This is a genomic window from Serratia nevei (genome assembly GCF_024160145.1).
Taxonomy (GTDB): Bacteria; Pseudomonadota; Gammaproteobacteria; order Enterobacterales; family Enterobacteriaceae; genus Serratia; species Serratia nevei_A.
In genome coordinates, this window is sequence record NZ_JAMYWQ010000002.1 from 1 (window position 1) to 115,343 (window position 115,343).

General features: G+C 59.8%; 96 protein-coding genes and 2 tRNA genes (1 of these 98 running past the window's edge). 59 read left to right on the forward strand and 39 right to left on the reverse strand.

Features of this window, described 5'->3' with window-relative positions; genetic code table 11:
* Positions 1 to 159: 159 nt before the first annotated feature.
* From sbcB to M6G53_RS01900, 3 genes are all read right to left on the reverse strand, one after another.
* On the reverse strand, positions 160 to 1,587 hold the full coding sequence (gene sbcB, locus M6G53_RS01890) for an exodeoxyribonuclease I (protein WP_253328527.1): 1,428 nt from the start codon (positions 1,585 to 1,587) through the stop codon (positions 160 to 162).
* Between the two features lie 90 nt (positions 1,588 to 1,677).
* Entirely contained in the window at positions 1,678 to 1,866 is a 189-nt protein-coding gene (locus M6G53_RS01895) for a DNA polymerase III subunit theta (protein WP_253328528.1), read from the reverse strand.
* Positions 1,867 to 1,920: 54 nt separating this feature from the next.
* Positions 1,921 to 2,127 (reverse strand): type II secretion system protein M, encoded by a 207-nt coding sequence (locus M6G53_RS01900; protein ID WP_253328529.1) that lies wholly within the window; start codon positions 2,125 to 2,127, stop codon positions 1,921 to 1,923.
* Positions 2,128 to 2,385: 258 nt separating this feature from the next.
* Between M6G53_RS01900 and M6G53_RS01905 the strand changes: the two genes are divergently transcribed.
* Positions 2,386 to 3,495, forward strand: a complete 1,110-nt coding sequence (locus M6G53_RS01905) for an SDR family oxidoreductase (RefSeq protein WP_253328530.1) — start codon at positions 2,386 to 2,388, stop codon at positions 3,493 to 3,495.
* A gap of 34 nt (positions 3,496 to 3,529) precedes the next feature.
* Here the strand turns inward: M6G53_RS01905 and M6G53_RS01910 are convergent, their stop codons facing one another.
* Positions 3,530 to 4,276 (reverse strand): S24 family peptidase, encoded by a 747-nt coding sequence (locus M6G53_RS01910; RefSeq protein WP_164100233.1) that lies wholly within the window; start codon positions 4,274 to 4,276, stop codon positions 3,530 to 3,532.
* 176 nt (positions 4,277 to 4,452) lie between these two features.
* On the opposite strand from M6G53_RS01910, the gene M6G53_RS01915 reads away from it, so the two are divergent.
* From M6G53_RS01915 to tmaR, 3 genes are all read left to right on the forward strand, one after another.
* Entirely contained in the window at positions 4,453 to 5,220 is a 768-nt protein-coding gene (locus M6G53_RS01915) for an N-acetylmuramoyl-L-alanine amidase (RefSeq protein ID WP_253328531.1), read from the forward strand.
* 94 nt (positions 5,221 to 5,314) lie between these two features.
* On the forward strand, positions 5,315 to 6,382 hold the full coding sequence (locus M6G53_RS01920) for an FUSC family protein (RefSeq protein ID WP_021505906.1): 1,068 nt from the start codon (positions 5,315 to 5,317) through the stop codon (positions 6,380 to 6,382).
* A 160-nt stretch (positions 6,383 to 6,542) separates the two neighbouring features.
* Positions 6,543 to 6,860 carry a PTS system regulator TmaR gene (tmaR, locus tag M6G53_RS01925; RefSeq protein WP_004935612.1) on the forward strand — a complete coding sequence of 106 codons (318 nt, stop codon included), beginning with the start codon at positions 6,543 to 6,545 and terminating at the stop codon, positions 6,858 to 6,860.
* 144 nt (positions 6,861 to 7,004) lie between these two features.
* Here the strand turns inward: tmaR and M6G53_RS01930 are convergent, their stop codons facing one another.
* Together M6G53_RS01930 and M6G53_RS01935 are read right to left on the reverse strand one after the other, a co-directional pair.
* Positions 7,005 to 7,793 carry an ABC transporter substrate-binding protein gene (locus tag M6G53_RS01930; protein ID WP_253328532.1) on the reverse strand — a complete coding sequence of 263 codons (789 nt, stop codon included), beginning with the start codon at positions 7,791 to 7,793 and terminating at the stop codon, positions 7,005 to 7,007.
* 22 nt (positions 7,794 to 7,815) lie between these two features.
* A complete protein-coding gene (locus M6G53_RS01935) occupies positions 7,816 to 8,997 on the reverse strand; it encodes a M20 aminoacylase family protein (protein ID WP_253328533.1) in 1,182 nt (393 codons plus the stop codon).
* Positions 8,998 to 9,134: 137 nt separating this feature from the next.
* Here M6G53_RS01935 and M6G53_RS01940 point away from each other — a divergent pair, with 137 nt between their 5' ends.
* From M6G53_RS01940 to araD, 8 genes are all read left to right on the forward strand, one after another.
* Positions 9,135 to 10,088, forward strand: coding sequence for a LysR family transcriptional regulator (locus M6G53_RS01940; protein WP_253328534.1), 954 nt, complete (start codon positions 9,135 to 9,137; stop codon positions 10,086 to 10,088).
* A gap of 285 nt (positions 10,089 to 10,373) precedes the next feature.
* Positions 10,374 to 11,441 (forward strand): zinc-binding dehydrogenase, encoded by a 1,068-nt coding sequence (locus tag M6G53_RS01945; RefSeq protein WP_253328535.1) that lies wholly within the window; start codon positions 10,374 to 10,376, stop codon positions 11,439 to 11,441.
* Between the two features lie 135 nt (positions 11,442 to 11,576).
* Positions 11,577 to 12,494, forward strand: coding sequence for an ABC transporter substrate-binding protein (locus tag M6G53_RS01950; RefSeq protein ID WP_253328536.1), 918 nt, complete (start codon positions 11,577 to 11,579; stop codon positions 12,492 to 12,494).
* 54 nt (positions 12,495 to 12,548) lie between these two features.
* Positions 12,549 to 14,039: a sugar ABC transporter ATP-binding protein gene (locus M6G53_RS01955; RefSeq protein WP_253328537.1), complete on the forward strand. Its 1,491-nt coding sequence runs from the start codon at positions 12,549 to 12,551 to the stop codon at positions 14,037 to 14,039.
* On the forward strand, positions 14,036 to 15,025 hold the full coding sequence (locus tag M6G53_RS01960; protein ID WP_038877882.1) for an ABC transporter permease: 990 nt from the start codon (positions 14,036 to 14,038) through the stop codon (positions 15,023 to 15,025). The genes M6G53_RS01955 and M6G53_RS01960 overlap by 4 nt, the downstream gene beginning before the upstream one ends.
* Positions 15,026 to 15,033: 8 nt before the next feature.
* On the forward strand, positions 15,034 to 16,521 hold the full coding sequence (locus M6G53_RS01965; protein ID WP_253328538.1) for an FGGY-family carbohydrate kinase: 1,488 nt from the start codon (positions 15,034 to 15,036) through the stop codon (positions 16,519 to 16,521).
* Positions 16,508 to 17,377: an L-ribulose-5-phosphate 3-epimerase gene (locus M6G53_RS01970; protein WP_253328539.1), complete on the forward strand. Its 870-nt coding sequence runs from the start codon at positions 16,508 to 16,510 to the stop codon at positions 17,375 to 17,377. The genes M6G53_RS01965 and M6G53_RS01970 overlap by 14 nt, the downstream gene beginning before the upstream one ends.
* Positions 17,371 to 18,063 carry an L-ribulose-5-phosphate 4-epimerase gene (gene araD, locus M6G53_RS01975; RefSeq protein ID WP_033632583.1) on the forward strand — a complete coding sequence of 231 codons (693 nt, stop codon included), beginning with the start codon at positions 17,371 to 17,373 and terminating at the stop codon, positions 18,061 to 18,063. The genes M6G53_RS01970 and araD overlap by 7 nt, the downstream gene beginning before the upstream one ends.
* Positions 18,064 to 18,069: 6 nt before the next feature.
* On the opposite strand, the gene M6G53_RS01980 is transcribed toward araD, so the two are convergent.
* Positions 18,070 to 19,074, reverse strand: coding sequence for a LacI family DNA-binding transcriptional regulator (locus M6G53_RS01980; RefSeq protein ID WP_033632584.1), 1,005 nt, complete (start codon positions 19,072 to 19,074; stop codon positions 18,070 to 18,072).
* Positions 19,075 to 19,615: 541 nt separating this feature from the next.
* Between M6G53_RS01980 and M6G53_RS01985 the strand changes: the two genes are divergently transcribed.
* Positions 19,616 to 20,806: an SIR2 family NAD-dependent protein deacylase gene (locus M6G53_RS01985; protein WP_253328540.1), complete on the forward strand. Its 1,191-nt coding sequence runs from the start codon at positions 19,616 to 19,618 to the stop codon at positions 20,804 to 20,806.
* Entirely contained in the window at positions 20,803 to 22,626 is a 1,824-nt protein-coding gene (locus tag M6G53_RS01990) for an ATP-binding protein (RefSeq protein WP_253328541.1), read from the forward strand. Before M6G53_RS01985 ends, M6G53_RS01990 begins: the two co-directional genes overlap by 4 nt.
* A 271-nt stretch (positions 22,627 to 22,897) precedes the next feature.
* On the opposite strand, the gene M6G53_RS01995 is transcribed toward M6G53_RS01990, so the two are convergent.
* Positions 22,898 to 23,791, reverse strand: coding sequence for a LysR family transcriptional regulator (locus M6G53_RS01995; protein ID WP_253328542.1), 894 nt, complete (start codon positions 23,789 to 23,791; stop codon positions 22,898 to 22,900).
* Between the two features lie 107 nt (positions 23,792 to 23,898).
* On the opposite strand from M6G53_RS01995, the gene M6G53_RS02000 reads away from it, so the two are divergent.
* Positions 23,899 to 25,206, forward strand: coding sequence for a serine hydrolase domain-containing protein (locus M6G53_RS02000; protein ID WP_253328543.1), 1,308 nt, complete (start codon positions 23,899 to 23,901; stop codon positions 25,204 to 25,206).
* A gap of 104 nt (positions 25,207 to 25,310) precedes the next feature.
* On the opposite strand, the gene lptG is transcribed toward M6G53_RS02000, so the two are convergent.
* From lptG to M6G53_RS02035, 7 genes are all read right to left on the reverse strand, one after another.
* Positions 25,311 to 26,387, reverse strand: a complete 1,077-nt coding sequence (gene lptG / locus M6G53_RS02005) for an LPS export ABC transporter permease LptG (protein ID WP_253328544.1) — start codon at positions 26,385 to 26,387, stop codon at positions 25,311 to 25,313.
* Positions 26,384 to 27,454 (reverse strand): LPS export ABC transporter permease LptF, encoded by a 1,071-nt coding sequence (gene lptF / locus M6G53_RS02010; RefSeq protein WP_253328545.1) that lies wholly within the window; start codon positions 27,452 to 27,454, stop codon positions 26,384 to 26,386. The genes lptG and lptF overlap by 4 nt, the downstream gene beginning before the upstream one ends.
* Before the next feature lie 28 nt (positions 27,455 to 27,482).
* Entirely contained in the window at positions 27,483 to 28,049 is a 567-nt protein-coding gene (locus tag M6G53_RS02015; RefSeq protein WP_253328920.1) for a YtfJ family protein, read from the reverse strand.
* A gap of 20 nt (positions 28,050 to 28,069) precedes the next feature.
* The gene (locus M6G53_RS02020; protein WP_253328546.1) at positions 28,070 to 28,939 is read right to left on the reverse strand and encodes a hypothetical protein; all 870 of its coding nucleotides are present in this window, start codon (positions 28,937 to 28,939) and stop codon (positions 28,070 to 28,072) included.
* Positions 28,939 to 30,273 carry a lipopolysaccharide biosynthesis protein gene (locus M6G53_RS02025; RefSeq protein ID WP_253328547.1) on the reverse strand — a complete coding sequence of 445 codons (1,335 nt, stop codon included), beginning with the start codon at positions 30,271 to 30,273 and terminating at the stop codon, positions 28,939 to 28,941. The genes M6G53_RS02020 and M6G53_RS02025 overlap by 1 nt, the downstream gene beginning before the upstream one ends.
* A gap of 72 nt (positions 30,274 to 30,345) precedes the next feature.
* Positions 30,346 to 31,128, reverse strand: coding sequence for a nucleoside/nucleotide kinase family protein (locus M6G53_RS02030; protein ID WP_253328548.1), 783 nt, complete (start codon positions 31,126 to 31,128; stop codon positions 30,346 to 30,348).
* A gap of 30 nt (positions 31,129 to 31,158) precedes the next feature.
* Entirely contained in the window at positions 31,159 to 31,884 is a 726-nt protein-coding gene (locus M6G53_RS02035; protein WP_253328549.1) for a nucleoside/nucleotide kinase family protein, read from the reverse strand.
* A 333-nt stretch (positions 31,885 to 32,217) separates the two neighbouring features.
* Here M6G53_RS02035 and M6G53_RS02040 point away from each other — a divergent pair, with 333 nt between their 5' ends.
* A complete protein-coding gene (locus M6G53_RS02040) occupies positions 32,218 to 32,949 on the forward strand; it encodes a nucleoside/nucleotide kinase family protein (protein ID WP_253328550.1) in 732 nt (243 codons plus the stop codon).
* A 70-nt stretch (positions 32,950 to 33,019) separates the two neighbouring features.
* Here the strand turns inward: M6G53_RS02040 and spt are convergent, their stop codons facing one another.
* The 4 genes from spt to M6G53_RS02060 are packed head-to-tail and all read right to left on the reverse strand — an operon-like array spanning position 33,020 to position 37,121.
* Positions 33,020 to 34,192 (reverse strand): serine palmitoyltransferase, encoded by a 1,173-nt coding sequence (spt, locus tag M6G53_RS02045; RefSeq protein ID WP_253328551.1) that lies wholly within the window; start codon positions 34,190 to 34,192, stop codon positions 33,020 to 33,022.
* Complete coding sequence (locus tag M6G53_RS02050) at positions 34,179 to 34,439, reverse strand: acyl carrier protein (RefSeq protein ID WP_019453571.1); 261 nt, start codon at positions 34,437 to 34,439, stop codon at positions 34,179 to 34,181. The genes spt and M6G53_RS02050 overlap by 14 nt, the downstream gene beginning before the upstream one ends.
* Before the next feature lie 31 nt (positions 34,440 to 34,470).
* Positions 34,471 to 35,385 carry an NAD-dependent epimerase/dehydratase family protein gene (locus tag M6G53_RS02055; RefSeq protein ID WP_253328552.1) on the reverse strand — a complete coding sequence of 305 codons (915 nt, stop codon included), beginning with the start codon at positions 35,383 to 35,385 and terminating at the stop codon, positions 34,471 to 34,473.
* Positions 35,382 to 37,121, reverse strand: a complete 1,740-nt coding sequence (locus tag M6G53_RS02060; RefSeq protein WP_253328553.1) for a fatty acyl-AMP ligase — start codon at positions 37,119 to 37,121, stop codon at positions 35,382 to 35,384. Before M6G53_RS02060 ends, M6G53_RS02055 begins: the two co-directional genes overlap by 4 nt.
* 739 nt (positions 37,122 to 37,860) lie before the next feature.
* Here M6G53_RS02060 and M6G53_RS02065 point away from each other — a divergent pair.
* From M6G53_RS02065 to psrA, 3 genes are all read left to right on the forward strand, one after another.
* Complete coding sequence (locus M6G53_RS02065; protein ID WP_253328554.1) at positions 37,861 to 38,985, forward strand: N-acetyltransferase; 1,125 nt, start codon at positions 37,861 to 37,863, stop codon at positions 38,983 to 38,985.
* Positions 38,986 to 39,176: 191 nt separating this feature from the next.
* Positions 39,177 to 39,557, forward strand: a complete 381-nt coding sequence (locus M6G53_RS02070; protein ID WP_253328922.1) for a diacylglycerol kinase — start codon at positions 39,177 to 39,179, stop codon at positions 39,555 to 39,557.
* 87 nt (positions 39,558 to 39,644) lie between these two features.
* Positions 39,645 to 40,544, forward strand: coding sequence for an L-proline-binding transcription factor PsrA (gene psrA / locus M6G53_RS02075; RefSeq protein WP_253328555.1), 900 nt, complete (start codon positions 39,645 to 39,647; stop codon positions 40,542 to 40,544).
* On the opposite strand, the gene M6G53_RS02080 is transcribed toward psrA, so the two are convergent.
* Together M6G53_RS02080 and M6G53_RS02085 are read right to left on the reverse strand one after the other, a co-directional pair.
* Positions 40,519 to 41,325, reverse strand: a complete 807-nt coding sequence (locus M6G53_RS02080) for a substrate-binding domain-containing protein (protein ID WP_253328556.1) — start codon at positions 41,323 to 41,325, stop codon at positions 40,519 to 40,521. The two genes, psrA and M6G53_RS02080, sit on opposite strands and share 26 nt — an antisense overlap.
* A 26-nt stretch (positions 41,326 to 41,351) precedes the next feature.
* The gene (locus M6G53_RS02085) at positions 41,352 to 42,647 is read right to left on the reverse strand and encodes an MFS transporter (protein ID WP_253328557.1); all 1,296 of its coding nucleotides are present in this window, start codon (positions 42,645 to 42,647) and stop codon (positions 41,352 to 41,354) included.
* A 438-nt stretch (positions 42,648 to 43,085) separates the two neighbouring features.
* On the opposite strand from M6G53_RS02085, the gene M6G53_RS02090 reads away from it, so the two are divergent.
* The gene (locus M6G53_RS02090) at positions 43,086 to 43,439 is read left to right on the forward strand and encodes a type II toxin-antitoxin system RelE/ParE family toxin (protein ID WP_126180618.1); all 354 of its coding nucleotides are present in this window, start codon (positions 43,086 to 43,088) and stop codon (positions 43,437 to 43,439) included.
* A 4-nt stretch (positions 43,440 to 43,443) separates the two neighbouring features.
* Positions 43,444 to 43,746 (forward strand): transcriptional regulator ProR, encoded by a 303-nt coding sequence (gene proR / locus M6G53_RS02095; RefSeq protein ID WP_253328558.1) that lies wholly within the window; start codon positions 43,444 to 43,446, stop codon positions 43,744 to 43,746.
* A 60-nt stretch (positions 43,747 to 43,806) separates the two neighbouring features.
* On the opposite strand, the gene M6G53_RS02100 is transcribed toward proR, so the two are convergent.
* Positions 43,807 to 43,882, reverse strand: a tRNA-Asn gene (locus M6G53_RS02100).
* 224 nt (positions 43,883 to 44,106) lie between these two features.
* The gene (locus tag M6G53_RS02105) at positions 44,107 to 44,793 is read right to left on the reverse strand and encodes an aspartyl/asparaginyl beta-hydroxylase domain-containing protein (RefSeq protein ID WP_164040450.1); all 687 of its coding nucleotides are present in this window, start codon (positions 44,791 to 44,793) and stop codon (positions 44,107 to 44,109) included.
* 267 nt (positions 44,794 to 45,060) lie between these two features.
* Between M6G53_RS02105 and M6G53_RS02110 the strand changes: the two genes are divergently transcribed.
* From M6G53_RS02110 to M6G53_RS02130, 5 genes are all read left to right on the forward strand, one after another.
* Entirely contained in the window at positions 45,061 to 46,251 is a 1,191-nt protein-coding gene (locus M6G53_RS02110; protein WP_101455527.1) for a sugar transporter, read from the forward strand.
* Between the two features lie 151 nt (positions 46,252 to 46,402).
* Positions 46,403 to 47,233, forward strand: a complete 831-nt coding sequence (locus M6G53_RS02115) for an alpha/beta fold hydrolase (RefSeq protein ID WP_253328559.1) — start codon at positions 46,403 to 46,405, stop codon at positions 47,231 to 47,233.
* Between the two features lie 9 nt (positions 47,234 to 47,242).
* Positions 47,243 to 47,668 carry a DoxX family protein gene (locus M6G53_RS02120; RefSeq protein ID WP_253328560.1) on the forward strand — a complete coding sequence of 142 codons (426 nt, stop codon included), beginning with the start codon at positions 47,243 to 47,245 and terminating at the stop codon, positions 47,666 to 47,668.
* Positions 47,661 to 49,271 (forward strand): MFS transporter, encoded by a 1,611-nt coding sequence (locus M6G53_RS02125; protein WP_253328561.1) that lies wholly within the window; start codon positions 47,661 to 47,663, stop codon positions 49,269 to 49,271. The genes M6G53_RS02120 and M6G53_RS02125 overlap by 8 nt, the downstream gene beginning before the upstream one ends.
* A gap of 96 nt (positions 49,272 to 49,367) precedes the next feature.
* Entirely contained in the window at positions 49,368 to 50,420 is a 1,053-nt protein-coding gene (locus M6G53_RS02130; RefSeq protein ID WP_253328562.1) for an NAD(P)H-dependent flavin oxidoreductase, read from the forward strand.
* Positions 50,421 to 50,716: 296 nt separating this feature from the next.
* Here the strand turns inward: M6G53_RS02130 and M6G53_RS02135 are convergent, their stop codons facing one another.
* The 4 genes from M6G53_RS02135 to M6G53_RS02150 form a co-directional block, all read right to left on the reverse strand.
* Entirely contained in the window at positions 50,717 to 52,003 is a 1,287-nt protein-coding gene (locus M6G53_RS02135; protein ID WP_253328563.1) for an alginate export family protein, read from the reverse strand.
* Between the two features lie 60 nt (positions 52,004 to 52,063).
* Positions 52,064 to 52,963 carry a VOC family protein gene (locus M6G53_RS02140; RefSeq protein WP_253328564.1) on the reverse strand — a complete coding sequence of 300 codons (900 nt, stop codon included), beginning with the start codon at positions 52,961 to 52,963 and terminating at the stop codon, positions 52,064 to 52,066.
* A 406-nt stretch (positions 52,964 to 53,369) separates the two neighbouring features.
* On the reverse strand, positions 53,370 to 55,565 hold the full coding sequence (gene katG, locus M6G53_RS02145) for a catalase/peroxidase HPI (protein WP_253328565.1): 2,196 nt from the start codon (positions 55,563 to 55,565) through the stop codon (positions 53,370 to 53,372).
* 259 nt (positions 55,566 to 55,824) lie between these two features.
* Positions 55,825 to 57,228, reverse strand: a complete 1,404-nt coding sequence (locus tag M6G53_RS02150) for a coniferyl aldehyde dehydrogenase (protein WP_253328566.1) — start codon at positions 57,226 to 57,228, stop codon at positions 55,825 to 55,827.
* Between the two features lie 220 nt (positions 57,229 to 57,448).
* Here M6G53_RS02150 and M6G53_RS02155 point away from each other — a divergent pair, with 220 nt between their 5' ends.
* Both M6G53_RS02155 and hchA read left to right on the forward strand, forming a co-directional pair.
* Positions 57,449 to 58,279, forward strand: coding sequence for an alpha/beta fold hydrolase (locus M6G53_RS02155; RefSeq protein ID WP_253328567.1), 831 nt, complete (start codon positions 57,449 to 57,451; stop codon positions 58,277 to 58,279).
* A gap of 121 nt (positions 58,280 to 58,400) precedes the next feature.
* Positions 58,401 to 59,276 carry a glyoxalase III HchA gene (gene hchA, locus M6G53_RS02160; RefSeq protein ID WP_253328568.1) on the forward strand — a complete coding sequence of 292 codons (876 nt, stop codon included), beginning with the start codon at positions 58,401 to 58,403 and terminating at the stop codon, positions 59,274 to 59,276.
* Between the two features lie 10 nt (positions 59,277 to 59,286).
* Here hchA and M6G53_RS02165 read toward each other — a convergent pair whose 3' ends face one another.
* Positions 59,287 to 60,177, reverse strand: coding sequence for a LysR substrate-binding domain-containing protein (locus M6G53_RS02165; protein ID WP_253328569.1), 891 nt, complete (start codon positions 60,175 to 60,177; stop codon positions 59,287 to 59,289).
* A gap of 128 nt (positions 60,178 to 60,305) precedes the next feature.
* On the opposite strand from M6G53_RS02165, the gene M6G53_RS02170 reads away from it, so the two are divergent.
* On the forward strand, positions 60,306 to 60,878 hold the full coding sequence (locus M6G53_RS02170) for a hypothetical protein (RefSeq protein ID WP_253328570.1): 573 nt from the start codon (positions 60,306 to 60,308) through the stop codon (positions 60,876 to 60,878).
* 50 nt (positions 60,879 to 60,928) lie between these two features.
* Here the strand turns inward: M6G53_RS02170 and M6G53_RS02175 are convergent, their stop codons facing one another.
* A complete protein-coding gene (locus tag M6G53_RS02175) occupies positions 60,929 to 62,635 on the reverse strand; it encodes a hemolysin (protein ID WP_102984405.1) in 1,707 nt (568 codons plus the stop codon).
* Positions 62,636 to 63,242: 607 nt separating this feature from the next.
* On the opposite strand from M6G53_RS02175, the gene sbnA reads away from it, so the two are divergent.
* From sbnA to M6G53_RS02210, 7 genes are all read left to right on the forward strand, one after another.
* The gene (gene sbnA / locus M6G53_RS02180; protein WP_223294889.1) at positions 63,243 to 64,349 is read left to right on the forward strand and encodes a 2,3-diaminopropionate biosynthesis protein SbnA; all 1,107 of its coding nucleotides are present in this window, start codon (positions 63,243 to 63,245) and stop codon (positions 64,347 to 64,349) included.
* A gap of 39 nt (positions 64,350 to 64,388) precedes the next feature.
* Positions 64,389 to 65,408, forward strand: coding sequence for a 2,3-diaminopropionate biosynthesis protein SbnB (gene sbnB / locus M6G53_RS02185; protein ID WP_048234426.1), 1,020 nt, complete (start codon positions 64,389 to 64,391; stop codon positions 65,406 to 65,408).
* Positions 65,409 to 65,420: 12 nt separating this feature from the next.
* Entirely contained in the window at positions 65,421 to 66,164 is a 744-nt protein-coding gene (locus M6G53_RS02190; RefSeq protein WP_038877973.1) for an AzlC family ABC transporter permease, read from the forward strand.
* A complete protein-coding gene (locus M6G53_RS02195; protein WP_038877975.1) occupies positions 66,161 to 66,487 on the forward strand; it encodes an AzlD domain-containing protein in 327 nt (108 codons plus the stop codon). Before M6G53_RS02190 ends, M6G53_RS02195 begins: the two co-directional genes overlap by 4 nt.
* A gap of 9 nt (positions 66,488 to 66,496) precedes the next feature.
* The gene (locus M6G53_RS02200; RefSeq protein ID WP_253328571.1) at positions 66,497 to 68,080 is read left to right on the forward strand and encodes a condensation domain-containing protein; all 1,584 of its coding nucleotides are present in this window, start codon (positions 66,497 to 66,499) and stop codon (positions 68,078 to 68,080) included.
* A 14-nt stretch (positions 68,081 to 68,094) separates the two neighbouring features.
* Positions 68,095 to 74,589, forward strand: coding sequence for a non-ribosomal peptide synthetase (locus M6G53_RS02205; protein ID WP_253328572.1), 6,495 nt, complete (start codon positions 68,095 to 68,097; stop codon positions 74,587 to 74,589).
* Positions 74,590 to 74,824: 235 nt separating this feature from the next.
* Positions 74,825 to 75,277 carry a ParB N-terminal domain-containing protein gene (locus M6G53_RS02210; RefSeq protein WP_148874384.1) on the forward strand — a complete coding sequence of 151 codons (453 nt, stop codon included), beginning with the start codon at positions 74,825 to 74,827 and terminating at the stop codon, positions 75,275 to 75,277.
* 151 nt (positions 75,278 to 75,428) lie between these two features.
* Here the strand turns inward: M6G53_RS02210 and M6G53_RS02215 are convergent.
* From M6G53_RS02215 to dpiA, 3 genes are all read right to left on the reverse strand, one after another.
* A tRNA-Asn gene (locus tag M6G53_RS02215) sits at positions 75,429 to 75,504 on the reverse strand.
* A 114-nt stretch (positions 75,505 to 75,618) separates the two neighbouring features.
* The gene (locus M6G53_RS02220) at positions 75,619 to 78,714 is read right to left on the reverse strand and encodes a beta-galactosidase (protein ID WP_253328573.1); all 3,096 of its coding nucleotides are present in this window, start codon (positions 78,712 to 78,714) and stop codon (positions 75,619 to 75,621) included.
* Positions 78,715 to 78,815: 101 nt separating this feature from the next.
* On the reverse strand, positions 78,816 to 79,502 hold the full coding sequence (gene dpiA / locus M6G53_RS02225) for a two-component response regulator DpiA (protein WP_253328574.1): 687 nt from the start codon (positions 79,500 to 79,502) through the stop codon (positions 78,816 to 78,818).
* Positions 79,503 to 79,815: 313 nt separating this feature from the next.
* Between dpiA and citC the strand changes: the two genes are divergently transcribed.
* The 13 genes from citC to dhbA all read left to right on the forward strand — a co-directional run bounded on the left by citC (position 79,816) and on the right by dhbA (position 91,628).
* Positions 79,816 to 80,886: a [citrate (pro-3S)-lyase] ligase gene (citC, locus tag M6G53_RS02230; RefSeq protein WP_253328575.1), complete on the forward strand. Its 1,071-nt coding sequence runs from the start codon at positions 79,816 to 79,818 to the stop codon at positions 80,884 to 80,886.
* Positions 80,886 to 81,194 (forward strand): citrate lyase acyl carrier protein, encoded by a 309-nt coding sequence (citD, locus tag M6G53_RS02235; protein ID WP_019452464.1) that lies wholly within the window; start codon positions 80,886 to 80,888, stop codon positions 81,192 to 81,194. Before citC ends, citD begins: the two co-directional genes overlap by 1 nt.
* Complete coding sequence (citE, locus tag M6G53_RS02240) at positions 81,178 to 82,098, forward strand: citrate (pro-3S)-lyase subunit beta (protein ID WP_253328576.1); 921 nt, start codon at positions 81,178 to 81,180, stop codon at positions 82,096 to 82,098. Before citD ends, citE begins: the two co-directional genes overlap by 17 nt.
* Positions 82,098 to 83,603, forward strand: a complete 1,506-nt coding sequence (citF, locus tag M6G53_RS02245) for a citrate lyase subunit alpha (RefSeq protein WP_253328924.1) — start codon at positions 82,098 to 82,100, stop codon at positions 83,601 to 83,603. Before citE ends, citF begins: the two co-directional genes overlap by 1 nt.
* A gap of 3 nt (positions 83,604 to 83,606) precedes the next feature.
* Complete coding sequence (gene citX / locus M6G53_RS02250) at positions 83,607 to 84,155, forward strand: citrate lyase holo-[acyl-carrier protein] synthase (RefSeq protein WP_253328577.1); 549 nt, start codon at positions 83,607 to 83,609, stop codon at positions 84,153 to 84,155.
* Positions 84,136 to 85,020, forward strand: coding sequence for a triphosphoribosyl-dephospho-CoA synthase CitG (citG, locus tag M6G53_RS02255; RefSeq protein WP_253328578.1), 885 nt, complete (start codon positions 84,136 to 84,138; stop codon positions 85,018 to 85,020). Before citX ends, citG begins: the two co-directional genes overlap by 20 nt.
* Before the next feature lie 25 nt (positions 85,021 to 85,045).
* Positions 85,046 to 86,509: an anion permease gene (locus M6G53_RS02260; RefSeq protein WP_253328579.1), complete on the forward strand. Its 1,464-nt coding sequence runs from the start codon at positions 85,046 to 85,048 to the stop codon at positions 86,507 to 86,509.
* 146 nt (positions 86,510 to 86,655) lie between these two features.
* Positions 86,656 to 87,885: a bifunctional glucose-1-phosphatase/inositol phosphatase gene (agp, locus tag M6G53_RS02265; protein ID WP_253328580.1), complete on the forward strand. Its 1,230-nt coding sequence runs from the start codon at positions 86,656 to 86,658 to the stop codon at positions 87,883 to 87,885.
* 119 nt (positions 87,886 to 88,004) lie between these two features.
* Positions 88,005 to 88,295 (forward strand): nucleotidyltransferase family protein, encoded by a 291-nt coding sequence (locus M6G53_RS02270; protein ID WP_015378435.1) that lies wholly within the window; start codon positions 88,005 to 88,007, stop codon positions 88,293 to 88,295.
* Entirely contained in the window at positions 88,292 to 88,663 is a 372-nt protein-coding gene (locus M6G53_RS02275) for a HepT-like ribonuclease domain-containing protein (RefSeq protein WP_253328581.1), read from the forward strand. The genes M6G53_RS02270 and M6G53_RS02275 overlap by 4 nt, the downstream gene beginning before the upstream one ends.
* Positions 88,656 to 89,390 (forward strand): 4'-phosphopantetheinyl transferase family protein, encoded by a 735-nt coding sequence (locus M6G53_RS02280; protein WP_253328582.1) that lies wholly within the window; start codon positions 88,656 to 88,658, stop codon positions 89,388 to 89,390. The genes M6G53_RS02275 and M6G53_RS02280 overlap by 8 nt, the downstream gene beginning before the upstream one ends.
* Before the next feature lie 187 nt (positions 89,391 to 89,577).
* A complete protein-coding gene (locus M6G53_RS02285; RefSeq protein ID WP_366519473.1) occupies positions 89,578 to 90,768 on the forward strand; it encodes an isochorismate synthase in 1,191 nt (396 codons plus the stop codon).
* Positions 90,769 to 90,869: 101 nt separating this feature from the next.
* On the forward strand, positions 90,870 to 91,628 hold the full coding sequence (gene dhbA, locus M6G53_RS02290) for a 2,3-dihydro-2,3-dihydroxybenzoate dehydrogenase (RefSeq protein ID WP_147840141.1): 759 nt from the start codon (positions 90,870 to 90,872) through the stop codon (positions 91,626 to 91,628).
* Position 91,629: 1 nt separating this feature from the next.
* Here the strand turns inward: dhbA and rarD are convergent, their stop codons facing one another.
* The gene (gene rarD / locus M6G53_RS02295) at positions 91,630 to 92,508 is read right to left on the reverse strand and encodes an EamA family transporter RarD (protein WP_253328583.1); all 879 of its coding nucleotides are present in this window, start codon (positions 92,506 to 92,508) and stop codon (positions 91,630 to 91,632) included.
* A 139-nt stretch (positions 92,509 to 92,647) separates the two neighbouring features.
* Here rarD and alkB point away from each other — a divergent pair, with 139 nt between their 5' ends.
* The gene (gene alkB, locus M6G53_RS02300) at positions 92,648 to 93,295 is read left to right on the forward strand and encodes a DNA oxidative demethylase AlkB (protein ID WP_049199131.1); all 648 of its coding nucleotides are present in this window, start codon (positions 92,648 to 92,650) and stop codon (positions 93,293 to 93,295) included.
* Here the strand turns inward: alkB and M6G53_RS02305 are convergent.
* The gene (locus M6G53_RS02305) at positions 93,278 to 94,213 is read right to left on the reverse strand and encodes a LysR family transcriptional regulator (protein WP_253328584.1); all 936 of its coding nucleotides are present in this window, start codon (positions 94,211 to 94,213) and stop codon (positions 93,278 to 93,280) included. The genes alkB and M6G53_RS02305 overlap by 18 nt on opposite strands.
* Positions 94,214 to 94,298: 85 nt before the next feature.
* Between M6G53_RS02305 and M6G53_RS02310 the strand changes: the two genes are divergently transcribed.
* The gene (locus M6G53_RS02310; protein WP_253328928.1) at positions 94,299 to 94,928 is read left to right on the forward strand and encodes an alanyl-tRNA editing protein; all 630 of its coding nucleotides are present in this window, start codon (positions 94,299 to 94,301) and stop codon (positions 94,926 to 94,928) included.
* Between the two features lie 15 nt (positions 94,929 to 94,943).
* On the opposite strand, the gene M6G53_RS02315 is transcribed toward M6G53_RS02310, so the two are convergent.
* A complete protein-coding gene (locus tag M6G53_RS02315; protein ID WP_253328585.1) occupies positions 94,944 to 95,186 on the reverse strand; it encodes a hypothetical protein in 243 nt (80 codons plus the stop codon).
* Positions 95,187 to 95,497: 311 nt separating this feature from the next.
* On the opposite strand from M6G53_RS02315, the gene M6G53_RS02320 reads away from it, so the two are divergent.
* Positions 95,498 to 96,406: a WaaZ-like lipopolysaccharide core biosynthesis protein gene (locus M6G53_RS02320; protein WP_253328930.1), complete on the forward strand. Its 909-nt coding sequence runs from the start codon at positions 95,498 to 95,500 to the stop codon at positions 96,404 to 96,406.
* Here the strand turns inward: M6G53_RS02320 and M6G53_RS02325 are convergent.
* Together M6G53_RS02325 and M6G53_RS02330 are read right to left on the reverse strand one after the other, a co-directional pair.
* The gene (locus M6G53_RS02325; RefSeq protein WP_253328586.1) at positions 96,403 to 97,500 is read right to left on the reverse strand and encodes a glycosyltransferase family 9 protein; all 1,098 of its coding nucleotides are present in this window, start codon (positions 97,498 to 97,500) and stop codon (positions 96,403 to 96,405) included. The genes M6G53_RS02320 and M6G53_RS02325 overlap by 4 nt on opposite strands.
* A 133-nt stretch (positions 97,501 to 97,633) precedes the next feature.
* The gene (locus M6G53_RS02330; protein ID WP_253328587.1) at positions 97,634 to 98,269 is read right to left on the reverse strand and encodes a flavodoxin family protein; all 636 of its coding nucleotides are present in this window, start codon (positions 98,267 to 98,269) and stop codon (positions 97,634 to 97,636) included.
* A 115-nt stretch (positions 98,270 to 98,384) separates the two neighbouring features.
* On the opposite strand from M6G53_RS02330, the gene M6G53_RS02335 reads away from it, so the two are divergent.
* From M6G53_RS02335 to M6G53_RS02345, 3 genes are all read left to right on the forward strand, one after another.
* A complete protein-coding gene (locus M6G53_RS02335; RefSeq protein WP_253328588.1) occupies positions 98,385 to 99,281 on the forward strand; it encodes a LysR substrate-binding domain-containing protein in 897 nt (298 codons plus the stop codon).
* Between the two features lie 69 nt (positions 99,282 to 99,350).
* Entirely contained in the window at positions 99,351 to 99,938 is a 588-nt protein-coding gene (locus tag M6G53_RS02340) for a nitroreductase family protein (protein ID WP_033635168.1), read from the forward strand.
* Positions 99,939 to 100,068: 130 nt separating this feature from the next.
* Positions 100,069 to 100,362, forward strand: coding sequence for a DUF2623 family protein (locus M6G53_RS02345; RefSeq protein WP_060451675.1), 294 nt, complete (start codon positions 100,069 to 100,071; stop codon positions 100,360 to 100,362).
* Positions 100,363 to 100,375: 13 nt separating this feature from the next.
* Here M6G53_RS02345 and M6G53_RS02350 read toward each other — a convergent pair whose 3' ends face one another.
* Positions 100,376 to 100,945 (reverse strand): helix-turn-helix domain-containing protein, encoded by a 570-nt coding sequence (locus M6G53_RS02350; protein ID WP_038878021.1) that lies wholly within the window; start codon positions 100,943 to 100,945, stop codon positions 100,376 to 100,378.
* Positions 100,946 to 100,983: 38 nt separating this feature from the next.
* Between M6G53_RS02350 and M6G53_RS02355 the strand changes: the two genes are divergently transcribed.
* The gene (locus M6G53_RS02355) at positions 100,984 to 101,502 is read left to right on the forward strand and encodes a GNAT family N-acetyltransferase (protein WP_253328589.1); all 519 of its coding nucleotides are present in this window, start codon (positions 100,984 to 100,986) and stop codon (positions 101,500 to 101,502) included.
* 17 nt (positions 101,503 to 101,519) lie between these two features.
* Positions 101,520 to 101,960, forward strand: a complete 441-nt coding sequence (locus tag M6G53_RS02360; RefSeq protein ID WP_193159261.1) for a DMT family transporter — start codon at positions 101,520 to 101,522, stop codon at positions 101,958 to 101,960.
* 716 nt (positions 101,961 to 102,676) lie between these two features.
* Here the strand turns inward: M6G53_RS02360 and M6G53_RS02365 are convergent.
* The gene (locus M6G53_RS02365; protein ID WP_253328590.1) at positions 102,677 to 102,889 is read right to left on the reverse strand and encodes a response regulator transcription factor; all 213 of its coding nucleotides are present in this window, start codon (positions 102,887 to 102,889) and stop codon (positions 102,677 to 102,679) included.
* A gap of 569 nt (positions 102,890 to 103,458) precedes the next feature.
* Between M6G53_RS02365 and clbB the strand changes: the two genes are divergently transcribed.
* Positions 103,459 to 113,070 (forward strand): colibactin hybrid non-ribosomal peptide synthetase/type I polyketide synthase ClbB, encoded by a 9,612-nt coding sequence (clbB, locus tag M6G53_RS02370; protein WP_253328591.1) that lies wholly within the window; start codon positions 103,459 to 103,461, stop codon positions 113,068 to 113,070.
* A 40-nt stretch (positions 113,071 to 113,110) separates the two neighbouring features.
* Positions 113,111 to 115,343 carry the 5' portion of a colibactin polyketide synthase ClbC gene (clbC, locus tag M6G53_RS02375; protein WP_253328592.1) on the forward strand. The gene runs 359 nt beyond the window's last position, so 2,233 of the gene's 2,592 nt are visible here — the first part of the coding sequence; its start codon is at positions 113,111 to 113,113; the stop codon falls past the right edge of the window.

The window sequence follows — 115,343 nt, forward strand, 5'->3', positions numbered from 1 at the left end:
GGGTGTGGTGAAATTGATAATGCCAAGAGCCTGGGAAAGTTCCATTTTAAGGGTCCATGACGATGCCATGGACCCTTTGTACAGCAACCACAGGATCGGTCAATTGATCCTTAAACGATCGGCATTACGCATTCGCGGCCTTTTCCTTATCTGCGGTTTTTACCCCACCAATTCTTTGCCGTAATCGAACAGCGCTTTCAGCAGGGCGGTTTTCTCTTTGTCGCCTTCGTGCAGGTTATACAGCGATTCGAGCTGCAGCAGGTAACTCTGCACGCGCTCCGCGCTCAGCGCTTCCTGGCGGTGTTGCAGCCAGCGGCGTTGCTCGGCGTCGTCCAGCGTATTCGGGTAGTTGCGCGCGCGGAAGCGGAACAGAAGCTCTTTCATGCGGCCGTCGCTGAAGGCCAGATCCAGCGCCGGCAGGTTCTGCGGCTTGGTCTGCTGGATAATCCTCATCGCCGCCTTGTCGGCATCGCTGAAGAAGCCGTCGTACAGCCGGGCGTCGACGTCGTCGGCGCCTTTGAACGGCTCGGCTTCGGCGAACAGCGCCACCACTTTCTCGCGCACTTCCGGGTGCTGTTTCAGCAGCTGCAGGTTCTGCAGGCAGGCCTGGCGATCGATGCCCAGCCGCTCGGCGTTCTCCGGCAGCAGGGTTTTGGCCGGCGCCAGCACCGGGCATTTGTTGATGTGCACCAGCTTGATCGGCACCGGCGCCTGATCCGGCGCCAGGTCGTCGCGGCGGGTATACAGGCGCTCACGCAGCTGCTCGGCGCTCAGCGTCAACAGCGGCGTCATGTCGCCGGCCAGATCGCACATGATCACCGCGTTCTTGTTGTCCGGATGCCAGGCCAATGGCGACACCCAGCTGGTGTTGCCGCGTGCCGCGCCGAACATGCCGGAGACGTGCACCAGCGGCGTCATTTCGGCGACGTCGATCAGGGCGTTCAGTTTGTGTTTGTTGCGGTGCTGCAACAGGAAATCGAACAGCCGGGGCTGCGCCTGCTTGACCAGCCTGGCCATCGCGATGGTGGCGTAAACGTCCGACATCGCGTCGTGAGCCTGCGTGTGCTCGACGCCGTTGGCGCGCGTCAGGTGTTCGAGGCGGAAGCTGGGGAAGCCGTCTTCGTTTTCCGGCCAGACGATGCCGTCCGGGCGCAGGGCGTAGCAGGCGCGCATCACATCCAGCAGATCCCAGCGCGAATTGCCGTTTTGCCAGCTGTAGGCATAGGGATCGTAGAAATTGCGATAGAAGATATTGCGGCTCACTTCGTCATCGAAGCGGATGTTGTTGTAACCGAGAATGCAGGTGCCGGCCACGCTGAAGGCCTGATGGATTTGGCGGGTGAACTCGGCCTCGTTAACGCCTTTGGCGCGCGCCACCTGCGGCGTGATGCCGGTGATCATCACCGCCTCGGGTTCCGGCAGGTAGTCGTCGGCCGGGGCGCAGTAGATAACCAGCGGCTCTTCGATAATGTTGAAATCCATATCGGTGCGCACGCCGGCGAACTGCGCCGGGCGATCCAGCGACGGGCTCTTGCCGAAGGTCTCGTAATCGTGGATGTAAAATGTGGCCGTTGCCTTGCTGCTCAAAATCGCGTCTCTTCAGTGGCGGATACAATATGCCCCTATTGTAACGGCGTGGGGAGCGATGCCAAGCGGCGGTTAGCGAAATGCGCGCAATTACGCACGGCGATAATAATCCAGCCGTTGATGAAAGTAGGAGAGCAGGTGATCGGGGATCTGTTGTTCCGTTTCCGCCTGGGTGGAGGCGATGCCGTAGCGCTCGTTGTAGATCACGCTGATGGCCAGCAAATCGGTTTCTATTTTCTCGCGTTGCGCCTGCGGTAAGCTATCCAGCTTTCGAGCCATCGTTATCTCCCTGTTAACCTTAGGGCATAATAGGATCGTTAGCGGGTCTTGTCCCTACCCATTCCGGGGGGCGGCCAGCACTTGAGCGCCGTGTGGCGTACAGGGATCCAGGCTGTGGCGGTCGGTGAATTCGCTTTGCGGCTGGCGGGCATTGAGGCGATCCACCCGGTTATACAGCGGACAGACGCTGCCGATCACCGCCAGCCAAAACAGGGCGCACAGCAGCACAACCCCCAACCAGGCTTTTTGGTTATAGGTCATAAGTCCTCCACGGGCGCTAAGAGAAATAACGTTGACCATTTAATTAAATCAGAGGCTACATCAATGGTATTTAAACAGTAGGGATTAATCGTAACCCCTTGCCGGCTCTTTTGTTACTAAACCCGCGTGGAATGTTTCAAAACATTCCTTAAGATAATATTAAGAAAAGTGGGTAAGAGCGCCGTAATTCTATTTAATATTTGTTTAATTATCCGCAGATACAATCTTCCATATTCAATACCAATGTGGGTGACAATTATGAAAACGCTACTGTTGACCGGCGCTACCGGCTTTCTCGGTGGTGCAGTTCTCGAAAAATTATTGATTGAAGATCAGCCTATTAATTATCTTTTACTGGTGCGCGCCGATGATGCGCAGCAAGGGTTGGCCCGTATTCGCACGAATATGGAAAAGTTTAATATCGACGAGAAGCTGCTGTCTAAAATTACGATAGAAAATATATTGTTGGGCGACCTTTCCGAGCCGGCCAACTTTTTAACTGACGCACGCATTAACAATGTTACGCACGTTATTAACTGTGCGGCCGTTGCTTCATTTGGTAATAACCCGCTCATTTGGAAGGTCAACGTCGAAGGCACCCTGGCCTTTGCCGAAAGAATGGCACAGGTGCCGGCATTAAAACGTTTCCTGCACGTCGGTACCGCCATGTCCTGTTCACCGGAGCCGGGTTCGCTGGTGGCGGAGAGCGGCGAGTTTGAGGAAGATGCCGAGCACCTGGTGGAATATACGCGTTCCAAATCCACCATCGAACAGCTGATGCGCCAACGCTGCCCGCAAATGCCGCTGACCATCGCTCGTCCGTCGATCGTGGTGGGGCACACCCGCCTGGGCTGCCAGCCGTCCAGCAGCATTTTCTGGGTGTTCGGCATGGCGCTGATGCTGCGCAAGTTCATGTGCTCGCTGCAGGACAATATCGACGTGATCCCGGCGGACTACTGCGCGGATGCGCTGGTGATGCTGATGAACAGCGACACGCTGGAGAACGACGTGTATCACATCTCCGCCGGCGTGGAGAGCAGCGTCAGCTTTGCCGAAATCGACAACGCCATGGCGGCGGCCTTGGAAAAGGCGCCGGTGGGCGATGAGTATGCGCAGGTGACCTATGACGCACTGGTGAAAATGCGCCGCCAGCTGAAAGACATTTTCGGCCCGTGCAACGAGCGGCTGATGCTGAAGGCGATGCGCCTGTACGGATCGTTCGCCATGCTCAACGTGCGTTTCAGCAACGAGAAGATCCTCAAGCTGGGCATGCCGAAACCGCCGCGCTTCACCGACTACATCGCCGGTTGCGTGCAGTCGACCCGCGGGCTGTCTATCCAGCAGCAGATGGTGGTGGACTTCAAATAACCGCCGGGCGCAACGGGCGCCCGAGGATGCTCCGCTACCAGGACGAAGACGACCAGAAGACGCGGCCGAGCACCACCAGTTGCTCTTTGCGCTGCTGATAGCTGAGATGCTCGTCCTGGTACTCTTCCCGGTTGAGGGAGCGGATGATGACGCCGCCGTCCGGCTGCTCGAGCAGCACTTTCACCCGCAGCAAATTGCCGTGGCGAATGGCGTAGGTCTTGCCTTCCCGGATGCGCGTGTCGTCGGTGTTGATGCCGACCACGTCGCCGTCCTGCAGGCGCGGCTCCATGCTGGAGCCGGAGATGCGGATGATGCGCGCGGCGTTGACCGCCACCCCCATCTTGTGCAGGTAATAACGGCGGAAGATCAGCGAAAACTCCTCGCGATCGACGATTTCGTAACAGCCGTCGCCGGCGGAAAAATCAATATCCAGCAGCGGGATCTCCACAAACTCTTCCTTGTCCTGTTCGGTATCTTCCCATACCACCGGTTTCAAACGGGCGGGCTGAAAGTCCGACTCCGCCGCCACGTTGTCAAACGGGCGCACCAGCTGCTTTTCATGAAACACGTCGAACCAGCCCTTGGGCAAATTCAGCCTGGCCTCGATCCGCCTGGCCAGATTGTCGCCAAGATTACGGGAGGATTTTTCCCCGATGATTTGGCTCAGCGTCGGCGCGGAAGACTCAACCAGCGTGGCGAACTCATTCTGGTTGACGCCTTGCCGGGCGTAGCGGGCCATCAATTCGCGCAGATTGTTGCGCCTGATTTCTTTAGTTTCCATTGTTCGATGATCGCACTCTTTAGCAAAAAGGTAAATAACGGTTTTGCTAAAAAACACTTGCGCATAATTTAGCAATTAGCTAAAACAAAAAGGGTGAGCCAAAGGTTCACCTGTGCGGGGCGGCCTGTCATGATGAGAGGCCGCTCAGTGAAATCAAACGAGAGAGGGACTTTACGATGTACAAGATTGATTACAATAGCTACCGATCGGTCGCCAGCTTCGGCCACCGCGTGCGCTTTCTGGTGCTGCACTATACGGCGCAAAACTTTGCCGACTCGGTGAAGTCGTTGACCGGAAAATCGGTCAGCGCGCACTATCTGGTGCCGGATCCGACCGAGGCCACCTATCAGGCCGCCGGCTTTAGCGGCGTGCGCATTTTCAACCTGGTGGACGAGAACGAGCGCGCCTGGCATGCCGGCGCCAGCCAGTGGGGCACCCGCAGCAATATCAACGACACCTCGATCGGCATCGAGATCGTCAACCTGGCGAGCGGCGACGGTGAAAACATCACCTTCCCGCCGTTCAACCCGCAGCAGATCGAAGCGGTCACCCAGCTGGCGCAGAATATCCTGCAGCGTTACCCGGACATCTCGCCGGTGAACGTGGTGGCGCACTCCGACATCGCGCCGGGCCGCAAGAGCGATCCGGGCCCGCAGTTTCCGTGGCAGCAGCTGTATCAGGCCGGCGTCGGCGCCTGGTATGACGAGGCGACCAAGCGGCAGCGCCAGCAGGAATACTGCTGCCAGGGGCTGCCGGCGCAGGCCGAGCTGCTGAAACTGTTCGCCCAATACGGCTACGACACCTCGGCGGCGAATACCGCAGAAGGCTATCGCCAGCTGGTGCGCGCGTTCCAGCTGCACTTCCGCCAGCAGAAGTATGACGGCGTGATGGATGTCGAAACCGCCGCCGTGCTGCGCGCGCTGGTCGACAAGTACGCCGCCTGAGCCTGAGCGCGAATGGGGGACGCCTCATTCGCCTTTTCCTTGCCGGGCCTCCTCCGCTAAAATAGCGGCCTGGCTGGTCTTTATCGGAGGCATCGTGCGCCTCGATCGAAAAATCTCTTCCCTTGAATTGCTGACCTACCGCCACTATCGCATCGTCCACGGCGTGCGCATCGGGTTGGCGTTTATCCTGACCTTTCTGCTGATCCGCTTGCTGGCGGTGCCCGAAGGCACCTGGCCGCTGATCACCCTGGTGGTGGTGATGGGGCCGATCTCGTTTTGGGGCAACGTGCTGCAGCGGGCGCTGCAACGCATTGCCGGCACGGTGTTCGGCGCCGCCTCCGGCCTGATCGCCCTGTATCTGGAACTCTATTCGCTGCCGCTGATGCTGGCTTGGTGCGGCGTGGTGATGTTCGTCTGCGGTTACCTGACGCTCGGCAAACGGCCGTATATGGCGCTGCTGGTGGGGATCACGCTGGCGGTGGTGTGCGGCGCGGGCGCCGGCGACATGCATACCGCGCTGTGGCGCAGCGGCGACGTGATCTTCGGCTCGCTGCTGGCGCTGCTGTTCACCAGCATCTACCCACAGCGCGCCTATATTCTGTGGCGCATGCAGATGGCGGACTGCCTGCAAACCGCCGCCCGCATTTACGGCGCGTATTTTTCGCCGAACGTCATTGAGCGGCCGCGGCTGGAGCCGCAGCTCAAGGACCTGCTGAATCAGGTGGTGAAGCTGCGCAGCCTGATCGTGCCCGCCAGCAAGGAAACCCGCATCCCCAAAGCGGTGTTCGAGGCGGTGCAAACCCTCAGCCGCAATCTGGTGTGTACGCTGGAGCTGATGGCCGACGCCTACTGGGCCTCGCGCGAAACGCACTTCATCATGCTGAACGCCCGCACGCTGCGCAGCACCCAGCTGCTGACGCTGAGCTCGCTGGAATCGCTGGCGGTGCTGATGCGCGAAGGGCCCCAGGCGCAGCGGCAGGCGGCGGCGGGGCAGCTGGCGGAGATCGCCGGCGAGCTGAAAACGCTGATGCAAGAGGTCAGCCTCGGCCAGCACGGCGAAGCGCCGATTTACGGCTATGTCTGGCTCAGCATGGAGCTGGCGCAGCAGCTGGAAGAGCTGGGGGATCTGCTCCAGGTCTGCACCGCCGCCGGGCGCGAATAAGGGGTCAGATCATGAAGGCGGCGCTTTGGGTTTTGGCCGCCGGGGCAAAGTGGGTAAGATAAGGCAATCACTGTTGTGCCGGACCGCCACAAACCTGTATCTTGGTGCCATGTGGCCGTAAGCAAATGAATCTGTGTATTACTAAAGCAAGGGTATAAAGATGGATAATGCAAATAAGCCGAGTTTCCAGGACGTGCTGGAGTTTGTGCGTATGTTCCGCCGCAAAAACAAACTGCAACGCGAGATCGTCGACAACGAAAAGAAAATTCGTGATAACCAGAAGCGCGTGCTGCTGCTCGACAACCTGAGTGAGTACATTAAGCCCGGCATGAGCATTGAAGACATTCAGGGCATCATCGCCAACATGCGCAGCGACTACGAAGATCGCGTTGATGACTACATCATCAAAAATGCCGATCTGTCCAAAGAACGCCGCGAGCTGTCCAAAAAGCTGAAAGCGATGGGCGAAGTGAAGTAACCCGCGTTAGCGGGCCGGGCGTCCTGCCTGGCCCGTATCTCTATCCCACCTGCTAACACTGCCGTTTCCGTTGGGGCATTCCCCGGCGGCCGAAGGCGCCTCCCCATCCTGCAGGATCTGCAGGTGATCGCCGGGGAACGCTGGTTACTGCTCCGCGCCGTACATGTCGAAGTCGAAATACCTGTCGTTGATTTTCTTGTAAGTGCCGTTGGCGCGGATCGCCTGCAGCGCAGCGTTGAAGGCGTTAAGCAGCGCGGTATCGTCTTTGCGCACCCCGATGCCGTCGCCGACGCCGAAATATTTGCTGTCGCTCAGCTCGGGGCCGATAAAGGCGAAATCTTTGCCGCCGGGCGTTTTGAAGAACTCGCTGGCGCTGACGCTGGCCAGCAGCGACGCATCCAGCCGGCCGTTGGCCAGATCTTCGTTCACCTCCTGCTGGCTTTGGTAGGCGACCACGTTAACGCCGGCCGGGCGCCACAGCGCGTTGGCGTAGGCCTCCTGGCTGGAGCCTTGCTGCACGCCGACCGATTTACCCTTCAGCGAGAGGGCGGTGGGCTGCAGGTTGCTGCCCTTATGTGCCACCAGCCGCGCCGGGGCGTTGGAGACCTTGCTGGAGAAGGCGATCTGCTGCTGGCGCTGCGGCGTGATGGTCATCGACGAGGCGATGGCGTCGAACTTCTTCGCCTGCAGGCCGGGGATCATGCCGTCCCAGCTGCTTTCTACCCACACGCATTTGGCCTGCATCTGGTCGCACAGCGCCTGGGCGATGTCGACACCGAAGCCGGTCAGCTTGCCCTGCGGGTTTTTATACTCCAGCGGCGGAAAGGTAGGATCGATACCCAGCTTGATCACTTTGCCGCTGAACTCACCGCTTAGCGCGGGAAAGCTCGCGGCCAGCGGCAATAACAACAACAGCCCTTTGATGGTTTTCATGTCATTTCCTCAGCGTTGGCGATTAAACCACGGGGCGAGCCAAAAAGCGCTCGACCAATTTGACCCAGTAGGTGGCGCCCAGCGACAGACTGTCGTCGTTGAAGTCATAACCGGGGTTGTGCAGGGAATTGCCCGGCGTGGCGGGGCCGTTGCCGATCGAGATGTAGCTGCCCGGGCACTTCTCCAGCATAAAGGCGAAATCTTCGCTGGCGGTAAACGGCCGCAGCGTGGGGATAACCCGGCTCTCTCCGGCCCAGTCCAGCGCCACCGCGCGCGCCAGCTCGGTTTCTGCCGGGTGGTTCACCAGCACCGGGTAGCCGTGCTGATAGTCGATTTCCGCGCGGGCGCCGAAGCTGGCGGCCTGCGCCGTGACCAGCTCGGTGATGCGCTGCTCCAGCCGCTCACGCACCGCCGCCGTCAGCGCGCGCACGCTGAGCGTTAGGGTGGCGGTCGCCGGGATCACGTTGGCGGCCTGGCCGGCCTGCATCGCCCCGACGGTGACGATCGCCGTTTCCTGCGGATCGATATTGCGCGCCACGATGGTTTGCAGGCTCATGACGATGGCCGCGCAGGCCACCACCGGATCGACGGTGCTCTGCGGCACCGCGCCGTGGCCGCCGTGGCCGTGCAGAGTGATGTGTACCGTATCGGCCGAGCACATGAAGGGGCCGCTGGCGAAACCCAGGTGGCCGGTGGGGAAGCCGGGCACGTTGTGCATGGCGAACACCGCGTCGCAAGGGAAGCGCTCAAACAGGCCGTCTTCAATCATCACTCTGGCGCCGCCGCCGCCTTCTTCCGCCGGCTGAAAGATCAGGTGCAGCGTGCCGCTGAAGTTTGGCTGCTGCGCCAGATAGCGCGCCGCCGCCAGCAGCATGGCGGTGTGCCCGTCGTGGCCGCAGGCGTGCATCACCCCGGCATGGGTGCTGGCGTGCGGCAAGCCGGTCGTTTCGGCAATCGGCAGGGCGTCCATGTCGGCGCGGATGCCGAGCGATTTTCCCGGCCCGCGCTGCAGTGTGGCGACAACGCCGGTTTGTCCTACGCCGCGTGTGACGCGGTAACCCCATTCCGCCAACCGCTGCGCCACCAGATCCGACGTCGCGAACTCCTGGAAGCCCAGCTCCGGGTGGGCGTGAATGTGGCGGCGAAGCGCGACCATCTCATCATGAACGGCGGCGATCTCAGGCAGTACGAGTGAAGGGCTCATCACGGTCTCCGGCAAAGGGTCCCGGCCAACGGGCGGGAATGGGGCAGAGGAATAGGCTTCGAGACTAGCAAACTCCGTTTTTGCCGGGTAGCCGCCGTTCGGTTATGCTGACAACCAATGATTGTCAGGAGGTGAACATGAAACTGCACCAACTGCAGGCGCTGGTGGCCAGCGCCGACAGCGGCAGCATTCGCGCGGCGGCACGGCATCTGGGGCTGTCGCAGGCGGCGGTGACCCGCGCGCTGCGCGAACTGGAGCAGGAGCAGGCGCTGCCGCTGCTGATCCGCACCCCGACCGGGCTGGGCTTTACCCCCTACGGCAAAACCCTGCTGGCGCACGCCCGGCTGGTGTTGAATCAGCTGGAGCAGGCGCAGGGGGAGATGGCGGCGCTGCGCGGGCGGGCGGCGGATCTGGTCAAGGCGGCGATCACCCCCTGGCTGATGCTGACGGTGCTGCCGCCGGCGGTAATGGCGTTTCGCAGCAAGGTGCCGGCGGTGCGGCTGGAACTGTCGGAAAGCCTGATGGCCAACGCCCAGTCGCAGCTGCGCGAGGGCACGATGGATTTCGCCATCACGCCGCTGCCGGCATCGTCGGCGCCGCAGGAGTTCCACTGCGAGCCGCTGCTGGAGTATGAAACGGCGTACATGGTGCGGCGCGGTCACCCGCTGGCGCACAGCACCTCGCTGCATCAGCTGCTGGAGCAGGATTGGGTGATGAGCTATACCCCGGAAAGTTTCGATGCGCTGCTGGACGCGGTGTTCCACCGCCACGGCGCTTACCTGCCGCGCCAGCGCATTATTCAGGCGCATTCGTTCGGTATGCTGCAGGCGCTGGTGGAATCCGCCGAGATGTGCACCTGGTGCCCACGGCCGATCGCCGCGCTGCCGCAGTTCGCCCCCCGCCTGCAGCCGCTGGCGCTGCGGGAGAGCGGCCAGCCGGCGCAGCTGAATATCGTCACCCGGCGCAACAGCATTCTGAGCGCCGCCGCCCATGCGTTTATCGACACGCTGGTGCGCACCCTGCGCCAGCAGGCGCGATCGTCGCGGCCGGAAGATCGCCAGATCTACGATCGCGTGCGCCTGCTGATGTAGCGGATCTCCCCGGATCGCCGATCCCGTAAATGGGATCGCGATCCGCATTTGTAGCATTTTTAGCCGCAATGTTAACGATATGTGATTTCGCTCAAATAATTATTTTTGCAGCTTTGGTTATATGTCGCTCTATGTTCACGTTGTCATTTTGAGTTTTCCTGGGTGTTTGATGATTAATCAATTGAAATTTATCACTTTATAACGTTTGTTGTTTTTTTTGGGGTAAAAATGACAACGTCAACATTTAGAAATTTCAAGCGTTTAACGAGTGTATTGGAGGAAGAGATGAGCCCGTTGCCGGAAAAAATGCGTGCGGTCGTTTGCCACGGCCCGCAGGACTATCGTTTCGAACAGGTGCCCACGCCGCTGCCGAAGGCGCGCGAGCTGGTGATCAAGGTGGAAGGCTGCGGCATCTGCGCCGGCGACTGCAAGTGCAAGAACGGCGCACAGATGTTTTGGGGGGAGAACCCGTGGGTTAAACCGCCGGTGGTGCCGGGCCACGAGTTCTATGGCCGCATCGCCGCGCTGGGCGAGGGCGCGGAAGGCAAATACCGGCTCGGCGAGCGGGTGATCGCCGAGCAGATCGTGCCGTGCTGGGAGTGCCGCTACTGCAAATCCGGCAGCTACTGGATGTGTGAGACGCATAACATTTACGGTTTCCAAAAAGACGTGGCGGAGGGCGGCATGGCGGAGTACATGCGCTTTTCAGAGAACGCCATCGTGCACAAGATCCCGGAAAGCCTGAGCCATGAAGACGCGGTATTGATTGAACCGATGGCCTGCGCCATCCACACCGTGGCGCGCGGCGACATCCAGTTGGACGACGTGGTGGTGCTGGCCGGCGCCGGGCCGCTCGGGCTGTGCATGGTGCAGGTGGCGCGCCTGAAAACGCCGAAGAAACTGATCGTGATCGACGCCATCGACGAGCGGCTGGCGCTGGCGAAAGAATTTGGCGCCGACGTGGTGATCAACCCGCTGAAGGAAGACGCCGACCAGATCGTCAAATCGCTGACCGGCGGCTACGGCTGCGACGTCTACATCGAGGCCACCGGCGCGCCGATCGGCGTCACCCAAGGGCTGCAGATGATCCGCAAGCTGGGCCGCTTCGTGGAGTTCAGCGTGTTCGGCAAGGAAACCACCGTCGACTGGTCCATCATCGGCGATCGCAAAGAGCTGGACATTCGCGGCGCACACCTGGCGCCCTACAGCTACGAAATCGCCATCGATCTGTTCGAACGCGGGCTGGTGACTTCCAACGGCGTGGTCACCCACAGCTATTCATTGAACGACTGGGACGAAGCCTTCGCCCTGGCGGACTCGACCGACTCCATCAAGGTGATCCTGGTTCCCTGACCCTCCCGCTGTACCGCTGTTGCCGTCACGATCGCCGGCCCGCTCGCAATGGGGGGCCGGCCGGTCGGCCAAACGTAAAGACATGCTGTTGCTCTGATAACCACAACAAGAAGCTTCCCTACAGGAGAATTGGCTATGTTTTCATTATTCAAAAAGACCCTGCCTTTTATTGTCGCCGGTGGAATGTTGGCGGCCAGCCATGGGGCGCTGGCCAAGCAAATCACTATCGGTATGTCGTTCCAGGAGATGAACAACGACTACTTCGTCACCATGAAGCAGGCGCTGGATCAGGCGGCGGCGGATATCGGCGCCAAGGTGTACGTGGCCGATGCGCGCCATGACGTTGCCAAGCAGATCGGCGACGTGGAAGACATGCTGCAGAAGAAGGTGGATATCCTGCTGATCAACCCGACCGATTCGGTGGGGGTGCAGTCGGCGGTGATCTCCGCCCATAAGGCCGGCGCGGTGGTGGTGGCGATCGACGCGCAGGCGGAAGGGCCGCTGGATTCGTTCGTCGGCTCGGAGAACTACGACGCCGGCTTGCAGGTGGGCGAGTACCTGGCGAAAGCGCTGGGTGGCAAAGGCAAGGTGGCGATCCTCGACGGCATCCCGGTGGTGCCGATCCTGGAGCGCGTGCGCGGCTTTGAAGCGGCGATGAAGAAATACCCCGACATCAAGATCGTCACCAAGCAAAACGGCAAGCAGGAACGCGACACCGCGCTGACCGTGACCGAAAACATGCTGCAGTCGGCGCCGGATCTGGCGGGCATCTTCAGCGTCAACGACGTCGGCGCGCTCGGCGCCCTGGCGGCGATCGAAAGCAACGGCGCCAAGGTCAAGCTGGTGAGCGTCGACGGCCAGCCGGAAGCCATCAAAGAGATCCTCAAGCCGAACTCGCCGTTCATCGCCACCTCGGCGCAGTTCCCGCGCGACCAGCTGCGCATCGCGCTCGGCATTGCGCTGGCACGCTACTGGGGCGCCACGGTGCCGAAAACCGTGCCGGTCAACGTGAAGCTGATCGACCGCAGCAATGCGGCCGGCTTTAGCTGGTAACAGCGGCCGGGTTCGCCCCGCTGCGGCGGGGTGTTCGGCGCGGAGGGCTATGCGGTGACACCTTTACTGGAACTGAAGCGAATAAAAAAGCGCTTTCCCGGCGTGAAGGCGCTGGACGGCATCGATCTGGCCATTCAACGCGGTGAAGTGCACGCCCTGCTGGGCGAAAACGGCGCCGGCAAATCGACGCTGGTAAAAATCATGTGCGGCATCTATCAGCCGGACGAGGGCGATATTTTTATCGACGGCGAGCAGCGCCGCTTTAACAACTATCGCCAGGCGATCGAGGCCGGGGTCGGCATTATTTTTCAGGAATTCTCGTTGATTCCCTACATGAGCGCCATCGACAACATCTTCCTCAACCGGGAGATCAGGAACCGCTGGGGCCTGCTGGATCGGCGGGCGATGCGGCGCAAGGCCGAGGCGATCTTCAAGCGGCTGACGGTGGCTATCGATCTCGATTGCCCGGTGGAGCAGCTGAGCGTGGCGCAGCAGCAGTTCGTTGAGATCGCCAAGGCGCTGTCGCTGGAGGCGCGGGTGCTGGTGCTGGATGAGCCGACCGCCACGCTGACGCCGGGCGAGGCTGAGCACCTGTTCAGCGTGATGAACGATCTGCGGTTGCTGGGCGTCGGCATGGTGTTTATCTCGCACCACCTGGACGAGATCTTCACTATCTGTGATCGCATTACCGTGCTGCGCGACGGCGCCTACATCGAAACGCTGGCCACCGGCGACACCAACGTGGAAGAGCTGGTGCGGCTGATGGTCGGGCGCAAAATCGAGAACGCTTTCCCGGTGAAACAACACCCGGTCGATACCGCCACGGTGCTGCTGGAAGCGGAGATCCAGCGCGAGAAGCACGGCGCGACCGACCGCTTCCACCTGCACAAGGGCGAGATCCTCGGCTTCGCCGGGCTGGTGGGCTCCGGGCGCACCGAGACCGTCTCGGCGCTGATCGGCGCCAGCCGCTGCCACCGCAAACGCGTCAGCCTCGGCGGCCAACCGGCGGCGCTGCGCTCCCCGGCGCAGGCGCTGGCGCAGGGTATCGGCCTGCTGCCGGAGAGCCGCAAAACCGAGGGCCTGGTGCTGCCGTTTTCGGTGGCGCAGAACATCACCCTCAACCGGCACCACCGGCGCGGCAAGATCTTCGTCAGCGCCCGTAAGGATCGCGACGTGGTGCAGCGGCTGATCCGCGCCGTGGGGGTGAAAACCCCGGACGCCGAGACCGCCGTCAGCACCCTGAGCGGCGGCAACCAGCAGAAGGTGGTGATCGCCCGCTGGCTCAACAACGACTGCAACATCCTGATCTTCGACGAACCGACGCGCGGCATCGACGTGGGCGCCAAGGCCGAGATCTACCAGTTGATGCAGCAACTGACCCAGCAGGGCATCTCCATCATCATGATTTCCTCCGAACTGCCGGAGATCATCGGCGTGTGCGATCGCGTGCTGGTGTTTCGCGGCGGCCACATCGTTGCCGAGCTGACCGGCGACGACATCGAATTTAACCACATCATGCTTCACGCGACCGGGAGTGCCCTATGATCGGAATTGAACAACCCGCCGTGGCGCGCCGCGCCGCCGGCCCCAGCCTCGGCAAGCGCTGGGAAAAACTGCTGCATCACCCGGCGGTCTTGCCGTTTATCGGCTTCGCTGTCCTGTTCGTATTGATGAGCCTGCTGAACGACAGCTTCCTCAGCGTCAACAACCTGACCAACGTGGCGCGCCAGGTGTCTATCAATGCCATCATCGCGGTGGGCATGACCTGCGCCATCCTGACCGGCGGCATCGATCTCTCGGTGGGGCCGGTGATGGCGCTGGCCGGTTCGGTCGCCGCCGGGCTGATGCTGGCGGCGGTGCCGATCCCGCTGGCGATGGTGGCGGCGCTGGCGGTCGGCGCGCTGTTCGGCCTGGCCAACGGCGCCTGCATCGCCTATCTGCGCATGCCGCCGATCATCGTCACCCTGGCGTCGATGGGCATCGCCCGCGGCCTGGCGCTGCTCTATACCGGCGGCTACCCGATCTCCGGCCTGCCCGACGTCTTCTCGTTCTTCGGCCGCGGCACGGTGCTGGGCATCCAGGTGCCGATCCTGATCATGCTCGGCGTGTATGTGCTGGCCTGGCTGATGCTCAACCAGCTGCCGTTCGGCCGCTACGTCTACGCGATGGGCGGCAACGAAGAGGCGGCGCGCCTGAGCGGCATCCGCGTGCCGCGCTACAAGATGCTGGTGTACGTGATTAGCGGCCTGACCGCCGCGTTGGCCGGGCTGGTGCTGACCTCGCGGCTGATGAGCGGGCAGCCCAACGCAGGCGAAGGCTTCGAGCTGGACGCCATCGCCGCCGTAGTGCTGGGCGGGGCGGCGATCTCCGGCGGGCGCGGTGCCATCGTCGGCACGCTGGTGGGGGCGATGATGCTCGGGGTGCTTAACAACGGCCTCAATCTGATGAACGTGTCGCCGTATATCCAGAACGTGGTGAAAGGCGGCATCATCCTGGCCGCCATCTACCTCAGCTCCGTGCGGCGCAAATAGGAGGCGCGATGTCAGTCTTTCTTGGCATAGACGTCGGCGGCACGGTGATCAAGGCCGGGCTGTACCGGGCAAGCGGTGAAGAGCTGGCGATCGCCGAGCGCGACGGCGCGGCGATTGCCGCCCAGCCGGGCTTCAGCGAACGCAATATGGACGCGCTGTGGGATGACGTTTGCGCGGCGATCCGCCAGACGCTGCACGCGGCGGGGCTGGAGGCCGGGCAGGTGCGCGGCGTCAGCTTTTCGGCGCATGGCAAAGGGCTGTACGCCATCGACCGCCACGGCAAGCCGGTCGGCAACGGCATCCTCTCTTCGGACAACCGCGCGGCAGCCACGGCGGCTGAGCTGCGCCGCGCCGGGGTGGACGCACAAATCTACCCGCGCAGCCTGCAGCCGCTGTGGCCCAGCCACCCGGCGCTGCTGCTGCGCTGGCTGAAGCACCGGCAACCGGCGCAGTACGCCGCCGTCGATCGCATCCTGATGGCGCACGACTACCTGCGCTTTCGCCTCACCGGCGAGGCGGCGGCCGAGGTGACCAACATCTCTGGCAGCAACCTGTTCAATCAGCACAGCGGTGCTTACGATCCGGCGCTGATGGCGGCCTTCGGCATCGAAGAGGCGCAGGAGAAGACCGCGCCGGTGATCGGCTCGGCGCAGCTGGCCGGGCGGGTGACGGCCGCTGCGGCGGCGCAGTGCGGCCTGCGAACGGGCACCGCGGTGTACGGCGGCCTGTTCGACGTGGTGGGCGCGGCGCTCAGCTCCGGCGTGGCCGACGATCGCACGCTCAGCGCGGTGGCGGGCACCTGGTCGATCGCCACCTGCGTGACCGAGCGCATCATTCCCGCCGATTACCCCTACGCCTGGGGGCGCTACTGCATCGACGGCCGCTATTTCGTGCACGAAGGCAGCCCGACCTCGGCCGGCAACCTGGCCTGGTTCCTGCGCCAGTTCTGCGCCGACGACCGGCAGCGCTACGCCCAGTTCAACGCCTGGGTGGCCGAGCGCCGCGAGCAGCCTAGCGGGCTGCTGTTCCTGCCTTATCTGTACGGCTCCAACCTCGGCGGTAACACGCCGGGCGGGCTGATCGGCCTGAGCGCCCACCACGAGATGGCGGACGTGGTGCAGGCGATCTACCAGGGCATCGTGTTCTCGCACCTGATCCATCAGGAGCGCATGGTGCAGCTGAACCCGCGCATCGAGCGGGTGCGCATGACCGGCGGGCCGACGCAGTCCGAGGTGTGGATGCAGATGTACGCCGACGCTGGCAACCTGCCGCTTGAGGTGGTGGAAACGCGCCAGAGCGGCTGCCGCGCCGCCGCCCTGTGCGCCGCCGTCGGCGCCGGGGAGTACGCCGGGTTCGCCGAAGCGATCGCCGCCGCGCCGCCCAAGCTGCGCTGTTATTATCCCGCGACCGCCGCCCATCGGCGCCTGCGCGCCCAGCAGGCGCGCTATCTGGCGGTCGCCCAGGCTTTGAGTGAGGTGACTGATGCAAACGACTAACGCCGCCTGTCTGGGGCTGTATGAAAAGGCGCTGCCCGCCGATCTGGGCTGGCCGCAGCGGCTGGCCACCGCTGCCGAGCTGGGCTTTGAATTTGTGGAGATGTCGATCGACGAGCAGCCGGCGCGCCAGCAGCGGCTGGACTGGGATCGACGCCAGCGGCTGGCGTTTATCCAGGCGCGGCTCGATAGCGGGGTGACGGTGCCGAGCCTGTGCCTGTCGGCGCACCGGCGCGATCCGTTCGGCAGCCATGACGCCGCCACCCGCGAGCGGGCGCGGGGGCTGATGAGCAAGGCGCTGGAATTGGCGACGGATCTCGGCATCCGCAACATCCAGCTGGCGGGTTACGACGTCTATTACGAACCCGCCGATCGCCACAGCCGCGAGCGCTTTATCGAGGGCATGCAGTGGGCGGCGGCGCAGGCCGCCAGGGCGCAGGTGATGCTGTCGGTGGAGGTGATGGACACGCCGTTCATCAACAGCATCAGCAAATGGCGCGACATCGCGCGCCACGTCAACAGCCCGTGGTTCACGGTGTATCCCGATCTCGGCAACCTCAGCGCCTGGGGCAACGACGTCGCCGCCGAGCTGGCGCTGGGCATCGGCAGCATCACCGCCGTGCACCTCAAAGACACCGTGGCGGTGGGGCCGGGCAGCGCCGGGCAGTTCCGCGACGTGCCGTTCGGTGAGGGCTGCGTGGATTTCGCCCACGCCTTTTCCGTGCTCAACGCGCTCGGCTATCGCGGCCCCTACCTGCTGGAGATGTGGGCGCGCGAAGACGGGCAGGATAAGCAGCGTATCGCCCAGGCCAAGGCCTGGATCGAACAACAGATGAATGAGGGAGGCATCGCATGCTGAACGAACTCAAAAGGCAGGTGCTGGCCGCCAACCTCAGCCTGCCGGCATACGGGCTGGTGACCTTTACCTGGGGCAACGTCTCGGCGATCGACCGCCAGAGCGGGCTGGTGGTGATCAAGCCTTCGGGCATCGCCTACGAGGCGATGACGCTGGAGGATCTGGTGGTGGTGGATCTGGAGGGCAAGGTGCGCGAAGGGCACCGTAAACCCTCGTCCGACACCGCCACCCACCTGGCGCTGTACCGCGCCTTCGCCGATATCGGCGGCGTGGTGCACACCCACAGCCGCAACGCCACCATCTGGGCGCAGGCCGGGCAACCGATCCCGGCGCTGGGCACCACCCACGCCGACTACTTTTACGGCGACATTCCCTGCACCCGGCCGATGAGCGAGGCGGAGATCGCCGGCGATTACGAGGGGGAAACCGGCAAGGTGATTATCGAGACCTTCAACCAGGCGGGGCGCGATCCGCAGCAGGTGCCGGGAGTATTGGTCTATTCCCACGGCCCGTTCGCCTGGGGCAAGGACGCGGCGGATGCGGTGCACAACGCGGTGGTGCTGGAGGAGGTGGCGATCATGGCGATGGCGACACGCCAGCTGGCGCCGGCCATCGCCCCGATGCAGCCGGAGCTATTGGACAAACATTTCCTGCGCAAGCACGGCAAACACGCCTACTACGGGCAATAGCGCCCGTCAGCGATTCAACAGCGAGCCGGTGAAGAACTCTCTGCGCACCGGCAACTCGCCGCGCGGGCTATTAATGGCGCTGAACAGCAGCTCCGCGGCGATCTCCCCCAGTTTCTGCGTATCGTGATACACCCCCGGAATGTGCAGGCCGTAAGCGCCGGCGCGCGGCGGCTCGTCTATCGAAAAGAACTTCACCTGCTGATAGAGGCCCATCTCGTGGCAGATGGCGATGGCTCCCAGCGTGATGATGCCGTTCAGGCCGATGATATAATCCGGGCGGTTCTCCGGCTGCGCCAGATAGGCGCGCACCTCGCTTTCCTGCGAGGTGAAATCGTAGTCACCGTTGATGATATGAATCTCACGCCCGCTGCCCTGCAATGCCGCGACGATGCCGGCGGTGCGCGTTAAGGTAATTTCCGAATCCGCCGGGCCGCCGATAATCAGCAGCTTCTGTTCTGGCTGTTCCGCCAGATAGCGCCCGGCCAGCACGCCGATCTCGCGGTTATCGAGGAACACGCCGCTCAGCTGCTGATCGTAGAGATCGCGGTCGATCAGGATCAGCGGCACGCCGTATACCTCGGCCAGCTCGAGATAGGTGGGGCGGTAGCGCTTGTCGTCGCGCACCGCCGACAGCAGGATGCCGCGCGCCTTGTAGCCGAACAGCGCCTGAATGGCGCGCATTTCCGCCTCTTCGCTGCCGTCGGTGTCGAACAGCATGATCTGGTAGCCCTGCTGGCGCGCAATGCGCGACACGGTCTTGATCAGGCCGGAATAGAACGGGTTGTACATGCTGCTGGTGACGATGCCGATAATCTGGCTGCTGCTGCTTTTCAGCCCCTGCGCGAAGGCGTTGGGCACATAGTTCAGCTCTTTGGCGATGGCGTGAATGCGCTCGCGGGTTTCCGGCTTGACCAGTTCGGGCTTATTGAAGGCGCGGGAAACGGTGATATTGGTCACCCTGGCGCGGCGGGCGATATCCACGATAGTGGCATTGGGATTGGCTTTCGACACCGTCTTTCCTTGCGTTATGCCTCAACAGATCCCTTATTGTAGGGAAAGGGCGGGGGCGGTGCTAGGGGGGAGTTGGGGGGATGGAGTGGGGGAGGGAAAATAATGGAATAAAAATAGATGTAATAATGTTGTTGGTTTATTAATTATGAGTTGAATCATTTTATGTGGCTGTATTTTGTTGGCGGAGAGTTTGGGTAAGGTGTGTTTCATGTTCGAAGTTAGGTAGCAATGACTGCTTTGTGACATGCGTGGACATCCCTTACTCCCTTGCCAATTTATTAATGCCTTCAATGTTCCTCGTTTTTGTATCTAGATGCTGCTATTGCGTATAAGTCGAGTTGATTTTTTTGTCGCTAGCACAGGTATCAGTTGTACCGATAAGTAGTTGTAATTTTGAAAGGGTTAATGTAGTGTTCTGTACATTAAACGCACAAAAATTTGGTCTGTGCTTAATTACGGGACGAACCGTTGAATAAGTGTTAAATATACTCACGTATGCGCCTAATTAAGTATTCTAGTCGCAATAAATTGAGAGAAAATTATGAAAGAATTTGATAAGGGGTTAGAAAACATAAAGCAGCTTTTAAGTTCTCAAAGTAGACAAAGTTGGCTTTTTGGTGCTGGTATAAGTTTTGGTTCAAAAATACCTTTAATGTATCCATTGACCAGTCGCGTTGAAAGAATTATCGAAGAAGATTCCGGGGATAAAGAAAAAGAAATTTTGGCTGCTTTAAAAGCAGATCTATCTGATGACTGCCATGTTGAACACTACTTGAGCCATTTGGGTGATCTTTTAGCTATTGCTGATCGTTCAAGGAACCAGTCTGCATATATTGGTGCTAACCGTTATACCGGTGAGGAGTTAAGGAAACTGTATCTAGAAATTATCAAGGCTATCGGCGGGATAGTCAGATACGGTTACGTCGCTGCCAATGCTGAACGCACGATAGAGGAGGAGATTGGGAGCGCAGCAAACCCAATAGTTGAAATTGAGCCTCATTGTAAATTTATAAAGGCATTATTGCTTAGTAAGTCGAACTTAGAACAACGTTCAAAAACTACATTTTTCACTACTAATTATGATACTTTGCTCGAGGACGCCTTAGCTCTACATAAAAAAATAGTATGTGATGGTTTTTCAGGTGGAGCCGTAGGTTTTTGGAATGCAGAAAATGAATTCTCGAATGCAGCTTTGGATTCAAATACATACCATCTATATAAATTACATGGTTCGATAGATTGGCACAGAGATGATGACTTAGGCCTAGTGCGTGCGAGATATGGAACTAAATATTTGTCAAACCCCGCAAACATAATGATTTATCCTCAGGCAACAAAATATATTGAAACACAAAAAGACCCGTTCGCTAGTTTATTCTTGGGTTTAAGAAAAACCCTAATGAGTGGGCAGCAAAACACATTGATTACTTGTGGTTATAGTTTTGGTGATGACCATATTAATGCTGAGATTGAAAGCGCATTGCGAAGTGAATCCAATCAAACGACGGTAATTGTATTTATTAAAGAGTTACCCAAAAATGGAATTGTTATTAATAAGACTTTAGACGCTTGGCTGAAATGTCCGAAAATTAACTCTAGAGTGTATGTTGCAGGTGAATTAGGTATTTACCATAATTCAACAACTCCTTTGGCTGAGTCTGATAATAGCAAATATACATGGTGGCGTTTTGATGGCTTAACGCAGTTCATCAGCACAGGAGATATTCCATGAGTAATATTTTTCAATCACGGAAAGAATTAAAGGTAGGCAAAATTATTGAGGTGTCTGGCAATAATTTACGCATAGAGATTGATGAGGGCGTTAATGAGCTCATTCGTGCTGTTGACGGACAAGTTTATCCTGTAGGACAAATGGGCAGTATCATTAAAGTACATTTTGGTAGGAAGTTGCTATTTGCTTTTGTTCGGTCTCTTAAAATGAGATCTGAGTTGATTACTGAAGATATCAACAAACTAATTAACGCAGCAGATGATGCTCGTATCTTAGAGGTTGACCTCTTTGGTCAGGGAGTATGGTCTAACAAAAATAATCGACTTGAATTTTCTCGTGGTGTTGAAACTTACCCTTTGCCATTACAAAGTGCCTATATTTGCTTAAACGATGAACTAGAGGCTGTTTATAACGCAGCAGAATCAAATGCTCAAGATGAAGCAATTACACCCATGGTTCCAATTGGGAATTACATTGGTGGCAACAATGCAGTATGTAGAGCAAATATTGATAAACTGTTTGGACATCACTTTGCGATATTAGGGTCTACAGGTTCAGGAAAATCTGGAACAGTGGCATCAATTTTACACTCTGTTCTAGATCATCGACCTGGAGACACCACATTAAAGCCAAAAATTGTCATGATTGATCCCCATGGTGAATATGCTAGCGCTTTTGGAAACAGGGCAAAAGTATTTCGTGCGTATAATGACGCATCTGCAGCAGAGGATGATGCTGAACTATTGAAATTGCCTTATTGGCTTATGTCCAGTGATGAATTACGCTCGTTAATTATTGGTAAAACAGAACACGAAGCTACCTCTCAAAATAATATTGTTTATGAAGCAATCACCTATTCTAGATTGCTAGAGGCTGGCTACGTGCAAGATGTAGGCGCTGAACCAAACGGCGGATTAGAAGCCGCATTTGCTGATGGTGTAAATGAAGATCAGGTTTTGAATTTTGATAGAGACAAACCCGTTCCGTTCAAATTGGCGCAGTTTGTTAAGCACATAGACAAGGTGCAAGGGCGCAAAGAAGGGAAACAGGAAAAACTAGCTGCATCATCGGGGCGTGATAAAATAGATAACATACTTAAAAAGCTAAAAGTCCTTCGCTCAAATCCCCAACTTAGCTTTTTGCTAAAAGAATATAGTGAAGCTGACTCTCCAAAACTACAGGATATATTGGCACAGTTTGTCGGTGAAGCAAATGGAAAAGATATTCGTATTATAGATATATCAGGGCTGCCAAATGAGGTGGCAGGACCATTAACTGCATTAATATCCCGCCTTCTTTTTCAATACAAACTCTGGCAAACAAGGGATGAAAGAGAGAAAGATCCCATATTATTTATCTGCGAAGAAGCGCACCGCTACGTGCCAAATCATGGTGAAGCTCAATATAAAGAGGCTCAAGATGCTATTCGACGTATTGCAAAAGAAGGACGTAAATATGGATTAGGTCTGGGGCTTATTTCACAAAGACCATCCGATGTTGAAAGTACTGTTCTCTCCCAATGTAACTCTTGGATAGTACTTAGATTGTCGAATTCAAGTGATCAAGAGCATGTATCTAGGTTCTTGCCTGACAGTTTAAGCGGTTTAACTAAAATGTTATCTGCCCTTACAAGACGAGAGGCTATTTTTGTTGGGGAGGCAGCAGCACTTCCAAGCAGGATTAGAATTAGAGAATTATCATCTGATAGATTACCCAATTCTCACGATATTAAATTCGCAAGTGGGTGGTCGAATGATGCTACTCAAGATGCTGATTTAATGGAGGTTGTAAAGAGGTGGTGTGGAACTTCGGGGGAGTAATTCAATGTTGTTGGCAAGCAAAGCTTTAAGAATGTACTTATCGTCAAGGGGGCTTCACTCTCGGCAAATTGCGGCGTTAATGTTAAAAGCAGCCCCTCAAATACCGCCTATCAAAGCAATAAACTAGCACTAGTAGCGCTGAATTAAAGGCGGTGAGGGGCGCATTGGGGGAAACAACAATCCGCGCTTAAGAGCGAACGGACCAACAACGCAGGCGATGCTCCCCACGCTCGACCACCGACAACAACACCGCTAATCTAGCAGCGACTTTTCACTCCCCAATCCCCCGCCACAACCCCGGCAATAACCCCAGCGTCTCATCAATCAACGCCCGTCGGTCATTGCCCGGTTTCCAGATGGTCACCATGGTTTGGCTGATCCCCTGGCTGCCCACTTCGGTGCGCAGCGTGCTGACGTTTTTCCACCGTTCCGCATGCATGTGCGTCGGCAAGAATCCCCAGCCGCAGCCCTGTTCGAGCAGGGAGCGCAGCATTTCCAGTTCGTTGGTGAAAATGGTGTGCCCGGAAATTTGCAGGCGGCGCGCCACGGGTTCGTCAGAATCCGGGTGCATGATCACCTGCGGCGTGAGCGAGAGTTCCAGCAGCGAAAGCGGCTGTGCCGCGCCGGGGAAAAGCGTTTTGGTGGCGTAAAAATCCATCTCTATCGCCCCTAAGGCGCGCCACTCCATTGTATCGCCCACGCTGCGATGGCGCGCCTGGCAGATCCCCAGATCGGCCTGGCCGCTTGCCAGCAGGCTTTCCGCTTCGTCGCGCGAGGCGTTAATCAGGCTCAGGCGCGTGTTGCGTTGGGCCATCGCGGCAATCAGCGCCTGCAGCAGCGCGCGGGGCGTGAAGGGATCGTAGACCAGTGAGATTTCCTGCGCCGCGCTCTTTGGCACGTCTTTGGCAAATGCCTCAAACGCTTTCACCTGGCGCATCAGCAGGTGCGCCTGGCGCCGCAGCTGTTCGCCCTCCGGCGTCAGATGCAGGCTGCGCCCCTCGCGCAGGAACAGCGCATAGCCCAAGCCATCCTCGAGAAAATCAATCAAATCGCGCAGCGTCGTGCGGTCTTTGCCCAGTTTGAGCGCGGCCTTCGCCAGGCTGCCGTGCTCGGCCACGGCGGTGAAGGCTTCCAGTTGGGCAAAGGAATAAATCAGGCTCGGCACGCGGTTCTCCCGTCGATTTTGCGGGGGATTTTCCCCCATCAGGCGTTTTTTATTATAGGCCGCGTTTTTTTAAGCTGAACGCCTTCCTGAGCTAAGCGAGAAAAAATATGAAAAGCAAAGTGTTTAACCGCAGCCTGCTGGCGGGCGTTGTCATCAGTCTCTGCAGCGGCCTGTTGGCGCCCGCCGCGCTGGCCGCCTGTGCGGGCACCGAACTCAGCGCCTGTCCCGCGCCTTTCGATGCGCAATTGCCGGACACGCACAAGATGCTCACCTGGAGCCAGAGCGACCGGGTGATCGGTTTTCGTAACGACTACCGCAACTATGCCGGGGATGTGTTTCATCACGGCAATGCCACGCCGCTGCTGGCTGCCGCTAAACCGTTAACGGACGCCAGCTATCGGGTGAATGGCAAAACCTACAGCCTGCAGGACTATCTGAAGCGCCAGAACGTCAGTGGCATGCTGGTATTGAAGGACGGCAAAATCGCCTGGAAATATCTGGGGCAGGGCAATACCGACGCTACCCTGTGGACATCGCGCTCCGTGGGCAAATCCGTGGTCGCCACGCTGGTGGGCGTGGCGATTAAACAGGGTAAGATCCGCTCGCTCGACGATCTCATCACGCAATACGAACCCGATCTGAAAGGCACCGCGTGGGACGGCGTGACCCTCAGGCAGCTGATCACTCACACCTCCGGCGTGGCGTGGAATGAGGATTACACCAACCCGAAATCGGACTTTGCGCAGCTGACCGAGTGTGAAGCCAGGCCCGGCACCTATGCCTGCGTGCGCAAGCTGGTGGCCGGCCTACGCCGCGCACACCCGGCCGGGCAGAACTGGTCTTACTCCTCCGGCGGCGCGTGGCTGCTGGGCGACGTGCTGGAGCGTGCCACCGGCATGCCGCTGGCGGCTTATCTGGAACAAAGCATCTGGCAGCCGTACGGCATGGCGAGCGACGGCGTGTGGCATGCCTACGCCAAAGGTCAGCACGACGTGGGCGCGCACGGCTTCAACGCCACGCTGGAGGATTGGGGGCGCTTTGGCGAATTCATTCTGCATAACGGGACGCTGCCGAACGGCAAACAGATCTTGCCGGCTGATTGGGTAGCCCAGTCGTCCAACTGGAATCGGGCGGCGGGTTCGGTATCAGCAGCGCATCCTGACGGCATCTATGGCTTCCAGTGGTGGAACAATGAAGTGCCGGTGAATGCGACTAACGTAGAACCTGCTCCGCAGGCTTCCCTCAAGCATTCCCTGTGGGCGCTGGGGATCTTCGGCCAGATGATTATGGTCAATCAGGCGGAGAATCTGGTGATCGTCCAGTGGTCCACCTGGCCGCAGGCGGAGCCATCTTTCAGCGCCCAACCGCTGGAAGCGTCGCTGATGTTTAGCGCAATAGCGAAGGAATTGCGTTAATTCCACGGAGCGAGCAGGGGCGGATGGTGGTTGCCATTCAGCCTAGTGCCTGCCTCTTGATGGAAGCAGAGCAGTCACTATTCAAGCAGAGTTCCGTTTATCCCCTAACCCCGATCAAACCGATAAACCAGCGCCAACGCCAGCGCCAGGATCAAAAGCGGCGGGGCGAGGGCGGTGAAGGGCGCGTTGAGGGCGAACAGCAACCCCAGGTTGAGGACGATCTGATAAGCGATGTAGGTCAGCAGCCCGACGATCGCGCCGAGCGCTAACCGGCTGCCCATGCCGGGCGCGCGCGGGGCGGTGAAGGTAAACGGGATGGCCAATAGAATCATCGCCAGCACCAGCAGGGGCTGGCCGAGTTTTTTCCACAGCGCCAGGCGGTATTCGGTGCTGGGCTGCCCCGAGCCTTGCAGGTAATCGATATAGCGATCCAGCTGTTGGAGCGAGAAGCTACCCGCCGGCAGGGTCAGCTCTTTCAGGCTCGGCACGGCGAACAGCGAGCGCCACGGCAGGCTGCTTTGCCGCTCAATCGTCTCCTTTCCGCCTTGCCAGCGTTTCTGCATCACGTTGTGCAGCAGCCAGCTGCCGTCGGCGGCGGTGCTGGCGCTGTCGGCGTAGAGGTAAGATTCCAGCGCGCGGTTGGCCCGATAACGGAAGATCTCAATGCCGTGGGGCTGGTCGTTCTCATCGACGGTTTTGACCGTAACAAACTCGTTGCCGTGCCGCGCCCACAGCGGGTTAACGGTGACGTCGTTATCGTTCGACTGCGCCAGGGCGTTGTTCTTCATCTGCAGCGCGCGCTGCTGCAGCGGCGAGGCGGCCCACTCATCGAGGGCGACGAGTGAGAGGTTCATCAGCAGCCCGGCGGCGAGCATCACCAGCGCGATGCGGAATATCGACATCCCGGCGGCGCGGATCGCGGTCAGTTCCAGGCTCTTGGAAAGCTGTCCCAGCCCGACGATACCGCCGAGCAGCGCGATAAACGGCCCCAGATCGACCAGGCTGCGCGGCAGGGTCAGCACGGTCACCAGCAGCGCCTGCTGCCAGCGGTAGCCGCCCGGGGTCACGTCCTCCAGCTCGTTGATCAGCGTGAAGGTGGTGAACAGCGGGATGAGCAGCCCGGCCGCGGCGGCGAAGCCGATGAACACGTTGCGGATCAGGTAACGGCTAAAAATAGTCATCGGGAGGGTTTCCGCAGCAGGGATAAGTCGCGCGCCAGCAGCAGGGCGATGCCGACAGTCATGGCTATCGGCACCAGCCAAACGCCGGGGATCGTTGGCACAGAGCCGTTGGCCACCAGCGTGCGGCAAATGTTGCCGCCATAGAAAATCACGGTAAACAGCACCGTCAGGGGCAGCAGCGCGGCGTAGCGCCCCTGCCGCGGCTTGATGCGGCTAAAGGGGATCGCCAGCAGCACCATCAGCACGGTGGTCAGCCCGCGGCTTTCGCGCCATTGCAGTTCGGCGGCGTCACCTGGATCGGCAGAGCGCGCCAGCTCCGCCGGCGAGGCCGATTTGTGCCGGCTCTCGGCGCTGGGCACGAACGGCTTGAGCGCGATATCAAAGTTGTCGTAGTTCTGCCCGTTGTCGTCGGTGCCCTGGCGATCCAGCACATAGGCGGTGCCGGTTTTCAGCCGCACGGCGGGGCTGGCGGGGGAGGCGTCGAGCACCTCCACCGACTGCGCGCGGTACAGGTTGGTGTGATGGCCGCCGCGCACATAAATCAGCGCGTCTGTCAGGTGGTTGGCCGTTTTGTCGACGTGACTGGCGAGGATCATGCGGCCGTTGCCGCTGACGTTGAATTTGTCGGCCTGCAGGTGGCTCACGTCCAGCACAGACTGCGACTGTTGCTGCAGCTGATAAATATTGGCGTACGCCCAGGGCCTGCCATATAGCGACAGCAGCGTGACCGCTATCGCCAGCGGCACGGCCAGTATCAGCACCGCCTTGTACAACCGCAGCGGGCTGGCCCCGGCGGCCAGCATGGCGGTGATCTCCGCATCGCTGTACAGCTGGCTCAGCGCCACCGCCACCGAGACATACAGCGCGACGGGCAATATCATCTCCAGCGCGATCAGCGATTTATAGAAAACCACCTCGGCCACCACCCGCAGCGCCAGCGTGCCGTTGGCGGCATCGGTCAGGTAGCGCTGGGCGGAGTAGCTGGCGAACATGAAGATCAGAAACCCGGCGATCGTCATCACCAGGCGGCGGATCTCAACCGTGATATAGCGTTCAATTAAAGACATGCGTCATCGGCTCCCGGCGGCGTGCATTTCATGGCGTCTCCCGGTCGATCAGGGTGCGCAGCAGGGCGATCACCTGGTCAACCTCCTGCGGGGTGAGTGCGCCGTCCTTCGCCCACTGCACGCGCGCGGCCTGGTCCAGCACCACGATGGTGGAGCTCTCTTCCGGCAGCCGCCAGGCCATGCGCCCCAGCCCGTCGCTGTCGACGATGAACTGCGCCCAGGGGTAATGCCGCTTGTTTTTCTCGATCTTGCCGCGCACGAAGAAGCCGGAGCCCGGTATCGCGTCGTCGGTGTTGACGATGGTGGTGGGCTGGAAGCGATCGCCCGGCAGGTTTGCGTCCTTGACGGCGTTGATCAGCCGCGAGTTCTTCTTTTTGGCGGAGGTGCGCCCGGCGATGTACTGGATCACCCGCACCTTGCCCGCCAGCTTTGCACTGTTCCACGGCCGGTAGCTGAAATCGCCGTTGCGCAGCAGCAGCTCGCCGCGATCGGCGATGGCGATCGGCGCCACCGGCCGGCCAGGCACGAAGTTATGCGCGGATGCCGCCAGCGGCGACAGCAGCAGCGCAAGGGGCAGCAAGCGGCGTAACGTCATCATGGCTCCGCGCAACCCGGTTATCTGCCCGCCGCGATGGCCGGCGGGGAAAACGACAGCGGAAAGCGCGCCAGCAGCAGCTCCAGGCGCTGGCGGATGTCGATATCCAGGATCGCCGGCCGCTCATAGCTATCACCGCCGGCCAGCTTGTCCGCCACCATCACGTCATGCCGGTCGCCCATCAGGCCGTTAATCGCCGCCAGGAAGCGCGAGATCTGCCGGGCTTCGCGGTTGTCGGGATCGATCGATCTTAGCGTGTCGTAAAACGACACCTGGCGGCTGACGATTTTGCGCACGTCGTGGAACTGGTGCCCGGTCAGCGCCGGGCCGGCGATCAGCGTCTGCAGCTGGCGCATTTGCTCCTGGCGGTAGGTGATAAAGCCCTGTGCGCTTTCCAGCCGGGTGTGGCGCAGCCCATAGCGCACGGACGACCACACCGGCTTGCTGAGCAGCAGCCGCAGCAGGTTGCCGTACAGCGTCAGGTTCTTCTGGTTGCCGTTGCGAAACGCATCCTGAAAATGGCCGAGCACCACGGTGGTGGTGTGGAACAGGCGGTTGGCGCGGTGGGGCGCGCCGTACAGCTGCTGGGCGAAGCGCAGGTGCTTATAGCGGGCGCGGATATATTTGTAGCGCATGCGGGTGGCCGCCGCCAACTGCGGGTCTTGCAGGAAACCGTTCACCAATTGCAGCAGCTCGCGGCGGGAAAAGCCGTCTTCCCAAAACTGCAGGCACAGCGCGTAGTTGTCCCGAATGCTCTCGGGGGAACACTGCAAATCAATCTGCTGCGGCAGGCTGATATTTGCCTCAACCAGGTCATCCTCTTCCACCGCGACAAACAGCGCCTGGGTGGTTTCGGTGGAGAACTTCTTCCAATTATCGTTAGCGGTCATTAATTACTCTCTTTGGGCACATTCAGCCCCAACATAAAGCGATTGCGGTAGGCGCCGATCGTCGGTATCAGGGATAACAGAACGTCTAAACATTGCCCCAGTAAATAAGCGAAGGCGGCGCCCTGCACGCCGAAGGCATATGCCATCGACACCAGCAGCGCAATGTAGGCCGCCGAGGCCGTCGCCTGCGCGATCAGGAAGGCGCGCTGCTTGCCTGCCATAAACAGTAAGGATTCCTGCGGGAAGCCCATCATGGAAACGATGATCGCGCCCAGCATGATTTGAATCAGGTCATAGGCTGCCAGGTATTGCTGCCCGAAGACGGCGGAAATGAGCGGCTTGCCCACCAGCAGCATCAACACCGCGACGGCCAGGCCGATGCCGCCGGCCAGCAGCGAGGAGCGCAGGCCCAGCAGCCACGGGGTCTTGGTGCGCGGATCCAGGCGCATGATCTCGGGATAGAAGCTTTTCTCCAGCAGCTTGGCCGGGGTGCCCGTCGCATCGAAGAAGGTCATGGCGATCTTGAACAGCCCGGCGGCGGCCGGCCCGAGCACCACGCCCACCAGCACGGTGGTGCAGGAGTTGCGTGCGGCCCAGATGGTATGGGCGATGTTGGTGGTCCAGACGAAGTTCCAGGCACCCTCGATGCGGCGCGCGACGTTGAACAGCCGTGGCCTCAGCGCGCCGGGGATAGCGCGGCGGCGCAGCTCGCGCGCGGTGAACCACCAAAACAGCGTGCCGCCGATCAGGTTTGAGGCGTACCAGGTGACGATAAAGCCGGGGAATCCCAGATCGAAATAATAGGAGATGACGCTGCCCACCGCCTGGAGGAACGGCTTGATCGCCTGCTGGATGGCGATGAGATCGAAGCGGTTGAAGGCGCGCAGCACGCCGGTCGGCGTGGACGAGGTCATCGACGGGATCAGGGTGCAGTACAGCATGGCGAGCCAGAAACTTTCGCTGTCCAGCCCCAGGGCGTGGGACAAGAACGGCAGCATGATCATGCCGCCCAGCACGGCGATGACGCCGCTGGCGATATCCAGCCCGAAGGAGAAGGCGACGACGTCGCGGAAGCGCCCGGTGTTTTGATGCTCCAGCGCCGGGGTACCGAATTGCACCACAAACTGCCAGGTCTGGAATTTGATGAAATCGCTGACCGCTTTGGTATAGGCCTGGATCACCACCAGCACGCCGAACATTTCAGGCGACATGCCTTTACCGGCGCAGGAGAGCGCCAGCAGGCCAAGCAGCGCGCTGGCCACGCTGCCGGAGCCTAAGTAGGCGGCATTACGTAAAATGGAGCGAAACGCGCCATCGGAAAACCACCGTTTCATAACCCAAACCAGCCGTTGTCGTTGTTTTGCTGCATCTTGTGTTCCGCTGTCATGCGCTTGCCCTGTATGCGTCTAATAAACCTGATTTTCTTCGCCGGGTTGCCCGATGTCGCTCCGTGGGCGCTTCGCGGGGTTCACCACGGCGGCAATGGCGTTGAGCGCGTTGCTCAGCACCTCGTCGTAAGGGGCTCTGGCGTCCAGCTCGATGATGCGCGCGCCGTTGTATTGCAGGCGCACCATGGCGGAGATCTTGTCTTTCAGCTCTTCATAGCTGTGATCGGGCTTGCGGGAAAACGCCGTATCGACGTCGATATCGAGGCGAATGATCAGCGCCGGCCGGTAGATGGCCATGCGTTGATATAAACGGCGTTCGCGCGCCGCCAGGCGGCGCAATAGCCAGCCTTTTGCACGTTCCACGCCGATACCGGGCCCGTCGTAGTAAAAACCTGAAATTTCCGCCTGCGGGTAGCGATCGCTGATCACCAGCACGCCGCTCTGCGCCAGCCGCCGCACCTTGCGCAGGTTGGATGCGCGCCACAGCGAAAAGCCGTACATGATCAGCGCCGCCCACAGCGCCGGCGGCCTGTTGCTCATGCGCTGGGTTTTATCGGATTTGGCCGCCAGGCGCCGTTCCAGCCACACGCCGATGAACGGCAATTTCTTGATTTTGTCGCCGTCTTCGCCGGAGATCAGCCCTAAATAGCGCCGCTGCGTGGGGCGATGCTGCTGCAGGTTTTTCACCAGATCGGTGGTCAGCGTGGACTTGCCGGTGCCGTCGCTGCCCACCACGGCAATCAGCCCGCTAATGCAGGTGGAAGTGGCGTGCTGTTCGGCAGTGAGTTTATTTTTTTTCATCTGTTTCGGTACGAAAAGGTTATTTGGCGGCTAGGCATTGGCGGCCCTCAGCGATATTTTAACGGCGCGCAGCGATTCGTCGAAAATATGGCTGGCCGGTTCTCGGCCGTCTAAATCCAGTATGTTAGCGCCGTTAAACGTCAGGTGGGGGATGACGGCGATCTTTTCACGCAACGCCGCCAGCGAGTGATCGGGTTTGCGTGAATAGGCCGTTTGTTCGTCAATATCCAGCCGAATTAATAATAAAGGCTGATAAGACGCCATCCATTGGTACAGCTTTTGTTCGCGCTTTCTCAGCCAGCGTACCCAGCGATTGCCGCCGGCGGTTTTTGCCAGCTGCGGGCCATCGAAACGAAACCCTGCCACTTCGGCCTGCGGATAACGATCGGTAATCAGCAATGCGCCGCGGCGACTTTTTTTCAGCATGCGGCGGAATTTATAAACGCGCCAATAGGAAAGTAAAAAGATCACCAGCGCCGTGGCATTATCTGGCGGCGTAGAAGGGCGATCGTGCACGCGCTGCGATTTCTTCAATAAATAATTCCCGAAGGGTGCGCCAATAATCGGCAGCGAACTGATCCATTCGCCGATACGCCCGGAAGACTGGCCGAGATAAAGCAGTTCGGCAGGTTCTTTTGCCGATAAGGCGTTGACCAGACTGGCGGCCAAGGTAGATTTTCCCGAGCCGTCACAGCCGGTTATCGCTATTACGCGCACGGGCGAGCGATCAGATGAAGGTCTTATCTGCTGACTCACAATAATTGATCCAATGCGAAAAAAACTATTGTATTCCAATACGCCTTGGGTTCAAGATATTTATTGTGCTTTGCCACGATAAAATAATGAGGTGGGTATTTTGTTCGTTATTTGAATTGATATTCATGGCGTTCGTTCTTGTTATTTTGTGCTAATTGTTCGCGCGCGGGTCGGTTTCGCTTTTTATGTTAATTTCCGGCGTGGTCCGCAGCGGAAAAAGAGCAGAGGTTTTCTATTCTCGCTTAATCTTTTGTGCTGTTTGCTGCGGTGTTGGGTGATATTTCGCTGTAAACATGGCACGCCTTTTCTGGTGTATTGAAAGAGAGTCTTATTATGAATGCAAAATTTCCGCCGCTGATTGCGGTTATTGGCAGCGACGGATCGGGTAAGTCCACCGTTTGTGAACATCTGATCGAATATGTGAAACATTATGGCCCGGCGGTACAGGTGCATCTGGGCAAACAGGCGGGCAACGTCGGGCGCGCGGCGGCGAAATTGCCGCTGCTCGGGCGCTCGGTGGGCAAGGCTATCGAGAGCAATACCAAAAAAGTCAAAACGAAAAAATCCCGGATTGGCCTGTTGCCGTCGGCGGTGATCATCGCTTTCGTGGGGCGGCGGCTGCTGCGTTTTCGCCGCATGCTGGCGTTTCGTCGGCAAGGGTTCATCGTGTTGACCGACCGTTTTCCGCAGGCGCAGATCCCCGGCGCTTACGACGGCACGGTATTTCCCGTCGACGTTGAAGGGAGCCGGTTTGTCCGTTGGCTGGCGGCGCGCGAGCGGGCGGCGTTCCAATGGATGGCGGGGCAAAAACCGGATCTGGTGCTCAAGCTGAATGTCAGTCTGGCGGTGGCCTGCGCGCGTAAACCCGATCATCGCAAAGCGGCGCTGGAGAAGAAGATCGCCGTTACGCCGTTATTGACGTTTGAAGGCGCCGACATCGTGGATCTCGATGTCGATCGGCCGATCGGGGAGGTGCTTGCGGCGGCGGAAAAAGCCATCGCGGAATTTATGGCGGCGCAGGGATATCGTTATTCGGCTGATGGGGTATCAACGGCTGCGCACTGAGGTGCGCATCGGTTCGGCAGGGCGGCGATGCCATTTTCGGCACCGCCGCCGCGGCCTAAAGGGAAAGGCTTTATTTTTTCAGCGCCGCAAAGGCGCGCACGATGGTGTCTATTTCTTCATCGCTGTGCGCGGCATTGACGCTGCAGCGCAGCAGGGTAACGCCCGCCGGCGCGGCCGGTGGCAGCACCAGATTCACATACACGCCGTGGGCGATCAGCTCGCGCCAGAAACGCAGCCCTTCTTCCTTTGAGCCGATCATCACCGGCACCACCGGGCTGATGCGCGGCCCCAGGGTATACCCCAGCTCGGCGAGGCCGTGGTACAGGCGGTGCGCATTGCTCCACAGTTTTTCCCGCAGCTCGGGATGGCGCGCGATTTTTTGCAGCGCCGTACGCACCGACGCGATGCTGGAGGGCGACGGCGACGCGGTAAAGATATACGGCCGGCTGCTGTAGCGCAGCACGTCCATCCCCTTGCCGCCGACGGCGAAACCGCCGATCGAAGCCAGGCTTTTGCTGAAGGTGCCCAGGATGATATCCACGTCTTGCTCGACGCCCAACGCTTCGGCCAGGCCGCGGCCGTGCTCGCCCATCACGCCGAAGGAGTGCGCTTCGTCCACCAGCAGATAGCCGCCGAGTCGCCGCTTGATGTCGACGATTTCCACCAGCGGGGCAACGTCGCCCAGCATGCTGTAGATGCCTTCCACGATAATGATCGCCTCGCGGGCCCGTTCGCCCAGGCGCACCATGCGGCGCTCCAGATCGGCGGCGTCGTTGTGGCGGAAGCGAATAATCTCCGCGCCGCCGAGGGCGCAGGCGTCGTAAATGCTCGCGTGGCTGTCCGCGTCGATCAATACCACGGCGCCCGGCCCCGCCAGGGTACTGATGACGCCCAGGTTGGCGGTATAGCCGGTGGAGAATACGATGGCGCTGGGGCGATCGAAGAATGCCGCCAGCTCCCGTTCCAGCGTCAGGTGCGATCCGTAGCTGCCGTTCGCCATGCGCGAACCGGTGGTGCCGGTGCCGAGCGCGGCCAGGGCCGATTGACCGGCGGCGATCGCCTGCGCATCAAACGTCAGGCCGAGATAATTATTGGTGCCGGCGAGGACAATCTTTTGATCGCCGATGCGGCCCTGGGTGGCGGAATACACTTCGTCGATACAGGTGCCGAACGGATTCAGACCGGACGTTTGAAATTGTTCACGGTCATTGGCGAGCCGCGCAAACTTATCATACAGTCCCATGGCTTTTCTCCAGATAAGGGCGCAGCGCGTCAAGCAGTTGCTCAGGCGTTCTGACATCAAGCAATATATTGATAGGAATGGAGATATCTAATTCATCTTCCAGCATCATCAGCAGATCCAGGACTCTGATGGATTCCAGGCCAAGATCGTTGACGAGATCGCTATCAGGTTTTATTTCCACTCCGCCTTCGACGATACCTTGCAGACACGTCAGGATATAATCCATTACAGCATCGCGATTTAGCATAAGAACGTTGACACACCTCTATTTGGAATAATTAAAACAGCCCTTCACGCAGCGCGCGCTCCAAACTTACCTGTGGAAACCAATGAATCTGTTGCGACAGCGCGTGATTGCTGGCGGACCAGTCATGATGGGTTAATTCGCGTATTTTGCTGCGCGTCAGCATCGGTTCCTGTTTGACCAGGCGGTTCCACACCACGCTGATATCCGCCAGGGCTTTCAGCAGCGGCAGCGGAATGCCTACCAGACGCACCGGCCCGTGCCGCACGGCGGCGCCGATGTCCCGCAGGCGCCGCCAGTTATAGCCTTCGGCCACGCCGTCGCACAGTTCGTAAATATTTGGCTGCGCGGGTTCGGCCTGTACCCATTGGCTGACCGCCTTGGCCAAATCGCTCACGTGCAGAAAAGAGAGCCTGGCGTCAGGCGCGCCCAGCCGGGGCAGTACGCCGCGCAGCAGGCCGTTGAACAGCGGCTTCAGCTCTTTATCGCCGGGCCCGTAAACCGCCGTCGGGCGGAAAATCCCCAGCGCGATATCGCCCGTGGCGGCGATGAGTTGCTGTTCGGCGGCCTGTTTTGAATGGGCGTACCACGACAGCGCCGGATGGCGGGCCGCCAGCGACGACATGAACAGGAAGCGATGGCAGCGGCCGTTCTGCCTGGCGGCCTGCATCAAATTCAGGCTGCCGGTCACGTTGCAACGGGTGAACACCGCTTCCGCATGCCCGCGCACCTGGCCCGCACAGTGCACCACGCACTCTGCGCCGCGCACCAGCTCGGTGAGCGAGGGCCGATCTTCCAGCGCGCCGGGGATCCACTGCAGGTTGTCGATGGCGGCTTTTCCGGCTTGCCGCGTCAGGGCGCGCACGCTAAATCCTTGCGCCAGCAGTTCCTGGACGATGTGCCGGCCGATAAAGCCGGTCGCGCCCGTCACCGCCACGGTGCCGCTCATTGCGCGAAACCGGCCAGCTGCGGCATTTGCGGGTAGAGCGAAGCGCTCAGCCAGCGTTTTTTGGCCTCGGCGCGGGCGGGTTTGCCCGACGACGTACGGGGAATGCTGTGCGGCGGCAGCAGCTCGATGTCCACCGCGATGCCGAACTCGCTTTGAATGCGCGCGCTCAGCGAATGCACGATTTGCTCCCGGCGTTCTTCCGAGCTGACTCGGCACTGGATTTGCAAAATGATCCTGGCGGCCTCGTCGTGTTCTTCGGTCACGAAGGCAATCGCATCGCCGGAACGGATTTCCGGTTCAGATTCCGCGACGTACTCGATATCCTGCGGCCAGATATTGCGGCCGCGAATGATGATCAGATCTTTCTTGCGGCCGGTGACGTACAGATAGCCGTCCAGCAGGTAGCCGAGATCGCCGGTGTCCATCCAGCCGGTCACCTGGATCTGCTGCTGGGATTCGTCGTCGCAGAAATAGCCGTTCATCAGGCTGGGGCCGGAAATCGTGATATGACCGACCTGGCGTTCCGGCAGCGGCTGCCCGGTTTCGCTGCGGATCTCGATGCGGTGGCCGGGCAGGGCCCGGCCGCAGTTGACGAAGGTCGAAACGGCGCGGGTCTTCTTGCCGGGCGCGGCAGCTTTACCCTGGTACTCCAAAATATCGCGGTCGACCGCGTTGGTTTGCGGGCCGGAGCAAGGGTCGGAAAAGCTCACCGCCAGGGTGTTCTCGGCCAGCCCATAGCACGGCATGAAGGCTCTGCTGTCGAAGTTGAAGCGGCGGAAGTGTTCGCCGAACTGGCCGAGCAGCTCGGCCGGGATCGGCTCGGCGCCCACGCCCGCGACCCGCCAGCTGGAGAGATCCAGATCGGCCAGCTCTTTGGCATTGCTGCGGCGCAGGCACAGATCGTAGCCGAACGGCGGGGCGACGGACACCGTGCCGCGATTCTTGGCGATCAGTTTCAGCCACTGCATCGGGCGCATGGCGAAATCTTGCGTGCGCAGGTAATCGACGGACAGCTGAGTCGCCACCGGGGTCAGCAGGAAACCGACCAGGCCCATATCGTGATAGAAGGGCAGCCAGGAGACGCAGCGGTCGCCCGCGCGCAGCTTGATCCCGTCGCGACTGATCGCGTTCAGGTTCGCCATGGCCGCCCGCTGGGTAATGATCACGCCGCGCGGAAAGCGGGTGCTGCCCGAAGTGTATTGGAGATAGGCGATGTCGTCGGGCGAGGGCGCCGGCAGCGCGATTGCCGGCTCAGGCAACGCGTTAAAGTCCGCGTCGCTGAGGATGTGCAGCGACGGCGCCTTTTCCGTGGCCGAGGCGATCAGCGGCGTCCACTCTTCGCTGCTGATGATTGCCGCGGGGTTACAGCTGGCGATCAGCCCCTTCAGCTTGGTGGTGTAGGAGTCGCGCTGGCCTACGCCCATCGGGATCGCCAGCGGCACCGCCACCAGGCCGGCATATTGGCAGGCGAAAAAGGCTTCGACGAATCCCGCGCTGGTTTCGGCGATCAGCGCCACGCGATCGCCTTTCTTGAGTTTCAGCGACAATAAACGCCGCGCGCCCGCGATCGCCTTTTGCTGCAGCGTGCGATAGTCGAGCACGGTCACGAGTTGATTGCGCCGGTCGTAAAAATTCATTCCCGTCTTGCCGAGCGCCGCGTAATCCAACGCGTCCACCAAAGTGGGGAAATCCGCATAGCGCATGGGAAGAGAATGAACGGAACTGGTTTCAGACATAGACAAACTAGCCATAGATTAAAGTTCACCAAAAGAGATAAATGCCTCTTGGCGAGGTAATTGATATTTTACTCTGAATAGGTTTTTGAATAAGTGTGTTATTCAACCATCTTCATTCCGCTAACAGCGTATATTTCCGTGCCTGATTAACGCGCAGGATATTAACCGTATAGCCCATGATTGACCCGCGTTATCAACCTGGAATGGCACTGTTTAGATAAGCGGGAGGCTATTGTAATGACCCGGCTTCGCCGTTCTCGAGTCCGCCTCTTTCGGGCGGGAAATAACTGTCGGCTCATAGATTATGACCTCGTTCAGGGCTATCCAGGAACTTAAACACTTCCTAAACAGTATGCCGCAAGAAATCAAAAAGTGAATGGCTCATTTAAGTCGAATCTTGAAAAGAGCATTAAGTGGTAAAAATGGCGGTGCCCCGCCTGATTAAAGTCGGTACACTGAAAACGGTGAATTTATTTTGCCGGAACAGCACTAAATAATAAAATAACGCCATTAGCGTAGCCTGTCGGCGCCGCTTTTGGTTTCATTTTTTTCGTTCAATCACGAAATTACAGGGTGAATGCTGCGCAATTAATGCGCTGATTCACCGAGGGTAATATTCGATTTTTCTTATCGTTTAATCGGAGGTAATACACAATTAAATAAAAGAGAACAGCATAAAAAATGCTAAAGGCGTTGTCGCGCGCTCATGTAATTATTTTATTAAAACCTAAGGCTATTTATGATCCGTATTGAGAAAGTTCTGGATAAACGCGAACTTAAAGAATTTATTGCTTTCCCCTCGTTACTGTTTCGCGATGATCCGAACTGGATTGAGCCGCTGTATATAGAGCGCGAAGAGCATCTGTCAAAGAAGAATCCCGGCACCGACCATATCGAATGGCAGGCGTGGATGGCCAAAAAGCAGGGGAAGGTCGTTGGGCGCATCACTGCACAAATCGATGCCCTGCACCGGGAGCGGCATGGCGAGGATAGCGGCCACTTCGGCATGATCGACGCCGTTGACGATCCTGCCGTGTTCAGCGCGTTGTTCACCGCCGCAGAGGCGTGGTTGAGGTCGAAAGGCGCGCGCAAAATCACCGGGCCGTTCAGCCTCAATATCAATCAGGAAAGCGGCCTGCTGGTCGAGGGGTTCGACACCCCGCCGTCGGCGCTGATGACGCACGCCAAGCCTTATTACGCGCCCCGGATAGCGCAGCAGGGCTACAGCGAAGGGATTGATTTGCTTGCCTATTGGATGAAAAGAACCGATCTGCACTTTTCGCCGTCGTTAACCCGGATGATGGATCAAGTGCGCAAAAAGGTGATCGTTCGTCGCCTCAACCGCAAGCGCTTTCGCGAAGAGATGCAGGTGTTGCGCGAGGTGTTCAACTCCGGGTGGCAGCATAACTGGGGGTTTGTCCCGTTCACCGAGCACGAGTTCGCCACCATGGGGGATCAGCTGAAGTTCCTGGTGCCCGACGATATGATCCATATCGCCGAGGTGGATGGCGACCCCTGCGCCTTTATCGTCGGCTTGCCGAACATTAACGAAGCGATTGCCGATCTGCAGGGGCGGTTATTGCCGTTCGGCTGGGCGAAGTTATTGTGGCGGCTGAAGGTCAGCGGCGTGCGCACCGCGCGCGTGCCGTTGATGGGCGTGCGCCAGGAATATCAATTCAGCCGCATCGGGCCGATTATTGCGCTGCTGCTGATTGAGGCGCTGCGCGAGCCTTTCGCCAAGCGCAATATCGACGCATTGGAAATGTCCTGGATCCTGGAAACCAATACCGGCATGCGGACGATTTTAGAGCGCATCGGCGCGGTGCCTTATAAGCGCTACCGCTTGTACGAGAAAACGCTTTAACCGGCTGATAACGCATTGTCTTCTAACGCCCTCAGGACAATAAGCGCGTTTGGCGCGGCGCCGTTCGCTTTTGGGTGACAAGGCGTGAGTGAATGAATTGTCCCTTAAGGGGAACGGTTAAGGTCTTTAATTAATAAACCCGAGATAAATTCACGGCGCGTGATTTATTTGCGGGAGTTGTCGTCGTGTTGATGAGAGCAAAGGGTATGCCTGGAAAAAAGAAAAAGGGAATAAGCCGATTAACCTACAGCATAAGGAACTCATGGGCCGGGGTTATTGATGCGGTGCTCACCGAAGATGCGTTCCGCCAATTATTGGTTATTAACGCCATTTTACTGGTTGTTACATTTGCTTTAGATATTACAAAAATGGAGCGGCTGTTATTAATCATCTGCAGTTTCCTGCTGTTGGTGGTGGAGCTGCTGAATACGGCGATTGAAACCGTGGTCGACCGCATTTCGCTGGAATTACATCCGTTATCCAGACGCGCGAAAGATCTGGGCGGCGCAGCGCAGCTGGTGGCGGTAGTAATGACCATCGTGGTTTGGGCAACGGTGCTGTTGGGGCGCTAAGGGCGAGGGCCGGTTGCCGTGGCGCGATAAGCGGCTATCATCGTTGTTTTGTGTCTTCTGCCATTTCAGCAAGGAGAGTAGGCCGTCATGCCCGTGAATTTTGATCTCAACGATCTTTATGCCTTTCGCTCGCTGGTGGAGTATGGCAGTTTTCGGCTGGCCGCAGAGTCCATCTGCCTGTCGCAGTCGGCATTGAGCCGCAGGATCGAGAAGCTGGAAAACGCGCTGGGCAGCAAACTGTTCGATCGCACCACCCGGCGCGTGACCCTGACGCTGTACGGGCAGGCCTTTGCCGAGCGTTCGGAGCAGTTGCTGCTGAACCTCGAAGCGGTGATGGCCGACATCGATAAGGTCAGCCAGGAGCGAGTGGGGCTGGTCACCGTCGCCACCGTGCCTTCGGCGGCCTACTATTTCATGCCCGACGTGATACGCCGTTTTCGGCTTCGCTATCCGCGCGTGCGCGTGAAGCTGATCGACGGCAGCGCAGGCAGTGTCATCGAGGCGGTCACCGGCGGCCAGGCCGATTTCGGCATCTGTTTCGCCGGGCGGCTGCAGCCTAATCTTGAGTTTGTGCCGTTGGTGGGGGACGTCTACGTGGCCGCCTGCCGGCGCGATCATCCGCTCGCCGGCAAAGGGGCCCTCACTTGGCGCGAATTTTATCAACAGGATTACGTGTCGCTGGATAAAACCTCCGGCAATCGCAATCTGCTCGATCAGCGCCTGGAACACATCGTGCCGGAACGCCCCAGCGTGTGTGAAACTCGCCATGTGACGACCATGCTGGGTATGGTCGAGGCGGGCATCGGCATTGCCGCCGTGCCCGCCATGTCGATGCCCGCTGCAGAACATTTGGTGTTGACGTCGGTGCCGCTGGTCGATCCGGTGGTGAAACGCACCGTCGGCCTCATCAGACGCGGCGGCCGTATGCAGTCTTTCGTCGCCGCCGAGCTGGAAAAGCTGATTACTGAACGGTATCACGCTGCCTGACCGGCTGCGGCGCGGGCACGGTTCGCATGCCGGTCGCGCGAATGGTCGGCTGCGCCTGGGAGGAGGCGAGGAAGTCCAGCAGCGCTTTGCCTTCGCGGCGGTGTTCCGCCTTGGCGGTCACCGCGCCCGCGAATCGGGTGATGTACTGCACGTTTTCCGGCAGCTCGCCGATAAAGGTCACGCCCGCCACGGGAAGCAATTCGCTGACCTGCTGGAAGCCCAGCGCGTATTTCCCCTGCGCCACTTCGGAGGCCACCGGAATGCGCTCAATTATATGCGCTTTCCCTTTCACCTGTTCCTCGATGCCCAGCTTTTTGAACAGTTGGCCGCTGACGTAGCGGCCGCTGGCGCTGTCGGAATAGGCGAAAGAGTCAGCCTGCAGCAAGACATTACGCAGGTCGGCATCCGTTTTTATCACCGGCTTGGGCGCGCCCTGTTTGACCACCATGCCGATCGGCGAATCGGCCAGCTCCACGCGCGAACCCGGCTGAGTCCAGCGCTCTTTTTCCAGTTGGGTGAGCGCGTCGCCCACCATGATCAGCACATCGGCTTGCTCTCCGCGCGCCAGCCGCGCGGGGATCGCCTGCGGCGTTTTGCCCATCGAAGGGCCGGACACCAGAATGATTTTGTCGCCGCTTTGGGCTTCATACTCCGGGGCCAGCTTCTCCAGCGCGGCTTTGAAGCCGCCGGAGATCATCACGGTCACGTCTTTGGCCAGCGCCGCCGTACTGCAGGAGGCGCACACCAGCGCGGCGAGGATCGAACGAGTGAGTTTTCGCATGGCAGTATTCCTTTTGCGATGGCGGCTTAGCGCGCGGTTTGCAGTGGCATGGCGATGCGGCGATACAGATACAGCGTCGCCAGCAGGGCGCACAGCGCGGCGAAGCTCATCCAGTAGCCCGGTGAAGCCTTGTCGCCGGTGTATTCGATCAGCGCGGTGGAGACCACCGGCGTAAAGCCGCCGAACACCGCCGTCGCCAGGCTGTAGGCCAGCGAGAATCCGGCGACCCGCACTTCCGTTGGCATGATCTCCGTCAAGGCCGGGATCATGGCGCCGTTGTAGAGGCCGTAAATGAAGGACAGCCACAGTAGCACAGCCAGCATCATGCTGAAGCTGGGGGCGGCGGCGAGCAGGCTGAGCGCCGGGTAGGCGGTGGCCAACGTCAGCAACGTCATGGCGACCAGCACCGGTTTGCGGCCGAAACGGTCCGACAGCGCGCCGCCGATGGGCAGCCAGATGAAGTTGGAGATCGCCACCAGCAGGGTGACCAGCAAGCTGTCGGAGGCGCTGAGCAGCAGCACCTTTTTGCCGAAGGTCGGCGCATAGACGGTGATCAGGTAAAACGCGGTGGTGGTCATGGCGACCATCAGCATGCCGGCGATCACCACCGGCCAGTTTTTCAGCAGGGTTTTAAACACGTCGCGCATCGCCAGGTGGTGACGGCGGGCGGTAAATTCCTGCGTCTCTTCCAGCTTGCGGCGCAGGAAGAAGATGAAGGGAACGATCAGGCAGCCGAACAGGAACGGAAGGCGCCAGCCCCACTCGCGAATGGCGCTTTCTTCCAGCGCCGCATTGAGCGCGAAGCCCATGGCCGCCGCCACCATAATCGCCACCTGCTGGCTGCCGGACTGCCAGCTGGTGTAGAAGCCCTTGCGGCCCGGCGTGGCGATCTCGGCCAGATAAACGGACACGCCGCCCAGCTCCGCGCCCGCCGAGAAGCCTTGCAACAGTCGCCCGCACAGCACCAGCAGCGGCGCCCAAAGCCCGATGCTCTGGTAAGAGGGGATCAATACGATCAGGAAAGTGCCCGCGGCCATGATCGACAGGGTCACGATCAACCCTTTGCGGCGGCCGACTTTATCGATGTAAGCACCCAGCACGATGGCGCCGATCGGGCGCATCAGAAAGCCTGCGCCGAAGACGGCGAAGGTCATCATCAGCGAGGCGAACTCGCTGCTGGCCGGGAAAAAGGTGTGTGCGATGTAGGTAGCGTAAAAGCCGAACAGGAAAAAATCGAACTGCTCTAAAAAGTTGCCGGAGGTGACGCGCAGTATCGCGCCGGTTCTGGCCCGGGTGGTTATGGGTGAGGTAGAGGAATGCATCGTTATCTCCAGTTTGTTATGGGCGCTTGACGCCGCGCCTGTTGCTGAAGACTCGCTCAGGAAAAGAAAGTAAATAAGCGCAATAAACGCATGAGTCGATGCATGTTGCGCATTAATCGGCGTTAACAATGTTGCCTAACCCGATGTAACGTGGCGTTAACAAGTTCGCCGCTCATCGCCCGCTGCGTAGAACGCCGAAAACGTTATGCGTTTTTTGTGACAGGGTTCATAAAGGGGCGGCGGGGAAACGCCCCGTGCTTCTGCTCGATGGTTCGCCACAGCTCGTAAAAAGATGAATACCGCGCACTGTACTTGTAAAATGCTCGGATGTACGTTCAGCTTTGCAGTAACAACGCATGCCTTTGCATGTCATCCCTGCACCTCTCTGCTATAGCTTTACATCTATATAGTTGTTGATCTATATTACAGGGAGGTCCCGTGTGGGAAATTAAAACAACGGATGCGTTTGATGACTGGTTTAGCTCACTCAACGATGCCGATCGGGCCGGCGTACTTGCCGCATTGATGGTCCTGCGGGAAAAGGGGCCCGGGCTGCCCAGACCCTATGCCGATACGGTGAAAGGCTCACGTTACAGCAATATGAAAGAGTTGCGCATTCAGAGCCGTGGCGAACCGTTGCGGGCATTCTTCGCTTTCGATCCGTACCGTATTGGCATTGTGCTTTGCGCGGGCAATAAAGCCGGCAATGAAAAACGCTTTTACGATCGAATGCTTCAGATTGCCGATCGGGAATTCACCTGTTGGCTGAACACATTAAACGAGAAGGAGTGACGCGATGGGCAGAACGCTGGAACAGCTTATTGCGGATGAAAAGCCCGAGGTCGTGGCCAACGCGCAGGCGCTGGCGGCGGACATCATGCTGAACATTCACCTTGCCGAGCTGCGCGAAAAAGTACAGAAAACGCAGGTTGAAATGGCGCAGGCGCTGAGCATCCGGCAGCCAACCGTTGCCGTGATGGAAAAACCGGGCCGCGATCTGAAACTGTCTTCGCTAAAACGCTACGTTGAGGCGGCCGGTGGCAAACTGCGGCTGGATGTTGAACTGCCGGACGGCTCTCACTACGAGGTGGTGCTGTAAACACGAATGGCAGAAAGCAAAAAGCCCGCTCGGGTTTCCCTGAGCGGGCTTCTCTAAATATGGCTCCTCTGACTGGACTCGAACCAGTGACATACGGATTAACAGTCCGCCGTTCTACCGACTGAACTACAGAGGAATCGTTGGAACGGGGCGAATAATAGCGGGGTGCATGGGGTTTGTCAAAGCGCTAAACTGCAAAAAAAGTGCGTTTGCTGAGGGAATGAGCATCTTGCGCTGTTTTTCGGCATTTTTCACCGCCGGGCGGTGATTTTTCGGCCCAAATCGTTTTGACGCCGCTTGCACAAGCCTTTGTACGGCGATGGTGCAGGGCCGCTTTGCGATCATATACCCACTCTCGTCTCAGAACTGGCGCTGCATCCAGCGCACGTTCAGCCGCACCAGGGCGATGATGGCGCTGGAGAGCAGCCGCAGCCCGCCGGGCATATCGCGGCGGCGGATGTCCAGCAGCAGCACGGTGCGCACCTGCGGGCTGTCGTTCCACACCTCGTGTTCGAAGGTATCGTCCCACAGCATGAACTCCCCCTCGTGCAGCCGGTATTCGCGGCCGTCCACTTTCAGCACCGCTGCCGGCACCCCGTCGGCGCGTTTGGGCATGTCCAGCACCAGATAGCCGCGCAGAATGCCGCGGAACGGCCCGCGGTGGGGCGGCACCTGCTTACCGGGCGCCAGGAAGGAGAGCGAAGCGGACAGCACGTCCGGCGACGAGGCGATCAGCGCCGCCAGCGTCGGGCAGCGCGCCAGGTTGCGGGCGATCGGCTGGCCGTAGGCCTTCATGATGAACATGCGCCAGTCGCGCGCGTCGTTGGCGGAGATCGACGCCTGCTGGATCATGATCTCGTGAAAACGGGGAATATTGTGCAGATCGTGGGCGACGGTCAGCGCCTCTTCGCGGATCTGCCGCCATTGGGCGGTGAAACGTTCGGCGTCGGGGAACAGCGCGGCGCTGTCGAGCACCGGCTTGCCCTGAATCCGGCGATCGTAAACATTGCGCAATGCGAGCACGGACCAATCATAAATCGCGGACATAATGACCTCGCCTCAGAAAACGCCAAATGGACACTGCGCGCGGTTCTTCGGCGCGGCGCGTCGTCTGCGGCGGCCGGAGGGAAGAGCGGCAGGAAAAATTGGTACGCTTCAATAGATTAGCACAGCATTTGTGCAACCGTGTGTCTATGAATGTGTCGAAATGCGGCGAAAAAAACCACACAATTAAAGTGTGACGCGTATCGCATTTAGCGGGCCGGTTGGTTAAAATATCGCGACTTGCCCGCACCTGTCCGGATTTTGTTTACCATGGAACACGCTGCCGTTTCACGCTCAACCGCCTGGTTGCGCGTGGTTATCCTCGCCGTCTCGGCCTTTATCTTCAACACCACCGAATTTATCCCGGTCGGTTTGCTGAGCGATATCGCCGCCAGCTTCTCGATGCAAACCGAACAGGTCGGCCTGATCATCACCATTTATGCCTGGATCGTCGCCGCCGCCTCATTGGCCTGCATGCTGCTGACCAGCAAAATTGAGCGCCGCAAGCTGCTGATCGGCGTGTTCATGCTGTTTATCGCCAGCCACGTGCTGACCGCCGTGGCCTGGAACTTCACCACGTTGGTCATTTCGCGCGCCGGCGTGGCGCTGGCGCACTCGGTGTTCTGGTCGATCACCGCCTCGCTGGCGATCCGCGTGGCGCCGCCGGGCAAGAAAGCCCAGGCGCTGAGCCTGCTGGCGGGCGGCACCGCGCTGGCGATGGTGCTCGGGCTGCCGCTCGGACGGGTGGTAGGGCAACTGCTCGGCTGGCGCATGACCTTTATCGGCATCGCGGTATGCGCCACCCTGGCGCTGGTGCTGCTGTGGCGCCTGCTGCCGGTGCTGAAAAGCGAGCACTCCGGTTCGCTGGCCAGCGTGCCGCTGCTGTTCAAACGCCCGGCGCTGTTGGCGCTGTACATGCTGACCGTCATCGTGGTGACGGCGCACTTCACCGCCTACAGCTACATCGAGCCGTTTATCCAGACCGTGGCCGGGCTGTCGGAGAACTTCACCACGCTGATGCTGCTGCTGTTCGGCGCCGCCGGCATCGTCGGCAGCCTGCTGTTCAGCCGCTACAGCGAGCGTTTTCCTTCCGGCTTCTTTATCGGCGCCATTGCGCTGCTGGCCTTGAGCCTGCTGCTGCTGTTGCCGGCCGCCGGCAGCGAAAGCCACCTGACGGTGCTGTGCATCTTTTGGGGCATGGCGATCATGGCCATCGGCCTGTCGATGCAGGCCAAAGTGCTGAGCCTGGCGCCGGATGCCACCGACGTGGCGATGGCGATCTTCTCCGGCCTGTACAACTTCGGCATCGGCAGCGGCGCGCTGCTGGGCAACCAGGTGAGCCTGCATCTGGGCATGGGCAATATCGGCTTCGTCGCTGCGCCGCTGGCGCTGATCGCCCTCGGCGGGTGCCTGCTGAGTTTCTACCGCAGCGAACGGCTGCAGCAGCACCCCAGCCGTTAACCGGCGTCCCAGACTGAGCCGGCGGCGACGCCGGCCTCTTCAGCAAAAAAACTCGCGATCTTGCGAAAATTATTCCGTTATCACTGCCTTTGCGCCTGCCGTACTGTTACCCGGTACAAAATCCAATTCAATACCGAGCGGGGAACACGTCATGAGCATCCTCACCGCGCCCGATGGCGCGCGCATTTTCTATAAGGATTGGGGCCGCGGCCAGCCGATCCTGTTCTCCCACGGTTGGCCCCTGTCCGCCGACGCCTGGGACAACCAGCTGCTGTTTTTCGGCCAGAGCGGGTTCCGCGTGATTGCCCACGATCGCCGCGGCCACGGCCGTTCGGATCAGACCTGGTACGGCAATGACATCAACCAATACGCCGACGATCTGGCGCTGCTGATCGAAACGCTGGATCTGCGCGACCTGATCCTGGTCGGCCACGCCCTCGGCGGCGGGGAAGTGGCGCGCTACATCGGGCGCCACGGCAGCGATCGGGTGGCGAAGGTGGTGCTGGTGGGCGCCGTGCCGCCGCTGATGCTGCAGACGCCGGCCAACCCGGAGGGCGTGCCGATGGCGGCCTTCGACGGCATTCGCAGCGGCCTGGCGGGCAACCGCGCGCAGTTCTTCAACGATCTGGCGGTGCCGTTCTACGGCTTCAACTGCGACGAAGTGGAGAGCAATGCGGGGCTGATCGACCACTTCTGGCTGATGGGCATGCAGGGCGGCGTGAAAGGGCAGTACGACGGCGTGAGTGCGTTCTCCGAAGTGGATTACACCGCCGATCTGCTGGCGATCGACAAGCCGACGCTGCTGGTGCACGGCGACGCCGATCAGATCGTGCCGATCGGCGCCTCGGCGCTGAAAGCCGCTAAGCTTATGCAACAGGCGGAGCTGAACGTTTACGCTGGCGGCGCCCACGGCTTGGCGCAGGTCGATCCCGATCGCTTCAACGCCGATCTGCTGGCCTTTATCCAGAATTCGCCGTTCTAAGGGGGCGCGATGAACCTGACTGCTTTCGCCGCCCGCTGCGCGCAACGGCTGCATGCGCCCGCGGTGCGCTGGCTGCTGCTGCTCGCCATTTGCGCCGCCTACATTCAGGGCGGGTTGGTCAAGGCGCTGAACGTCGAAGGTGCGGTTGCCGAGATGACCCATTTCGGCCTGCAGCCGGCGGCGCTGTTCGCCGTGCTGGTGACGCTGCTCGAACTGGTGGCGTCGGCGCTGATCCTGAGCGGCTTTTATCGCTGGCTCGGCGCGTTGGCGCTGGCCGGTTTTACCCTGATGGCGACGCTGATGGCCAATCCGTTCTGGCAGTTGGCCGGGGCGGAGCGCGGCCAGATAATGAACGGATTTTTTGAACACCTTGGGCTGGCCGGTGCGCTGTTGCTGGTGGCATTCAACGATTTGAAGGAGCGAACGGATGGCTGAACAGACGGAAAACAAGGCGGCGGCGGGCGGCTTCGCGCCGCTGAAAATCCCATTATTTGCCGTGCTGTGGGGCGCGACGGTGCTCGGCAACGTCGGCAGCTTTATGCGCGACGTCGCCAGCTCGTGGCTGATCACCGATCTGTCGAGCAATCCCTCGGCGGTGGCGTTGATGCAAACCGCCGCCACGCTGCCGGTGTTCCTGCTGGCGATCCCGGCCGGGGTATTGTCGGACATCCTCGACCGGCGGCGTTTTCTGATCTTCGTGCAAATTTTGCTGGCCTGCGTCAGCGGCAGCCTGCTGGTGCTGTCGCAGACCGGTGCGCTGACGGTGGAATACCTGCTGGCGCTGACCTTCGTCGGCGGCATCGGCGCGGCGCTGATGGGGCCGACCTGGCAGGCGATCGTGCCGGAGCTGGTGCCGCGCACCGAGCTGAAAAACGCCGTGGCGCTGAACTCGCTCGGCATCAACATCGCCCGCTCCATCGGCCCGGCGGCCGGCGGCCTGCTGCTGGCCAGCTTCGGCGCTGGCGCGGCCTACGGCGCGGACGTGATGAGCTATGTGCTGGTGATCGCGGCGCTGCTGTGGTGGAAGCGGCCGAAGGCCGAGGACAGCGGCCTGTCGGAACACTTCTTCGGCGCCTTCCGCGCCGGGCTGCGCTATGCCCGTTCCAGCCGCGAGCTGCACGTGGTGCTGCTGCGGGCGGCGGTATTCTTCGCCTTCTCCAGCTCGGTCTGGGCGCTGCTGCCGCTGGTGGCGCGCCGCATGCTGGGCGGCAGCGCCGGCTTTTACGGCGTGCTGCTGGGGGCGGTAGGCGCCGGGGCGATCCTCGGGGCGATCGCGCTGCCGCGCCTGCGCCAGCGGCTGAATGCCGACGGGCTGGTGCTGCTGGCGGCGGTGCTCACCGCCGTGGTGATGGCGGCCCTGTCGCTGGCGCCGCCGCAGTGGCTGGCGGTGGTGCTGCTGTTGGTGCTGGGCGCCGGCTGGATCATTGCGCTGACCACGCTCAACGGCGCGGCGCAGGGCGTGCTGCCCAACTGGGTGCGCGGCCGCGGCCTGGCCATCTACCTGATGGTGTTCAACGGCGCGATGGCGGCGGGCAGCCTGGTGTGGGGGCTGGTGGCGCAGGAGCTGGGCGTGGCCGCCACGCTGCTGGTCGGTGGCGTCGGCCTGTTGGCGGCGGGGCTGCTGTTCCATCGCCTGCGTCTGCCGACCGGCGAGGCCGATTTGCAGCCGTCGAACCATTGGCCGGAGCCGCTGGTCAACACGCCGGTTGAGAACGATCGCGGCCCGGTGATGATTCAGGTGGAGTACCGCATCCGTGAACAGGATCGGCCGCAGTTCTTGCGCACGCTGCTGATGCTGGAGCGCGCACGCCGCCGCGACGGCGCTTACGCCTGGGGCATTACCGAGCACACCGGCGATCCGGAATGCATCATGGAGTGGTTCCTGGTGGAGTCCTGGGCGGAGCACCTGCGGCAGCACCAGCGGGTGTCGCACGCCGACGCCGATCTGCAGCAGGAGGCGCTGCGCTTCCACATCGGGCCGGAGAAACCGGTGGTGCATCACTTCCTGTCGCTCGACCGGCATCAGGTGAAGCATTAACTGCACGGCCAGGCGGTGAGAAGGTGCTATGCTTTTGGTCGGTTCGGCGGCGCGGCCGCCGTAAGACGAATGTAGTCAGCACAGGGAGACACATTGATGACGGCACCTTCTGCTTTTGCCCGCGAGCTTGGGCTGCGCTATCCGATCGTTCAAGGGCCGATGAACGGCGCGTCGCCGCCGGCGTTGGCGGTGGCGGTGAGCAACGCCGGGGCGCTGGGCTCGTGCGCGGCGGCGCTGTTTTCACCGGCGGTGATCCTCGAACGGGTGCAGCAGATCCGCGCACAGACCGCCGCGCCGTTCAACATCAATCTGTTTCTGCTCGATGAGCAGCACCCGGATCTCGCCGAGCTTAAGCGCGCCCAGCACCTGCTGCGGCCGTTCCGCGAAGCGCTGGGGCTGAGCGAGCCGCCGATCCCCACCCAATTTGCCGAAAACAACCGTGACCAGATCGCGGCCTTGCTGGAGGCGGCGCCGCCGGTGGCCAGCTTCACCTTCGGCGTGCTGCCGCGCGCCACGGTCACGCAGTTCAAGAAGGCCGGCTCGCGGGTGATCGGCACCGCTACCACCGTGGCGGAAGCCCGCGCCTGGGAAGAGGCGGGCGCCGACTTCGTTTGCGTCTCGGGCTCGGAGGCGGGCGGCCACCGCCCGACCTTCCTCGGCGATATCGAGCAATCTTGCGTCGGCCTGATGGCCCTGCTGCCGCAGGTGGTGGCGGCGGTGAAGATCCCGGTGATCGCCGCGGGCGGCATCATGAACGGACGCGGCATCGCGGCGGCGCGCTTGCTGGGCGCGCAGGCGGCGCAGCTGGGCACCGCGTTCCTGTGCAGCCCGGAGTCGGGCATCGCCGAAGCCTGGCGGGCGGCGCTGCGCAATGCCGGCGATGACAGCACGCGCCTGACGCGCGCCTTCAGCGGCCGCCCGGCGCGCGGCATCGTCAATGATTTTATGCGCCAGATGCGCGCAGAAGAGGCGCAGATCCTGCCTTATCCGGTGCAGAACGCACTCACCGGCGATATCCGCCAGGCGGCGGCCAAGGCCGGACGCGGGGAATTTATGTCGCTGTGGGCCGGGCAGGGCGTGGGCCTGGCGCGGCCGATGCCGGCGGCGGCGCTGGTCGCCACCCTGGCGAGGGAGCTGGAAGCGGTGTGAGACAGACGGGGCGCCCTGTTCGGCATAATACTTGTCAGTTAGCGTTTTTTTTGAAGTACTCGTGACGTTTTCGGTCGATAAATGAGAGGTGCATCATGAAGCTTCTGCACCTCGACCGAGCCAGGGGCCGCGCCTTCGGCCCCTCCAATTGCCGTTCATTGTAGTAACAGAGATATTCTGGGCATTTACGGCAATTCGTCCTGCACGTCACGTACAGAGACTGGATAAAAAAATGCCAGTCGGGCTTAACTGACAAGCATTGCGCCAGGTTCGGCGCCCTTTTTCTTGGCCTGGCGTTAAAAGCTGTAGGTGCCCTGCGCCAGCACGAAGTTCATGTTTTTCAGCCCGGCATGCTGCTGCAGGCTGTGGCCGACGTCGAAGTAGACATAGGCCACCTTGAATTGGAGATCGCTTCTCGGCGTCCAGGTGGTTTCGACCTGATACTGGTTGCCGATAAAGCGTGAGCCTTGCTCGCTGCCCTTCACCGGGCGCATCGGCCCGAGGTAGAAGGCATCCTCGCGGCGTTGCCGCCACAACGCGTCCCAGCTGAAGTCGATGGACAGGGTTTGCCACGGCGTGATGGTGACCGAAGGGTGGATGGCGATCAGGTTAGCCGGCGCCACCAGCCCGTTCTCGGTCAGATAGGGCAGCTTGGGGTACATGGCGTTAAAGGTATTGAGCTGCCCATCGTGGCCGTTTTTATCGCCGCTGGCGAGGCCAATCTTGCCGCCAAAGCGCGGCTGCCAGCGCCAGTCGCTCACCGTATAGCCGGCGTGCGCCGACGCCGACCAGGCGCGGATGCCGCGCTGTTCTGCGCTGCCGAACTGCCAGGCGGCTTCATTATCCCAGTCGAACCCCTGCGCTGCGCCGAAAATGCGCGCGCCGACGGTATAGCGCCGCTCTTGCCCGCTGAGCTGCGCATAGTGAGCGTCGTTATCCTCAAAACCAAAGGTGTAGAGATCGAGCGAGGACGCCAGCGCGGCCAGCGGCGTGGTGCCGTACAGCCCCCACACCTTTTGGCTGTTGTCGGTATCGTCGTCGAAAAGGCCGGTTTTGAGGGTGACGGGGTGGCCGATAAAGGCGTCGAGGCGGTTTTTATCTTTGACCCAGCTGGCACGGATGGCGTCGAAAGAACGGCGCACGTTGGGGCCGTCGCGGGTGCCCATCAGGTGCAGCGAACCCAGCGCAATCTCCTGGCGGCCGACCCGCAGGGTGCCGAGGCCGTAAGCGGTGGGCAGTTTTAAGTCCACATAGCCCTGGCCGAGATAGGCACGATCTTCGTCGGTCGGCTTGCGCCCGCGATCGCGCGGCGTAGCCAGTGACGATCCCAACTGTGCATAGGCGCCAAAGTTGTCGTCGTAGTCGAGGCGTGCACCGATCAGCAGACGTTGCATGAAGGTGTCGTCGCGTCCAGCGCTCAGATCGCGTTGATCCGTCCATTCATAGCGCTCGCGCAGTGAACCGTCGAAAGACAGGGTGGCCGCCTCGCCCAGCGGGATGTTTTTCCAGGGCGAAGAGGCGGGGGCCGCCGCCAGTGCGGGGAGCGTGGAGCACAGCAGCAGTGCGGGAAGCGTGCGTTTCATTATGAGGTATCCGAAGAAAAAAGCGCGCCGCAGCGCGCTTTGGGCGATGGAGGATCGCCGTTATTTATTGATCTGGTGAATCTCGGCGATGTAGCCGCCGGGGAAGCGGACCAGCGCCGAGGCGCGGCGTTCCGCCGCCGTCGAGCGCCACAGCACCTCTGCGCCGCTGGCCGTCGCCTTGGCCAGCGTGGCCTGCAGATCGTCGACGCCATAGCCGGTGCGCTCATGGCCGAACGGATAGGGCAGATGCCCGTCGGTGACGAAAATGCGCGTTTTGCCGAAGCGGGAGTCCAGCGCGATCTGGCGGATCTTGCCGTTATCGTTGCGGCCAATCACCGCATCGCTGACCTGTTCGTCGCTCACCACCTTGCCGTGGGAGAACGCCTGATAGCTTTTCAGAAAGTCGTCGACGCGATAGGTGGAGAGGTACAGGCGGTTTTCCGGTACGCTCAGCAGCGGTTTGTAGTTGGGCGCCTTGGTGTGCCAATAGAGCTGCATGTTGACGCCGCCGGGCCATTGGATCACCGCGTCGCGGCCGATCGGATCGTCGAAAGGTGCAACCTGCACATCGGCGCCGGCGGCTTTGGCCTGTTGAATGGCGGCATCCATATCCCTGACCAGAAAACCGTTGCGCTCGGTGCCAAACGGGTGCGGGATCGGTGTGGTGAAATCGAACACCGAGAAGCTGCCGGCCGGCGTCAGTATCAACTGCGAGTAGGTTTTACTCGGCGTGGGCGTGACGTTGACCAGCACGCGCTCGGTGCTGGTGCCGCCGAAGGTTTTCAGAATGCTGTCGACAAAGGCATCCATTTTGCCGTGCTCGACGTAGACGTGGGTGGTGTCATATTGTGGCCCCACGGCGACCGATTCCCCATCGGCCGCCCATGACAGCGCCGGGAACAGCAGCGCAAGGGCCGATAGCCTCAGCCGACGAGAAGAAATACCGATAATATGTTGCATGATAACCTCCAGCGAGATGACTCTTTTCCAGAGTGAAGCGTGATTGCCCGTGACCTTTCCCGTCGGCTGAAAATAAAACCGCAAGACATAAAATGTGCCGCCAAATTTGAAAAACGAATTAACGCCCGCCGCTGCGTATTTTTTTATTTATGGCTAACGTATACGGCTTAGCCCGCCTGAAGTGGCTTGCCGAGCGCGTTAACGCAATGAATCTGCCACCGTCATTTCTCTATAAATATAAATACAGCATTAAAAGAATTGCCGCCCATCAAATTTTTATATGACTTGTTAAGGAAATACGAATAAGCGGGAAAAGAAAATATAGCGACACACGCCACGATTGGCGTTGAGCGGAGGGGCTATTGGGAGAGAAAACGGCCTGCCGCGGCAGGCCGTTGCGGGGAGCTTACGCCAGATCGAAACGATCGAGGTTCATCACTTTGTTCCAGGCGGCGACGAAGTCGTGGGCAAACTTCTCCTGCGCGTCGGCGCTGCCGTAGACTTCGGCCAGCGCGCGCAGCTGCGCGTGTGAACCGAACACCAGATCGACGCGGGTGCCGGTCCATTTGACCGCGCCGCTGCGGCGATCGCGTCCTTCGAACAGGCCGTCTTCACCGACCGGGTGCCAGGTGGTGCCCATATCGAGCAGGTTGACGAAGAAGTCGTTGGTCAGCGCCTGCGGCCGCTGGGTGAATACGCCGTGCGGCGTGCCGCCGACGTTGGCGCCGAGCACCCGCAGCCCGCCGACCAGCACCGTCATTTCCGGCGCGGTCAGGGTCAGCAGCTGCGCCTTGTCGACCAGCAGCGTTTCGGCCGGCACGCGGTATTTACCCTTCAGGAAGTTGCGGAATCCGTCGGCGAGCGGCTCCATCGCCTCGAAGGAGTCCACGTCGGTTTGTTCCTGCGAAGCGTCCATGCGGCCCGGCGCGAACGGCACCGTCAGGGTCAAACCGGCGTTTTTCGCCGCCTGTTCCACGCCCGCCGCGCCGGCCAGCACGATCAGATCCGCCAGCGAGACGCGCTTGCCGCCGGCCTGCGCATCGTTGAAGGCGCGTTGGATGCTCTCCAGCTTGGCCAGCGTCGCGGCGAGCTGCGCAGGTTGGTTGACCGCCCAGTCTTTTTGCGGCGCCAGGCGAATGCGTGCACCGTTGGCGCCGCCGCGTTTATCGGAACCGCGGAAGCTCGAAGCGGAAGCCCAGGCGGTGGAGACCAGCGCCGACACCGGCAGGCCGGAAGCCAACACGGCGTTTTTCAGCGCGGCGATGTCCTGCTCGTCGATCAGCGGATGATCGACCGCTGGGATCGGATCTTGCCAAATCAGCTCTTCCTGCGGCACTTCCGGGCCGAGGTAGCGTGCACGCGGCCCCATATCGCGGTGGGTCAGCTTGAACCAGGCGCGGGCGAAGGCGTCGGCCAGCTCTTCCGGGTGCTCATAGAAACGGCGCGAAATCTTCTCGTAGGCCGGATCGAAGCGCAGCGACAGGTCGGTAGTCAGCATGGTCGGGCGGCGTTTCTTGTTCGGATCGAAGGCGTCGGGAATGGTTTCACCGATGTCTTTCGCCACCCACTGGTGCGCGCCGGCCGGGCTTTGGCTCAGCTCCCATTCGTATTCGAACAGGTGGCGGAAGAAGTCGTGGTTCCACTGGGTCGGGGTAGTGGTCCAGGTGACTTCCAGGCCGCTGGTGATGGCGTCTTTGCCGACGCCGGTGCCGAAGGTGCTGTGCCAGCCGAGGCCCTGCGACTCCAGCCCGGCCGCTTCAGGATCGGCACCGACGTGAGACGCCGGGCCGGCGCCGTGGGTCTTGCCGAAGGTGTGGCCGCCGGCGATCAGCGCCACGGTTTCTTCGTCGTTCATCGCCATGCGGGCGAAGGTTTCACGGATGTCGCGCGCGGCGGCCACCGGATCGGGGTTGCCGTCCGGGCCTTCCGGGTTGACGTAGATCAGGCCCATCTGCACCGCCGCCAACGGGTTTTCCAGGTCACGATCGCCCGAGTAGCGGCTGTTCGGCCCGCCGCTCAGCTCCAGCCAGATCTTCTCGGAACCCCAGTAGACGTCGTCCGGCTCCCAGGTGTCGGCGCGGCCGCCGGCATAGCCGAAGGTTTTGAAGCCCATAGATTCCAGCGCCACGTTGCCGGTCAGGATAATCAGGTCGGCCCAGGAGATATTGCGACCGTATTTCTGCTTGATAGGCCACAGCAGGCGGCGCGCCTTGTCGAGGCTGACGTTGTCCGGCCAGCTGTTGAGCGGGGCGAAACGCTGCTGGCCTTCGCCCGCGCCGCCGCGGCCGTCGCCGATGCGGTAGGTGCCGGCGCTGTGCCAGGCCATGCGGATGAACAGGCCGCCGTAGTGGCCGAAGTCCGCCGGCCACCATGCCTGCGAATCGGTCATCAGGGCGTGCAGATCCTGTTTGACCGCCGCCAGATCGAGGCGCTTGAAGGCGTCGGCGTAGTTAAAGTCTTTGTCCATCGGATCGGACAGGGGGGAGTGCTGATGCAGCGGTTTCAGGCTGAGCTGATTAGGCCACCAATCCTGATTGGTGGGGCCGTCCTGCGGTGCGGGTTGTTTGCCGCCCGAAAACGGGCATTTGCTTTCAGTTGTCATAATGCGCTCTCTGCTTCCGTAAAGGTGCTCCAGCCGCCGGGCGTGGAGCGGTTAACAAGGCATGCGGGTCAGGCTTGCGTCGGGTGTTGCGCTAAATAACTGAACTCAATGGATTCACATCGCCCCGGCCGCTAACGGGCAAGGGGTGACTCATGGCTAAGCTTAGTCAGCGGCGGCGGAGAGATAAAATAGGAATGAGTGAATATTGTGATAGCTTGCGGCGATTTATGGCTGTGTTATTGATAGCCGGCAGGCCGCCCTATCGGCGCCGCAGCATGACCTTGAGCACCGCGTCCGCCAGCTTGCCGAACGGCGCACGCAGCAGATCGGTGAAGTGCCAACGGCTTTGGATGAAGATGCCTTTGGCGTGGCTCAGCGCCCGGAAGCCTTCGATGCCGTGGCAGGCCCCCATGCCGCTGGGGCCGATGCCGCCGAACGGCAGATCGTCCTGGGCGAAGTGCAGCAGGGTGGCGTTGACGCTGACGTTGCCGGAGGTGGTGCGCGCCAGCAGCCTGTCCTGCAGGGGGCCGCCTGGGCCAAAGTAGTACAGCGCCAGCGGGCGCGGCCCGGCGTTGATAATGTCGATCGTTTCATCAAAGGCGGCGTAGGTGCGCACCGGCAGCAGCGGCCCGAAGATCTCCTCTTGCATGATCCGGCTGTCGTCGGGGGCGCCGACGATCAGCGTGGGGGCGAGGGTTTTCGGCCGTTCAGACGCTGATTCCGGGCGGTGGCCCACCGGAACGATCCGCGCACCCCGTGCCTGCGCGTCGGCGAGCAGATCCTGCAAACGGCGGCAGTGCCTGTCGTTGATGATGGCGCCGTAGTCATGGCTCGTCGGCCCGTCGGGGTAAAGCGCTTTGACCGCCGCGTCGTAGAGCGCGATGAAGTTTTCCACATCGGCTTGATGGATCAACAGGTAATCGGGTGCGATGCAGGTTTGGCCCGCGTTCGACAGCTTGCCGAACGCCAGGCTGCTAACGGTTCTGGCGGTGAGCGCGCCGGGCGCCACGACGGCGGGGCTTTTGCCGCCCAGCTCGAGCGTCAAGGGCACCAGATTCTCGCCGGCCGCCTGCATGACCTGGCGGCCGATCGCCGTGCTGCCGGTGAACACCAGGTGATCGAACGCCAGTGTGCTGAAACCGGCCCCGACGTCCGGGCCGCCGGTCACCACCGCGACCTCATCGGCGGAAAACAGCGCCGCCAGCATCGTTTCGATGAGTTGGCTGGTGCACGGCGTGAGCTCCGAAGGTTTCAGCATCACGCGGTTGCCGGCGGCCAGGGCGGTGGCCAGCGGGATGAAGATTAACGACAACGGGTAGTTCCACGGCGCCATAACGCCAATCACGCCCTTGGGCTGGTATTGCACATAGGCGCGCCCGGCCTGATACGGCAGAGCGACGTGGCGGCGTTCCGGCCGCATAAAACGCTTCAGGTGGCGCAGCAGATAATCGATCGCCTGCACGGTAACCAGGATTTCCAGGATGTCGGTTTCGTAAGGCGAGCGGTGGCCGAAGTCCGCGCTGACGGCCGCTGTCAGCGCGCCGCGCTGGGCCAAAATGGCGCACCGCAGGCGGCGCAGGGCGGCTTTGCGCTGAGCGATCGTCGGGGCGCCGTCGCGCAGGAAGGCATGGCGCTGGGCGGCAAGCCGTTGCTCCATCGTCATGAGGATGTCATCTCCCTGCACTTGAATTCTCCTGATGCCGAGTGAAAACGGGAATGCGGTTTGCCGAATCCTGTTTGACCTTAAAGTGAGCTTTAAACCTATACTCGTTAAACGATCAACGCAAGATCGTCGGCCAACCGGGATGAGGGAGCCAGAGATCCCGGCGCCGCGCGCAGTATAAACCTTCTTTTTTAACCATAGTGTAAATGGGAGAAACGACATGGGTTATGTAACGACCAGCGATGGCGTCGAGATTTTCTACAAGGATTGGGGCCCCAAAAACGGCAAGGTTATCTACTTCCACCACGGCTGGCCGCTGTCCAGCGATGACTGGGATGCCCAGATGCTGTTCTTCGTGAACAAAGGGTTCCGCGTGGTGGCGCACGATCGCCGCGGCCACGGCCGCTCCAGCCAGGTGTCGGAAGGGCACGACATGGACCACTACGCCGATGACGTCGCCGCGGTGGTAAAACACCTGGGCGTGCAGGGCGCGATGCACGTGGGCCACTCGACGGGCGGCGGCGAAGTGGTGCGCTATATCGTGCGCCACGGCGAGGACAAGGTCTCCAAAGCGGTGCTGATCAGCGCGGTGCCGCCGCTGATGGTAAAAACCGACGCCAATCCGCAGGGCACCCCCAAAGCGGTGTTCGATGATTTCCAGGCGCAGCTGGCCGCCAACCGGGCGCAGTTCTATTACGACGTGCCCGCCGGCCCGTTCTACGGCTATAACCGCCCGGGCGCCAAACCCTCTGAGGCGATTATCTGGAACTGGTGGCGCCAGGGCATGATGGGCGGCGCCAAGGCGCACTACGATGGCATCGTCGCCTTCTCGCAGACCGATTTCACCGAGGATCTCAAGAAGATTGCCATTCCGGTGCTGGTGATCCACGGCGACGACGATCAGGTGGTGCCTTATCAGGACTCCGGTGTGCTGTCGGCCAAGCTGGTTCAGCATGGCACGCTCCATACCTATAAGGGCGCGCCGCACGGCATCCCGACCACCCATGCCGATCAGGTCAACGCCGATCTGCTGGCGTTCGTGAACCGCTAACCACATCGCCCGGGCGGAATCTCCACCGCCTGGGCGATGCTTGAGGGATATCCCGCATTGCGGCCCCGCCGGCGGTTATTTAAGCTGAAAGGGCAACGTAACGGTGAATATGGAGATAATCATGACTGATTCAGTGTCGAACGATCGTAATCCTACCCCGGATGTGGCGGAAGACAACGCGTTCTTCCCATCGCCTTACTCCCTCAGCCAGTACACCTCGTCCAAAACCGACTTCGCGGGCGCCAGCTACCCGAACGCCTATCGCGGCGGCAAGTGGAAGGTGCTGATGATCGCCTCGCAGGAGCGCTACCTGCTGATGCAAAACGGCAAGTTCTTCTCCACCGGCAACCACCCGGTCGAGATGCTGTTGCCGATGTATCACCTGGATCTGGCCGGTTTCGAAATCGATATCGCCACGCCGTCCGGCGATCCGGTGAAGCTGGAGATGTGGGCGTTCCCGCAGGAAGATGAAGCGGTCAAGGCCACCTACGAGAAGTACCGCAGCCAGCTCAAGCAGCCGAAAAAGCTGACGGAGGTGGTAAAGGATCTGGATGGCGGCAACTACCTCGGCGTGTTCATCCCCGGCGGCCACGGCGTGCTCAACGATATCCCGTTCAGCGAAGAGGTGAAAAAGACCCTGCACTGGGCGCACGACAACGATCGCTACGTGATTTCGCTGTGCCACGGGCCGGCGGGCTTGCTGGCGGCCGGCATCGGCGAGCGCAAAGAGGATTTCCTCTATCGCGGCTATGAGATGTGCGTGTTCCCGGACTCGCTCGATACCGGCGCCAACATCGACATCGGTTACATCCCCGGCCCGATGCCCTGGCTGGTGGGCGAACGCCTGCGCGAGCGGGGCGTCAAGATCGTCAACGCCGGCATCACCGGCAAGGTGCATAAAGATCGGCGCCTGCTGACCGGCGACAGCCCGCTGGCCTCCAACAACCTCGGCAAACTGGCGGCGGAGACGCTGTTGGCCGACGTCGCCGCGCGATGAGCGCGAGCCGTTAGCCCGCCGCCATTTGCCGCAGCAGCCACTCGCGCAGCGCAATGATATCGGGGCGCTGCGCAGTTTCTTCGGTGGCTACCAGGTAATAGTTGGCGCCGGGTAACGACATCTCGAACGGCGCGGCCAGCACGCCGCGCTGCAACAAATCGCGCGCCAGCAGCCGGCTGGCGATCACCACCCCCTGGCCCGCCACCGCCGCCTGCAGCGCATGCGTCTCGTCGCTGAAGGTCAGCCCCGTTTCCACGTTCAACCCTTCCGGCCCGTAGCGCCGCCGCCAGTTTTCCCAGGTCGGTGCGTCGGCGGGCACCTGCCGATGCTCTACGTGAAACAGCGTTACCCGCTGCAAATCCTCGCTGCGCTCCAGCGCCAGCGCCGGGCTGGCCACCACGATAAAGCGATCCTCATGCAGCAGGGTGCAGGGCAGATCGCTTTCCGGCGTCTCACGGTAGCGGATGGCGACGTCCACGGTGCGCTGGCTGAGATCGACGCGCTCGACGCTGGTGTGCAGGCGCAGATCGATGGCGGGAAACTCCGCCTTGAAATCCGCCAGGCGCGGCACCAGCCAGTGGGTGAGAAAATTGGAGGTGGTGGTGACGGTCAGCGCCGGCGGCAGCTGGGCGCGAGTGATTTGGGCGACGGATTGTTCCAGCGCGGCAAAGGCGCGCTGGGTGCCGGCATACAGGATCTCGCCGGTCTCGGTCAGGCTGACGCCCTGCGCGCTGCGCTCGCACACGCGGCATGCCAGCACCGACTCCAGCAGCTTGATCTGATGGCTGACCGCCGTCGCGCTGACGCCCAGCTCCTCGGCGGCCAGCTTGAAGCTGCGGCAGCCGGCCACGGCGTGGAAGGCGCGCAGCGCGCCCAGCGGCGGCAAACGGGGTTTTCTCATGGCTGAGTTATTCTCATCTAAGGCTGAAAACTATGAGTTTGTCTGACCGATTATACAAGAGATAGGCTACCGACATGTGAATACGGGAATGAATTTATTTCATCATTTCCACATATCGGGAGTGAACGATGAGCATGTATATCAACAACGGCGCACTGGGCGCCATGGAACACTCGGGGGCGGCGACGAGCGCCCTGGCGCTGAGCGTGCCGGTCGCGGCGGGCACCTTGCTGCTGGAGGCGGAGAGCCTGCTGGGCATCGGCGCAACGCTGATGCTGCTAATGGCATTGGCGCTGGCGTTTCTCGGCGGCGCCACGCTGGCCCGCTGGCAGCCGCTGCGCAACCGGCCTGCGCTGGTCATTCTCCGCTACGGCTTTTTGCTGGCGGCGGCGGGGTGGCTATTCACGCTGCTGATGCTGTTCGGCGGCCACGGCTGGCCGATTCTGCTGGCGGGCGTCGCTCTCGGCGGCCTGGGGCAGGGCGTGGCCTATCGCACGGCGGTGGGGGAGAGAGCGGCGTTCGCCGTGGCGTGCAGGCTGGCGACGGTGGTGAGCATCGTGGCCGTGGTGGTTGCCGCGTTGCTGATTCAAACCTACGCCGCGCCGGGCGCGAGAGGAAGCTGTTTCGCGCTGGCGTTGCTGGTCGATCTGGCGCTGTTGGGGGCGTTGATGGCGCGGGTTGCGGAGCGGGATGGGGCCTGAGCCGCCGCGCTGAAGGTAAACAGCCCGCCGGTAAACCCGGCGGGCTTCGCTTAGGCGGCCGCGAGCTCTTGCGGCGTAACGGTTTGCAAGCCGACGAGCTGAATGGCCGGCTGCTCCAGCGTGATGCCGAAGTCGCCTTGTGCCCAATTGTAGATATTGACGACGTGCTGATTGAGCGCGCTTTCGCCCTGCATGAATATCGACAGATCCTGCGTATGGGTTTGCGCGTTGTAGTTCAGCGAGAAGCTGCTGTTTGAGCCTTCGGTGCCGAAGGCCAGCAGGTGGTTATCGATAGACAGGGAAGAGGCCTGTAAAAAGCCCAGCTCAAAGCTGTCGTCGATGTAGATATTGTGGGTCTGCTTTACGGGAATATTCAGCAGGCTGTTGGGGAAAGGCACATCGTTGGACAGCATGCTCAGGTTCACGCCGAGATAATCCTGCGGCGCGCTCCCACCCGGCGCAGTGGTATAGCCGTGCTCGAAGCGAATCTCGCTGGAGCCTTTGCCCAGGTTGACCTCCAGGCCGTTGGCCGGCGTCAGCACCCGATCGTTAAAGGTGACGTTATCCTTAAAGTCCGTCAGCTTCACCGCCTCGATGTTGTACAGCCCGTCCTTAAAGCCATACAGTCCGATGCCGTTTTTCTCGATCACCCCGCGCCCGCCGTAGCTGCCCTGGGCGTCAAACTTCAGGTTTACCCCGTGCGACAGGCTGGAATAATCGACCGTATCATGGCCGCTGCCGCCGTCGATGACCGTCCAGCCGTAGTTGCCGGCGTTGTTTTGCCAGCCGCGCGGTACGCTGATGGTGTCGTCGCCGCTGCCGGTGTTAACGGCGATATTGCCGAACGCCAGCGTGAAATCATCGTCATACAGCGTACCGACGCGGTACAGATTCGGCGTGGACAGCACGTCGGCAATGTCGTTGAAAATCGCCGAGCCGATATCCAGCTTGCCGGGAATGAGGCTGCCGCCGCCGGTCACGCTGCTGCCGTAGGATTCGGTGTAGAAATCACGCGCCGCTTCGGCGGCGAGGCGGATGGTCTCGTGGCCAATGCCGAGGGTGGTTAAATAGGTGGGCACTTCGCCTGCCAGCAGCGTTTCAACCACGTAACTGAGGTTTTTCATCTGCATGGAGACCTGCGCCGCCGCAATCAAATCGTAGGTGCCGCTTTCGACCTTAAAAGGCGAGGTGTCGTTGGTGGCCACCCATTCGGTAAAGAACGAGGTGTCGCCTAAATAAGAGAACAGCGTGGTGCCGGCCCAGGGCGAATAGTTGGGGGCGCCAGTCGAGGAGGCATCGGTGAACACCTCGGACGCCGCCGCGCCGGCGTCAATCAGGCCGACCTCGTGAATGTCCGGCACTTTGGCGCTGGTGGGCGGGGCATCCGGCAGCGGCGCGTTGGGATCGCTGCTCAGATCGACGCCAAACAGCGTCTTGGCGAAGTTCTTGGCGATGTTGTCGGAAGCATTCTGGATGCGCGTTTCCCAGTCATCGGGCACATGCCCGGTGCGCAGCTCATACTGCAGCTTGGTTTGGTCGCGAATGTAATGGGCAAACGCCCCCTGATTCGAGTTCACGCCATAGGCGCCTTTGATCCAGGTATACACCGCGATATCCACGCCCTGAATAGGTTGGTTGGCATGGTTGGGATCGGTGAGCGCATCGACGGAGGCGGCATACACGGCCGGCCAGTCGCCGGCTTTGGCGGCCTCCCAAATCGCTTGCAGTTTTTCTCGGTCGGTAATGACGTAAGCCATATAAACACTCCTTGTTGCTGAGAGATTGCTGTGAAATTCAACATGATGAATGGAGGCGCGCGATGGAATAAACCGAAACCCGTACAGCCAGAAACGCGCATGCCGCGAACCGCAGCGAACGATGGGCGGCAGGCGCCCATAGCGAAAGGATAGACGCTACTTGTCGAGTGCGAACAATTCGCTTATCGATTGTTTTTACAGGATTATTGCTGTAAATCGGCGGGTTAACCCGCGTATTGGCGTCAGGAAGGGATATCTGTCAGCTGGGTTAGGAATCTTCTTAGATAAAAGAGTGGGTTTCGCTGGGGGGCGGGCTGTTCTGGGGTTCGGTTTGCGGTGCCGGATGGGGCGATTCGTCGTGCTGAATGTAAAAAAACCGTCCGGTAAATCAGAACGAAGTTTTGTCAGCCTGGGGGTTGCATCAGCCTTGTCGCGTTAAAGCAAAAAAAGGCCAAGAACAGACAGTTTTACTGACAAAAAATGGGCGGTCAGAATTTTATTCTTAGGAACTGATCAAATCATAAGCAAACGTTTGCTTTTAAGTTGGCCTTAGCCGTTAAGTAAAGCTTTTATAATGTGTAATGGTCTGCTTTTTTATTGACGAAAGGTGGAACTGTGCTATCTATATTTACCGTTTATCAAGTTGTTAACGTTTTTAACATTATTTTTTCTTGCAATTCATGTTGTGCAGGGAAGGTTGGGCTTACTTGCGTTGCGTGAATGGTTCAGCTTGGGGGCTGGCAAATTGATCGCGAATTCTCCAATGGAGTTATTGATTTCAAACGTTTTTATAAAACTGTCTGTTGCGAAGCATTTCCAGGTTAACCTGAAGTTAGAGGGGTTGTCCGCGACGGGCTCTATCAAGGTGAAATCAGGTTTGCGAATGATTTCACAGCTGGAGCAGCAAGGCCTGTTGCGAAAAGGCATGAAAATCATTGAAAGCTCATCCGGAAATCTTGGATTAGCGCTTTCGATGATTTGTGCCGCGAAAGGTTACTCCTTTACTTGCGTCAGCGATCCGAACATTTCCCCGCAAACCGCGCGTATCATCCAGGCTTACGGTGCGAAATTAATCATCGTAAAAGATCGTGATGCGAATGGCGGTTATCTGGCGACACGCATTAACCTGATCAAATCGTTGTTGAAACAAGACGCTGATTTGCTGTGGGTTAACCAGTACGAAAACGAAGAGAATGTTCACGCGCATTACTGTTCGACCGCTCCGGAGATTTTGGCGCAGTTTCCCGAGCCCGACTATGTCTTTATCGGGGCGGGGACGACGGGAACGCTGGGAGGCGTGTCCCGTTACCTTCGGGAGAAAGCGCCGAAAACAAAAATCATCGCCGTTGATAGCCAAGGATCCATCACGTTTGGTCAACCGGCAGGCAAACGTTTAATCCCGGGATTAGGGACCAGTAATCCACCTGCGATCCGTCAATATTCCAGCTTCGACGAGCTGTTGATGATCCCTGAACTCGATACGGTGCGGATGTGCCGACAGCTTGCGCAACAAGGCATGTTACTGGGGGGATCCTCGGGAACGGTGCTATGTGGTGTGCAACGTTATGCCAGCGCCATTCCGCCAGGAGCCTGTGTGGTAGCGATATCGCCTGATATGGGCGATCGTTACGTCGATACGCTTTATAACCCCGATTGGGTCAACGAGCATTTTCCCGAAATGCAGGGTTATGAAAAATGCGCTATCGCCATTTAACCCATTTTTATGTCCTCCAGTCTCATTAAAAGAGTCTCTATGCAAACAACAACATCCATGCCTGCATTCCATGTCATTGGCGCGAAACAGATCGCCGAGTGGCTGGAGCAGAACCCTGAGTCCGTATTCGACGCGGTACAAGATGCTTATCTGCAACATGCCGATGGCCGCACGGTGAGCCCTGACAGCTATTTTCTGCGTTTCCCTGACAGTACGCGCAATCGCATTATCGCTTTACCTGCTTCTATCGAGAGCGCCGCGCCGATTGCCGGCATCAAATGGATCGCCAGCTTTCCCGGCAATATCGAAAAAGGGCTGGATCGCGCTTCCGCCGTATTAATCGTCAATGATCGCGAAACGGGTTATCCCCGCGCGTGTTTGGAAGGCAGTTTAATCAGCGCCGCTCGCACCGCTGCTTCGGCCGCGTTGGGTGCGCACTACCTGCACTCAACGCCAGGGAAGGTCAAACGCCTCGGCGTAATCGGCTGTGGCCCGATCGCTTATCACACCTTGGCCCTGTTGGTTAAATTAGGCTGGTGCATTGATGAGCTGTATGTGGCTGATTTATCTGAGCAACGCAGCCAGCTGTTTCGTGATAAATGCGCCAGCTTCGTGGGGAAATCAACGGCCGCTTCGTTGGAGGCCACGGTGACTCAGTCGGATATGGTTCTCATGGCAACCTCTGCGACAGAGCCTTATATCACTTCGCCGGAATGGTTCAGCCATGCGCCGACGGTATTGCATATGTCATTGCGGGATTTGGCGCCCGAAGTGATCCTGTCTGCGCAAAACTTTGCGGACGATATCAGCCACAGCCTGAAGGCGCAGACATCGACACATCTGGCCAGCCAACAGGTGGGGCATCATGAATTTATGGCCGGCGGTATCGCTGCCGTTATTCGCCGGCAAGTGGCTCCGGATAGTCATCGCACACGCATTTTCTCTCCGTTTGGCATGGGCATTCTTGATTTGGCGGTAGCGCAACGCATTCTGGATTCTATTGATGAGAAAAATATGGTCAACGTTGCTGAATTCTTCCCGGTGCCTTATGCACAATAAGAAAGAGGTGAGATGATGGTGGGTTCGAAAAAGAAAGAGTGGCGGCTCGCCTTTAAGCGATCGTCCCCTTTCCTGATATCCGCGACGCTTTCGGGGATTGTGTTTGGCGCCTTGGTCATTGCCGGGGGGCTTACGGTCATTGATGGGCTGGTCATGTCCGGCTTTATCTACTCAGGCGCAGCCCAGTTTGTGGGGTTGCAGCTGATCGTTTCACATACCAGCCTGGCTGTTGCGCTGCTGACCACACTGCTGCTCAGCCTACGTTTCTTCCTCTACTCCATTTCTTTGATCGATGAAGTGAGGTCGATACCCGTAGCCTATCGCATCATGTTGGCATTCGGTTTGATTGATGCGGTATTTGTGATGGCGAAGGAGCGTTTTAATGAGCCGGGAACGCAGTCGGAAAAAAACACGTATTTTATGGCGTGTGTACTGATCTTTTACTTTAACTGGATCATCGGCACGGCAATTGGACTGTTTCTGGGGGATACCTTAGCGCATTACGCGGCGCAGTACGGTCTGGAGTTTATTACCTATGCCACCTTTGTGGCCATGCTGGCGCCATACTTGAGAGTGGGCAGAAATATTTACGTTTCCCTGGTTGCCTTGGCGACTTATATCTTGACATATCAGGCACCCTATAATCTTGCGATTCTGATTTCCTGTGTGGTGGCGGTCGTTGTAGTTAAAGTAAGCGAAATGATAATCAGCCAAAGGAAGGTAAGACAGCGTCCTTCAGCGGAGGATGCAAAGTGAGCCATGTCATGCAGGTTATTTTACTCATGGGTGTCACGGTATTTGCCGTCAGGAGCGTCGCGTTTATTTTCGCAAATTATATTTCGCTACCGAATGTCGTCAAGGATGCACTCGAGCTGTTGCCTCCCGCAATTTTAACCGTGATTATTGCCAGTGGTGTTTTGGTTAACCCGACAACCGCTAAGCTGGACATTTCTTTTACTAATTATGCACTGGTTGCGATATTGATTACTTTACTTATATCCAGCAAAGTGAAGAATTTTTTTGCTGTGATCGCAAGTGGTTATGCGGTTTATTTCTTACTTTCTCAATTCATAGGATAAGGAGGTCATATGGCGGCGACAGAATCGGCATTGCGGTCATTGTTGACTGAATTATTTCCTCATGCGGCGGCGGATGTTGTGCTGAAGGAGAACCTCATCCATCTCGGGGGGGATTCTATTATGGCTGCTGCATTAGCTTCCCGCCTTTATCAGCTTTGGTCGATGAAATTTTCCGTTAAGTCGATCCTTCAGTTGGAGAATTTCGCTGGCCTGATGGCGTACTTGCCGGCTCAGACGGTTGAACGTGAAGCAGAAAAAGAGGTGATAAATACACGAGATGTGTACCGTCAAACTGACGGACAGAAGATGGTCTATCTTGAGACATTCCGGCGGCCGAACACGACGGCTTATAACATTCCTGTTATTGCTGAACTGCCTATCGCGCTCTCACCGCTGGTGGTGCAACAGGCGTTACAAAAGGTTGTGAAATGCTTCCCGGCGATCTTCACTCATTATTATGATCTCGATGGTGAATTTTTATTTCGCTATTACGAAGCAGAAACGATTCCGTTGATTGTCTACGACAATCAACAACAGGCTGCACAGCAGTTTGTTCAGCCTTTCGATTTAAGCAAGGATTGTCTGCTTAGAGCGGCTGTCGTACCGTTCGATGGCGATGTAACTCAGGTCATGCTGGATTTCAGTCATATCATTGCCGATGGGCTATCAATAGGACATTTCATTCGTCGGCTGAAAGCGGCTCTGTATCAGAAATCGTTTGAAGGCACCGCGAAAACCATCTTTGATTTTAGCCGCTGGACGGAAACGGCAATTTATCAGGCGAAGTTCTCTGATGCGGCGGCATTCTGGCATGACTGCCTGGGTGAGAAAAACCTCCGTCCGCGCTGGCCGGGCATGCGGCAAGCGTCTCATACGATGGGCTATGGGATTCAGCAAGCGCCAATCGATGCCTTGCTCGCGGCGGATATTCGTCAAAAAGCGGAGCAACATCAGGTTACCGCATTTACGCTGTTTTTATTGGGTTGGTCTCTGCTGCAAAGTGAAGTGACGGGCGCCTGGAACAGCTGTGTTGGCTTAGTGGCGTCCGGCCGTACCGAGCCGGAGTACTACGACACTTTCGGCATGTTCGTCAATACGCTGCTGCTTCCCGTGAACTTCAATGCAGAGACTTCACTGCAGGAGGCGTTGAGTGGTTTGGCGGAGCGGACCGCAGCCATTTTGGAACATCAGCATTATCCCTTTGCCCGGCAAGTCGGCGCATTGCAAAAGGGTGACGACTCACCGTCACCGTTAGATGCATTATTTGCCTTTCAAAATATTGATTATCAAAAAATAGAGATTTTTGGCGGGCGCTTTAGATCCTTTCATCAGGCCAAGAAGATGGCGCAGTTCGGCACGGTAATCCAGATATTTGATTTGGGTGAACAAGGATATGACATTCAATGGGAGTACGCGCCAGAGCGATTCTCGCCAAAAATGGTAAGCGGTTTTCTCTCTCATTATCAATCCATCATGAGCAATATTGCTCACGCCGAAAGCTGTCATACTTTGCAGCAGCTTCTTGTTATAGATGTGGCTAATACGTCTCCCTGTGTCGATTTGAATGTGGCTGAGTTTAACTTTGGTATCTAATTCTTAGGTGAGTGATGAATACATACAGCAGTTCTGATGAATTTAATATCTCCGTTATGAAACATTATCAGGCGTCTTTCTCAAACACCTGGCATCCTGCAAAGTTTCCGGTAATGCCTGGTTATCCCGCCGATAATGGGGTCTGTGAAAAAACACTGTCCGAAGAGACATTGGCGCGTTTAATGAAAATCACCAATGGCGACCTGGTGAATATTAGCGCGGTTATTTCCGTTGCCTTAACGCATTTAGTTCATTATTACAACCCATCGGATTATCCTTTGGCCATCGGCTATTCTTTACAGCGGCCTGATGACGAAAAGGCAAACGATTTCGTTTTGCTGTCGCCGTTATTTGAGGATGATAAAAGCGGCGCCGAGCTGATTGTCAGTCAAAGGCAAAAAATGTTGGCGGTCTTGGCGTGCGGCGCCACCCGCTTTAGCGCGATTCAGGCTGCATTACCAGCAGATAGCTCGCAAAACATGTTCGCGCTGCAACTTAGCGTTCGTACCCATGACGGTCATGCCGTCGAGCGGTTTGAACGCGCGCTTCTGATCGACTTTTGCCTTAACGACAATGCGACGGTTCGTCTGATTGCCGATACGCAGCTTTATCCTGCCACTTACCGTGAATCTATTCTCAATAATCTGCTCGCGTTGCTTGCGGCCATAACGGCCAGCCCCGGCACTGCCCTTGCTCAAATCCCGATTGCCGATGAACAAGAATTGCGGCGCGTGATGCATTTTTCCCAAGGGGACACGGTGCCCTATACCGCTACGGCGCGTTTGGAACATTGGCTGGAGCACTGGGCAAACCGGGATGCACAACGCGTGGCGTTGATTGCCGATGGCGTCCGCTGGAATTACCGGCAGCTTAATGAGCAAGCCAACATTATTGCCAACAACCTCATTCGCCGTGGCGTGTCGGAAGGGGATAAGATTGCGATCATGCTGCCGCGCAGCGCCGAGATGATCGCGGCCATATATGGTGTATTGAAGGCCGGCGCCGTCTACGTGCCCGTTGATCCCAACTATCCGGATAATCGCCGTCACTATATTATTGAAGACAGCCAGGCGAAGTTCGTTCTGGTGAATGAGCGTCATGAGGCTCGGGACAATGCGTTATGCATTGCGGATTTCTCTGTCCTTGAGGGTGACGCCGGCAATCCGGCAGTGAGCGGTGATGCCAAGGCGTTAGCCTATATGATCTATACCTCCGGTTCGACAGGTAACCCTAAAGGGGTAATGATTGAGCATTGCTCGGTCTTTAACCGAATAGAATGGATGCAGAATCAATATCCGCTGGGGCCAGGGGATGTGATCTTGCAGAAGACACCCATTTCTTTTGACGTATCGGTATGGGAACTCTTTTGGTGGGCGCTGAGCGGCGCGACGGTCTCTCTGTTGGCGCCCGGCGGAGAAAAGGATCCTTCCGCGCTGCTGGCGAGCATCGCTCGCGATAAAATCACCCATTTGCATTTCGTGCCGTCAATGCTGGATGCTTTTCTCAATGCAATTGAAGCGGGAGAAGGCGAGGCGGAACTTACCCAGTCGCTGAGAACGGTTTTCACCAGTGGCGAGGCGTTGACGCTACACCAATCCGCACGATTTTTTGCCTTGGTTGCGCCGTGGAATGACTGCCGTCTGATCAACCTTTATGGCCCCACGGAAGCGACCGTGGACGTGACCTATTATGCGTGTCGGGCCGATGAATCTCGCGCTTCCGTACCCATCGGTAAACCGATCCAGAATACCGGTATTTTAATATTGGATAAGAATAATCAGCCTGTCCCTTTGGGGGTGGCGGGAGAGCTGTGCATCAGCGGTGTTAACCTGGCGCGTGGCTATTGGAATCGTGAGGAGCTAACAACGGAGAAGTTTTGCCAGCTTCCAGCCCCGCTGGGGAGACGCGTTTATCGTTCCGGCGATCTGGTGCGTTGGTTGGCGGATGGCGAGATTGAATATTTGGGGCGCATAGATTTCCAGGTAAAAATCCGCGGTTATCGGATTGAACTGGGCGAAATCGAAACCGCTATACTGCGGTACAAGCCCGTGCGCGATGTTCGTGTCATCGCCCTGATGCGTGAAGACGGCAGTAAATATCTCGCTGCGTATCTCTTACCCGGCGAAGGATATCGGGAGGCTGAGTTGCGGGAGTATTTAAGCGCCAATCTTCCGGAGTTTATGGTGCCGCCGTGGTTGGTGGTGATGAGCCACTTCCCGTTGACGCCGAATGGAAAGCTGGATCGTGCGCAGTTACCTAATCCGCTCAAACGCGCCTCGGCCGCAGAGCGGATATTGCCGCAAACAGAAAGTGAGCGGCAACTCGCGTCAATTTGGTGTCAGGTGCTGGGGCTGGACAGCGTTGGCATCCATGACAGTTTCTTTAGTCTGGGGGGCGATTCGATCACCTCTTTGAGCGTGATCAGTCGGGCGCGCAAAATTGGCATGGAAATCAGTTTCCAAACCATGTTCAGCTACCCGACGATCGCCGCAATCATCCCGGAAATCAGTGCGGTGAAGGGTAAAAGCACTGAGGAATATCAGCCGTTTAGTCTGTTGTCTGAGGAAGAGCGGCAGAGGTTACCGGCAAATATTGACGATGCTTACCCGTTGTCGATGTTGCAGGCGGGTTTAATTTTCCAAAGCGAACTGCAAAAAGGCGCTTCCTGGTACCATGACATTCAGGTTTACCCGTTGTCGGGCGCCTTTAATGCCGGGGCATTCACGCAGGCCGTGACGCAGATGTTGCAAGAACACCCGATATTGCGCACCAGTTATCATTTGCAAGGCTTCAGCCAATTTGTGCAAATGGTTCACGCGGCGGTGCCGCTGCCGCTGTTTATTAAAGACTGGCGGCAGATGGGGCGCCGGGAGCAAGAGGCGGCGTTTGAGTCGTTCCTTGAGGAAGAAAGCCATTATCAATTCAACTGGGAACAGCCGGGATTAATCCGCATCCATGTCGTCATTCTTTCAGATGAGTCTTTCCGCTATGTATTAAGCTTCCATGATTCTGCGTTGGATGGCTGGAGTATTAACCTTTTCCACACCAAGCTATTGCGTTATTACCACCAATACAGGGAAGGGGGACGGCCCGCCAAGGTATTTCACGATGATTTCCTGCGCAAATATGTCTCTTTGGAGCAAGCTGCGCGCAGCAATGAGACGCATCGCCATTTCTGGCAGCAACAGCTTAGCGGCTATGAGCCGATGCCGCTGCCGCGTTTACGCGTCAAAAACCACGACATTCCCACCATCGAATATCATGATATCGCTATTTCTTCATCGCTTTCCCACGGACTGCGAGAAGTGGCGGCGCGTCTGAATGTGCCGTTGAAGAATGTCTTGATGGCCGCACATTTGCGCGTGCTTAGCTTTATCGCCAACACTGAAAATGTGATTACCGGTTATGAACACAGTGGCCGTCCTGAAGAGGAGGGGGTGGATCAGGCTATTGGCCTCTTCCTGAACTCGATACCCTTCCGCACGACGTTGACGGAAGCGGAAAGTTGGGAGGCGCTCATTCTGCGAGTTCATCGGCAAGAAGCGGAGTTCCTGCCTCATCGCCGCTATCCGATGGCGGAGATGAAGCAAATCGTCAATACGACGGAAACGCTGTTTGAGTCAGTGTTTAACTTTACCCACTTCCATATGCTGAAAGAATTGCAAAGCCTGCCAGGCATGCAAACGTTGGATGTCCGCGTGCGTGCAGAGACCGAGTTCGTGTTGCGCGCTGAGTTCTCGCAAAATGCTTACACTGACCAGGTTCAACTGAGTTTGCATTACCACAGCAATGAGTATGATGCGGAGCACATTGAACGCATCGCTGCCTATTATGCCGGGGCGTTGCAGGCTATTGCTTCGCAACCGCAGCAAGCCTATTTGAGCTGCATGCTGATGTCGGCGGAAGAGGCGCTTTTGCTACAGCAGATTGGGCAGGGCGAGCAGCGGCCGCTGCCTGAAGAGGGCATGATTCAACGCATTTTGGCGCAAGCCGAAGAGTGTGCGGATAAGCCGGCGTTACAAGATGAGAAACACGCGCTGAATTATTCGCAGTTTGCGCAGCAGTGTCGGACTTTGGCCCTGCATTTGGCCGGCGTTGGCGGCCAGCAGCGGCAGCAGGTTATCGCTGTGAGTTTGCCGCGAAGCGTGGAGTGGATCGTGGCAATGGCGGCCATCATGGCTTCTGGCAACGTCTACATGCCGCTTGATTTGGATAACCCTGATGCTCGCCTCCTGGAGCTGCTGAACGAGGGGCAGGTCACGCAGGTCGTCTGTGATGCGGAACAAACGCAGAGGCTGTCAGGGATCATTGCCCGGTTAGGGGCGCCGATCAATCTGGTTTGCTATGGTGATTATCCTGCGTCAGAGCAGGCGGCGGAATTACGGCTGCCGGCCGCGCAGGAGTTAGCGTATGTGCTGTTCACATCCGGTTCGACGGGCAAACCCAAAGGTGCGTTGCTGGAGCATCGCGGAATGTTGAATCATATGCTGGCTAAGATTCAGGATCTGGGCATGAACGCTGCGGATGTTTTGGCTCAGACAGCGCCGGTTACTTTCGATATCTCCGTCTGGCAAGCGTTAACGGGGCTATATACTCAGGCGAGTACCGTCGTGTACGGCAAACAGAAGCAGCTTGACCCCGCCGTTTTCTGTCAACGGCTTAAGCAGGACGGCGTGACCATTCTGGAGGTCGTTCCCTCTTATTTCGCCATTCTGCTGGAGTATCTGGAGCAAACTCCGTGCGATTTGGCACCGTTGCGCGTATTGCTGCTGACCGGTGAGGCTTTGAAGCACGAACTTGTCATGCGGTGGTTTGCGCTGTACCCGGAGATAAAGCTGATCAACGCCTACGGGCCAACCGAAGCCTCCGATGACATTACCCATCACGTTTTTACTGCGCCACCGGGCGATGCCATTGTGCCGATTGGCAAACCTGTTCAGAACATGTGGATTCATATACTGAATAATCAGGGGCAGGCGGTACCCTTTGGCAGCGTGGGAGAAATCTGTGTGACGGGCATCGGTATTGGCCGGGGTTACATCAACAGCCGGGAGAAAACGGCTCAGGCCTTTGATTTTGCCCATCCGTTAGGCGCATGGTCGACTGGCAGGCTGTACCGCACCGGTGATATCGGGAAATGGCGCACGGATGGCACCCTGGCTTATCTGGGGCGTAAAGACGAGCAGGTTAAAATTCGCGGCATGCGCATTGAAATCGGCGAAATAGAAAACGCGTTACAATCCGTGGCCGGCGTGCTCAATGCCGCCGTTGTATTGGACGTGCGCGACAACAGGGAACGCTTGATCGGCTTTGTTCAGGGCGATGACGATGTGGCCGCCATCAGGCGTCAGGTTGCCGAGTTGCTGCCGGCATTCATGTTGCCGGATCGGTTGTTCCACTGTCATCAAATACCGCTGAATGCCGCAGGTAAAGTGGACAAAAATCAGCTGCGTTTTCTTGCGTCGACGCTGAGCGTCTCTGACGCCGAACAGTGGCAAGCGCCGGCAGGCGACGCCGAAAACGCGTTGGCGTCACTCTGGGCTGATGTCCTGAACGTGCCGGTAGAAAGCATCGGTCGGAACAGCGATTTCTTTGCGCTCGGCGGGAATTCCCTGCTCGCCATGTCGGCCGCCATCCGTTCAGCAGGGCGTTTTTCTCTGGCGGATATCTTTGCCTTGCGCACCCTGGATAGGTTGGCGAACGCACAGGCAAGCACCACGGATAATGTGCTGCAGGCGTTAACCCCGGAGAAGCGCGAATCGGTTCTGGTTTGCTTCAGTTATGCCGGCGGTAATGCTGTTAACTTCCAAAATGTGGCCAATGCATTGTATCGGCTCACGCAGACTACGGTATACGGCGTAGAGCCTCCGGGTAACGATCTGTCTCGCCGTGAAGGGGTCGTTGCGTTGTCCGAACTGGTCAGCCGAAGTCTCAAGGCGCTGCAGCAACGCGGTATTACGCGAGTCAGCGTATGGGGGCACTGCTCGGGGACTGGGGCCGGCGCGGAATTCATTCGCCAGGCGCCGCAGTTCGGAATAGGTGTCGATCAGTTGGTGGTGTCCGGCAAGCTATTGCGCCCCATCGAGGTACTGGAGCGGCAGATGGAAGAAACGCGGCAGATGACCGATGCTGAGATCGTCCATTGGCTGGAGAGTGTCACGGGATTGGCGCTGGACATGAAAGGGCAAGCTGAAGTCACGCCTCGATTGGCTGCTGCCTATCGTAACGATGCGATTGGCGGCAATGTGTCCTTGAAGAAAGTGTGGCAAGAGCGCGTGTCCGACAGCGACGCAGCACCTCTCCCAGTGTTGTGTCTGTTGGCGGATGACGATCCTTTAACGCAGGATTGGCAAAATATCGTTGAAAACTGGAAGCAGGTGAGCCCTCAGTTGAGCGTGGAGCGGCTTGCGGAAGGGGGGCATTATTTTATAAAGACGCAGGCTGAGCAGGTCGCCAATATCCTTGTGGCGCGTTTAGCCCTGGGAAAAAGGGTGCAGGTTGAGGCATAAACCGTAGCGCCTTCAATATTGCAGAGAGCTTCTCTTATTGAGGAGCTTCTCTGCAAAAGGATAAATCCGTGAGCGATTGGCATTTCGTCTACCGCAAAGGGACCTGCGAAATCGTGAGGTTAATCGTCAAAGAGCAACACGGGTTTTAATTCTCTTATGGTCTTTTTTTTATTCCTTGGCTGCTCTCGCATTGGCAGAGGCCATTGGTCGTTTATAGGATGACAGAGAAAATATCATGGCTAATATTCTGGACGCTAAGAAAAATATGGATTCTTTCAACGTGGTGTTATTGGATCCGCAACGGCTTTTACCGACAGAAGAGTTTATTGAGGAGCGGGTAATACAGGTCGAGCAGGATATTATTCGTGAGGGGCGTTGGCTTAAGCCCATTTTAGTTGAACGAACCTCTTTGATTATCATGGATGGGCATCATCGCCGAGAGTTTGCGAGGCGCCATTCGCTGAGGCGGGTGCCTTGTCTTTTGCTGGACTATTCACAAGTAGAGCTGAGTTCATGGCGCGACGAATTTGATCTTCACCCTGAAGAGGTGATCGCCCGGGGGTTGCAGCGCCGTTTATATCCGGCAAAAACGACGCGTCATGTGGTGCATGCCGCGGCGGATATTCTTTGCCACTATCCATTATCGGAACTGGAGCTGAAAAATGTCACCTATCAAGGTGTAGAATAAAAGCGCGGAGCATGAGAGTGGCGGTGCCAGGATGCCGCAATGAAAGAACGCGCGTCGTGCGAACCGGAAACGGCGGAGTACCTGAGGGAAACCGACAACACGCCGGCAAAGAAAAAAACCAGATGCCCTGAGGTATCTGGTTTCTTAAATTTGGCTCCTCTGACTGGACTCGAACCAGTGACATACGGATTAACAGTCCGCCGTTCTACCGACTGAACTACAGAGGAATCGTTTGAACGGGGCGAATAATAGCGAGGCGCCGTCGGCATGTCAAAGGCGGATTACACATTCTGTGACTGTTTGCTTACAGAATGCGCAACCCGTTGAGTTTTTTGGCAGATTTAGCTCTCGGGCGCCCGCTGCAGGCGCAGCTGATAGCGGTAAACGCCGGCGGTCAGCAGGTAATCCCGGTGCACGCTCGGGCTCCAGGAATCGTCGCCGCCGACCCCCATGTGGAAGCCGTCCAGATGCAGCCAGGTGCCTGCTTCCGGCTGCAGCAGATGCTGGTGGCTGCAGGCCATCAGCTGTTGCAGGCCGTAGCGGCTGAGCGAGAAGTGGAAGCGGCCGTCGATGCGCCAGCCGCCGTAGCGCAGGCTGCGGGTGTCGCAGCGCAGGCCGTTCTCGCCGGGGAAAATATACGGCGTGTGCAGATCCGCCAGCGGCAGGCGCCAAAGCCCGTGCTGCGCGGCCAGGCGGCGATCCGGGTAGTTCTCGTGCGGGCCCAGGCCCAGCCATTCCGCCTGCGGTTGCACCGCCGCCAGTTGGCAGTGCAGGCCGATGCGCGCCGGCGGCGGAAGGGTGTCGGCCACCTCGACCTCCACGTTTACGCTCACCGCGCCCAGCGCGTCGAACAGCCACTGTTTGCGGCTGATCAGCAAAATCTGCCCGTCCACGCCGAACTGGTGTTCGCTCACCACCTGCACGCCGCTCTGGAGCGCATCGGCCTGCAGCCGCGTGCAGCGTTCCTCCAGCCGGTACAGGCCCGCCAGCTTCCAGCGTTCGACCCAGGCGTTGGGATCGATATGGTGCGCTTCGCTGACGCCGATGTCGTTATCGATCGGCGCGCGCGCAAAACCGTCGCGCAGCGGCGTCAGCAGCTGCGGCTGCTCATTCTGCCACCACTGCGTCAGGTGGCCGCTGCTGCGCTCGAAGCGCCAGCGCTGGTCGCCGTGGGTGAGGGTCAGCCCCTGATCGTCTTCAATCAGCGTGGGCGGCACGCCCTGCGGCGGCGGCGGTGCGGGATGCAGCGCGCGCGGCACCCGCCACTGATCCCAGGCGCAACGGTGGTGCGCTTCGGACCAGTCGGTGGCCTGCGGTTGCACCACCTCCACGTTCAGCCACAGCTCGCCGGGCTGGTGCAGCATCGGCAGGCGATCGAGCAGGGTGAAGCTAGCGCTGCCCTGCGGCGGCAGCGCCAGATCGAGGCTGCCGCTGGCGCGCTCCACGCCGTCCAGTTCCAGCCGCCAGTTGAGCTGCTCGTTGTCGGTGTGGCGGAACAGGTAATCGCTGGTGACGGTCAGCGTCAGCGAGGCGGCGTCGAAGGCAAAGCGGAACAGCTGCTGCGCCCGCTGCGCTTCGAACAGCGCCGGGTGCGGGGTGCGATCCGCGAACACCAGCCCGTTCAGGCAGAACTGGCGATCGTTGGGGGTATCGCCGAAGTCGCCGCCGTAGGCCCAGTACTCTTTTCCCTGGGCGTCGCGCTTAATCAGCGCCTGATCGACCCAGTCCCAGACAAAGCCGCCCTGTAGGCGCGGATAATGGTGGAACGCGCGCCAGTAGCGCTCAAAGCCGCCGAGGCTGTTACCCATCGCATGGGCGTATTCGCACAGGATCAGCGGCCGCTGTTCCTCCGGCAGACCGATCCACTTGCCGATCGCCCATTTGGGCACCGCCGGGAACGGCTGATCCTGATCCACCCGCGCATACATCGGGCAGATGATGTCGGTGGCGGCGGTGTCGGCGCCGCCGCCTTCATATTGCACCGGGCGGGTCGGATCCTGGCTTTTCACCCAGCGGTACAGCGCGTCGTGGTTCACGCCGTGGCCGGACTCGTTGCCCAGCGACCAGATAATGATGCAGGGGTGGTTGCGATCGCGCTGCACCATGCGGGTGACGCGCTCGCTCATCGCCGGCAGCCACAGCGGATCGTCAGCCAGGCGGTTCATCGGCTGCATGCCGTGGGTCTCGATATTGGCTTCGTCTACCACGTAAAGCCCATAGCGGTCGCACAGCCGGTACCACAGCGGGTGGTTGGGATAGTGCGAGCAGCGCACCGCGTTGAAGTTGTGCTGCTTCATCAGCAGGATATCGTGACGCATCGTCGCCTCGTCCATCACCTGGCCGTGGCGCGGATGATGCTCGTGGCGGTTAACGCCGCGGATCAGCAGCGGCTGCCCGTTGAGCTTCAGCAACCCGCCGCTGATTTCTACCTGGCGGAAGCCGACATCATAGGCTTCTACTTCGATAATCTCCCCCTCGGGTGAGAGCAGGGCGACGGTGGCGCGATACAGCGCGGGCGTTTCGGCGCTCCACAGCGCCGGGCGTTCCACCGGCAGGCGCAGCGTGACGCGATCGTCATAGGCGCCGCGCTCGTCCACGATCTCGCTGCCGAGCGGCTGGGTGCGTTCGGCCACCCGCGCGCCATCGCGCCACAGCTGAACCTGCACCTGCACCTGCAGCGGGCCGGGCCGGCTGGCGCGCGCCGTCACCACCAGTTCGCCGCGGGTAAAGCTGTCATGCAGCGGGGTGGTGATGCGCACATCGCTCAGGTGCGCGGCGGGTTTGTGCAGCAGGCTGACGTCGCGGAAGATGCCGCTCATGCGCCACATGTCCTGATCTTCGAGATAGCTGCCGTCGCACCAGCGCAGCACCATCACCGCCAACCGGTTTTCTCCCGGCTGCAGCCACGGGCTGAGATCGAACTCCGCCGGCAGGCGGCTGTCCTGCGAATAGCCGACCCAGTGGCCGTTGCACCACAAATAGAACGCCGAGTTGACGCCGTCGAAGATGATGCGCGTCTGGCCGGCGGCCAGCCAGGCCGGATCGACGCTGAAGGTACGCGAGTAGCAGCCGGTGGGGTTGTCTTCCGGCACGCGCGGCGGATCGACCGGGAACGGGTAGCGCACGTTGGTGTAGATCGGCGAATCGTAGCCGGCGAGCTGCCAGTTGCCCGGCACCGCCAGCGGGGCGGCGTCCGGCAGATCCTGCTGTAGCCAGCCTTCCGGCGCCGCTTCTGGGCGCGGGAAATAGCTGAAGTGCCACTCGCCGTTCAGCGACCTGCGGCTGGCGCTGGGGGTATCGTCGCGCGCGTCTTCCACCGTGCGCCAGCTGGCGAACGGTGGGTGGGCATCCAGCCGGCGGTAATGGGTGCAGGCCGGGTTTTGCCAGTCACGGCGGGCGAGGATCTCGGTCAGGGAAGCAAGGGGCGCAGCAGGCATCGGCGATCGTCCAGTTGGCAGGTGATGCTCACCAAGATGCTGACCGATGCGCAAAAAGTAAAGCGGTTACACGCAACCTTGCAAGGGCGATCAAATAACCGTTAATGCGGTTCGCCGGCGCGATAGATCCGCTGTGGGCGGCCCACTTTGCCGTAAATGATCTCGGCGCGCAGCTGCTGCGCGGCGGTGCAAAACTCCAGGTAACGGCGCGCGGTGGTGCGGCTGAGCCCCATTTCTTGCGCAACGCTTTCAGCGGTGTGGCGCGCGGCGGGTTCGGCGAACAGCGCGCGGATCTTGCCCAGCGTCAGTTCGTCGATGCCGGCGGGCAACGCCGCCTGCTGTTCGCTGCGGGCGTAGGTGTTGAACATCTCGTCGATGCGGCGCTGGTTGAGGCGCGCTTTGTCCTTCAGCGCTTCGCGGCGCTGGCTGAAGCGCTGCAGGGTCTGGCTCAGCCGGTCATAGGCCAGCGGTTTGATCAGGTAGTCGAACACGCCGTAACGCAACGCCTCGGCCACGGTGGCCATGTCGCTGGCGGCGGTGATGAACACGATGCCGCCGCGATACCCGCTCAGCGTCAGTTCGCGCAGCAGGGTGATGCCCTGGCCGTCGGGCAGAAAGTTGTCCAGCAGGATCAGGTCCGGCTTGAAACGCTCGGTCATGGCGCGCGCCTGCGCCAGGGTGCCGGCCAGCCAAATCTGGCGGCAGCCGCCGTTCTGGCGGATAAACTCCGCGTGCATCTCCGCCAGCGGCGTTTCGTCTTCAACGATCAGGATGTTCAGCCATTCCATAGTGCGGCCCGTAATTGCAATAAAAATGCTAAGTGAATGTAAGTGAATTGCGGCGTTGAATAAAGATTATCTCAATAATAAACACCATAAGATTAATTAAGTAAATAAAGAACATTAAATAACTTATTAACCGGAATCGGTTTGTGAATTAGGTCAATAATCCGCGTTTTTTTTCTGTTTACCATTAATTTATCGAGCGCAGAGTTGTATTTATCTTCATGGTTTTTAAGGTTTTAATTACCCTTGTTGATGTTAATTAAAATGCCTTTTTGTATTTAATTTGTTGTTTGCCAGTTAACCCAGAGAGCGTGTTATGTTAGGCGATGCCGTATTTAATCGGGTAAAGCGATCGGATCATAAAGCGATTTCGGAAATAAGCGCCTTCTTGCGCAGTAACGATCTGAATATCGACACCACGGTTGAAATATTTATTACCGTTACCCAGCACGACAAATTGGTCGCCTGCGGCGGCATCGCCGACAATATTATCAAATGCGTCGCCATCAGCCCGCTGATGCGCGGCGAAGGGTTGGCGCTGGCGCTGGCGACCGAGCTGGTGAACCTGGCCTACGAGCGCCACCACACTCAGCTGTTTATCTACACCAAGGTGCAGAACGAGCCGCTGTTCCGCCAATGCGGTTTCTACCCGATCGCCACCGTGCCGGGCATCGTGGTGCTGATGGAAAACAGCCCGTGCCGCCTGCAGCGCTACGCCGCCCAGCTGGCGAGCCAGCGCCGGCCGGGCGACACCCTCGGCAGCATCGTGATGAACGCCAACCCCTTCACCCGCGGGCACCAGTATCTGGTGCGCCAGGCGGCCAAACGCTGCGACTGGCTGCACCTGTTTCTGGTGAAGGAAAACACCTCGCGCTTCAGCTATGACGATCGGCGCCGGCTGGTGCTGGCCGGCACCGCCGATATCCCCAATCTCACGGTACACGAAGGCTCGCAGTACGTGATCTCGCGCGCCACCTTCCCCTGTTACTTCATCAAGGATCAGGGTGTGGCCGACGACTGTTACACCGAAATCGATCTGAAGATCTTCCGCCAGTATTTGGCGCCCGCGCTGGGCATCACCCACCGCTTCGTCGGCAACGAGCCGTTCTGCGCGGTGACCGCGAAATACAACCGCGACATGCGCTACTGGCTGGAAACGCCGGCGCTGCCCAGCCCGCCGATCGCGCTGGTGGAAATCGAGCGTTTGCAATATCAGGGCACGGCGATCTCCGCCTCCTGGGTGCGCAAGCTGCTGGCGGCGGGGGACTTCCACGCCGCCGCGCCGCTGGTGCCGCCGGACACCCTGTACTACCTGCAGGATCTGCAAACGCAGCGCCGGGCCAAGGCGGCCCCGCATCCTTTTGAGTCCGCACAATCAGGTGAATGATGAAAATTATCCGAGAAGCAATGGCCGGCACGCTGGAATCCAGCGATGTCATGGTGCGCATCGCGCCCGCCGAGGGGCCGCAGCACGATCTGTTGATCGCCAGCAGCGTGGAAAAACAGTTCGGCGCGGCGATCCGCCACACCCTGCTGGAGGTGCTGCAGCGTTATGAGGTGGAGCCGGTGCAGGTGATCGTCGACGACAAGGGGGCGCTGGACTGCGTGCTGCGCGCCCGGTTGGAAACCGCGCTGATGCGCGCCTGCGAGGGCGGCCAACTGCCGTGGGAGGCGAAAGATGAAAACGCTGAATAAAACCCGGCTGCGCCGCAGCATGCTGTTCGTCCCCGGCGCCAACGCGGCGATGGTCAGCAACGCCTTTATCTATCAGGCCGATGCGCTGATGTTCGATCTGGAAGACTCGGTTGTCCTGCGTGAAAAAGACGCGGCGCGCCGGCTGGTATACCACGCGTTGCAGCATCCGCTGTACCAAGAGGTGGAAACCATCGTGCGCGTCAATGCGCTCGACTCCGCCTATGGCCTGGCGGACTTGCAGGCGGTGGTGCGCGGCGGCGCGGACATCGTGCGCTTGCCGAAGACCGACAGCGCGCAGGACGTTGTCGACATGGAGCGCGAGATTGCCGCCATCGAAGCGGCCTGCGGGCGGCCGGTCGGCAGCACCGGGCTGCTGGCGGCGATCGAATCGGCGCAGGGCATCACCAACGCGGTAGCGATCGCGCACGCTTCGCCGCGGCTTATCGGCATCGCTCTGGGGGCGGAAGACTACGTGCGCAACCTGCGCACCGAACGCTCGCCGGAGGGCATCGAGCTGCTGTTCGCCCGCTGTTCGCTGCTGCAGGCGGCGCGCGCCGCCGGCATTCAGGCGTTCGACACCGTCTATTCCGACGCCAATAACGAGGCCGGCTTCCTGCAGGAAGCGGCGCTGATCAAACAGCTCGGCTTCGACGGCAAATCGCTGATTAACCCGCGCCAGATTGAGCTGCTGCACAACCTGTACGCGCCGACCGCCAAAGAGGTGGCGCACGCGCAGCGGGTGGTGGACGCCGCCGAAGCGGCGGAGCGGGAAGGGCGCGGCGTGGTGTCGCTCAACGGAAAAATGGTCGACAGCCCGGTGATTGAACGCGCCCGGCTGGTGCTGGAGCGCGCCGCGCTGTCCGGCTTACGGGAAGAACCGGCGCAGCCCGGGGAGGAAGCATGATGAACCGCCAACAACGATTGATGACCTTCGCCAACCCGGCGGATCTGCCGGGCTATCAGGAGGTGTCCAAAGCCAACCTGCAGGCGCGCAAACCGCGCGATCTCAAGCTGTGCGACTCCTTGCAGGAAGCGGTGCGCCGCAGCGGGCTGCAGGACGGCATGACCATCTCCTTCCACCATGCGTTTCGCGGCGGCGATTTGACGCTCAACCAGGTGATGGAGACGCTGGCGGCGATGGGGTTCCGCAACCTGACGCTGGCCTCCAGCTCGCTCACCGACTGCCATGCGCCGCTGGTTGAGCATATCCGCCACGGCGTGGTGAGCCGCATTTATACCTCCGGGCTGCGCGGCCCGCTGGCGGACGCCGTTTCGCGCGGCCTGCTGGCGGAGCCGGTGCAAATTCACTCGCACGGCGGCCGGGTCAACCTGATCGAATCCGGCGAACTGAAGATAGACGTGGCCTTCCTCGGCGTGCCGGCCTGCGATGAGTTCGGCAACGCCAACGGCTACAGCGGTGAAGCCTGCTGCGGCTCGCTCGGCTATGCGCGGGTGGACGCCGAGGCGGCGGGCACCGTGGTGCTGTTGACCGAGCAGCTGGTGCCGTATCCGCATCATCCCGCCAGCCTGGCGCAGGATCGGGTGGATCTGATCGTACAGCTGGAGCGGGTGGGCGACGCCGACAAGATCGGCGCCGACGCCACGCGCATGACCTCGAACCCGCGCGAGCTGCTGATCGCCCGCCGCGCCGCCGAGGTGATCGCCGGTTCCGGCTACTTCACCGAAGGCTTTTCGCTGCAAACCGGCACCGGCGGCGCCTCGCTGGCGGTGACCCGGTTCCTGGAGGACAAGATGCGCGCCCGCGGCATTCGCGCCGCGTTCGCCCTCGGCGGCATCACCTCGACCATGGTGGATCTGCACGAGAAAGGGCTGATCGGCAAGCTGCTGGACGTGCAGAGCTTCGATCGGGCGGCGGCGACCTCGCTGGCGCGCAACCCGCGCCATATCGAAATCAGCGCCAACCAATACGCCAACTTCAGTTCCAAGGGCGCGTCGGTCGATCGGCTCGACGTGGTGGTGCTGAGCGCGCTGGAAATCGACACCGGCTTCAACGTTAACGTGCTGACCGGCTCCGACGGCGTGCTGCGCGGCGCGTCCGGCGGCCACTGCGACACCGCCGCCGCCGCGCGGCTGGCGATCATCGTTGCGCCGTTGGTGCGCGGGCGCATCCCGACGCTGGTGGAGCAGGTGACCACCTGCGTCACGCCGGGCTCCAGCATCGATATTCTGGTGACCGATCACGGCATCGCCGTCAACCCGGCGCGGCCGGAGCTGGCGCAGCGCCTGCGGGCGGCCGGCCTCGAGGTGGTGAGCATCGACTGGCTGCGCGCCCGCGCGCTGCAGCTGACCGGCGAACCGCAGCCGATCGCCTTTACCGACAAGGTGGTGGCGGTGGTGCGCTACCGCGACGGCTCGGTGATCGACGTGGTGCATCAGGTGGCGGAGTAAGCGATGGCCGCCGTCGATCCCCAACTGGCCGCCGAACGCGCGGTCAGCCTGCCGGCGCTGCTCACCAGCCGCGAATGCCGTCAGGCGCGCCAACAGGCGTGGCTGGCGCAGCACGAGTGCACGCTGCTGGTGCTGACGCTGGTGGTGCCCGGCCCGGTGAAGGACAGCGCGCTGACGCGCGGCATCTTTAACCTGGGGTGGGCGGCACTGCTGCGGCTGTGCGCCGAACAGGGTTGGCCCAGCCCGCAGGCCGAGGCGCTGGCGCTCTCCACCGGCTGCGAAGGGTTTGTGGCGCTGCGCGCCGACGCCCAGCGGGTGAAAGATTGCGCCATGCAGCTGGAGGTGAGCCGCCCGATCGGCCGGCTGTGGGATATCGATGTGCTGGATACGCAGGGGCGCATTTTGTCGCGCCGCGACATTGGCCTGCCGGAACGGCGCTGCCTGCTGTGCGGCCAACCGGCCAAGATCTGCGCCCGCCAGCGGCGGCACAGCAGCGAGCAGTTGCTGCATGAAATGGAAAGGATGTTCAACGATGCGATCTCTGCCGATTAACCTGCCTGCCCGCTGCACCGAGCCGGCCTGCGACTTCGCCCGCGCCGCTTTCCGCGCGCTGCTGGTAGAAGTCAACCTCACGCCCAAGCCGGGGCTGGTGGATCGCCATAACACCGGCGCCCACCGCGACATGGATCTCGGGCATTTCTACCGCAGCGCCCGCGCCATCGGCGTGTGGCTACCGCGCTTTATCCAACGCGGGCGCGAAGACGCCGCTTTGCCGGCAGAGCAGCAGCTGGCGCGGCTGCGGCCGCTCGGCCTGGCCTGCGAAAACCAGATGTTTCGCGCTACCGGCGGCATTAACACCCACAAGGGCAGCGTGTTCTCGCTCGGGTTGCTGTGCACCGCCTTCGGCCGCCTGCAGCAGCAGGGCCGCGCCATCGGCGCCGAAGCGCTGTGCGCCGAGGTGGCGGCGATGTGCCGGGGGCTGGTGGATCGCGAGCTGCGGCGCAACAACGCCGGGCAGACCGCCGGCCAGCGGCTGTTCGCCGCGCACGGGCTGAGCGGCGCGCGCGGCGAGGCGGAGGCCGGTTTCCGGCTGGTCATTGACGGCGCGCTGCCGCTGTATCGGCAACGGCTGGCCGGCGGCGGCGGCGAACAGCGGGCGCTGCTGGACAGCCTGCTGTGGCTGATGGCCCACAACGACGACACCAACGTCGCCTCGCGCGGCGGCCTGCACGGGCTGCGCTGGCTGCGGCGCCGGGCGGCATTGCTGCTGGCGCAGGGCGGCTCGGCCGGGGAGGCGGGCCTGGCGCGCCTGCGGCGCTTCGATGCCGACTGCATCGCCCGCAACCTCAGCCCCGGCGGCAGCGCCGACCTGTTGATAGTGACCTGGCTGCTGGCGCAGCTGGGTGCCCAAGAATAATAACCAAGCCTTCAGGAGAATCCCTATGTCCCAAACCCAGGAAAAGATCTGGAAAGCGATAGCGCCGCTGGCGGTGCTCGCGATCCTGTTATTGATACCGGTGCCCGACGGCATGCCGCCGCAGGCCTGGCACTACTTCGCCATCTTCGTGGCGATGATCGTCGGCATGATTCTGGAGCCGATCCCGGCCACCGCCATCAGCTTTATCGCGGTGACCGTCAGCGTACTGAGCGCCAACTGGGTGCTGTTCGGCGCGCAGGAGCTGGCGGAGCCGGGCTTCAAGGCCGGTAAAGAGGCGCTGAAATGGGGGCTGGCGGGCTTCTCCAGCACCACCGTCTGGCTGGTGTTCGGCGCCTTTATCTTCGCGCTGGGCTACGAGGCCACCGGGCTGGGGCGGCGCATCGCGCTGTTCCTGGTGAAGTTCATGGGCAAGCGCACGCTGACGCTGGGCTATGCGGTAGTGATCATCGATATCCTGCTGGCGCCGTTCACGCCGTCCAACACCGCGCGCACCGGTGGCACGGTGTTCCCGGTGGTGAAAAACCTGCCGCCGCTGTTCGATTCCTTCCCCAACGATCCCTCTTCACGCCGCATCGGCGGTTACCTGATGTGGATGATGGTGGTCGGCACCAGCATCAGCTCCTCGATGTTCGTCACCGGCGCCGCGCCGAACGTGCTGGGCATCGAGTTCGTCGGCAAGATCGCCGGGGTGCACATTAGCTGGATGCAGTGGTTCCTGGCGTTCCTGCCGGTCGGCCTGCTGCTGCTGATCATCGCGCCGCTGATCTCCTACTACCTGTACAAACCGGGCGTGACCCACAGCAGCGAAGTGGCCGCCTGGGCGGATAGCGCGCTGGGGGAAATGGGCAAGCTGACGCGCAAGGAATACACCCTGATCGGCCTGGTGCTGCTCAGCCTGTGCCTGTGGGTGTTCGGCGGCAAAATGCTGGACGCCACCGCGGTGTGTCTGCTGGCGGTGTCGCTGATGCTGGCGCTGCACGTGGTGTCGTGGAAAGAGATCACCAAATATTCCAGCGCCTGGAACACGCTGGTTAACCTGGCGACGCTGGTGGTGATGGCCAACGGCCTGACGCGTTCCGGCTTTATCGACTGGTTCGCCCAGACCATGAGCACCCACCTGGACGGCTTCTCGCCGAACATGACGGTGGTAGCGCTGGTGCTGGTGTTCTACTTCGCCCACTACCTGTTCGCCAGCCTGTCGGCGCACACCGCCACCATGCTGCCGGTGATCCTGGCGGTCGGCAAAGGGCTGCCGGGCGTGCCGATGGAGCAGCTGTCGATGCTGCTGGTGCTGTCGATCGGTATCATGGGCGTGCTGACGCCGTACGCCACCGGGCCGGGGGTGATCATCTACGGCTGTGGCTACGTGAAGTCGAAAGACTACTGGCGCCTGGGCGGCATTCTCGGCGTGGTGTACATCGCCGCGCTGCTGCTGATCGGCTGGCCGATCATGAGCCTGTGGTACTGAGTTGAAGCCACGCGGCCACCGCCCGGTGGCCGCGGTTACGATCCTTTCCCGTGAACCCTGTCACACACTTGTCACACTAACCCCGCCATCATACTCGGGCAAACGCTAACACCTTAAAAATAATCATTTTCCGGGAGCCTCTGCGGATGAGAAAAAAAACGCTATTGCTGTGCCTGCCTTTGTTATTCACCGGGAACGCGCTGGCGGAAGCCGGCGGTTATCAATTGGAACAGGTGCTGGTGATGAGCCGCCATAACCTGCGCGCGCCGCTGGCCAACAACGGCAGCGTGCTGGCGCAGTCTACGCCGAAGGCCTGGCCGGCCTGGGAAACGCCGGGTGGCCAGCTGACCACCAAGGGCGGGGTGCTGGAAGTGTATATGGGGCACTATTTCAACGCCTGGCTGAAGCAGACCGGCCTGTTGCCGCAAGAGGGCTGCCCGACCGCCGGCAGCGTGTACGTCTACGCCAACAGCCTGCAGCGCACGGTGGCCACCGCGCAGTTTTTCAGCAACGGCGCGTTCCCCGGCTGCGACGTCAGCGTGCACCATCAGGACAAGATGGGCGAGATGGATCCGACCTTCAACCCGAAAATCACCGACACCAGCGAGGCCTTCAACCAGCAGGCGCTGGCGGCGATGAACGCCGCGCTGGGCTCGCTGAAGCTGGACGCGGCTTACCAACAGCTGGCGAAGATCATCGACTACCAGGATTCCGCCGCCTGCAAGACCGACAAACACTGCGATCTGACCAAAGAAGCCAGCGTGATGAGCGCGGTGCCGGGCAAAGAGCCGGGCGTCTCCGGCCCGCTGCGGGTGGGCAACTCGCTGGTGGACGCCTTTATGTTGCAGTATTACGAAGGTTTCCCGATGAAAGAGGTGGCCTGGGGCAAAATTGCCACTCCGCACCAGTGGCAGCAGTTAGCGCAGCTGAAAGACGGCTATCAGGACTCGCTGTTCACCTCGCCGGTGGTGGCGCAGAACGTCGCCAAGCCGCTGCTGACCTACATCAACAACGCGCTGCTGGGCGAGCGCAAACCGGACGCGCCGAAGCTGACGGTGCTGGTCGGCCACGACTCCAATATTGCCTCGCTGCTGTCGGCCATGCAGTTCCAGCCGTATCAGCTGCCGCAGCAATACGAGAAAACGCCGATCGGCGGCAAACTGGTGTTCCAGCGCTGGCGCGACGCGCAGAACGGCCGTGAATTGCTGAAGATTGAGTACGTCTACCAGTCCACCGAGCAGCTGCGCAAGGCAACGCCGCTGACGCTGCAAACCCCGCCGCAGCGGGTGACGCTGGCGCTGAAAGGCTGCCCGATCGACAAAGACGGCTTCTGCGCCTGGCGCGATTTCGAGAAGACCATGAAAGGCATTCTATAATGCCCAGCCTCTCTCACGAGCGCGGGGGAGAGGCGTAGGCGCGGCTGCCGGGGGATTGTGCTTGAATCCCCTCAACCGATCACCTAGCATTTCGTTAGGTGCAACGGGGAGAGAAAACCATGCGACCATCCATTGTTCTTGCAGAACATCGCCAGGCGATCCGAAAAACGGTTGGGCTGTTCCCTGCGGCCAATCCGCGTATTTTCGGCTCGGTGCTACATGGCACCGATCGGGAGGGCAGTGATTTGGATCTGTTGGTCGATGCGTTGCCGGGGGCCACGTTGTTTGATCTGGGGGGGCTGCAGTCGGAACTGGAAGCGCTGCTGGGCATACAGGTGGATCTGCTGACGCCGCTCGATTTGCCACCGGCCTTTCGCCAGCAGGTGTTGGCGGAGGCCCAGCCGGTATGAAAGACTCGCGGTTGGTCGATTATTTGAGCCACATGCAACAGGCGGCGCAGGATGCCTGCGATTTCGTTGATGGCTTGGCACCGGCAGATTTTATCGAAGATAAACGCACCCAGCAGGCCGTCATTATGAGTCTGATTATCATCGGTGAAGCCGTGACGAAAATCATGGATGGCAGCGCCTGGTTTACACAGCGCCATCCTGAAATCCCCTGGCGCAACATGCGTGGCATGCGTAATCGCATTGCGCACGGTTATTTTGATATCAACCTTGAAGTGGTCTGGGCGACGGTGCAAACGGCGTTGCCGGAACTGCTGACACAGCTGGTGGCGGTACGCCAGGATGCCGAGAAGTTAAACGACGGTGATTAAGCTTTCTTTGGACAGTGACGCCGGTTCCTGCCGGTTACCCACTTTTATCCGCAATATCGAATTTTTCACGCCGGACGGCTATCCGGGCCAGGTGGCGCGCTGCCATTTTGCGCTGGCGGAGTATCGCGACGAGAGTTTTCCCGAGGCGGGCTTTGCGCTGCCGTATCATCTGGCGCGCGCGGTGCCGAAACGCCGCGCGGAGTATCTGGCCGGGCGTGTTCTGGCGCGGCAACTGTTGGCGCCGCTCGGTTTCGCCGACTTCACCCTGGCGCGCGGCGAAGATCGCGCGCCGCAGTGGCCGCCGGGCATTGCCGGTGCGCTGAGCCATAATTCGGATACCGCGCTGTGCGCCGTGCACCGCGAGAGCGGCCTGGGCGGCGTTGGGCTGGACGTGGAGACGCTGCTCTCCGACGTGCGGGCGGAGGAGCTGTGGGGCGCGATCGTTTCCCCGGCGGAGCGCGAGGCGTTGCTGCGCGAGACGTTGCCGTTCAACGAACTGCTGACGCTGACGTTTTCCGCCAAAGAGAGCCTGTTCAAGGCGCTTTATCCGCAGGTGCGCTGTTACTTCGATTTTCTCGATGCGCGCATGGTCGCCGTGGATACGCAGCGGCAGACGTTTGTATTAGCGTTGCTTAAGACGCTGACGCCAAATTGCCCCGCCGACCGGCGGTTTAGCGGGCGTTTTTGGCGTGAAGGTGACGATGTCACCACCTTTATTTCTTGCTAAAACACAATAATAACAGTGTGTTATTTCTTGCTGTGTCGTAACGCAGGTTTGCCACAGCGCGTGGAAAGATTCATTCGTCGGAGATTGACCCACGGTGGGGATCCGGTGTAATTTAGCTTTCTTTATGGCTAATGATAATTATTCGCATAAACATTATCATTGGCGAAGCGCAACAAAGGAGTGGTCTGTGGCGACACTGACGACAGAAAACCAAACCTTCCCCGGCTTTGTGTACGCCGAACACTCGACCTTCTTGTATCGGTCCGAGTACCGTTCACTCACCGCCGACGGCGTGTTCGAGCGTATCGAGACGCCGGCATTCGGCGGCGAGCAGGAAGACAGCGCGCTGGCGCAGCATATCCGCCAGGCGCTGGCGCGCGCCAAAGCCGCCGGCCAGGAGACGCCGGTGGTGGTGGGCGCCATTCCGTTCGATACGCGCCGGCCTTCCAGCCTGTATGTGCCCGAACGTTGCCAGTTTGTCGCCAACGACAGCTTTACCCGCGCCGCGCGCCCGATGCTGCAACAGCCGCATCGCCTGGCCGCCTGCACCAGCATTCCGGACGAGCCGCGCTTCAAGCACGCGGTGGCGGAAGCGGTCAGCCGCTTTAAGCAGGGCAAGCTGGATAAGGCGGTGCTGTCGCGTATCCTCGACATCGAGCTGGAGCAGCCGGTGGTGGGCCACCAGATCCTCAATAACCTGATGGTGCAGAACCCGACCGGTTACCACTTTTCCCTGCCGCTGGCCGACGGTGGCGTGCTGATCGGCGCCAGCCCGGAGCTGCTGATCCGCAAGCAGGGCGGCGAGATCCACACCAATCCACTGGCGGGCTCGGCGCGCCGTCAGGACGATCCGCAGCAGGATCGCCTCGGCAGCGAGCGCCTGATGCGCTCGACCAAAGACAAATATGAACACAAGCTGGTGATCGACGACATTCGCCGGCACCTGGCGCCACTGTGCGCCAGCCTGAGCGTGCCCAGCGGCCCGTCGCTGCTCAGCACCGGCACCATGTGGCACCTGTCCACCCGCATTCGCGGCGAGTTGCTGAACCCGAACCTCAACGTGATGCAGCTGGCCTGCCTGCTGCATCCGACGCCGGCGCTGTGCGGCTTCCCGACCGAGAGCGCCCGTCAACTGATCGCCGATCTGGAACCGCACGATCGCGGCCTGTTCAGCGGCATTGTCGGCTGGTGCGACGCCAATGGCGACGGCGAGTGGGCGATCGTCATCCGCAGCGGCCTGCTGCGCGGCAACCGGGTGCGGCTGTTCGCCGGCGCGGGCATCGTCGCCGCTTCGACGCCGCAGTCCGAGTGGATGGAAACCGCCGCCAAACTGGGCACCATGCTCAACGCTTTCGGCCTGAACAGCGGCGCGCTGTAGGGCCTCTTTGCGGCGCAGTGCGCGCCGCGTCATACGCTTTCGCAGGAGACAACGATGAACAACAACATGGCCCGGCAGCGTGCCCGGATGGCGGTGTGCGCATGAGCATTCAGATGGACTTCACCGGCAAACGCGTGTGGGTGACCGGCGCGGCGCGCGGCATCGGCGAGCAGATCGCCCGGCATTTTTTGACGCAGGGCGCCGAGGTGGTGGGATTTGACCGCGAATTCGCCAACCCGGATCTGCCTTACCCTTGCGTGACGCTGGACATCAGCCGGCCGGAGCAGGTGGAGGCGGTGTGCCGCCAACAGCTGGCGGAGAACCCGCGACTGGACGTGTTGATCAACGCCGCCGGCATTCTGCGCATGGGCAATACCGAAGACCTGAGCGTGGATGACTGGCATCAGTGCATCAACGTCAACGCCTCGGGGGCGTTTTATCTGTTCCGCGCCGTGCTGCCGCACTTCAAGGCGCAGCGCAGCGGGGCGATCGTCAGCATCGGCTCCAACGCCGCGCACGTACCGCGCGCGCAGATGGCGGCTTACTGCGCCTCCAAGGCGGCGCTGACCAGCCTGAACCACTGTGTGGGGCTGGAGATGGCACCGTTCGGCGTGCGTTGCAACCTGGTGTCGCCGGGCTCGACCGACACGCCGATGCAGCGCGGCATGTGGCAGACCGACGATGCGCAGCAACGCACCATCGCCGGTTTCCCCGAGATGTTCAAGCTGGGGATCCCGCTCGGCAAAATCGCCCGCCCGGATGAGATCGCCAACGCGGTGCTGTTCCTGGCCTCCGATTTGGCCAGCCATATCACCATGCAGGACATCGTGATCGACGGCGGCGCCACGCTGGCCGCCTGAGTCAGATCCGCTGGCGGCGCAGCAGGTGCTGTGCGCCTTCCGCCGCCAGCAGCAGCACCGCCAGCCAGATCGCCAGATAGGTCGGCCATTCGCTTTGGCCGATGCTCTCGCCGAGCAGCAGCGCGACGATCACCAGCAGCACCGGTTCCACATAGCTCAGCAGGCCGAACAGGCTGAACGGCAGCAGGCGGCTGGCGAGGATGTAACACACCAGCGCCACGGCGCTGATGACGCCGAGCAGCGGAATGCGCCAATACAGCTCGGCATTGATCTGCAGCGCCGCCGCGCCGCCGTCGCCGAAGGCGAACCAGGCCGCCGCCGGCAGCATCAGCGCCAGTTCGCACCACAGCCCGCCGAGATTGTCGGTGCCGAAACGCCGCCGCAAAATAAAGTAAAGCGGATAGCCCAGTGCCACCACCAGCGTCGGCCACGAGACGCCGCCCGCCTGATACAGCTCATTGCCCACCCCCACCATGGCGCACGCCACCGCCAGCTTTTGCAGCAGCGACAGCCGATCGCGGTAGATCAAACGGCCCGCCAGCACCATGGTCAGCGGCAGCAGAAAATAGCCGAGCGACACGTCGAGCGCCTTGCCGTGCAGCGGCGCCCACAGGAACAGCCACAGCTGCACCCCCAGCAGCGCCGAGGTGAGCAGCAGGCCCGGCAGGCGCTGCGGCCGTTGGCCGATCCAGGCCAGCGTGTCGCCCACTTTGCGCCAATCGCCGGACAGCGCCATAAACAGCGTCAGGAACGGCAGCGTCAGCAGCGTGCGCCAGCCGTAGACCTGCTCGCCGTTCAGCGGGGTGAGGGTAGAGGTGAAGTAATACATCGCGCCGAACAAGATGGAGGCGACGACCGAAAGAGTGATGCCCTTAATCACACGCATTCCTGGTGAGTGATTGATTTTATGGCGGCTACTGTAGAGAAATTTGCCGCCAACGACAATGGCGTTGCCGGGTGCTGGACAATCGGCGGCGGCGGGTTACAATGAATACTGTGTATTCATACAGGTTTTGGCGATGACAATCGATCTTTTTGAAGACGCGCTGCCGCCGCCGTGGCGCGAAGAGATCGCCCCCGGCGCGGTGGTGATGCACGGCTTCGTGCGCGATCACGGGCCGGAACTGCTGGCGGCGGTGCAGGGCGTGGTGGCCCAGGTGCCGTGGCAGCATTTGACTACCCCCGGCGGGCACGTGATGTCGGTGGCGATGAGTTGGTGCGGCAACGGCTGGACCAGCGACAGCCGCGGTTACCGCTATTCGGAACGCGACGCGCGCAGCGGCAAACGCTGGCCGGCCATTCCGCCCATCCTGATGGCGTTGGCGGACGAAGCCGCGCAGCAGGCGGGCTTCGGCCCCTTCGTGCCGGATTCCTGCCTGATGAACCGTTACGATCCGGGCAGCAAGCTGTCGCTGCATCAGGATAAAGACGAGCACGACTTCGGCGCGCCGATCGTCTCGGTCTCGCTCGGGCTGCCGGCGGTGTTTCAGTTCGGCGGCCTGCAACGCAGCGACCGGGCGCGGCGCATCCCATTGGCGCACGGCGACGTGGTGGTATGGGGCGGCCCGGCGCGGCTCTGTTTTCACGGCATCCTGCCGGTCAAGGAAGGCTACCACTCGCTGGTGGGGCCGCACCGCATCAACATCACGCTACGCAAGGCGCTTTAGCTGCGGCTCCTGCGCCAGGCAGGCGACGAGATAGTCGATAAACACCCGCAGTTTGGGCGGCAGATACTGGTTGGGCGCGTAAAGCAACCACAGGCCGCCGTGATAGCTGCTGAGGAAATCCCACTCCGGCAACACCTGCACGATCTCGCCGTCGTCGAGCGCCTGACGGGCGGTAAAATACGGCAGGCTGCCGATGCCGATATGCTGTTTCACCGCGTCCAGCCGCACGCCGGTGTGGTTGGCGGCGTAACGGCCGCGCACGTTGACCGTCACCGTTTTGCCGCTGCGGCGGAACTTCCATTGCGCGTCGCTCGGCGTTTCGCCCAGATAGATGCAGCTGTGCGTCGCCAGATCGTGCGGGTGCTGCGGCGTGCCGTGCTGCGCCAGGTAGTGCGGCGTGGCGCACAGCAGATGGTCTATCCTCATCAACTGGCGGCCGATCAAGCCGGGCGACGGGCGATCGGTGATGCGCAGCGCCAGATCGACCCGATCGTCGATCAGATCCATATAACGATCTTCCAGCCGCAGCCTCACGTCCACCTTCGGGTAGCGGCGCAGGAACGCCGGCATGTGCGGATGCAGCACGAAGCGGCCCACCGCCTTGGGCACGCTGACGCTGACCAGTCCTTCGGGCTCCACGGCGCCGCGCCCGCCGATCGCCATGACCGCGTCGGCCGCCGCCAGCAGGGTGCGACAGTGCGCAAACGCCTCTTCACCGCTTTCGCTCAGCCGCAGTTTGCGGGTGGTGCGGTGCAGCAGCTGCAGCGCCAGCGCCTGCTCGAGCTTCGCCACGCTACGGCTGACGGCGGAAGGCGAGGTGCCCAATTTACGGGCGGCGGCGGAAAAGCTGCCGCTCTCTACCACCTGAACGAAAACGGCCATTTCGGGCAACAGGGCGTAAGAAAGATTTGTGCTCATGACGCAAAGGTCCATTGTGATGGCGGCGGATTATCTGTGGATTATGACATGAATATAATGGCTCTTCGAACCGAGGAGAAAAATGATGACCGAACGACGTTATTACTACAGCGACGATGTACAGGGCCTGGCGCAGGTGTTGAGCTGCGCGCCGGCCGAGGCGGGCGCTTACGCCGTAGAGCTCGACGCCACGCTGTTCCACCCGCAGGGCGGCGGCCAGCCGTCCGACGTGGGGACGTTAGGCGGCGTCGCCGTGCTGCGGGTGCAGCAGCAGGGGGATACCGTGCTGCACTTTACCGCCGCGCCGCTGCCGCTCGGGCCGGTGATGATGCAAATCGATGAAGCGCAGCGCCGCCTGCACGCCCGCTGGCACTCCGGCGGGCATCTGATCGGCTGGCTGGGAGAAACCTGCGGTTGGCGGCCGATCAAGGCGCATCATTGGCCGGGGGAAGGGCGCATCACTTTCGCGCCGGGGCCAAACGCGCAGGCGGTAGAAGCGGACTTTTTGCAGGCGGAGCTGGCGCGCTTGATCGCCGCCGATTTACCGCGCCGCCAACAGGCGGTGGACGGTATGCGCCAGGTCGGCTTCGGCGAACTGCCCGCCTACGGCTGCGGCGGCACCCATGTCGCCACGCTGGGCGAGGTGGGTGCGATCGCTATCACCGGCCTAAAGATGAAGAAAGGGCAGCTGATCGTGCAGTATGGGCTGGGGTGAAGAAGGGGGAGCGGCTCAGCGCCCGGCCTGCCGCAGCTGGGTGCAGAACGCGCATTGGCATCCTGCGACCGGCACCGCCGCGCAGCTGCCGATGTTCACCGATTGGGCGTCCATGGCGTGAAAGCCATAAAACAGATTTTCGATGTTCTGTTCCGCCGCGCGCGCCTGTTCCGGGCGCGGTTCGGGCATCTTAGACTGAAACGCCGCGGCCTTACCGGCCAGCAGGCTGAGAAACAGCAGCGACAGCTGGATTTTCATCGTCGTCTTCCTTTGGCTGAATTCCTGCTACGTTATAACAAAAAACCCACCCATGCCAAGCGGCATCACCTCTGCCATTAACGCTATTTTTACGCGCTGTAACCGTTTTTCATTTGATTAACATTTTGACGCATCTCTTGCCGATATGCTGACGAATAATTCAAATTACAAAAATTGCCTGTCTAAACGAAAGCTTAGATACTCGCTGAGCGGCCTGGCCAGTGCTGACTCGTATTTAAATTCTGAGCATACAGAAAGATGCCTCTGTAGGTATCGTCATGCACTCTGGACAGGATATCGCCATTATGAGGATGAGGTCATTTTTCAAGCAGATCTATCGCTATTCCCACGCGCGCCCTTATCGGCATAACGAGAATCTTTGGCCTTATATGAAGATCGTCCGCGCTGCCAGCGGGGAGATCGTTGAATTATGGTATAAAAAGCATCAGGTGCCGCTTATTCCACTCAGTGAATTACGTGGCAGTTGTCAGGGAGCCGTTTTATTGACCGCGACCGGCCCGTCCATTAATGAGTTGCCTTTCGACGCACTGCCCGCGATGCCTGCTGTTGGTGTTAATGGCGCCTATTTCTTGTCCCAACAGGTGGCGTTCCGTTTTTATGTCATCGTCGATATGGGGTTTTTCGACCGACGCTCGGACATTGTGCGCGATATTATACAAACGGCGGGATTGACGTTATTTACGACGGCGCACGGCGTGGCCCGTATTATCGATCGGTTTACGCTTGCCGGTATCCGCTGCCGGCTGTCGGTGCTCGAAGATGCCGCCTTTAAAATCTATTGTCCCCGTATTGCGCCCGATGCGCTGTGGGCACATTATCGCCACGATGACGGTATGCGCTTTTGCGCCGCCGATCGTCGGGTGGCTTTCAGCCAGGACATTCGCCGCGGCGTTTTTGATGCCGGTACGGTGAGTTATTGGGCGTTGCAGATCATTGCTTTTCTCGGTTTTGACCAGCTTTTTATCGCCGGCCTGGATATGAACAACTTCCACTTACCGCGCTTTTATGAAACCAAAGACAACATGCAGCCGACTCATTTGCCGGAACACGTCGATTCCATCGTGATGCCCGCTTTCCGCTTCGCCAGCGAAATCATGCGCAACAACGCCATGTCGATAAAAAACCTGTCGCCCAATAGCGCCATTGGCGGCGAGATCTTCGAAAAGGTCGATTGCCAGGCTTATTTTATGCAGGGTTAAGCGTCGCCGTTCAACACCGCGAGCGCCCGATCGAATACCTGCTCAGCATCGATGATGCTGAGCGGCTGGGCGAGTTGGGCCGGAGTCAATGTCTGCGTCTCGGCCGAGAAAGCGATAATCTGATGCAATTCGCGGTTTTGGTATGGGCCGCTGTAGCGTGGGTTGGCGGTGACGAACAGGCTGATGGTCGGCGTTTTCAACGCGATGGCCAAATGCAGCGGCCCGGTATCGCCGGTGATCAGCAGCCGCATGTCGGCGATGACTGCCAGCAGTTGCAACAGGGTGGTATTGCCGACATGGCTCACCACGCGTTGCCGTTGTTCCTCGCTTAAGCCGGCCATAAATTCACGCTCAATCGCGCGCTCCGCCGCGCTGCCGATCAGTACGATCCGCAGCGTCGCCGACTGCGCCAGCAGCCGCTGCGCCAATTGGATAAAACGCGCCACTGGCCAGCAACGCAGCGTCTCGGAGGCCCCCATCTGAAAACCGACGATCGGCTGGCCCGGCGGTGTTTCCCGTGGCGGGAACGCGACGGGGATGAACATCTCCGGGTTATCGGTGCGGCAACCCAATTGGCCTACCATATCCAGCTTGCGCTGAATCAAATGGCCGCCGGTGCTGTGGCTGACGCCGGTCAGCCAGCGCTCCATGCCGCTCGGTTTGTTGCCATAAAGATCTTTGAACAGGTATTGGCAGCCGGCGGCGATGGCGGCGATGATGTCATAGGGCGCTTTCGAATGCAGGATGATCGCCAATTGCGGCCGGTTTTTTCGCAGCCGGCGGATGATGCTCAGTATGTCTTTGGCCTTGTGGTCCCAGTAAATCACGTCATGAAAACAGGGGCTGCCTTCAACCAATTGCCGGTTTTTGTGGCTGGAGACCAGCGTGATGTGCGCGCCGGGATAGCGTTCGCACAGTGCGCGGATGGCGGGCGTGTTTAACATCAGATCGCCGAGGGCGCTGGTGGAGAAAATGACAATGCGTTCAAAGGATTGCCGCGGATCGAAGCTTGCTGCGGGCCGGAAATTGCCCGCGATGCGGGTATAGAGACGCAAACCGGCGTTGGCCGCCGCTATTTTCCACTGTTTAGACATTGCAGTTCGCTTCCGCTTCAGATCGGCGGCCACCCTCTGGCGCCGCGTCGTATCATACAAGCGCCGTAACGGCAGGCCAATGGCCCGCAACAGATTGCGACAGATGCTAACGTTATGCTTGCAATCACCGCGCTCACTCCTCCCACACCTGCGTGCTGCGCGGGCTGTCCATCTGATAATCCGAGTAGGGGCGGGTGAAGAACTCGCGCCCCAGCGCGCGGGCGGCCTGCAGCGGATTGCGCGGATCGCGGGCGATCTCGCCGCGCTGATTGCCGGCGCCGTGCACCACGCCGACGAAGGCGGAATGGGTGTAGCGGCTGAATTCCTGGAGCTGATGCACGATGCCCAGCGCCGCGCCGGGGTAGGTTTCTTCCGACGCCACCGCCAGCCCGATACGCTTGCCGCTCATGCGCTGGTGCACCTGTTCCGCCTGAGGGTAGGTGTTGGAATAGAAGCTGAATGAGCGATCGAAAAAGGCCTTGGTTTGCGCCGACATGCCGTACCAGTAAATCGGCGTGCAGAATACCGCGCCGTCGGCCGGCAGAAAGTGCTCAAGGAACAGCTCGGCGTAGCGATCGGCCGGCGGCGGCGTGTGGCGTTCATCGCTCAGAAAACCGCTCAGGTAATCATCGAGAAAGTGCAGGCTGGCGGAGGTGCCGGCTTCGGCGGCGCCCGCCAGGATCGCCTGCGCCAGCGTGGCGCTGTTGCCGTCGCGGCGCGGGCTGCCGACCAGCACCACCAGACGTTTTGATTGATGAGTTGTATTCATGTCATGTTCCTCGGTATGAAGTGAATTCAGCCTTACTCTAGAAACAAGTGCTGGCAGGCGACAAATGACGGCTTTTCTGCCAGGATGATTTCAATTCATCTCAAGAGAGTTCGCCATGTTCGCCACGCTGCCCGTCAACGCATTACGCACCTTTGAATCCGCCGCTCGCCTGCGCAGCTTCAAGCTGGCGGCGGCCGAGCTGGCGGTGACGCCGACGGCGATTTCGCACCAGATCAAAGCGCTGGAGCAACAATTGGGGTTTGCGCTGTTCGAGCGGGTGCCGCGCGGCGTGCGGCTGACGCCGAAAGGCGAAACGCTGTTCGTCGGGGTGCACGGCGCGCTGCTGGACGTCGCCGCCACCCTTGAGGGCCTGCGGCCGCAGCCCAGCACAGGATCGCTGTGCGTTTCGGTTACGCACTCTTTCGCGGCGCTGTGGCTGGTGCCGCGCCTGGGGCGTTTCTACCAGGCGTACCCGCACTATCTGGTGCGCCTGGAGGCCTGCGCCGAGGTGATCGATTTGCAGCAGGATGCCAGCGTGGACGTGGCGGTGCGTTACAGCCGCGCGCAGTATCCCGCGCTGCATCAGACGGCGCGGCTGGAGGAGAGCTTTGGCGTCTACGCTGCGCCGGGGCTGGCCGCCACCGAGCCGGAAAATCCGGTGCTGATCACCGTCAAGTGGGGGGATTCGGCGCTGTACGACAGCGGCTGGCGCGACTGGTGCCGGGCCGCCGGCGTGGACTGGTGGCAGCGCCATGCGGCGATGCGCAGCTATCATGAGGAGCATTACGCCCTGCAGGCGGCGGTGGCCGGGCAGGGGCTGGTGCTCGCCAGTTCGGTGATGGTGTCCGATATGGTGGATAACGGTCTGTTGGTGGCGTACCGGCCGGAGGTGCGCGTACCGGGGGCCGCGTACAGCGTGCTGTGCGCGCCGGGGCGCGAGCGGCATCCGCCGGTCAGGGCGTTTCTCGCCTGGCTGCAGCAGGAACTGCCGCAGGGCAATGGCACGAAATAAAAGTTTTATCGTCTTAAGCTGTGGGAATATCAGCGAACTTTTGTTTTTACTTCACTGCGAGAACTTATCATGAGCCAGCCAAGAACGTCCGATTACCCGATTGATGCGCAATTTATCGAGCGCTGGTCGCCGCGCGCGATGGCCAACGACGCCATCGACGATCAAACGCTGCTGAGCTTTTTTGAAGCGGCGCGCTGGTCGCCTTCGGCCTACAACATTCAGCCGTGGCGCTTTGCCTACAGCAAGCACGGCTCCGACAGCTGGGAGAACTACCTGGAGTTCCTGATCGACTTCAACCGCGGCTGGGCGCAGCACGCCTCGGCGCTGGTGGTGATCGTCTCCAAAACCACCAGCCTGAACGGCGAACGGCTGGTGGACAACCCGACCCACGCGTTCGACACCGGCGCCGCCTGGGCCAGCCTGGCGCATCAGGCGCACCTGAAAGGTTGGTTGACCCACTGCATGAGCGGCATCCACCACGACAAGATTAAGGCTGCGCTGCAGCTGCCGGACGACTATGCGGTGCACGCCATGGTGGCGATCGGCAAACCGGGCGACAAAGCTCGCCTGCCGGATTTCCTGCAGGAAAAAGAGGCGCCGTCGGGCCGCCTGCCGCTGGGCAAGACCGTTAGCGAAGGGCTGAATTTCACGCTGTGATTGCCCGCTTTCCCTCAGGCCCGCTTGGCGGGCCTTTTTTATGCGGCGGGTAGAACTTTGGGAGTATGTTCTCGTTCGTCTATTCGCTGTATATTTTTTTATATAGCGATGGCGTAATGAGGAGGAAAGCGTGGGGGACCATTTTGGCAAAGGGCTGTTGGCGGGGTTAAAGGCGGAGAACCTGAAGCCGGAGGCGGAGCTGTCGCGCTTTTGCTCCGACTACAAGCGCGGCTTTGTGCTCGGCTATGCGCACCATTTGGCGCAGCGCTGCGGCGACGAAAACCGGGCGGCGTTCGAAGCCGGGCAGCTGAGCCGCGCCTATGGCCTCGGCAGTGAGCCGATGAGCGAGTTCTTTTCCGGCGGCGACAGCCGGCTGGCGGAGAAGTTTTTCCGCGCCGGCTATAACCGGCCGACGCAGGGCTAGCGCGGGCGGGGCGTCAGGCGGCGCTCAGTACCGCCACCATATACACGCACGGTTGGTCGCTCTGGTTTTCAAAGCGGCAGTCCGCCGGTGGGCCGAGCTCCAGGCAGTCTCCCTCGGCCATGTCATGGCGCGCGTCACCTTCCACAAAGACCAACTCGCCGGATAAAACCCAGATCAGCTGGCGCTTGAAGGCATACACCGAAGCCGGCATCGGGATCGTCGCGCCGGCCGGCAGTTCGATACGCACCAGATCGAGCGGCAGATCGGTGCGCGGCGAAACGTGGCGCCGCACGTAGCCGCTCTCCGGATCGACCCAGACCGGCTGATCTTCCCGGCGCAGCAGCCGGCCTTCCTGCGTTTCCGCTCGAGCAATCAGCTTGGACATGCTGAGGCCGAACGCTCCCGCCAGCCTGCCCAGCAGCATCGCCGTCGGGCTGCTCTCGCCGCGCTCGATCTTATGAACCATCGCCCGTGAGACGCCTGCCTGCTCGGCCAGATCGGACAGCGACCAGTGGCGCGCCTCGCGTTCAATGCGAATGCGTGCGCCGATCAGCTGATTTAGATTGTCTAATTTAATATTCATATCGTAGTATTATAGTGGACAATTGGCCGGGGTAAACCATGATTATACGAAATGCGACGCTCAACGATAGCGCGGCGATTGCCGCCATCTATAACGACGCGGTGTTGAACAGCACCGCCATCTGGAATGAACAAACCGTGGATGCGGCCAATCGCGCGGCGTGGATCGGCGAACGGCAGACGGCGGGCTACCCGGTGCTGGTGGCGGTGAACGGCGCGGACGAGGCGATCGGCTACGCGTCGTTCGGCGACTGGCGCGCCTGGGACGGCTATCGTCATACCGTAGAACACTCGGTTTATGTCCATCAGGCGCATCGCGGTGAAGGGATTGGCAAAGCGCTGTTGATCGCCCTGATCGCACGGGCGCGGGAGAGCGGCAAGCACGTGATGGTGGCCGGCATCGAATCCGGCAATCAGGCCTCCATTCAGCTGCATCTGGCGCTCGGGTTCCGCGAGGTGGGGCGCATGGAGCAGGTGGGCGCCAAATTTGGCCAATGGCTGGATCTGACTTTCCTGCAGCTGACGCTCGACGAGCGGGCGGCGCCGCCGGCGCGCTGATCCCAGGAGACAGGGCGATGAATATGCTATTGCTGCTGGTAGCGGCGGGAATGGGGCTGGTGGTGCAGAATCTGCTGATGGTGCGCATTACCGAAAGCGTCTCGACCATCCTTATCACGCTGGTGATCAACTCCAGCGTCGGTTTGCTGCTGCTGGTGGGGTTGCTGCTGGCCAAAAACGGCCTCGGCGCGGTGGCGGAAGTGACCGGCGCCGCCAGGTGGTGGATGCTGTTGCCGGGGCTGCTGGGATCGCTGTTCGTGTTCGCCGGTATCCTGGGCTACCAAAAACTGGGGGCGGCGGCCACCATCTCGATCCTGGTCGCCAGCCAACTGTGCATGGGGCTGCTGGTGGACGTCTACCGCGCCGGCCCGGCGGCGCTGCGCGAGAATCTGCCGGCGCTGTTCGGCGCCCTGCTGCTGGTGGCGGGTGCCTATCTGGTGGCGAAACGCAGCTTTTGAGGGCGGCAGAAAAGCCAAAAAACAGTTCGGAGCGCAGTGTGTCAGCAATGATTTTTTTCAAGAGATTATCGAGTTTACTCATTGAACCAAGCCCGATAACGCCAGTTTGCTTCGCGCATTGGGCTTGAGCTAGCAAATGTATGCTATTTGACCAGGTATTGACGGTATCAAAATGAACGATGTGGTCGTATTTCACTATGCAAAGTGCAATAAACACACCCTAAATGACAGCCCCGATAGTGGTTTATAGTCTATTGAGTACCGAATTATTGGTGATGTTTTGATGTCGTCAGGATCTTTTACCCGCCAAAAAACCATCTTCATCGCTTCCTTGGGGCTGAAGAAAGAGCGAGGAAATACGTGGATATGTATAAAATATAGTCGTGTAGCGAGTTTAAGGCTGAGAATGGAATGGGTTGCGCTGATTTAAAACAGGTAATCCGAGAGGCGAAAGCGAAGTTTGAACCGCGTGTTTCCATTGAAATAAAACTGTACCCGTTCGTACTCAGTCTCCATGATTGCAATAGCGCATCAGGTTGCCATCCTCCTGGCTGTTTTTTTTGATCGCCTCGCGATTTAAAATATAAATTTCTGCCTCTTTAACAAGGCAACGCTGCTGATAGCGTCTTACCTTTCTTCATTGAACTAGCCAGGAAGGCCATCCATATCCTTTCGAAGGAAAAAACTGTATGGCCAACGAGTAGGTCTACGCTAATTTAGATAATCTCACCCTTATCAGCAATGTGTATTGCATGGTTGATATTCTTGGCTTGTATTTTATGCTTGATGTTCTTCACATGAAACTTTATCGTGTTTACAGATATGTTAAGATTGTGTGATATTTCAGTGTACTCATCGCCTTGTGCTAGCATGCGCAACACTTGCCTTTCACGCAGAGACAACGTGTTGTTTTTCAGGTCTTTTTTCATATTACATTCCGTTGTTTGAAAACATGTCATGAATATGGTTAGGTTTGCGGTTTTCAAAAAAAGAAAAACGCAGGATACAACATTTCTTAATGTAAGGAAGTGTCATACATAATTAATGTTATATACGTCATGTTTCCAGGTCGTAAGGGAGTGCCTGTATTCCCTCACACCAATCATGTGGTTGTGCTCTGGAAGACGCCTGGTTTAGCGGCTTATATACAGACTGAATAGTTCAGTCTATGAGTTAATTACTCACTTATTATTAGCGTTTCATATTGTCTGCAACATGAAATGGAAAATGTGGTTACCCACGTGAACTCGTGTGGGGGTCTGGCAATGAACTGCACCGCTTAAAATGGAAAATCCCTTTAATATTAGAGAGATGGATTGCCGTATTAATGCTTATTCTAATTGGTGATTAAATGTGGGTAAATTATATTATTGTACGATAAAAAACTATCCTTGTGGGTAGGTATGCGATTGGAAAGGCTATGTTAAGTTTAGTTGTAACAAATCCCAGTAGTTATTATTCACTTGAAATATTTGAATTATAAATAAGGTAGTGAGTTATGGATAACACCTCTGGATATTCTCTGTGTACTGACAAGGTCATACGTAATCACTTTCCGTTAACACCTAGTCAACAAGGGTTCTTATTCCATTCGTTAAACGAAGAGGTGAAGCATAACTATCATGAGCAATTTACGTGCATTTTTTCCCAGTGTGTAGAAAGTGCCCACTTTCAGTGGGCGTTAGAAGCGTTATTTCGCAAGCATGAGTGTTTCCGCACGGAATATCATTGGGATATGGACGATCATCCCTGTCAGGTGGTGAACACGGATGTGTTGCCGGAAATATATGTGTTAAACGGTGAGGAGGGTGAATTACGTTGCCCACTCAATGAAGGCATCATCTCGATCCCACCGGATGAAGGTATTGATGCCATAATCCCCCAACTGTTACAGACTGATTTACGTTATCCTTTCGCCTTAAATTCTATACCGGTCCGCGCCTATCTTATTCAGTCAGCGAAAGAGAGTGCCTTTATCCTCTCTTACCACCACATAGTGATGGACGGCTGGAGCTTATCCCTTTTTATGACACAGTTGCTCCAACTCTATGGCGCTGCCGTGGCCAGTGGTGTGAGGGATGACAGTGTCATTTCCCCCTCATCCCTGAAACCCCTTGTAGACGCTTTGGCAGCCCGACGACACACCTTTCAACGGGACTATTGGGCGAAATATCTTCAAGGGGGAACGCCAACCCGCATCGCGCGACTGGCGCAACCTCATACCGACACTGAGGCCGAGAATAATCCTTATTTGAATCAAAAACATCAAGCAGAGATCACTCTCTCGGCGGATGTGTGTCAGAAAATACAGGCCCTGTGCAGCGAGCACCGTATCACCCCCGCACCGTTCTTCTATGTGGCGTGGGGCATTATGCTCCAACGCTGGTGTTATGCTGACGATGTGGTGTTCGGCGCGACGGTATCGGGGCGAAACGTGCCGATTGATGGCATAGAAGAAACGCTGGGGCTATTTATTAACACGTTGCCGCTACGCCTGCGCGATGATGGCGCAACGCTGTTGCAACATGTACAGCGTATGCATCAGACATTAATGACGCACTACGACTGTGAGCATGATGCCTTAGCCAACATACAGCGACTGGCGCAGGAAGAGAGCCAGGTCGGCGACCTCTTTAATACCTTGGTGGTACTGGAGAATTACCCGGTCGATGCGGCCTTGCTGTCAGGTACGTCGTCCGTGGCGATTCGCCATCTTGGCGTACAGGAACAAACGCACTATCCGCTGACCTTGACCGTTACCCAGCAGGAGGGATTCCGTTTCAGTCTCGCCTACGCCACCCGCTACCTGACCGACGGCATGGCGCGTGCGTTGCTGGCGCACCTGAGTTACCTGCTTGAGCAACTGGTGGAGGATCCGCTGCGGCCCATCGCCGCGTTGGTAAACCTGACCCCGCGCCAGCAGACGCAGGCACTTCAACCCTATGTGGACCGCATGGCGTGCCGGGATTGGGATAACCAATCTCATGTCATCGAACAATTTCATCGGGTTGTTGCGGATTCTCCAGAGCAGATCGCCGTGGTGGATGAGCAGTGCGCGTTGACCTATCGTGAGTTGGCAGCAAGGGCCGAACGGCTCGCGGCCTATTTGGTACAGCAGGGCATTACGGCTGGCGATGCGGTAGGTGTTATTAGCGAACGCCGGGTAAACACCGTGGTTGCCATCATCGCCATCATGACGATCGGCGCCGCTTATGTGCCCATGAGTCCCGACTACCCTGTGGGCCGGATGCAGGAAATTATTGACGACAGCGGTTTGACACTGCTGCTGGTGCATGGCAAATCACTGGACGCATTGCGGGTTGTACAGGGTGATCTGTATGCATTCCCCGCCGCGCCGCCAGTGGAATTCCCGGCTATCACGCCGGATTCTCGCGCTTATGTGATTTACTCATCGGGGTCGACGGGCAAACCCAAGGGCATTGCGGTGGCGCACCGCAGTTTGCTGCGCCTGATGCAAGGCGACAGCCCGCTGAAGGTGATGACCGGCGAGACAACGCTGCTGACCTGCCCGTTCGAGTTTGATGTTTCGGTGTTTGAGATGTGGTCTACCTTGCTCAACCACGGCAAGCTGGTATTGCTCAGCAAATTGGCGTTACTCGATGTTGATCGCATTCGCCGCACGATCGCTCATGAACAGGTGACGCGCGCCTGGTTTACCTCATCCTTGTTTAACACCTATGTGGCGGAAGGCGGCGATTTCTTCGGCCTGCTACAACGTATAACGGTGGGCGGCGAGGCAGTATCCGCGCGGCACATCAACGACGTGATGCAGAAATACCCGCATCTGGCGGTGACGAACGGCTACGGGCCGACGGAAAACACCATCTTTACCACTGCGTACCGCTTCAACGGACCGCAACCCGCCCGAGTGCCGATTGGCCATGCTGTGCCGGGCACCTCGCTCTACATTACCGATCTCCACGGGCATTTGTTGCCCATCGGTGCCCTCGGCGAACTGGTGGCGGGGGGAGAGGGGGTCGCTCTCGGCTATCAGAACAATCCGGCACTGAGCGCAGCGGTCTTTATCCCCGATCCTTTCATTCCCGGCGGCATGATGTACAAAACCGGCGATTATGCCCGGTTGCTGGATGATGGCTGTGTTGACTGTTTTGGCCGCAAAGATGGTCAAATCAAGATCAACGGACAACGAATCGAAACCGGAGAGATCGAGCAACGCTTGCTGGAGTGCGCCGACATTATCGAGGCGGTGGTGGTTCCTTACCGAGTGCGCGATACGCTGCATATTGCGGCGGTGGTCTGCGTCAATGATGGCTATGACGAGGCGGAAGTACGCGGACAATTGGCTGACACACTGCCGCCATTCGCCATCCCGGAATCATTGGTGGTGGTGACGGAGATTGCCAAAAGTCACAGCGGTAAGGCCAACCTGGCGCAGTTGCGGCATCTCTTGCCCGTCGCACAGCGCCATGCAGCGCCTGCCACGGCTTCAGTGGCACATGGCGAAGTGGGACGGGCGCTGCATGCCATCTGGCAACGCGTGCTCGATAGACAAGACATTGATGGCAACGCCTCCTTTTTCGCGCTCGGCGGCACCTCACTGGATACCATTAGGGTGAAAGGGGAGGTTAAGCGGCAACTTGGTCTAGAGATTGATATTACCGATTTCTTTAAATATCCCACTCTGGCGGCGCTCACGCGTTTTCTCAGTACTGCGGTGCCGCCGGAGGACGCGGCGCCAACGCACGTTGTTGCCTACAGCGATATGCCGGTGGCGATTGTCGGGATGGCGGGGCGCTTCCCCGGCGCGGCGAATATTGCGGCGTTGTGGTCGCTGGTCGCTGGCGGAGAATCAGGGTTAACCCTGTTCAGCGATGAGGAATTGCGTGCGCATGGCCTGGCGGCAGATAAGCTCAAGCAAGCGAATTACATAAAGGCCAAAGGGGTTATTGACGACCACGAATGGTTTGACGCGGATTTCTTTGGCTATACCCCCAACGACGCGGAGCGTATGGATCCGCAAATTCGGCTATTGCATCAGTGCTGCTGGCAAACGCTGGAACACGCCGGGTGCGATCCTGTGACTTTTGCCGGCGCGATTGGCCTTTATGCCGGGTTGCTGACATCGCCCCACTGGCTCAATGCGGTGATGCAAGACACCCCCGACGCCACCGCCCTGTATAAGGCCAGTATCCTGAATATCCACGCCGTCACGGCGTTGATTGCCCATGCGCTCAACCTCACGGGGCCCGCCGTGACGCTGGACACGGCCTGCTCCACCTCGGCGGTGGCAATCCATCAGGCCTGCAACGCGCTGCGTAACCGGGATTGCGATGCGGCGTTGGCGGGCGGTGTCTCCATCGAAATGCCGGCTTACCGGGGCTATGAATACCATGAAGGCATGATCAATGCGCGAGATGGCGTCTGTCGTCCCTTCGATAGCCAAGCGTCTGGCACCGTCACCGGCGATGGCGTGGGGATGCTGCTGCTGAAACGTCTGGATGACGCGCTGGCGGATCGGGACTGTATCTATGGGGTGATAAAAGGCTCGGCGGTCAACAATGATGGCAATAACAAGATCGGCTATACCGCGCCGAGCGTGACCGGGCAGACGGCGGTGATCCGCGCCAGCTTGCGCCGTGCCGATTTTGATAGCGACAGCATCGGATTGGTGGAAGCGCACGGCACCGGCACGATGCTGGGCGATCCTATCGAGTTGCGGGCGCTCAATGAGGTGTTTGGCCCCGCATCGGCCCCGGTTTGTGCGGTATCGGCGCTAAAAAGCAACATCGGTCACCTCAACTCGGCTGCGGGGGTGGCGGGCGTCATCAAAACGACGCTCGCCCTGCATCATCAGGTGCTGCCGCCAACGGCGCACTTTCGTCAACTCAATCCCGCTATCGATCTGTCGCGTTCCGCACTGTACGTTAACCCGCAAGCGCAACCGTGGCCACCGACGCGACCGCGCCGTGCATTGGTGAGCGCCTTCGGTATCGGCGGCACTAATGCCAACATCGCGCTGGAAGCGCATCAGCATGAGGGCGACCCTTCAGCGGCGCGGGTGCGCGACGACTACCTGTTGCTGTTTTCCGCTAAAACGCCCGCCGCGCTGGACGCGCGCGCGGTCTCAACGCTGGAATATGTCAAGCACGGGGTGGGCGTGCGTCTGCCGGATGTCGCTTATACATTGCAAACTGGACGCACGGCCTTTGACTATCGGCGGGCCTATTTGGTGAGTCGAGGATCAAAAATCGATCTCTCTTGCACTACGGTATTGCAGGCGGACACTTTCAGCGGCCGGCGCGCGGCGGCGGAGATCTGCTTCATGTTTCCCGGTCAAGGCAGCCAATATCGCGGCATGGCTAAAGGTCTCTATGCCCATCAGCCTTTGTTTCGCCGGCACATGGATCGCTGTTTTGCTGCTTTACAGCGCTATTCAATGGTCGATTTCAAGGCGCTGCTGTTTGACGATGCGGACACACGGGATATTGATCAGACGCAGTTCACGCAACCGGCGCTGTTCTGTGTTGAATACAGCTTGGCGAACACGTTGATTGACCTGGGGATTACGCCGGACAGCATGATCGGCCACAGTCTGGGCGAATATGTCGCCGCCTGCATCGCCGGTGTGTTTACCCTTGAGGATGCGCTACGCGTCATTGAGGTGCGCGGAAGCTTGATGCAGTCCATGCGTCCCGGCAGCATGTTGGCGGTCTACCTCAGTCGCGAGCAACTGACCCCGTGGCTGGAGACGGAATCGGGTATTGAGCTGGCGGCGAATAACAGCGCGCACTTTTGCGTGGTCGCGGGCGAGCAGGTAGCCATTTCCAGCTTGAGCACGCGCTTAGCCGAGGGTGAGATACAGCACACGCGCCTGAAAACTTCTCACGCATTCCACTCGGCCATGATGACGCCGATGTTGCACGATTTCGCTCAACTGCTGCGCCAAATCCCGCTGCACGCGCCGCACAAACGCTTTATCTCTAACGTAAGCGGCACCTGGATCACCGTAGAGCAGGCCACCTCGCCTGACTACTGGGTGCAGCAGGTGCGCAACGCCGTGTTGTTCAATGAAGGCGCGGCACAGCTACTGGTGGAACCCACGCTGTTTGTCGAATGTGGGCCGGGGAAATCGCTTTCTACCTTTATTCAAGGACACGGCCAATATCGCGATCAGCCGACCCTGCCAACGCTACGTAAAGCCAATGCGGCGATCGATGACGAACACGTTCTGCACCGTGCGCTGGCCGCGCTATGGGTCAAGGGCGTGAATATCGACTGGCGGCGCTTCAACCAGTCGGCGCTCGGCAAGCACATTCCGTTGCCGGATTACCCCTTCGAACAGGCGTATTACTATCGTTACGGCGCTGCGCTCTCCGGTTATCGTCAGCACCCCCATCCTCTGCGCCGACCAAAAGATGAGTGGCTCCAACGCGTGCTGTGGCGGATACACGACGCCCCCTCGCACGATGCGTTCTATGCGCCGGGCGCGTTGACGCTCATCATTAGCGCCGATGGTGGCAAGCTACAGCAGCAACTGGCGAACAATGGAATCGACAGCATCACCGTGCCGCTACCGACGTCGCCAGAGGATGAGGTGTGGGATAACGACCGTATTCTTGCGCATTTCCAGGGCGTCAGCGCGCTTTTGGCGAACAAGACTTACCATCAATTGCATTGCCTCTATGCACCCGGTGCGGCGGTGGATTCGTCACTGGCGCAGTCGCTCGCGGGGCTCTACCGCGTTGCTCGCTGGTGCGCGCACGGCTCCCCGCTGCTGGCGTCCCTGACGGTATTGACCCAGGGTGCGTTCCGCGTACTGGAACAGGATAACGCCGACCCTGCGCTGGCGGCATTGTCCGGTGCCGTAAACGTGCTGGCCCAAGAGTTGCGTCCAACCGAAGTGCGGTTGATCGACATTGATGCGCAGGGCAGTGACGAGAACCTAAGCTGGCTCAGTCGGCGTTTGGCCCCGCAAGAGACGGTAATGGCGCTCAGGCAGGGCATGCCCTACCTGCGGAGCTTTACTCCGACACGGCTGTTGGCGAATTTACCTCCTCAGGCAGGATGTCTGCCGGGCAGCGTGTTGTGGATCATCGGCGGTGAAAAGGGCATTGGTCGCGTGATCGGTGAAGCGTTTGCGCGGCGTGAGGGGAGTCGCGTGGTGCTGAGCAGTCGCGCCGGGTATTGCCACGAACTGGTACGGCAGGCCGAATTAGACGTCATCCACTGTGACGTAACGCAGGCGGAGGAGGTTAACGCTTGTCTGGCGACACTACTCGAACGTTATGGCCGTTTGGATGGCGTGATTTTTGCCGCCGACGCCACCACCGCATTGACACTGCATCAACTGAGCGAATCTGCGCTACGCGACACGCTGGCGGTGAAAGGACAAGGCACCGATAACGTGCTGCATGCGTTAGCGCAACGGAATTTGCTGGATGAGCGCCTGCTGTTGTTGTTTTGTAACTCGCTGGCTGCCGTGAATGCGGAGATTGGCCAGACAGGCTATGCCGCCGCCAGCGCCTATCTGGATGCGCTGGCACAGCAACTGCGTACCCGCTACGGAGTGAATGCGCTCAGCATCGGGTGGGATGCGTTGCGTGAACAGGGCATGTTGCTGGATGCCATAAACGGCAGTGAATACGACGTCCTGCGAGGCCTGCGCCCATTGACGACGGGAACGCTGCTACAGGCTTATAAACGACAAGGTGCTGGCGCCAGCTACTATACGCGCTTGTCCCCCGCATCCGATTGGCTGCTGGAAGAGCACCGGATATCCGGTGTTGCCACGCTGCCGGGGACCGGCTATCTGGCGCTGGCGTATGAAGCCCTGCGCCACTCCCTTGCGCAAGACCAAATCTGCATTGATGAACTGGTCTTTTTGGCCCCGTTGAGTGTGATGGACGACGGCTGCGCTGACGTGTTCGTTGACATTTTACCTGACGGGCAGGGGGTGAGCGTCGAGGTGAAGTCAATGACAGAGCGCTTTAGCGGTACGCTGACCACCCATGCCAAAGGCAGGGCGACGCGCCTGACTGCGGATGAGAACGGCGCGTACGATCTCACGAGTCTGATGCGCGAGATGCACGCCATCACGCCTCCGGCACAGGGATTATCGAGCACGCACTTCCACTACGGGCCGCGCTGGCACAGCGTGCAACAGCTGTACTGCAACACTGCACAGACTCACGTTTTCGCCACGTTGTCCCTGCCCACGGTTGCCGCCGATGATGCGCTCGCGCTGCACCCGGCATTGTTGGACATCGCCAGCAGCGTTGTCGAACAACTGCCCGATTTTCACACCGATTCGGTGCCCTTCCTCTATCAAGATTTACGCCTGTACCGCCCGTTGCCGACCACCTTACACGTGGCGCTGACCGTCAATCGGCACGATGAGGAGGGTGACAGCTACGCTTTCACGCTCTACGACACGGCAGGCAAGCTGATTGCCCGCTGTGCGGCGTTGGTGAAGCGCAAGATACAGATCCACATGCAAGATGCCGACGATGGCACGCGACTGCGCGTGCCCAGTGCCGACAATTATCAATTGCGGCTGGCCTCTGAGGAGTCGGGAGCAGGTACGCTGGCTCTGTATCCGACGCCGCGCCTGGCGCCGGGGGATTCACAGGTGGAGATTGAGGTACTGGCTACCGGGCTGAACTTTAAGGATGTGCTGTTCACCACGGGGCTGCTCCGGCAACAGCCGGGGGACGCGCCGCTGCAATTGGGACTGGAATGCGCCGGACGCATTACCCGAGTGGGTAAAGATGTCACCGAATTCGCCCCGGGTGAGGATGTCATGGCGGTGCTGAACGGCGGTTTTGTGCAATACGCGCGGGTAGAAAGCGATTGTGTGGTGAGAAAACCGGCCCATTGCCGCATCGAACAGGCGGCTGCGCTGCCCATCGCATACCTCACGGCCTATTACGCGCTGGTGGTGCGCGCTAACCTTCAACCCGGAGAACGGGTGTTGATCCACAGCGCGGCGGGGGGCGTTGGCTTGGCCGCGATCCATATTGCCAAACAGTGTGGCGCACAGATCTATGCCACGGCAGGCAGCTCGCAGAAACGCGATTACCTGCTTTCGTTGGGCGTGCATGCCGTGGCGGATTCGCACAGCGAACAGTTCGCCGCCAGTCTGCTGGCCGCATCGGACGGGCAGGGGATGGATGTGATCCTCAATTCCCTCACTGGCCATCTGCTCGACGCCAGCCTCGCTCTACTGGCGCCGCTGGGCCGTTTTCTTGAACTGGGCAGCAAGGACATCGTGGAAGACAGAGCGCTGCCGATGCGTTTCTTCGCCCAAGGCGGCACCTTTATTCCGATTAATTTCCACGCGGCGCAGGGCGCTTTTAGCCGCTACCTGCAACAGATTGTCGCCTGGATCGACGACAACACGTTGCCGCTCCTGCCGTGCAAATCCGTACCGCTGCCCGAGGTTGCACGCGCCTTCGCCACCCTGACTACGCCGCAACATATCGGCAAGGTAGTGGTAATGCACCGCACTGCGGCGGTCATGGACCGGCTGAACGCCATGATGGCGGAACGGCGTCTCGGTGGCTATGCGCTCAGCATGAGCAACGCCGAGGCGATGCGCCAGTTGTGGCCGTTGCTGCACACCCGTAGCCCGTGGGCGCAAGTGCTGCTTTCGCCACGGGCGATCGATCGCTTGGCGCGAGGTAACCGGGTGGACCGCGGCGTATCTTCCGCCACTGACGATGCGATCGCTCTGCAGACGGTGAAAAAGCGGCCCCGTCCAGAAATGGGCGTGGCATACAGCCCCGCGACGCGCGAGGTGGAACGCGTGCTCTGCCAGATCCTGGAAGAGTATCTGGGACTGGCCAGCGTGGGCCTCGACGACAACTACGCCGAATTAGGGGCAACGTCACTTGATATGGTGCAACTGAGTGGGCAGATGGCGCGTCACTATCCGCAAGTGAGCGTGATGTCGCTGTACAACCACGCCACCGTGCGCCAACTGGCGGCGTTTTGCCAGCCGCCGGAGGACGAGCCGGATGCGCCCCCGTCGCCGCCTGCGGCACAGACGACAGCGCGCGCGAATCAGGCGGCTAAACGCGCTTTGCAAATCGCGAAAAATACTGCGAGCAACCGCACGTCTTCGCATTAATCCGGGCGCGCCATCGCCCTGCAAAAAGGTAATGAGGCTTATGGAATACGCAAGCGACATGAACGGCATGGAGATCGCCATCATTGGCATGGCGGTTCGTTTTCCGCAGTCCCGGACGTTGCACGAATTCTGGCAAAACATCGTGCAGGGTAAAGAGTGCGTCACCTTCTTTAGTCAGGAGGAGCTGCTGGCCGAGGGCGTCGATCAGTCGACGCTGGACAACCCTGCCTATGTGCGAGCCAAACCCTATATTGAGGGCGTATGCGACTTCGATGCTGCATTTTTCGGATACAGTCACAAAGAGGCGCAGGCGCTGGATCCGAAATCCCGCGTGCTGCATGAAGTTGCCTACCATGCGCTCGAAGATGCGGGCTACGCCCAACGCACCGGCGAACAGCTGACCGGGGTTTTCCTTGGGGCGTCGGAGGATGTGGATTGGCTTCGGCGTTCGCTGTCGCAGATTGACGGCGATGCACTGAACCGCTTTGAGTCCGGCATCTATGGCCACAAAGATCTTATCGCCCATTTCATTGCCTACAGACTTAATCTCAACGGCCCGGTGTATAGCCTCTACACCAGCTGTTCCACTTCCCTGAGTGCAACGCACATCGCCTGCCGCAGCTTGCTGTTCGGCGAATGCGATCTGGCGCTGGCGGGAGGAATTACCATCGATTTACCGCAGAAATCAGGTTATTTCTGTCAGCAGGGCATGATCCATGCCACCGACGGCCACTGCCGTCCTTTTGACAGTCAGGCTTCCGGCACCTTGTTTGGCGACGGCGCGGGCGTGGTTGTGCTTCGGCGCCTGGAGGATGCGCTGGCGGCGGGCGATCGCATCTACGCCGTGATCCGAGGCAGCGCGGTCAACAACGACGGTAAACAAAAAATCGGCTTTGCCGCGCCCGGCCATGATGGGCAGAAGGCGGTCATTCGCGCGGCCTGTCATCTGGCAGAAGTGAGCCCGGAAAGCATCGGCTACGTTGAAACCCATGGTACCGGCACCCGTATTGGCGATCCTATCGAGTTCGCCGCGTTGACGGAGGCGTTCGACACCTCGCGCCGCCACTACTGCGCGCTGGGGGCGGTGAAAGCGAACATCGGCCACACCCACGCGGCGGCGGGCGTGGCTGGGCTAATAAAGACGGCGCTGGCGCTTTATCACCGGACTATCCCGCCGCTCGCCAACTACCGAACGCCTAACCCGAAGCTGGACCTGGCACATTCACCGTTTTATATCCCGACGCAGCCGCAGGACTGGCCCGTATCGGAGACGCCGCCCCGCGCGGGCGTCAGCTCTTTTGGCATTGGCGGCACCAATGTACATGTGATTTTGGAAGGGCTGAATCCCACGGTGCGTGATGACCAGGTGCGTGCGCGGGTGTTTGTTCCGCTCTCCGCGCCTTCTCACGAGCAGTTGGATGCGCTGATGCAACAGCTTACCCCGTTGCCGGCTACCCTCGATGCAGCAACGTTGGCCTACATGCAACAAGTGGCGAGACCTGCGTTTGACTGCCGCCGAGTGATACAAGTGGAAAGCGACGGCGCTCAGACGGTGCTGGAATCGCTGGATACCCTGATGCCCGACGCGCCCTGGGGTCTGCACTGCCCGGATCTGCGTACAACCTGCGATGGTGCCTATGCACATTTGCTGGCGCACTCGGCGCATTATCAACGCGAAGTGGCGGCCCTGACGGTGTTACTCAACGACATGAGCATTCCGCCCGCCTATCGCCACGCTGAAGCGTGGGCGGCGCAGGCGGATAGCCTGCTGATCAGAGGTTGCCAGACTATAGCCGCGCTGAAAACCTGGATGGCTCTGCTGCCGGCCTTGACGCTGTTGTCGGGTGCCGGAGCAGGCCTCTTGCCTGCCGCCGCAGCCAGCGGCGTGATGGCGATGCAAGAGGTGTTGCGTCTGCTGTGGGAAATGGAGCAAAAGGCGCTTCATCTCACGCTTCCTGAACGCCATGCGCCCACCCCCGGCTACAAGCTGGCCTGGCAGGGATATCCCATCAACGATGCACAGCGTGACGACAGAGGGTTTTGGAGCGAAGCGCTGTTGGCGGATACCCGAGAGCAGGGCGTGGGCTGTCGCGGTACCAACTGGGTCAGGCTGCCGCCGGAAACGGGCGAACGCGGGGGGGTACTGCGCTACGTGGCGCAGCTGTGGTGTGCGGGCATCGATGTTGATTGGGCCACGTGGTACGGCGCGTCGCTGCCGCAACGCGGCAGCGCATCAGCGTATCCCTTCGCACGCAACCACTACCCATTGCCCG

What these genes read in the sequence shown, in the direction of transcription:
- sbnB (WP_048234426.1), top strand. Translation starts at nt 64,389, where the DNA reads ATGCAAACAACAACATCCATGCCTGCATTCCATGTCATTGGCGCGAAA.
- M6G53_RS01945 (WP_253328535.1), top strand. Translation starts at nt 10,374, where the DNA reads ATGAGCCCGTTGCCGGAAAAAATGCGTGCGGTCGTTTGCCACGGCCCG.
- dhbA (WP_147840141.1), top strand. Translation starts at nt 90,870, where the DNA reads ATGAGCATTCAGATGGACTTCACCGGCAAACGCGTGTGGGTGACCGGC.
- lptG (WP_253328544.1), bottom strand. Translation starts at nt 26,387, where the DNA reads ATGACTATTTTTAGCCGTTACCTGATCCGCAACGTGTTCATCGGCTTC.
- M6G53_RS02120 (WP_253328560.1), top strand. Translation starts at nt 47,243, where the DNA reads ATGAACCTGACTGCTTTCGCCGCCCGCTGCGCGCAACGGCTGCATGCG.
- araD (WP_033632583.1), top strand. Translation starts at nt 17,371, where the DNA reads ATGCTGAACGAACTCAAAAGGCAGGTGCTGGCCGCCAACCTCAGCCTG.
- M6G53_RS02170 (WP_253328570.1), top strand. Translation starts at nt 60,306, where the DNA reads ATGAGCATGTATATCAACAACGGCGCACTGGGCGCCATGGAACACTCG.
- M6G53_RS02000 (WP_253328543.1), top strand. Translation starts at nt 23,899, where the DNA reads ATGAAAAGCAAAGTGTTTAACCGCAGCCTGCTGGCGGGCGTTGTCATC.
- M6G53_RS01935 (WP_253328533.1), bottom strand. Translation starts at nt 8,997, where the DNA reads ATGAGCCCTTCACTCGTACTGCCTGAGATCGCCGCCGTTCATGATGAG.
- M6G53_RS02080 (WP_253328556.1), bottom strand. Translation starts at nt 41,325, where the DNA reads ATGCGAAAACTCACTCGTTCGATCCTCGCCGCGCTGGTGTGCGCCTCC.
- M6G53_RS01960 (WP_038877882.1), top strand. Translation starts at nt 14,036, where the DNA reads ATGATCGGAATTGAACAACCCGCCGTGGCGCGCCGCGCCGCCGGCCCC.
- M6G53_RS02055 (WP_253328552.1), bottom strand. Translation starts at nt 35,385, where the DNA reads ATGAGCGGCACCGTGGCGGTGACGGGCGCGACCGGCTTTATCGGCCGG.
- M6G53_RS02175 (WP_102984405.1), bottom strand. Translation starts at nt 62,635, where the DNA reads ATGGCTTACGTCATTACCGACCGAGAAAAACTGCAAGCGATTTGGGAG.
- M6G53_RS01895 (WP_253328528.1), bottom strand. Translation starts at nt 1,866, where the DNA reads ATGGCTCGAAAGCTGGATAGCTTACCGCAGGCGCAACGCGAGAAAATA.
- spt (WP_253328551.1), bottom strand. Translation starts at nt 34,192, where the DNA reads ATGGGACTGTATGATAAGTTTGCGCGGCTCGCCAATGACCGTGAACAA.
- M6G53_RS01940 (WP_253328534.1), top strand. Translation starts at nt 9,135, where the DNA reads ATGAAACTGCACCAACTGCAGGCGCTGGTGGCCAGCGCCGACAGCGGC.
- M6G53_RS02355 (WP_253328589.1), top strand. Translation starts at nt 100,984, where the DNA reads ATGATTATACGAAATGCGACGCTCAACGATAGCGCGGCGATTGCCGCC.
- dpiA (WP_253328574.1), bottom strand. Translation starts at nt 79,502, where the DNA reads ATGGAATGGCTGAACATCCTGATCGTTGAAGACGAAACGCCGCTGGCG.
- M6G53_RS02065 (WP_253328554.1), top strand. Translation starts at nt 37,861, where the DNA reads ATGATCCGTATTGAGAAAGTTCTGGATAAACGCGAACTTAAAGAATTT.
- M6G53_RS02135 (WP_253328563.1), bottom strand. Translation starts at nt 52,003, where the DNA reads ATGAAACGCACGCTTCCCGCACTGCTGCTGTGCTCCACGCTCCCCGCA.
- M6G53_RS02205 (WP_253328572.1), top strand. Translation starts at nt 68,095, where the DNA reads ATGAATACATACAGCAGTTCTGATGAATTTAATATCTCCGTTATGAAA.
- proR (WP_253328558.1), top strand. Translation starts at nt 43,444, where the DNA reads ATGGGCAGAACGCTGGAACAGCTTATTGCGGATGAAAAGCCCGAGGTC.
- M6G53_RS02025 (WP_253328547.1), bottom strand. Translation starts at nt 30,273, where the DNA reads ATGAAACGGTGGTTTTCCGATGGCGCGTTTCGCTCCATTTTACGTAAT.
- M6G53_RS02015 (WP_253328920.1), bottom strand. Translation starts at nt 28,049, where the DNA reads ATGACGTTACGCCGCTTGCTGCCCCTTGCGCTGCTGCTGTCGCCGCTG.
- M6G53_RS02190 (WP_038877973.1), top strand. Translation starts at nt 65,421, where the DNA reads ATGATGGTGGGTTCGAAAAAGAAAGAGTGGCGGCTCGCCTTTAAGCGA.
- M6G53_RS01930 (WP_253328532.1), bottom strand. Translation starts at nt 7,793, where the DNA reads ATGAAAACCATCAAAGGGCTGTTGTTGTTATTGCCGCTGGCCGCGAGC.
- M6G53_RS02335 (WP_253328588.1), top strand. Translation starts at nt 98,385, where the DNA reads ATGTTCGCCACGCTGCCCGTCAACGCATTACGCACCTTTGAATCCGCC.
- citX (WP_253328577.1), top strand. Translation starts at nt 83,607, where the DNA reads ATGGCCGCCGTCGATCCCCAACTGGCCGCCGAACGCGCGGTCAGCCTG.
- M6G53_RS02150 (WP_253328566.1), bottom strand. Translation starts at nt 57,228, where the DNA reads ATGACGATGGAGCAACGGCTTGCCGCCCAGCGCCATGCCTTCCTGCGC.
- M6G53_RS02130 (WP_253328562.1), top strand. Translation starts at nt 49,368, where the DNA reads ATGACGGCACCTTCTGCTTTTGCCCGCGAGCTTGGGCTGCGCTATCCG.
- alkB (WP_049199131.1), top strand. Translation starts at nt 92,648, where the DNA reads ATGACAATCGATCTTTTTGAAGACGCGCTGCCGCCGCCGTGGCGCGAA.
- citD (WP_019452464.1), top strand. Translation starts at nt 80,886, where the DNA reads ATGAAAATTATCCGAGAAGCAATGGCCGGCACGCTGGAATCCAGCGAT.
- citF (WP_253328924.1), top strand. Translation starts at nt 82,098, where the DNA reads ATGAACCGCCAACAACGATTGATGACCTTCGCCAACCCGGCGGATCTG.
- M6G53_RS02020 (WP_253328546.1), bottom strand. Translation starts at nt 28,939, where the DNA reads ATGACCGCTAACGATAATTGGAAGAAGTTCTCCACCGAAACCACCCAG.
- M6G53_RS02330 (WP_253328587.1), bottom strand. Translation starts at nt 98,269, where the DNA reads ATGAATACAACTCATCAATCAAAACGTCTGGTGGTGCTGGTCGGCAGC.
- M6G53_RS02030 (WP_253328548.1), bottom strand. Translation starts at nt 31,128, where the DNA reads ATGAAAAAAAATAAACTCACTGCCGAACAGCACGCCACTTCCACCTGC.
- M6G53_RS02155 (WP_253328567.1), top strand. Translation starts at nt 57,449, where the DNA reads ATGGGTTATGTAACGACCAGCGATGGCGTCGAGATTTTCTACAAGGAT.
- M6G53_RS02140 (WP_253328564.1), bottom strand. Translation starts at nt 52,963, where the DNA reads ATGCAACATATTATCGGTATTTCTTCTCGTCGGCTGAGGCTATCGGCC.
- M6G53_RS02220 (WP_253328573.1), bottom strand. Translation starts at nt 78,714, where the DNA reads ATGCCTGCTGCGCCCCTTGCTTCCCTGACCGAGATCCTCGCCCGCCGT.
- M6G53_RS02125 (WP_253328561.1), top strand. Translation starts at nt 47,661, where the DNA reads ATGGCTGAACAGACGGAAAACAAGGCGGCGGCGGGCGGCTTCGCGCCG.
- citC (WP_253328575.1), top strand. Translation starts at nt 79,816, where the DNA reads ATGTTAGGCGATGCCGTATTTAATCGGGTAAAGCGATCGGATCATAAA.
- M6G53_RS02105 (WP_164040450.1), bottom strand. Translation starts at nt 44,793, where the DNA reads ATGTCCGCGATTTATGATTGGTCCGTGCTCGCATTGCGCAATGTTTAC.
- M6G53_RS02365 (WP_253328590.1), bottom strand. Translation starts at nt 102,889, where the DNA reads ATGAAAAAAGACCTGAAAAACAACACGTTGTCTCTGCGTGAAAGGCAA.
- M6G53_RS02270 (WP_015378435.1), top strand. Translation starts at nt 88,005, where the DNA reads ATGCGACCATCCATTGTTCTTGCAGAACATCGCCAGGCGATCCGAAAA.
- M6G53_RS01915 (WP_253328531.1), top strand. Translation starts at nt 4,453, where the DNA reads ATGTACAAGATTGATTACAATAGCTACCGATCGGTCGCCAGCTTCGGC.
- citE (WP_253328576.1), top strand. Translation starts at nt 81,178, where the DNA reads ATGAAAACGCTGAATAAAACCCGGCTGCGCCGCAGCATGCTGTTCGTC.
- M6G53_RS02260 (WP_253328579.1), top strand. Translation starts at nt 85,046, where the DNA reads ATGTCCCAAACCCAGGAAAAGATCTGGAAAGCGATAGCGCCGCTGGCG.
- M6G53_RS01950 (WP_253328536.1), top strand. Translation starts at nt 11,577, where the DNA reads ATGTTTTCATTATTCAAAAAGACCCTGCCTTTTATTGTCGCCGGTGGA.
- lptF (WP_253328545.1), bottom strand. Translation starts at nt 27,454, where the DNA reads ATGTCTTTAATTGAACGCTATATCACGGTTGAGATCCGCCGCCTGGTG.
- M6G53_RS02115 (WP_253328559.1), top strand. Translation starts at nt 46,403, where the DNA reads ATGAGCATCCTCACCGCGCCCGATGGCGCGCGCATTTTCTATAAGGAT.
- M6G53_RS02360 (WP_193159261.1), top strand. Translation starts at nt 101,520, where the DNA reads ATGAATATGCTATTGCTGCTGGTAGCGGCGGGAATGGGGCTGGTGGTG.
- agp (WP_253328580.1), top strand. Translation starts at nt 86,656, where the DNA reads ATGAGAAAAAAAACGCTATTGCTGTGCCTGCCTTTGTTATTCACCGGG.
- M6G53_RS02320 (WP_253328930.1), top strand. Translation starts at nt 95,498, where the DNA reads ATGAGGTCATTTTTCAAGCAGATCTATCGCTATTCCCACGCGCGCCCT.
- M6G53_RS02315 (WP_253328585.1), bottom strand. Translation starts at nt 95,186, where the DNA reads ATGAAAATCCAGCTGTCGCTGCTGTTTCTCAGCCTGCTGGCCGGTAAG.
- M6G53_RS01985 (WP_253328540.1), top strand. Translation starts at nt 19,616, where the DNA reads ATGAAAGAATTTGATAAGGGGTTAGAAAACATAAAGCAGCTTTTAAGT.
- M6G53_RS02210 (WP_148874384.1), top strand. Translation starts at nt 74,825, where the DNA reads ATGGCTAATATTCTGGACGCTAAGAAAAATATGGATTCTTTCAACGTG.
- M6G53_RS02050 (WP_019453571.1), bottom strand. Translation starts at nt 34,439, where the DNA reads ATGCTAAATCGCGATGCTGTAATGGATTATATCCTGACGTGTCTGCAA.
- tmaR (WP_004935612.1), top strand. Translation starts at nt 6,543, where the DNA reads ATGGATAATGCAAATAAGCCGAGTTTCCAGGACGTGCTGGAGTTTGTG.
- psrA (WP_253328555.1), top strand. Translation starts at nt 39,645, where the DNA reads ATGCCCGTGAATTTTGATCTCAACGATCTTTATGCCTTTCGCTCGCTG.
- M6G53_RS02060 (WP_253328553.1), bottom strand. Translation starts at nt 37,121, where the DNA reads ATGTCTGAAACCAGTTCCGTTCATTCTCTTCCCATGCGCTATGCGGAT.
- M6G53_RS01900 (WP_253328529.1), bottom strand. Translation starts at nt 2,127, where the DNA reads ATGACCTATAACCAAAAAGCCTGGTTGGGGGTTGTGCTGCTGTGCGCC.
- clbB (WP_253328591.1), top strand. Translation starts at nt 103,459, where the DNA reads ATGGATAACACCTCTGGATATTCTCTGTGTACTGACAAGGTCATACGT.
- hchA (WP_253328568.1), top strand. Translation starts at nt 58,401, where the DNA reads ATGACTGATTCAGTGTCGAACGATCGTAATCCTACCCCGGATGTGGCG.
- M6G53_RS02305 (WP_253328584.1), bottom strand. Translation starts at nt 94,213, where the DNA reads ATGAGCACAAATCTTTCTTACGCCCTGTTGCCCGAAATGGCCGTTTTC.
- M6G53_RS02350 (WP_038878021.1), bottom strand. Translation starts at nt 100,945, where the DNA reads ATGAATATTAAATTAGACAATCTAAATCAGCTGATCGGCGCACGCATT.
- M6G53_RS02340 (WP_033635168.1), top strand. Translation starts at nt 99,351, where the DNA reads ATGAGCCAGCCAAGAACGTCCGATTACCCGATTGATGCGCAATTTATC.
- M6G53_RS02200 (WP_253328571.1), top strand. Translation starts at nt 66,497, where the DNA reads ATGGCGGCGACAGAATCGGCATTGCGGTCATTGTTGACTGAATTATTT.
- M6G53_RS02070 (WP_253328922.1), top strand. Translation starts at nt 39,177, where the DNA reads ATGAGAGCAAAGGGTATGCCTGGAAAAAAGAAAAAGGGAATAAGCCGA.
- katG (WP_253328565.1), bottom strand. Translation starts at nt 55,565, where the DNA reads ATGACAACTGAAAGCAAATGCCCGTTTTCGGGCGGCAAACAACCCGCA.
- M6G53_RS01990 (WP_253328541.1), top strand. Translation starts at nt 20,803, where the DNA reads ATGAGTAATATTTTTCAATCACGGAAAGAATTAAAGGTAGGCAAAATT.
- M6G53_RS01970 (WP_253328539.1), top strand. Translation starts at nt 16,508, where the DNA reads ATGCAAACGACTAACGCCGCCTGTCTGGGGCTGTATGAAAAGGCGCTG.
- M6G53_RS02165 (WP_253328569.1), bottom strand. Translation starts at nt 60,177, where the DNA reads ATGAGAAAACCCCGTTTGCCGCCGCTGGGCGCGCTGCGCGCCTTCCAC.
- M6G53_RS01910 (WP_164100233.1), bottom strand. Translation starts at nt 4,276, where the DNA reads ATGGAAACTAAAGAAATCAGGCGCAACAATCTGCGCGAATTGATGGCC.
- M6G53_RS01905 (WP_253328530.1), top strand. Translation starts at nt 2,386, where the DNA reads ATGAAAACGCTACTGTTGACCGGCGCTACCGGCTTTCTCGGTGGTGCA.
- M6G53_RS02275 (WP_253328581.1), top strand. Translation starts at nt 88,292, where the DNA reads ATGAAAGACTCGCGGTTGGTCGATTATTTGAGCCACATGCAACAGGCG.
- M6G53_RS02110 (WP_101455527.1), top strand. Translation starts at nt 45,061, where the DNA reads ATGGAACACGCTGCCGTTTCACGCTCAACCGCCTGGTTGCGCGTGGTT.
- M6G53_RS02085 (WP_253328557.1), bottom strand. Translation starts at nt 42,647, where the DNA reads ATGCATTCCTCTACCTCACCCATAACCACCCGGGCCAGAACCGGCGCG.
- M6G53_RS01965 (WP_253328538.1), top strand. Translation starts at nt 15,034, where the DNA reads ATGTCAGTCTTTCTTGGCATAGACGTCGGCGGCACGGTGATCAAGGCC.
- M6G53_RS02040 (WP_253328550.1), top strand. Translation starts at nt 32,218, where the DNA reads ATGAATGCAAAATTTCCGCCGCTGATTGCGGTTATTGGCAGCGACGGA.
- M6G53_RS02310 (WP_253328928.1), top strand. Translation starts at nt 94,299, where the DNA reads ATGACCGAACGACGTTATTACTACAGCGACGATGTACAGGGCCTGGCG.
- M6G53_RS02325 (WP_253328586.1), bottom strand. Translation starts at nt 97,500, where the DNA reads ATGTCTAAACAGTGGAAAATAGCGGCGGCCAACGCCGGTTTGCGTCTC.
- citG (WP_253328578.1), top strand. Translation starts at nt 84,136, where the DNA reads ATGCGATCTCTGCCGATTAACCTGCCTGCCCGCTGCACCGAGCCGGCC.